This window comes from Bacillus sp. 0102A (genome assembly GCF_036765155.1).
GTDB classification, from domain to species: domain Bacteria; phylum Bacillota; class Bacilli; order Bacillales; family Bacillaceae; genus Bacillus; species Bacillus subtilis_G.
Genome location: NZ_JBAIZW010000004.1, coordinates 1 through 115343, shown reverse-complemented (window position 1 = coordinate 115343; position 115343 = coordinate 1). Strand labels below are relative to the sequence as shown.

The following is a 115343-nucleotide window of genomic DNA, read 5'->3' as shown; positions in this document are numbered from 1 at the left end:
GCGCAATTGCCATCCGTTATATGGCAAGGCATGACGGAGCCGATATTGATAAGCTGATTTTATTGTCGGCAGCGGCCCCCGCATTTACAAAACGCCCGGGTTATCCGTACGGAATGAGGAAGCAGGATATTGACGATATGATCGAACAATTCAAAATGGATCGGCCCAAAACACTTGCTGATTTAGGGACACAGTTTTTTGAGAAAAAAGTGTCTCCAGAGCTCAGGCAGTGGTTTCTCCATTTGATGCTGGAGGCTTCCTCCTATGGGACGATCCACTCAGGCATTGCATTAAGAGACGAGGATCTCAGAAAGGATCTTGCGTCAATCAAGGTGCCTGCGCTGATCCTGCACGGGAGAAAGGATCAAATTGCGCCGTTTGATTTTGCGAAAGAATTGAAGCGCGGCATCAAGCAGTCTGAATGGGTTCCATTTGCAAAAAGCGGGCACGGAGCTTTTTATGAGGAAAAAGAGAAGATCAACAGTTTGATTGCGCAGTTTGCCAAATCATGAGAAAAAACCCGATATTGATCGGGTTTTTCATATGATGCCTTTATTTTGCAGTTCTGTAATGATCAGATCAGCTCCATCGGAAATAGATGTCTGGTCTGACTCAATGATGAAATCCGGTGAAAGCGGCTCTTCATACGGAGAATCGATTCCGGTAAAATGTTTGATCTCTCCGTTTCGCGCTTTTTGATAAAGTCCCTTCGGATCGCGCTGTTCACATACATGCAGCGGGCACTTCACATAAATTTCGAAGAACTCTCCTTCAGGGAATAGCGCTCTGACCATGTCCCGGTCCTCTCTGAATGGAGAAATAAAAGCCGTTAAAATCATTTGCCCGCTGTCGACAAACAGCTTCGCCACTTCTCCGATCCGGCGGATGTTTTCAATCCTGTCCTCAGGCTGAAAACCAAGATCTTTGTTTAAGCCGTGGCGGATATTATCGCCGTCAAGCACATAGCTCTGAATGCCCATGCGGTACAGTTTTTCATCAACGGCATTGGCCAGCACTGATTTTCCTGAGCCGGACAGCCCGGTAAACCAGAGGGCGCAGCTTTTGTGTCCGTTTAAGGACTGTCTGTCAAACTTTGAGATTGCAGCGGGGTGCCAAATGATGTTCGGATTATGCGTCATTGCAATCCCCCGCTGTTTTGCTGGATGGCAACGGGCTGTTGATGTAGACCCTTGATCAGCACGTTTGCGACCTCAGGCCGGCTGAATTCTTTAGGCGGTTTTTTCCCTTGGCGGAGAAGCTCTCTTACTTTTGTGCCTGATAAGTGGATGTGGTCTCTTTGGCTATGCGGACATGTTTTCGAGGTGGCCATGTTTCCGCATTTCCGGCAGTAAAAACTGTGCTCGAAAAACAGCGGCTTGATGCCCAGTTCCTCCTCTGTGAATGATTGAAAAATAGTTTGTGCGTCGTACGTTCCATAATAGCTGCCGACACCCGCGTGATCACGGCCTACAATAAAATGGGTGCAGCCGTAATTTTTGCGGACGAGCGCGTGGAAAATCGCTTCCCGCGGACCTGCATACCGCATGGCGGCAGGGAAGACCGATAACATGACGCGATCCTTTGGATAATAGTGATCAAGCAAAACCTGATAACTTTCCATTCTGATATCGCTTGGGATATCGTCTGACTTCGTTTCTCCGACGAGCGGATGAAGCAGCAGACCGTCGACCGTTTCTAACGCTGTTTTTTGAATGTATTCATGCGCTCTGTGAACAGGATTTCTGGTTTGAAAACCGACTATTGTGTGCCAGCCGAGTTTTTTAAAGGCCGCTCTTGTTTCTGCAGGCGCTGCGTAAAACTGTTCGAAGGTTTTGTCGGGTAGGCGGCTCACCGTGATAGGCCCTCCGATATAGTAATCCGGACGCTCCAGCAGTTTTTTTACGCCTGGGTGGGCAGGATCGTTTGTTTTAAAAACAGACAGTGCTTCTTGTGTTTTATCAGGCTGGTATATATCAATGACTGTGATCATGCCGTAGGCAACGCCGTCTTTCACAAGCTTGACGCGATCTCCGGCAGACAACTGTTTTGCTGTTTCTTCTCCGACAGGCAGCGTAATCGGCAGGCTCCACGGTAAGCCGTTTGCCAGCCTCATCTCTTTCACAACAGAATGATAATCTTTTTCTCCCAAAAAACCAGTTAACGGGCTGTAGCCGCCGATCGCGATAAGCTCCAGGTCGCTCAGTGCAAGCTGATCCAGCTCCGCTTCGCACGTGCACCCTTCAAAATGGCATGCGGGATCGCAGCGGTTGATTAACACCCCTCCATGGGGCTCGTTTCCATTCAACGTGTTCAACCTCCATTTTTACGTTTCCTTTGTTTTCTTTTCTGCGCTTGCTGAAAGCTTTAAAGCAGCGCTTAATATCTTTTCAAACCATAACAAGGGCATGCCGGCCATTATTCTTGATGCAGGCCGCATTCTGTTTTCTCCCGTCCGGCCCATCTTCCGGCCCTCTCATCGTTCGGGTCCGAGGAAGGCAATGTACACATTTCACAGCCTATGCTCGGGTAATGTTGATCGTGCAGTTTGTTATAAGGCAAATTGTGCAGGCGGATGTACGTCCAAACGTCATCCCATGTCCAGTGGATGAGCGGGCAAATTTTAATGAGCTCAAACTTCTGATCCAGATTCACGTATTGAATATGCTTTCTCGAAGGCGACTGCTCCCGGCGCAGCCCTGAAATCCAAGCTGTCATGCCGGACAGGTGCTTTTTCAGCGGCTCGATTTTTCTCAATTGGCAGCATAGGTTAGGGTTATGCTTCCACAGTTCTTCGCCGTATTGGGTCTCCTGTTCTTTTAAGCTCAGCTCGGGTTGGAGTAGTTGGATTCTCAAGCTTGGATATTGCTCTTTGACGGTCTCGATCAGCTCATATGTTTCCTGAAAATGCAGCCCTGTATCCAAAAAGATGATGTGCGCGTTTTTGTTGATTTTTGATAATAAATCGAGAAGCACCATCCCTTCTGCGCCAAAGCTGCACGCGTACACAATCTTATCCCCGTATGTTCGGTAAGCCCATTTCAGCACATCGAGCTCATCGATCAATTGACCCGTTATCTGTTTGGCCTGCGTGTCGTTCCATGTATCATATGTGATGATTTGTTCGTTCAACGTTTTCCCCCCGTTTGCATCTGTCTGTTTTTAATCTATTGATCGAGTTATAGGCAGACTATTCATTTTTTGCATAAAGGTTCAGGTTTTTAGGTGCGGCGCCCGCCTAAAATGAGGGGCGGAACCATTAAGAGACCGGCTGAATATGCTTTTAAGCAAAATGGTTTTATGCCCAAGGAGAGGTGTTATGCCGATTACCATTTATCAGGGGCATCATCATTCGCTTGCCCCGGCGGATATTAATATCGTCATTGATGTCATCAGAGCCTTTACAGTCGCCCATTATGCGTTTATCGGCGGGGCGAAAGAAATTTTATTGGTCCGGACAGCTGACGAAGCCTTTGCGCTGAAAGACACCTATCCGGATTACGTATTGACGGGAGAAGAAAAGGGGGTCGGTATCAGCGGGTTTGATTTGGATAATTCACCAAAACGCATGGCGGAGCAGGATATGGCGGATAAGCGCCTGATCCAGAAAACAACAAACGGCGTCACAGCGGCGTTAGGGGCGCTGAACGCCAAGCATCTGTTCGTGACCGGATTTTCCAACGCCAGAACAACAGCAGAGCATGTGAAAACGCTCGCCGCAAAGGATTGTGTCATGAACATTGTCGCTTCCCATCCGTCAGGTGATGACGACATGGCGTGTGCGCAGTATATAAAGGGCATCATTGAAGAGACAAATGAGGCAACGGCTGCGGAGGCGATTGAAAGAATAAAACGCTCATCTGTTGCGGAGAAATTTTTTGACTGCCGCCAGCCATTGTTTGATTCGGAAGACATCGCATACTGTACAAAAGAATTGACAGGCGATTTCGTCATGAAAGTGAAACAAGAAAGCGAAGTTCCAACGATAGAGAGGGTCATAATATGAATGATTTTTCACTAGAATTGCCAGTGAGAACAAGCAAACCGAGAGAAACCGGGCAGACCATTTTAATCGATAACGGCTATCCTTTGCATTTTTTCAAAGATGTAATAGCCGCGGCGTCCGACTATATTGATTTTGTGAAATTCGGCTGGGGCACATCATTACTTACGAAAGATCTTGAAGGAAAAATCAGCACGCTGAAAGAGCATGACATTAAATTTTTCTTTGGCGGCACACTGTTTGAGAAGTATGTAAGCCAGAAAAAAGTGAATGAATTTCATCGGTACTGTACCTATTTCGGCTGTGAATACATTGAGATTTCAAACGGTACGCTCCCCATGACAAATAAAGAGAAAGCGGCTTACATTGCCGATTTTTCCGATGAATTTCATGTGTTCAGCGAAGTGGGCAGTAAGGATGCGGAATTATCAAGCCGGCAAAGTTCTGAGGAATGGCTTGAGTATATCGTTGAGGATATGGAAGCGGGCGCGGAAAAAGTGATGACGGAGGCCAGGGAAAGCGGGACAGGAGGAATCTGTTCGAGCAGCGGCGATGTTAGGTTTCAAATTGTCGATGACATCATTTCCTCGGATATTGATATGAACCGGCTGATTTTTGAAGCGCCGAACAAAACGCTCCAGCATGGGTTTATCCATAGGATCGGGTCGAATGTGAATCTGGCCAATATCCCATTTCAAGATGCAATCGCGTTGGAGACGCTGCGTTTAGGGTTAAGATCCGATACTTTTTATTTGTAAAACGGCGGCTGCGGGGCTCTCGTCGTGAGAGAGCCTCTGCCTATTATTTTTTATGGCGGTACATAGGCGTGAGATAGGGGAGTGAAGTCAGACGGATGTTATAGATGAAGTCGATGACTCTTGTCGATATGACTTGGCATATCAAAGCTTGAACGACGATGCCCCAGTCAATAATAGACGCAGTAACCATAAAAATGATGCAATTCATGAAGAGCAGGATCGTTCCGGGATTCCCGCCGCGGTAGATGGAAATCATCAGGGCAAGGGCTCCGAATCCTCCGTTTGAAATTTTATATTTGTATAAAAGTCCGATGCCGAGTCCCAATAACACAGCGCCGCTTGCCAGATCAAGCCACAGGTTTGATGTGATATCCGGAACAATCGCATCAAAGATCAATACTGAGACAGAGGTGACGGTAATTGAGGCAAGGGTGCCGGTGAATGTTCTCATCTCCAGCCATTTTAAAGCGGTAAAAAGCATCGACACATTCACGGCCCATACTGAAAAGCCATGCGGAATTTGAAACAGATAATGCAATAGCACCGCGATACCTGCTGCCCCGCCTGTCGGAATATCATGCGGAAATAAAAACAAGGACATGCCGAGTCCCTGTAGTACGCCGCCTACGACAATCATAAACGTGAGTTTTGCTTTCATCAGCAGTTCAGCCATTAAGTCATTTGCTCCTTTATGAAAAGACTTGTCCGCTGTTTAAATTTTATGAGGCTGTCCATGATTTATGTCTGCAAATAAAGAAATGGCCCAGCTTAATAGACTGAGCCATCCCACTTGTAGCGATTGACGATGTCCATATTGATTTCTGAGCCAATGCCTTTGCCTTTCGGGATGTGGACCAGTCCTTTTGAAGGCTGGAGGCCGATGAGATCTGTAAAAGGATTCTCCATGACGTCCCACTCAATCGGTTCAATTTGATCGTTTTCCATTTTAGACCATGGAGCCAGACAGGCTTGTGCAAATAAAGCGTATAGGCGTGAGAGCGAACCGTCATATGCATGTGCGGACGCTCTGACGCCGAAATAACGCGCGAGCTGGAGGCAGTCCCGGAATTCATCGATTCCGTTAACATGCATGACATCGGGCTGAATGATATCCAAGCACCGCTGGGAAAGAAGGGGCGCAAATTGGGCCGCGCCTTTCATATTTTCTCCTCCGGCAACAGGAACAGATAAACGGCTGCGCAGCAACGCGTAATCCTGCGGGTGATCAAAGGGCAAAGGCTCCTCGAACCAGCCGATGTTCATCCACTCATAAAAATAGCGTTCCCATTTGAAAGCGGTCGCGGCGTCGTAGCTTTGGTTTGCGTCCAGAATCATCGTAATGGAGCTGCCGACCGTATGCTGCAGTGCGTTAATGTGCCGTACATCTTCCTCGAACGCAGTCCCGCCGATTTTGACTTTGATTTGCTTAAAGCCTTTTTTTAACTGGGATTCAACGCTGGAAACCGACCGGCTGATCCATTGCGGGTGCTCTGAATACGATTGAAAAGAGGCATATACAGGGATCTCTTCTCTGTACCGCCCGCCCCATAGTTCGCAAACCGAACAATCCGCAGCTTTGGCCGCAATTTCTGTCAGCGCCATGCTTACAGCGGAGGCCGCCCGCTGATGCCATTTTTGAATCGTGCGCACTAATGGCAGACGGCTGCCGGCCTGTTTTCCTAAAAGATAGGGAATGATCCGTTTGGTAAAACCGATATGGAGAGCCGGGAGCCAATCAACGCATTCTCCCCAGCCGTCAATCCCGCTTTCGGTGATAATTCTGATGAGATAGCAAGTTCGATATTGTTTGAATCCGTTTGCGTCTCCGTACGGCTCTTCTAATCGATGCAAAAGCGGAAAGGTCTCAACCCGTTCGATTTTCAAACTGATACTACCTTTCCTCAGCTGGCTGAAGCCGATTGCCAGCCATTTTAGAGTCTTCTTTTTCTTTTGTGTCTTCTTGGTCTTCTTGGTCTTCTTTGTTTTGGTTCACATGGATGAGCAACATCACGAGAATGCCGACAACAAGCGTCAATCCCGCAATGCTTAAAAACATGCCGGGTCTGGACCATTGCATGAGGCGGCCGAAAATCGGAGGCCCGATGGCAACCCCTAAGAAACGAACCGATCCGTACAGCGAGGTCACAAATCCCCGTCTTTCTTTACCGACAGCCCCGGTAATAAAGCTGTTCACACAAGGAAGAACAAGGCCGGAGCCTATACTGCTCAATACGAGAACGCTGATAAAGAACACGAGATTTTCAATGAAAGACAATGCCGCATAAGAAACAGTCATAAAGGCCAATCCGAGAACGATCAGCTTTTTCATTAACGATTGCTTTTTCCCGATCTTGCTTCCGGTTGTATAGGACGTCACACACATGACCAAAAGCGGAATCGCCAAAATCAAGCCTTTTTTGACGCCATCGGTATCGTATGTTTTTTCGAGGACATCAGATAGGTAAAAGAGAATCCCGAATAAGGTAAACAAACAAGTCGCACCCGCTAAATAAGCGGTAAACAGCCATCTGCCTTCATGTTTAAAAACACTTAACAGGCCTTTCGCATATTTTCCGATCGGGGGCGGTTCTTTTTCCTTTTTCTTTTCTTTAATAAAAATCCAAGTCAGCACGATCGAAATGATACAAAACACCGGGAAGGCAAAAAACGCGCCATACCAAACAAGCAAAGCGATAAGCGATCCGATGATTGGCGAAAGCACTTTCCCCATGCCGTTTGAGGCTTCAACGAGGCCGAGCACCTTGCTTTCTTGGGCGCCTTTAAACAGATCACCCGTCAGCGCCATGGCAATCGGGCCGGTTCCGGCTGCTCCGATTCCCTGTAGCGCCCGTCCTGCCATGACCCAAGGGTATGCATTGTCAAAAAAACCTGCGGCAAAACCGGCTAACAGGCCGCCGGCACCATACAGAAATAAGCAGGGGATAATAATGATTTTCCTTGAGAATCGGTCGGCGAGATAACCGACAATCGGAATGGCAAACGCCGCAATCAAGGAAAATACTGTGATGACGAGACTGACCTGAAATTGAGATAAATGAAGTTCAGATTGCATTTTTGGCAAAATCGGAATAAGCATTGAGTTTCCAAGTGTTAAAATTAAAGGGATTGAACCGATTGCAACAATCGTCATTCCGTTATTTTGTTTTGATGATTCCATCTCAGAGCACACTCCTTTTCTTCTGCTTAGAATGTCCCTGATAGCTTCATTTATTCAACGTTCAGACAGCAAAAAACCGAACAGAAAATACCTGTTCGGGAAAAAGAGGGTTAGCCGAGCGCCTGCGAAATCAATACATATAAGTGTCCATTTTGGTCAGGCAGCATCTTTTTCTGGTAAAGCATAAGGGGTGGCTCTGCGTCTGCTTGAAATCCCATTTCTATCAGCCTGTCATGCAGAGTCGTGTGTTCAGCCGGTATATCGATGCGCATCGGGCCTTGTTTGCCGACGGCCAGCCTGTTGATTAATCTTGCAGCAACGTCTGATGATGGGGCGATGAGGGGGCCGAATTTCAGATTGGCAGGTGTCTGTACAGAAAGGCCGTAGCCAATCAGCTGACCCTTGTTGTTTCTGGCGATAATACATTCCTTTGAAGTGGAAATAAGCTGCTGCATAAGGTTTGATCGATCTCCGCCAAAGGCTGCCAGGTCGGCAGCGGCTAATTCTTGAAAATCTTGTTCTCTAAAGGGTGCCAGTTCAGCATCAAGGTGATCTTGCTTTTCAATCGGTTGAAAACTGTGACAGCTGTACTTTCGGACTGAACCCGCCGTATGAAAACCTGTCTTTTCATAAAGCGGCAAACCTTCTTTTGTGGCGCAAAGCCTGATGGTGGTGCTTTCATCCGTTTGGCTGATACACGCGTTTACCATCCGGCGCCCGAGACCGAGCCGTTTGTATTCCTTATCCACGATGACGAGTCCGATAGAAGCAAGACGGCCAAACAAAAACAAGCCGATACAGGAGATGATGTCTCCGCGGACATTTTGATAACCGAAAAAGCGTCCTTGTTGGACAAGCATTTTCAGCTCTTGTTCGCCATAATCCGGCCACCCGGCTTGCCTGCAAAGCCGCAATAGGCCGGGAATATGTTCTTCATGAAGCTCAATCAGCTCATCCATTACCTTCACACAGTTCACCTGCTTGTTCCGAGTTTTTTGTACATGACGATATGTGTGCCAATGCCGGGAACTTCAAATGGTTCGCCAAGTTCCTTCCATTCAAGCTTTGCGTAGTAGCCTTTGACATGGTATCTTGCATTGCACCAGACCGCCTGCACGCCTCTCTCGGCCAGTTTCTCCTCCGCGTGTTTGATCAGCGCGCTGCCGGCTTTTTGTTCGCGATATCCTTCAAGCGTCGCCATGCCTCTCAGCTGATATGCGGCTGAGGCTGTTAATAATGGCTGATGTTGAGGGGAAAAAGAAGCGATGCTGATGAGCGTTCCTTCAAAAAATACACCGAGATGAAAAGCGCCTTCCGCATGGTCCTGTTCATATTTGCATTGTTCGATGGATTGATGGGGACGCAGGATGCGCTGCCGGATGTCGTATGTATCTTCTGCGGAAATGGTTTTAACTTCAAGCATGATGTTCCTCCTCTTAAAAAGTTTTCTATATCGTAACATGAATCCGATTAGAAAAGACTGCCTGATTGACTCAGGCAGCCATATTTAACGCAAATAAATATTTTGGCGTTGTTCGTCTTTTTGCTGAATATACGAGGTGAGCTCAGCGGTTAAGTCAGATCTGAGAAAAGGCGTAATCAAGTAGATGCCATTAAACAGCTCGCATGCCGCATCCAGCAGGGAATGTGCAATTGCAAGGCTTTCCGCTTTTTGCTTCTCTTTATCCTCACCTGCAAGAGCCATTTTTTCGCGAATAGAGTCTGACAGCTTAATCCCGGGAATTTCATTGTGGATGAATTCAGCATTCCGGCTGCTTGTGAGCGGCATAATGCCGATATAGATCGGCGTCTTCAGATGCTTTGTTTCGTTATGGATATCGACAAGCTTCTGCTCGGAATAGACAGGCTGTGAAACAAAATAATCGGCGCCGCAATCTATTTTTTTCTCCAGCCGTTTTACCGCTTTATCCAGATGGCGGACGTTAGGATTAAATGCGGCGGCGACTGAGAAATTCGTTTTCTTGCCCAGGGGTTTTCCGGACAGGGACAGCCCTTCATTGAACTGTTTGATCAGCCTGATTAAATCAAAGGATGTTAAATCATAAACAGACGTCGCCCCCGGGAAGTCCCCGATTTTAGAAGGGTCGCCTGTGATAGCCAGCACGTCATTCAGCCCTAATGTATCAAGGCCCATTAAATGTGACTGCAAGCCAATAATGTTTCGGTCACGGCACGTAATGTGGACAAGGGAGCGCATATCGAGCTGCTGCTTCACAAGGGCGCCGCAGGCAACATTGCTGATCCGCGGGGTCGCCAAGGAATTATCAGCGAGCGTCAGGGCGTCGATTCCCGCTTCTTTTAATTCAGCAGCGGCGGACAAAAACTTGTCAAAACTCAATTTTTTCGGCGGATCCAGCTCTACGATGATGGAGCGTTTTTCCGCCGCGATCTCATTCAGGCCGGGCTCTGTCCGCTCATGATGAACAGAGATAAATTCTTTCGCCCGGGTTTTGACTTCTTTTTCCGTAATCGGAGCAAGCCCGCCAACCGCTTCCGCCATCGCGCGGATATGATTCGGCGTGGTGCCGCAGCAGCCGCCGATAATCCGCGCGCCTTGCTTGCGGAATTCTGCCGCGCTGTTTTGAAAATACGTGTCGTCAGTTTCATAGACGAGCCGTCCCTCTTCAAGCGAAGGAAGACTGCTGTTCGGATAAACTGATAAGAACACGTCTTCAAAAATCGGCACTTCGCTGAGCGCTTCAATCATATGATAAGGGCCGAGCCGGCAGTTAATGCCGACGATATCAGCCCCGAGATCCGCAATCGATCGCAATGCTTCAGAAAGAGATGTTCCGTCCTGCAGTACGCCTTGCTCATGCATAGAGACATTGAGCATAATTGGAAGTCCAGTCTCTTTGCGCGCGATTTTCAGCACTTCACGGGCTTCTTCCAAATCATAATATGTTTCTAACAGCAAGCCATCCGGCTCTTCATGCAGCAGCAGGTACAGCTGCTCGCGAAAACTGCGTTTGATTTCGTCAAGGCTGTACGCGTTTTTATTAAATGTGCGGATGCCGCCCATCGTCCCAAGGACGTACGCATCGCCTGCTGAAGCCCGCGCGATTCTTACTGCCTCTTGATTCATTTTTTTAATGTCATCCTCAAGCCCGTGTCTCGATAATTTAATATAATTGGCCCCGTACGTATTCGTTTGAATGATGTCGGCTCCCGCCTCAACGTACGCTTTATGTATGCGCTGAATTTCCTCCGGCTTCGAAATGTTGAGCTCCTCGAAACATCTGTCAATGCCATAGGAGTAGAGGAGCGTCCCCATGGCGCCGTCACCGATTAACACCTGTTTTTGCAAATCTTCTAAAAGTCCCATTGTCTGCCTCCTTTATTCACATTCAGCAAGGAAAAAAGAGAAATAAAAAAAGTCCTCTTAAGAAGAAGACTTTGTCAGTGATTTTGTCTCTTCTTATCTTCCAAGCTGTTCGAGCTTGCTGGATTTAGCACCTTGGTCATGGCTGATCGCCATTACACCGGTTGCTGAAGCTTCGTCGGGCCAGTCCCTCTGCTTCTCTTGATAAGAACGGATATGAAGTTTTCGTGTTCAGGAAATGCCAAAAGATTCCGGGTTTTTTCCCTTTCTCCAAATTTACCGAAAATAAAGACAATAATCAATAGGATTCAGAAAATTTATCTGAAATTTATAAATTGAACGTCAATCGGCAGATCTGCATCCCGCACAGCTGAGATAATCTGCTGCAGGTCATCCTTGTTTTTTCCGGTGACGCGCACTTGATCATCCTGCACTTGAGACTTTACTTTCAGTCCGGAGTTTTTGATGATCATATTGACTTTTTTGGCATTATCTTTGTCAATGCCTTGAACAAGCTTTGCGCGCTGGCGCACCGTTCCGCCGGACGCGTTTTCAACCTTGCCGTAATCAATGTTTTTTGTCGGCACGTTTCGTTTAATCAATTTACTGACCAGCACATCTTTCAGCTGGCTTAATTTGAATTCATCATCGGAAACGAGGACAAGCTCCTCTTTATCTAAAGAAATGTCGCTTTTGCTTCCTTTAAAGTCATAGCGTGTGCTGATTTCCTTTAATGCGATTTGGATCGCGTTTTGCACCTCAGGCAATTCCACCTTGGATACTATATCAAATGAACTTTCTTTTGCCATATGAAAACCTCCATAACATTTAACTTATGTGTTGATTATAGTAGAATAAAGAGAAACTTCCAACAGAACAAAGAATCAATTTGTGATGATTGGAAAAAATGTTAACAGCATCCGCAGAAAAATAAGCGGAACAGGAAGGACGATAGCATGAGACCAGGGCAGCAATTAACCTTGAGTATAGATCACCAAACGGACTTCGGTTACTTTTTAACCGACGGAGAAGACACGATTCTCTTACATAACAGTGAAATAACTGAGGATATCGAGGACAGAGACGAAGTAGAGGTTTTTATATACGTCGATCAGCAGGAAAGGCTTGCGGCCACGATGAGAATTCCTGTCATCAGCGCGGATGAGTACGGCTGGGTCGAAGTGGTGGATAAAGTGGAAGATATGGGAGTATTCGTTGATGTCGGTTTATCTAAGGACGCGCTTGTTGCAACTGAGCATTTGCCGCCATACGAAGATGTCTGGCCGCAAAAAGGCGACAAGCTCTACTGTATGCTGAAAGTGACGAACCGGGGGCGCATGTTTGCCAAACCAGCGCCGGAAGACATCATCAGCGAACTGTTTACCGATGCCTCAGAGGATCTGATGAATAAAGAGCTGACAGGTACGGTGTATAGACTGATCGCAACAGGTTCATTCATTATCACGGACGACGGTATCCGCGGTTTTATCCATCCGTCAGAAAGAAAAGAGGAGCCAAGACTCGGTTCAAGAATCACGGGACGGGTGATTCAAGTAAAAGAAGACGGTTCAGTCAATATGTCGCTGCTTCCGAGAAAACAGGATGCATTGTCTGTAGATGCCGAGTACATTCTGACGTATATAAGAACAAGAAACGGCGCTATGCCTTACGGCGACAAAAGCCAGCCTGACGATATCAGAGAACGTTTTAACATGAGCAAGGCCGCCTTTAAACGCGCGCTCGGCCATTTAATGAAAAGTGGAAAAGTGTATCAGGAAGACGGATGGACATACGAGAAAAAATAGCATGAAAAAGGCTCGCCTGCAGCAGGAGTGCAGAGCGAGCCTTTGTTTATTTCTAGTTTAATTCATCAACCAGCGTTCTGATTGCCATTTCGCGATCGACATTGTCTGAAATCGCAATCGGCGTAATATCAATGGCAAGAATGATCAGGATCAGGGCACCGGCTGCAGCAACATAAGAAACATAATAGAAATAGTTAGCGGTATCGACCGTGTTGACGAGCTCGGCCTGAACTCTGGACGTATCATCCTTGGAAGCGGCGATTTCCTTTGCGGCTTCCACTTTTTCTTCAACGATTTGACCCGCTTTTTTCAGCAGTTCATCCACTTTCAATGCATCTTTGCTGTAAACAGCTTTCTTCAGGTTATCAAAGAAGTCAGCATCCTCTTTTTTAATATCAGCAACAACCTGATTGGCAAATGCCTTTGCCTCTTTTGTGTTGAGTTTGTCAGTCATGGCTTTATTGAAGACCTCTGGAAGCTGTTTGCCTACTTCCCCCTGAGCAAATACAAAGCCTTTAAAAATTTCCTCACCTGAATACTCGAGCTGCTTTGCCTGTGCCACACTTTCTTGCTGCTTCACCAAAAACACAGTCGTCACCAATACAACCGACAAAAGCACTAGAAACGCCTTCTTCAAACTGAAACCTCTCCCTTCTTTTGTTTTTTATTCCACAACAGTCTGCGAATATATGTAAATTGAATCGTGGAATCGATAGGAGTGAGATACAATATCAAAATGCCGGCCATGATAAGCGAGAAACTGATGAGGCCCAGCATGACTGCAAAAATCTCATGCATAAAAACAGCGATGATCAAAATCAATCTCCAATGCTTCTTCGGCGCGAACAGCGCCGCAAAGATGACAATCTGAACCAACAGCGTCCCCCATGTCGGAATCACCACGAATGGACTTGTCACAAACGGCTTTGTTAACGCCTGAAAAAAGCCGTTAAAGCCGATGGTTTTTTCCTGGGCGAAATAATAGACGGCTGTTCCGTCCACCCATTCCTGCTGAGACAGCTTAGCGACGGTAGAGTGAAAATAAAGCACCGCCACTTGGATTCTGATCACAAAATAAGAAATAAAAGCTGTAATTTTTCCAAGTGTTCTTTTGCCCTCTAGAGGACTCGTGCTCCAATGCCATTTTCTCGGATCGGTCAGCGTGATGGGGAGCAATAAAAAGGTCATGACAGCTGCTGCCTGCTCGCCTCCGTCGATGACGATTAACGATGACTGCAAGCTGTAACTCACATACCAATGGAGAACCCCGGTGACTCTAGGGCGCCAGCCAATCACGACAAGCACCAGAATGACAATGCAGACCCATCTGAGAAGATTTAACATTATATAGTTATTTTCGCCGAGGCAAAAGAGACTGAGATTCATTTTACAGGCAGGATAACTGCTGATTCCGCTCGCTGGCTTCATGATGAGACTCGGATGATTGACGAGCAGCGTCAGCAGGCTGGATAGCGCAATGATGCTTCGCGCGAGGCCGTATACATTTGTCCACGGGTTTCTTTCGTCCCATCCGGTGATGGTCTGTTTTATGTTTTCGAGCATGAGATCACAACCTTGACTATGCTTTTTACCTGATAAGACGAAGGGGTGTATTTAGAATAGCTCCAAGGAACAATATCCTCTTTCGTCAAAAAGTAGCTGCCGCAAAGCAGCGGGCGGGGAGCGGGTGTTTTTAATTGCACGGTTTTGGCTTTGCTTTTGCAGGCGCCGAGGTCCTTTTCTTTACATGCTGTCCACTGTTCCTTGCCGACTTGGCTGTAGATGACGCCCATTTCAACGCCTTGAGATCTCCCATACCGATACAGGCCGAATAGATTATCAGCCCTCATATTGGGCCAGCTGACCTTGGCACTTTCTTCGCCATCCTCATATAATCCGATCGCAGTATCACGGGGATTTTTGCTGAAAAAGCCCCAGCCCTGAGGAATGACGCTGGACAAGAGAAATTTGACGTCCTTTGTCAGCGGAATCGGGGTTGTCCCTAAGCTGCCAATAATAGAAAACAGAAATAACGAACCCCAAAGGACTGAAAAAATGACAAAAAATGATATCGATTTCTGCATTCGACTGCTCCTTTTAACCTCAAGAATCGTTTTTTTACTTTTCATAATATAAAAACATTTATGTAATAAAAAGGTTAAAAAGTATGAGAAATTCCATTTTTGTTAAAAGAAAAAACAGGACCTTTTTCACTGCTATATGTGATTGATATATAGTGGTTTTTTCGATATATTTAAACCATGAAAACGAATCAAGTTAATGACCGCTGGATTGTTCAATTTCGAAAAGGGATTTTCGAGCTGGCCATCCTTTCCCTGCTGCGCTCTAAACCGATGTACGGTTATGAGCTGACGTCATTCTTAAAAACAACCTCGGCACTGGCTATTTCAGAGGGAGCGATTTATCCGATTCTTAAACGAATGACCGAGAAGGGATGGATCGAATTTTTTTGGGAGGATTCACTGGACGGCCCGAAAAGAAAGTATTATAAAATGACGCAAAAAGGAGAAGAAATGTTAAAAGAACGGCTGGAGAAATACCTGGAAACCCATCAAGCCTTACTGTCTTTATCGGAGGATTTGCTATGAATGCACAGCACATCATTGACAGGTACATGGAGGAACTAAATGCAGAGCTGGCGAATATGCCTGATGTAGAGAGAGAAAACGCCATCTGCGAATTAAAGGGGCATATAACCGCTTTCGTACAAGACAGAATCAAAGCCGGCCTTAGTGAAGAGGAACTGCTGGAAGCTGTTGAAACCGAATTTTCTCATCCGAAGGAGCTTGCCGAAGCGATGAGGGGTGATGGGGGAGAGACGAAACGGAGGGGGTCTTTATTGGGCAAAAGCTGGCTTTCGGTTCTTCTCATTGCCGTGATTATCGCCTTGCCGCTGCTGCCGCCCGATTACAGATATCTGCCGCTGGTTGTTTATTTAACGGTGCTCGCCGGATATGTGTGGAAGCGGAAAAAACTGATGATGTTTGCTGGCGTCAGAAAAAACAAATTACGCTCTCAAAAGGAGATTGTCACGATTTCGCGAGTCGGTGCGGCTTATTTGCTGTTTTTGGCTGTGCTGCTTCTTTTGCAGCCGTTCCTCAATGCATCCGTCGTCCTGCTGCTGATTGTTGTAAGCTGCGCCGCTTTTTTTCTTTTTCTAAACGTCAAGTAATGTTGTAGGAGGCTCAAATATGGAAATCGGCATCAATTATCTGTTAATTGTCATCGCGCTTTTATTCTTTGTAGTTGCCTATTTTGTCGGGATCAAAAAACAAACGTGGATGCTGGCCGGATTTAATGAGGCCCGTATCCGGGATAAAGATCGGCTGGCCAGAATAGCAGGCTACTTTTTCTTGAATTCCGGTTTGTTCATTTTGCTGAATAGCTTTATCTCGTTTCAAGGCCAAGAGCAGCTCATTCCGCCGCTTATTTTGGCATATGGAGCAGGGGTCATTATTTATGTCAATAAAAAATTAGTAGAGTAGAAAAAGAAGGGCAGAGCGAAATATCTCTGCCCTTCTTTTTTTGGAAAATAAGAACGATGCACCACATACAAGTTTTTGTTTTTTTGATAGGATGAAGAAAAATGATAGATTCCAAAACAGGAAGGATGTGGTGTTTTGCGCAACCTAGCCAAGACGTCTCTATTGCTGGCCGGCTTATGCACGGCGGCCCAAATGGTTTTTGTAACACAGGCCTCAGCTGATCAAAGCATCAAATATGACAATACGTATCAAACCCCTTCATACATCATCGAAAAATCATCACCGAAGCAAGCACAAAACACAACCCAAAAACAATCACTATTTTCCTATCTTAACAAGCATCAAACGCATTTTAAGCTCAAAGGGGATGCGAACAGCCATTTTCGCATTTCGAAAACAATAAAGGATCCAAAGACAAAACAAACGTTTTTTAAATTAACGGAAGTTTACAAAGGAATTCCGATTTACGGCTTTGAACAAGCGGTCGCAATGAAGGAAAACAAACAGGTGAAAAGTTTCTTTGGAAAGGTGCATCCGCAAATAAAAGACGTATCCGTCACACCGTCTATTTCTGAAGAAAAAGCAATACGTACAGCGCGGCGTGAGCTCGAGGCTTCCATAGGGAAAATCGAATATATTGATGGGGAACCGAAAGGAGAATTATATATCTATCCGCACGACGGGGCATATGATCTTGCCTACCTTGTGAGAATCTCGACATCTGAACCTGAGCCTGGCTATTGGCATTATTTCATCGATGCCAAAAGCGGAAAGGTCATTGAGTCTTTTAACGCCATTCATGAAGCGGCAGGTACAGGAATCGGCGTCTCAGGTGATGAAAAAAGCTTTGAAGTCACAGAACAGAATGGGCGCTATTATTTGGCGGACGAAACAAGGGGAAAAGGGATCAATACGTTTGATGCGGAGAACCTGAATGAAACCTTGTTTACGTTTTTGTCTCAATTGATAGGGTATACGGGCAAAGAAATAGTCAGCAGCACGTCGGTATTTAAAGAACCGGCGGCTGTGGACGCGCATGCAAATGCGCAAGCCGTTTACGACTATTACAGCCAGACATTTGGCCGAGATTCTTTTGATCAAAACGGAGCAAGGATTACGTCTACCGTGCATGTCGGCAAACAGTGGAACAATGCGGCGTGGAACGGTGTGCAGATGGTATACGGTGATGGAGACGGCTCAACATTTAAGCCGCTGTCCGGAGCACTCGACATTGTCGCACATGAAATTACACACGCAGTCACGCAGTATTCCGCCGGTCTTTTATATCAAGGAGAACCCGGTGCATTAAACGAGTCAATTTCCGACATTATGGGGGCGATGGCAGACCGTGATGATTGGGAAATCGGCGAGGATGTTTATACCCCGGATATGGCGGGAGATTCATTACGATCACTAGAGGACCCATCCAAGCAGGGAAATCCCGATCATTACTCGAACCGTTACACAGGAACAGAGGATTATGGCGGAGTCCATATCAATTCGTCCATCCACAATAAAGCAGCTTACCTTCTGGCAGAAGGAGGCGTGCACCACGATGTACAGGTTGAAGGGATTGGGCGTGAAGCATGTGAACAAATTTACTATCGGGCTTTAACATATTATGTAACGGCGTCTACAGATTTCAGCATGATGAAGCAAGCGGCAATCGAAGCGGCCAATGATTTATATGGTGAAGGCTCGAAGCAATCAGCTTCAGTCGAAAAAGCGTATAAAGCTGTCGGAATTCAATAAGCAAACAAAAACAGTCAGGACATTTGAGTCTGACTGTTTTTGTTTGCTTATTTTCTTAAAAAGAATATCGCCAATGTGCCGGGGCCGGCGTGTGAGCCGACCACAGAACCGATCGAATGCATGATGATCTCTTTCGGCTTGAACTCATCCTCTATCAAGTGTTTCATGCCAATGGCTTTTTCTTCATCCGCGGCATAGCTGATCCCGACGGTTTGATTGCTCCAATCATCACCGCGCTCCTTCATGAGTTCGATGATCCGTTTAAAAAGTTTCTTCTGTCCGCGGATTTTTTCCAGAGGCACCAGCTTGCCGTCCTCCATTTGAAGCAGCGGTTTAATATTCAGCAGACCTCCGACAAAAGCGGATGTTTTGGAGATGCGGCCGCCTCGTGCAAGATAGGTGAGATCATCCACGGTAAATATGTGATCAATCTGTTCACAAAAGTTCTTTACAGACGTTTCAATTTCTTGTATTGTATTCCCGTTGATACAGAGATCGGCGGCATGCCGGACGGCCAGACCGTATCCTAATGAAGCGCATTTAGAATCAATGACCCGCAAATCGAAATCGGGAAATTCCTCTTTCACTTCATTGGCCATCATCACAGCTGTCTGATACGTGCCGGAAAGGCCTGAGGAAAAGGCGATGTAAAGAGCGGGATCACCTGTTTTAGCATATTGCAAAAATACATTTTTAATCGTTTGCGGTGAGGCTTGGGACGTCTTAGGCGTTTCTCCTTTTTGCATCGCTTCAAATATTTGATCCGCATCAATCGTGACTGCATCTTCGAATTCTTTATCGCCGAGAGAAACCCTTAGCGGAATAAAGCCAATGCCGTTTTCTTCAAAGTAAGAACGGGGCAGATCGGCGGCGCTGTCAGCGATGAGATGAACTGTCATATTGCTTCCCTTCTTTCTGTTATCGCTCGTTATCATAAGAGTTAAGCCAACTATATCATATTAATTTGCCAAAATCGTGTTCAAATATTTGTTTTAAGGGAAAACATAATAAAGAAGAAAGAGCGGAGGAACAACCCATGGTACTAGATCAAACAAAAAAATTACTCGTCGTCATCATAGGCGCTTTACTCAATGCGGCCGGGCTGAACTTATTTTTGATCCCGGCAGACGTATATGCCAGCGGATTTACGGGTGTCGCCCAGCTTTTATCTAGCGTCATTGTTGAATATGCCCCCTTTTATATATCGACGGGAACGCTCTTGTTCCTCTTAAACATTCCGGTCGGTATTTTAGGATGGATGAAGGTCGGCAAATCGTTTACGGTGTACAGTATTTTAAGTGTCGGGCTGACTACATTGTTTATGGGAATCCTGCCGGAAACAAGCCTGTCACATGACATTTTGTTGAACGCGGTGTTCGGCGGCGTCATTTCCGCGGTCGGCATAGGCTTAACGTTAAAATACGGTGCTTCCACAGGCGGGCTCGATATCGTCGCCATGGTGCTTGCAAAGTGGAAGGATAAACCCATCGGCACGTATTTCTTCATTCTGAACGGGATTATCATCTTGACGGCAGGATTATTGCAAGGTTGGGAGAAAGCATTATATACCCTGGTTACACTGTATGTGACTACGAGGGTGATCGACGCCATTCACACCCGCCACATGAAGCTCACGGCGATGATCGTGACGAAAAAAGCGGACGAAATCAAAGAAGCCATTTACGGAAAAATGGTCCGCGGCATCACCACTGTTCCGGCCAAAGGAGCCTTTACGAATGAACAGAAAGAGATGATGATTATCGTCATCACAAGGTATGAACTGTACGATTTAGAGAAGATCGTCAAAGAAGTCGATCCGAAAGCATTTACAAACATTGTGCAAACGACTGGGATTTTTGGTTTCTTTAGAAAAGACTGACGAAAGCAGGTGGAAGTCGTGAAACGGCTGCTTGTGATGCTCTTGCCCGTACTGCTTTTGATAGGCTGCGGGAAAGATGAGCAGACAGAACCCGATAAGGAGGTATCAGGCGGAATGGAGAATCAAGAGGTTGTTTTATCTGTTGACGCAATTCAGGAGCCTGAACAAATCAAGTTTAACATGTCGCTGAAGAACCAAAGCGAACGTGCTATCGAGTTTCAATTCAGCACAGGACAAAAATTTGAACTTGTCGTGTATGATTCTGAGCACAAAGAAAGATACCGTTATTCGAAAGACAAAATGTTTACGCAAGCTTTTCAAAATCTGACACTTGAACCTGGAGAAACTTATGATTTTTCTGATGTGTGGAAGGAAGTCCCTGAGCCGGGAACCTACGAGGTGAAGGTGACATTTAAAGGAAGAGCGGAAAATCTCAAACAGGTTCAGGCTGTTCAGCAGTTTGAAGTGAAATAAGAGGCTATGGCAAATCGCCATAGCCTTTTTTTACTGAAGTCTCTCCAGCTGATCCTGAAATTGATGGAGCTGGCGACGTTCTGCATCTGTCGAGTTGGCGTACGCAGAAGACACAGCATTTTTGGCTCTCAGAATCGCTTGATCCTGATCGCCTTCCTCAAAGCCGTTTGTCACCATGACAGCCTGTTGAACGAATGATTTTGCCTGCTGAAACAGTTCATTTCTCATTTAATATTCATACTGCCTTTCCGCCGAGTCTCGTGCCGCGGCATGCTGGTGAGCTTCTTCTAAAGTAGACCGATATGGAAATTTTGCGGCGTGTAGCCCGACGGAGTCTTTACCCTGGTGAATAAACCTTCTGGATTTGCTTCGTTTACCCATTTTAAGACTGCCCCCTTCCATACTTTGACGAGATGAGTCGTCTTCAATAGTATGGTGGGGCGAAGTCATGTTTATGAATGGGAAAATATTAATACGGGCCGGCCTTTAAAGTGAAAAATATTCTTTCAAAAATCTTGCCACGCCGTCTTCTTCATTTGTAACGGTTGTTCGGTTGGCAACCTGCTTGACCGCGTCAATGCCATTTCCCATCGCAACGCCGCAACCGGCGAATTCAAGCATTTCCAAATCGTTATCCTCATCCCCGAAAGCAATGATCCGCTCCTGCGGCACGCCGTAATAATCGCTGATTTTCTTCAGGCCGACCGCTTTATTCATGCCGCTTTTAATAATTTCTATGACATGCCACGGCGCGGCCCATCTTCTATGGTCGATCACCTCGGCGTGCACATTCGATAAATAGGAGCGTATGGCCGGCACATCTTCTTCTTTTGCGTGAATGAGCACGGATGTGACATCTTCTCCGAGATTTTCCCGCAAGTCTCCGACCGTCACGTTTGTTGTATTCATGTTAAAAGCATCAATCAAGTGCTCATCATGGTAATGAAAGTACACGTCGTCAATGACTTCAGCGAGCACATTATGTACGTTGTAGCTCTCGCTGATATCCACCAGCTGTTTCACAACATCAAGCGGCAGCGAGGTATGGTACCGTCCCCAGCTGTCGTCCTGTGGATGATGGACAAACGCTCCGTTAAAATTGACAATCGGCGTTGTCAGCTCCATCTGCTGGTAGTACATGGAACTTGAACGGTACGGACGTCCTGTTGAGATGCAGACATAATGCCCGTCATCTTTTAGGTGCTGTATCGTCCGAAGGGTGTTTTCTGATATGGTTTTATCATCCTTTAATAACGTTCCATCTAAATCTAATGCGATTAAATAGGGTTTTGTCTCCATGAAAAGCTCCTTTAACCTTAGAGTTTGCTTGTTTTGCCTTAATTACAGTGTAGCTTTTTACCATCTTTATTGTCTACATGTTACACTTATGATTATGGTTATCCTAAGGAGGGGCACACTGTGATTCAAATTGAAAATCAAACCGTTTCCGGTATTCCGTTTTTACATATTGTAAAGGAAGAGAACAGGCACCGCGCGGTTCCTCTCGTGATCTTTATACATGGTTTTACGAGCGCGAAGGAACATAACCTTCATATTGCTTATCTGCTTGCGGAGAAGGGCTTCAGAGCCGTTCTGCCGGAGGCTCTGCACCATGGCCAACGGGGAGAGCAAATGGCTGTTGAAGAACTGGCCGGCCATTTTTGGGACATCGTCCTCAACGAGATTGAAGAGATCGGCGCACTCAAAACCCATTTTGAAAAAGAGGGCCTGATAGACGGCGGCCGCATCGGCCTCGCAGGCACGTCAATGGGCGGCATCACAACGCTTGGCGCACTGACTGCTTATGATTGGATAAAAGCCGGCGTCAGCCTGATGGGAAGCCCGAATTACGTGGAGTTGTTTCAGCAGCAGATTGACCATATTCAATCTCAGGGCATCGATATCGACGTGCCGGAAGAAAAGGTAGAGGAGCTGATGAAGCGTCTCGAGTTGCGGGATCTCAGCCTTCAGCCGGAGAAACTGCGCCAGCGCCCGCTATTATTTTGGCACGGCGCAAAAGATAAAGTCGTGCCTTACGCGCCGACCCGGAAATTTTATGACACGATCAAGTCCGATTACAGCGAGAAGCCGGAACGCCTCCAATTTATAGGAGATGAACACGCCGACCATAAAGTCCCGCGAACAGCTGTGTTAAAAACGATTGAATGGTTTGAGACGCACTTATAAAGCACAAAGGTGTTAACAAGGGCAGGATTTACGTTATACTGTAGAAAAAAAGGAGTGAGGGAACGTGGAAGAAGCATTAAAAGAAAACATCATGGGCGCCCTGGAGCAGGTTGTCGATCCTGAGCTTGGCGTTGATATCGTGAACCTTGGTTTGGTATATGATGTTGATATGGATGACGACGGTTTAACGCACGTTACGATGACATTGACATCAATGGGGTGCCCTTTAGCGCCGGTTATCGTGGATGAAGTGAAAAAAGCGTTAGCGGACATTCCCGAAGTGAAAGAGACGGAGGTTCACATTGTGTGGAATCCGCCTTGGACAAGAGATAAAATGTCCAGATACGCGAAAATCGCGCTTGGCATTCAATAAAACAAAAGAGGACAGCCTGACATATGAGGCTGTCTTTTTTTACAGCTGAAAGGAGTGAAGGAAATGATGTATCTGCTGGCTGTCCTATTCCCGCCGCTCGCAGTTTTGTTTTCGGGAAAACCGGTTCAGGCATTGCTGAATCTCATATTGACCTGTATCTTTTGGCTGCCGGGCGCGATTCACGCCTGCTTTGTCGTGGCCGACCGCCGCGCCGAAAAACGGGCAAGGAGATAGTCTGGAAAAATGAGGGCGCAGACATGGTATAATGGTCATAAAAAAACAGCAGGGAGAGCGCCATGAAAAAGAAATTGCTTGCATTCGCGCTTTGTACAGGCGCGTATGCGGCCCTGTTTGCGTACTCTGTGCACTCAGATCAAAAAACAGACACAAGCGAGATGACGGATGTCAGCCGACTGATGCCGGTGAAAATTAAGCAGACAGTAAAAGGGCAGGAAGAGGAAACGCTCATTGACACGATCAAAGAAGCAAATCGAAAAAACATAAAGATCTCAATCGCCGGAGCCCAGCACTCCATGGGCGGCCATACATATTATGAGGACGGCATCGTTCTCGACATGACAGGCTACAATAAAATCTTGTCGTTCGATCAAGAGAAGAAAACCATCAGAGTCCAAAGCGGCGCGACGTGGAATGACATCCAGAAATACGTGAATCCATACGGACTCGCAGTAAAAGTCATGCAGTCACAAAATATTTTCACCATTGGAGGATCTCTCAGCGCCAATGCCCACGGACGTGATATCCGCTACGGCTCGCTGATTGATTCTGTAAAATCATTTCGGCTTTTAAAAGCGGACGGAACGATCGTCACCGTTACTCCAAAAGATGATTTGTTTACAGCAGTCATTGGAGGGTACGGTCTTTTTGGCGTGATTCTTGATGTAACGCTTGAGCTGACGGATGATGAGCAGTCATGAAGACTGAAAAAATGAATTACAGCGGATACGCAGACTATTTTACAAAGCACGTAAAAGGAAATCCGGATGTCCGAATGCATCTGGCGCGAATTTCAACAGCGAAAAAAGGATTTCTGGAAGACATGTATGTCACGAATTATGAATTGGCTGATCATCAGGATCAGCTGTCATCATACAGCGATCTTAAAGAAGACGAGTATACCGGGGTCACAAAGTTTGCACTCGGCTTGTCGAGACGGTATGAATGGGGCAGAAATTGGCTGTGGAATACGCAGAAATCCTATTTCCTGAGCCAAAACGAGACAAAGATCTCACGCAATAACGTCATGCGGTCCGAATCAACATTTCTCGAATATGAAAACAATGACAACACAGATGTTCTGCAGGAATACTTTGTGCCGGTGAAGGAGTATACGTCCTATATTGACGACCTGAGACAAACGCTGTCGGACGAAGATTTGAACCTTGTGAACATTACCATCCGCTACGTGCAGAAAAATGAAAAAGCCGATCTTTCCTATGCGAAGGATGATATGTTTTCGCTCGTGCTTTTAATAAACGAGGGATTTTCAAAAGAAGCCCAGGCAGACACTGCCCGGATCATCAGGCGCATGACAGACGTTGCCATCAAGCACGGCGGCAGCTATTATTTGCCGTATATGACGTACCAGACAAAAGCGCAAATGAGGCAGGCGTATCCGAAATGCGAAGCTTTTTTTCAGAAAAAACGAACGTATGACCCGGATGAGCGCTTTATGAATTATTTTTATCAGAGGTATAAATAATGGGGAAAAACAAATTAAAATGGCTGACATTATCACAAAGCAGCGTGTTTTTCGCAAGCAGCTTAATCTTTCCGTTTTATATTTTGTTTGTGAAAAATATCGGCTCAAGCTACACGCAGTTCGGCTTTTCCTACGGATTATTCGGGCTGAGCGGAGCGCTCATTTATCCGCTCCTCGGACGGCTGTCTGAGAGGCTCGACAACCGTTATTTTCTGCTTGCAAACTCTTGGGGTATGGCCGTGCTGCTTTTGTATGTCCCGCATATCGGAAGCATCGTTCAAATGTATATCGTCCAAGTGCTGTTAGGGCTCTTTGGTGCGATGCAAAAGCACGGAGAAAAAGTGCTGATCGCCGATTTTACAGACAGCGGAGAGCGGGGAAAAAAGATTGGTAATTACCATTTTTGGACAGCTGTGTTTTCAGCAGCAGCCATTATGCTCGGCGGCTTTCTCGCCGATTTTTTCACGGTGCAAATGATTTTTTATGCAAGCTCTATTCTATATTTTTTAAGCGGATTGATGATGATGAAAACAGGCTGACCGCGTCAGCCTGTTTTTTTATTCAGTTAAAAAAGCGGCAGATCAACGTTTTCTGGTGCAGCAACGTTACTTTTTTTGAGCGGATTTTTCATTGAACAGAAAATTTACAAATGAATAAAAATATTAAATATACGATTGAATTAATTTTTATTCATGTTATAATGTTAAATAATTTCACAAAGACCAAGAAGGTGAACTTGTTTTGAAAATAGGAATTGTAGGCGCTACAGGCTATGGAGGCACCGAACTTGTCGGGATTCTCTCGCATCATCCTCATGCAGAGGAATGTATACTTTATTCATCCAGCGGTGAAGGGAATGTCTATAGCGAGGTTTATCCTCATCTTACCGGCTTAGCCGATCAGAAGCTGAAGCCGATTGAAATGAATACGATCAAACACGAAATAGATATCATGTTTCTTGCTGCACCGCCCGGGGTATCTAGTGAATTGACTCCGCAGCTGGCAGATGCGGGAATTCCGGTGATTGATCTGTCAGGTGATCTGAGGATACAAGAGCCCGCTGAATATGAAAGATGGTATAAACGGAAATCGGCACCGATGGAAGTGATTCATGAGGCGGTTTACGGCCTGGCAGAACTGAATCAAAAGAAAATTCAACAGGCGAAGCTCATCGCCAATCCGGGCTGTTTTCCAACTGCTGTTTTGCTTGGCCTCGCGCCATTGGCTCAACAGAAACTGCTCAATGAATCTTTCGTTATCGTTGACGCGAAGACCGGTGTTTCCGGAGCGGGAAGAAAAGCATCCATGGGAACTCATTTTTCTGAGCTGAACGACAATTTTAAAATTTATAAAGTCAATGAACATCAGCACACGCCGGAAATTGAACAGGCGCTGCAAGAATGGCAGCCAGGGCTGGGGCCTATTACATTTTCGTCTCACTTGGTTCCGATGACAAGGGGCATCATGGCGACAATGTATACACAATTAACCTCTGATCTATCGGCAGATGACCTGCATCATTTATATTCGGAATTTTACCAAGATTCATATTTTGTGAGAGTAAGGCCAAAAGGGCAGTATCCGCAAACGAAGGAAGTGTGCGGCAGTAATTTCTGTGATATCGCCGTTACCCTGGACGAGAGAACGAACAGAGTCACGATCGTCTCGGTAATCGATAATTTAATGAAGGGTGCCGCCGGTCAGGCTGTGCAAAACTTTAATTTGATGAATGGCTGGAATGAAGAAACCGGGCTCACCATGACGCCAATTTATCCATAGAACGGGAGAGAATCGAACCATGATTCAGTTAAGTGAAGAGCAAATTATAAAAGTAACAGGTGATGTATCCTCGCCAAAAGGGTTTCAGGCAAAGGGCGTGCATTGCGGGCTGCGCTACTCAAAAAAAGACCTTGGTGCCATTATCAGCGAGACACCGGCCGTAAGTGCGGCGGTTTATACCCAAAGCCACTTTCAGGCCGCTCCGATCAAAGTCACACAAGACAGCTTAAAGCATGGGTCAGCATTGAAAGCCGTCATCGTTAACAGCGCCATTGCCAATGCCTGCACGGGAGAACAGGGCATAAAGGACGCATACACAATGCGGGAGAGTCTTGCTGCACAGCTGGGTATGGAGCCGGAGTTTGTCGCCGTTTCATCAACGGGCGTCATCGGCGAGTATTTAGACATGGAAAAAATTCAGGCAGGCATCAAACTGCTGACACAAACACCCGCGGGATCGGGAGATTTTGAGGAAGCGATATTAACAACCGATACGGTGATCAAGCAGACGTGCTATGAGCTGACAATCGGCGGCAAAACAGTCACGATCGGCGGAGCGGCTAAAGGCTCGGGAATGATTCATCCGAACATGGCCACGATGCTGGGATTTGTGACGACAGACGCGGCAATTGAAGAAAAAGCGCTGCAAAAGGCGCTTCGCGATATCACTGATGTTTCATTTAACCAAATCACAGTTGATGGTGAAACATCCACGAACGACATGGTATTGGTCATGGCAAACGGCTGCGCCGAAAATGAGTGCCTGACGGAAGATCACCCAGACTGGCCGGTCTTTAAAAAAGCGCTCTTGCTAACTTGCGAGGATTTGGCTAAAGAGATTGCGAGAGACGGAGAAGGCGCGACAAAACTAATCGAAGCCCAAGTGCAGGGAGCGAAAAATAATCTTGACGCGAACGTGATTGCGAAAAAAATAGTCGGTTCAAATCTAGTGAAAACGGCAGTATACGGAACAGATGCCAACTGGGGGCGCATCATCGGTGCCATCGGGCACAGCACAGCTCAGGTGACGGCGGAAGAAGTAGAGGTTTATCTCGGGGGCCAATGCCTGTTTAAGCATAATGAACCTCAGGCATTCTCTGAATCTCTCGCCAAGGAATATCTTGAAGGAGATGAAATCACCATTATCATCAAGATGGATGAAGGTGACGGGAACGGAAGAGCGTGGGGCTGTGACCTGACCTATGACTATATCAAAATTAACGCGAGCTATCGCACATAATAAAGGGGAGCATGATGAAGAAAACAATCGTTTTTAAATGCGGGGGAAGTGTCATCCGTGAGCTGTCGGAGGAATTTTTTCATAACCTGAAAGAACTGATGGCGTCAGGATGGAAACCGGCGATCGTTCACGGCGGCGGCCCGGAAATCACAAATATGCTGAAACGGTTAAATATCAAAACAGAGTTTTCAGGAGGACAGCGCAAAACCACGAAGCCGGTGCTGGAAGTGGCTGAGATGGTTTTATCCGGCTCGGTGAATAAATTTTTCGTTGCCGAGCTTGCCAAACACGGACTGCGTGCCGCGGGCATCTCCGGTAAGGACGGCGGTCTTCTAGAGGCGGATTATCTCGATCCGGAAACATACGGGGAAGTCGGAGAAATCAAAAAGGTCGATACATCCATGGTGAACGCGCTGATGGAAAAGGGCATCATTCCTGTTATCGCGCCGCTGTCTATGACGAGTGACTGCAAGACGCTGAATGTGAATGCCGATCTGGCTGCTTCAGCAGTCGCCGGAGCGCTGGAAGCCGATAAGCTGATGTTCGTCACAGATGTCGATGGAATCTTGAAAGAAAAGCAGCGTCTCGACGTCCTGACCCCTGAGGAGATTCAAATGCTGATCAAACAGGAAGTGATCACAGGGGGGATGATTCCGAAGGTCAATTCAGCCTTGTCGGCTTTATCAGATCAGGTGTCTGAAGTCATGATCGTAAACGGAAAAGGATCATTCTTCACAGAACAAACCTTTCAAGGAACAAAAATCGTCAAAGCAAAGGAGGCTGTTTCATGAGCAGCTTGTTTCAAACCTACGGACGCTGGGATATTGACATCAAAAAAGCAAAGGGAACGTACGTTGAGGATCAAAACGGCAAAACATATCTCGATTTCATTCAGGGGATTGCGGTGTCTAATCTAGGCCACTGCCATGAAGCGGTCACGGGAGCAGTCAAAAAACAGCTCGACAGCGTATGGCACGTATCCAACCTGTTTCAAAACAGTCTCCAGGAGCAAGCGGCACAAAAGTTGGCGGCGCACAGTGCGGGAGACCTCGTTTTTTTCTGCAACAGCGGCGCGGAAGCGAATGAAGGCGCGATAAAGCTCGCCCGAAAAGCAACTGGAAAAACAAAAATCATCACTTTTCTTCAGTCGTTCCATGGCCGCACGTACGCAGGGATGGCCGCGACCGGACAGGATAAAATCAAAACAGGCTTCGGCCCGATGCTGGAAGGCTTTTACTACCTTCCGTACAACGATCCGTCCGCTTTTGAGGCTCTTGGCGAGGAAGACGGCATTGCCGCTGTGATGCTTGAGACAGTGCAGGGAGAAGGCGGAGTCAATCCGGCAAGCGCTGAATTTTTAACAGCCGTACAGTCGTTTTGCAAGGAAAAGGAAGCACTTTTAATCGTTGATGAAATCCAGACCGGCATCGGACGGACAGGAAAGGGCTTCGCCTACGAGCACTTTGGACTCTCACCTGATATCATCACAGTCGCAAAAGGATTGGGAAACGGCTTTCCAGTCGGCGCTGTCATCGGCGAAAAACAGCTGGGAGAAGCGTTTACCCCAGGTTCTCACGGAACGACTTTCGGAGGAAATATGCTGGCGATGGCTGCTGTGAATGCCACACTGCAAACTGTATTCCAGCCTGACTTTCTGCAGGAGGCTGCTGACAAAGGGGCATTTTTAAAAGAACAGCTCGAGGCTGAGCTAAAGAATCCTTTTGTCAAACAAATCCGCGGTAAAGGATTAATGCTTGGAATTGAATGTGATGGACCGGTTGCTGACATCATTACTGAACTGCAGACATTAGGCTTGCTTGTATTGCCGGCCGGCCCGAACGTCATTCGGCTGCTGCCGCCGCTCACCGTGACAAAGGATGAAATAGCAGAAGCCGTCAGCAAGCTGAAACAGGCAATCGTTCAGCATTCCGCTGTAAACCAGTAATTTTTTTTCGGCATCAAGGTATAAAAATTCATTTTTATAATTAATTATTCATCAAGAGGTGGGCTGTTAGATGGAAGGTTATTTAGTGTTAGAAGATGGAACAGCGTTCAGCGGCGAGCTGGACGGTCATGAATGCTGCACGGGAGAAGCTGTTTTTTTTACAGGAATGACAGGCTACCAGGAAGTGCTTACAGATCCATCATATAAAGGACAGATTATCGTATTTACCTACCCGCTGATTGGCAACTACGGCATTAATGAAAAGGATTTTGAAAGCAAGAAACCGCAAGTGAAAGCCGCGGTTGTCTACGAGGCGTGTGATCATTTTTCTCATCATGAAGCCGTATACAGCCTCAAGGAGTATTTACAAAAATGGAACATTCCGCTGTTGACCCATGTTGATACAAGGGCTGTCGTGAAAAAAATCCGCGCAAACGGAACGATGGGTGCGACTGTTACAGGCTCTATAGAAGCCGCTGAGATCGCCCTTCAGCCAGAAAACGTGGCAGAGCAGGCATCCGCGCAGGAAATCAGCACATTCGGCGACGGACATAAACATATCGCCCTCATTGATTTCGGCTATAAAAAGTCCATCGCGTCATCACTCGTGAAACGGGGCTGCAAGGTCACCGTTGTGCCATATCAGCAAATGGAAGCTGTATACGATATAAAGCCGGACGGCATTGTGTTATCGAACGGACCCGGAGACCCGAAAGCCATTCAGCCTTATTTAGGAAAAATCAAAAGCATCGTCAGCCGTTATCCGACGCTCGGCATCTGTCTCGGACATCAGCTGATCGCGCTCGCGTTCGGAGGGAATACATTTAAGCTACCGTTCGGACACAGGGGCGCAAACCACCCGGTCATCGACCGTGAAACGAAACGTGTCTTCATGACTAGCCAAAACCACAGCTATGTGGTTGATGAACAGTCCATTAATGAAGCAGAGCTCACGATCAGGTTTCATCACGTTAATGATACGTCAGTTGAAGGGCTCTCCCATAAAAAATGGCCTGTCATGAGTGTGCAATTCCACCCGGAAGCGCATCCCGGACCGGCGGAAAGCGAATGGATTTTTGATGATTATCTAAAGAATGTGATACCAGCAAGGAGAGAAATCGCGCATGCCTAAAGACACCAGTATTTCAAGCATATTAGTAATCGGCTCTGGCCCGATCATCATCGGGCAGGCAGCGGAATTTGATTATTCAGGCACTCAAGGGTGCATCGCGCTGAAGGAGGAAGGCTATCGGGTGATCCTCGTCAACAATAATCCGGCGACCATTATGACCGATGAAGCCTTCGCTGATGACATTTATTTTGAGCCGCTGACAGCAGAAAGCCTGACAAATATCATTAAGAAAGAACAGCCTGATGGGCTTCTTGCCAATTTAGGCGGGCAGACCGCGTTGAATTTAGCGGTGGAGCTTGAAGAAACGGGTGTTTTAAAAGAGCACGGCGTCAAACTGCTCGGCACATCCGTTGAAACCATACAAAAAGGTGAAGACCGGGAAAAATTCCGTTCGTTAATGAATGAATTGAACCAGCCCGTGCCGGATAGTGAAATTGTAGATAACGAGGCGGACGCCCTCCGTTTTGCGGAATCCATCGGTTTTCCTGTCATTATCAGACCTGCTTACACATTAGGCGGAAAGGGCGGAGGCATCGCCCCTAATAAAGAAGCCTTTACAGCCATGATTAAACAGGCGCTGTTAGCAAGCCCGATCAATCAATGCCTTGTGGAAAAAAGCATAGCCGGCTTTAAAGAAATCGAATATGAAGTCATGCGTGACAGCAATAACACATGCATTACCGTGTGCAATATGGAAAACATCGATCCGGTCGGTGTGCATACAGGTGACTCCATCGTTGTGGCGCCGTCACAAACATTGACGGATGAAGACTATCAAATGCTGCGGACGGCTAGTCTGACGATCATCTCAGCACTTGATGTCGTAGGCGGCTGCAACATTCAATTCGCGCTTGATCCATTCAGCAAGCAATATTACGTCATTGAAGTCAATCCGCGTGTAAGCCGGTCATCGGCTCTCGCGTCTAAAGCAACCGGTTATCCGATTGCCAAGATGGCTGCGAAACTGGCGGTCGGATATACCCTTGATGAGCTGAAAAATCCGCTCACAGGTTCGACTTACGCAAGCTTTGAACCGGCGCTGGACTATGTGATCGTCAAATTTCCGCGCTGGCCGTTTGATAAATTCAAAAACGCAGACCGCAAGCTTGGCACAAAAATGAAAGCCACCGGTGAAGTGATGGCGATTGAACGGAATTTAGAAGCGGCGATACAAAAGGCAGCAGCGTCCCTTGAACTGAAAAATATCGGTACGCATCTTCCAGAGCTCAGTGGCTTGTCGATTGAAGCGCTATGGGATTTGGCAGTCACTCCGGACGATCGTAGATTTTTCGTTGTCATGGAGCTGTTGAGCCGCAGCGTGACGATTGAAGACATTCATGCGAAAACAAAAATTGATCCGTTTTTCCTGCATACCTTTGACAACATCATCAAACTGGAAAACCGCTTGATGGAGGCGGGAAGTGATCTCTCTTTTGACTTATTGAAAAAAGCAAAGGAAAAGGGATTTTCAGACGCAACAATTGCCTCGCTGATCAGCAAAACAGAAGAAGAGGTGCGCGCGCTTCGCAAGGAGATGGGCATTACACCTTCCTTCAAAATTGTAGATACATGCGCGGCTGAATTTGATGCGAAAACAAACTACTTTTACTCGACATATTTCGGAGAGACCGATGGTGACATCAGCCGAAAAGAGAAAAAACGCGCGCTGATTATCGGATCGGGACCGATTCGCATCGGCCAAGGAGTTGAATTCGATTACAGTGCCGTTCATGGAGTGTTAACGCTGCAAAAGCTTGGGTTCGAAACGATTATGATGAACAACAACCCGGAAACGGTCAGCACAGATTATGAAATTGCGGACCGCCTGTATTTTGAACCGATGACAACGGAGCACATTTTAAACGTGGCAGAGCAGGAAAACATCGATTTTGCAATCGTGCAATTCGGCGGCCAAACCGCGATCAATGCTGCTGAAGCGCTCGAAAAAGCCGGCATTACCCTTCTCGGAACCTCGTTTGAAACGCTCGACGTGTTAGAGGATCGGGATCAATTCTATCAGCTTCTTGATGAGCTTGGCTTGAACCACGCAAAGGGAGAAATCGCTTATACAAAAGAAGAGGCCGCTGAAAAAGCTGATGAAATCGGCTATCCGGTGTTAATCCGTCCGTCTTATGTCATCGGCGGAATGGGCATGATCATTGTTGACTCGCAAGCTCAGCTTTCTCAGCTGCTGAATGGAGAGGAAAGCATGCCGTACCCGATTTTAATTGATCAGTACGTGTCAGGTAAGGAAGTAGAAATTGATTTGATTTCCGACGGTGAAGATGTCTTTATCCCGACATATACCGAGCATATTGAACGGGCAGGGGTCCATTCGGGAGACAGCTTTGCCATCCTTCCCGGACCGTCCATCACAAGCAGGCTGCAGCAAGACATAAAAGATGCCGCGCAAAAAATTGCCCGAAAGCTTTCATTTAAAGGCATCATGAACATTCAATTTGTGATCGACAGTGGAAACATTCTCGTCCTTGAAGTGAATCCGAGAGCGAGCCGCACGGTTCCTGTCGTCAGCAAAGTAATGGGCGTTCCGATGATTCCGCTCGCCACACGACTGCTGGCGGGGGCGTCTTTAAAAGATATAAACCCTTCTGTTCAAAATCATCATGGGGTTGCCGTGAAATTCCCTGTTTTTTCTTCTCATGCGATCCAAGATGTGGACGTTAAGCTCGGGCCGGAAATGAAATCAACGGGAGAAGGCATGTGTGTTGCATACGATGCCGACAGCGCCTTGAAAAAAATCTATACACGTGTCTGGAATCAAAAAGGAAGCATTTATTTCCAAAACGGGCCGGAGGATATCAAGGAATTAGCGGAAAACGCCGGTTTTACGGTACATGAAGGGACATTTTCCTCGTGGATGGAGCAGAAAGGAAAAGCGATCCACATCAATCTGAGCGGCTCTGAAGAAGCGCGCAAAGAACGTTTAGAAGCCATGACGCACGACATCACCGTCTTTACAGAAGAAGAAACCGTGCGGGCGTTTTTACAAAGCGGTTCAGGCCATCCGCAGCCTGTATCTCTCAAAGATCTCTATAAAAAGGAAGTGGCATCATGCACACAGTGACGGAAACCAGTTTATACGGAAAAGATTTATTAACGTTACAGGATCTTAGTGAACAGAATATAAACGCCTTGCTCGCAGAAGCCGGTGAACTGAAACAAAACAAAATTCAGCCTATTTTCCAAGGCAAAACCTTGGCAATGATTTTTGAAAAATCATCAACGCGGACCCGTGTTTCATTTGAAGCAGGCATGGCGCAGCTGGGCGGGAGCGCTCTCTTCTTAAGCCAGAAAGATCTGCAGCTGGGGCGCGGTGAAACCGTCGCTGATACGGCAAAAGTGCTGTCAGGCTATGTCGATGCCATTATGATCCGTACCTTTGAACATGAGAAAGTGGAGGAGCTTGCCAAAGAAGCTGACATTCCGGTCATCAACGGACTTACTGATAAATACCATCCATGCCAGGCGCTGGCGGATCTCTTGACGATTAAGGAAATGAAAGGGAAGCTTAAAGGCGTGAAAGTCGCGTACATCGGTGACGGAAATAACGTGGCGCACTCATTAATGATCGGCTGCGCGAAAATGGGCTGTGATGTCTCGATCGCTTCGCCAAAGGGATACGAAGTGATAGATGAAGCAGTTGAAGCGGCAAAAACATCTGCACTTCAATCGGGCGCTTCTATCATGCTTACAGCTGATCCGGTTGAAGCTGTAAAAGATGCGGATGTCATTTATTCTGATGTGTTTACAAGCATGGGGCAGGAAGCGGAAGAACAAGAGCGTCTCGCTGTATTTGCGCCTTATCAGGTGAATGCGGCGCTGGTCAGCCATGCCAAGCCTGATTATACTTTTTTACATTGCCTCCCTGCGCACCGTGAGGAAGAAGTGACAGCGGAGATTATTGACGGGCCGAATTCGGCGGTATTTCAGCAGGCGGAAAACCGTCTCCACGTGCAAAAAGCACTGCTGAAGGCCGTTTTATACAGAGGGGAATCATCGAAAAACTGCTGAGCTCAGCAGTTTTTTTGATGGAAACATATTGACAGGCGAATAGGCGCATACTACAGCAAAAAGGAAAAGGAGGAAAAACAGTGGGTCAGCAGCATCAATTCCGTCCGGGACAGAAAGCGCCCAACAATGGCATCTACGTTGAAATCGGCGAGACAGGTAGTATGGTTAAAAACCCGCAAAAGATCCATTTGTCAGCAGGGGATATGTTTCCTGAGACATCAAATCACAACCGGCTGTGGACATATAAAAGAAAGCCGTGATCAAGAAAAAACCCAAAACAATGAAATGTTTTGGGTTTTTGGCATTTTTAATGCTGGCTTGCATTTTTGTTCATAGGCATGATTTCTGCTAAAACCATGATCAAGACATACAGTACAACAGCAATGACAGATGATGTTTTGAATTGATACGCAACGCTGTTCATGCTGGCAACCAAGTAGCATGCCATATGTGATAAAAGGAACGTCCAAATAAAGGCAATAATATATCGCACGTTTCCACCTCGTCCTTCTCATTCTATTCTAAAAGCTATCATACCATACAAAAAGCGAAGGGGGAATCCAATTTTAGAAGAAAAATGAGGTGACAAAAGAGTCTGATTCGATACACTTTAAATAAAACAAAAAACATCGAATGGTATAATAGCCAAAACTCATAAAGGCTAGGACTTTACCTTATTCGTTTCTTTTCTTTTTACATAAGATAGCGTGAGATGAAGTGTGAAAGGAGGCGGGCAAGCGATGGGAATAACGGAAAGGTACTTTCAATTAGGAACGGAGCAGAATGTGATTCATCTGCCCTATCGCCCAAACGGCTTTGGCATCTTTATCTTGGGGGACAGAACCCACTTTGTCGGGAATGATTCAAGCTTTTGGCTGCAGCATTACGGCAGAAATCAGCTTCTGAACATGCTGAGGAATGAAGGATACACTCTTTTTAACAGCAATCTCTACGGAAGGCATTGGGGCGCGAAAAAAGCGGTCGCCTATGCCAAACAGCTGATACATTCCGTTCTGAAGCAGGAAATACTCAATCCGAAGATTCATATTTTAGCAGAAGGAATGGGTGCTCTCGTGGCCGATGAATTGCTTCGTTTTTCCCCGGATCATATCCGCTCAGCCGCAATGTTGAATCCTTGTCTCGATCTTCAGGCACATTATGAATCGGAGAAAGAAAATAAATTTTTCTATAAGCAATTTTTAAAAGAAGTATCGGAAAGCTACGGAGTTTCTGAAAAAGAAGCGGAAGTGCTCCGTTACAAAACAATTGAAAGCTATCCGAGCGGCGTGCCGGTTCATATATGGCAGCGTATGACCGGAGCTCCATATCCGTATAGCGTACATGCCGAAGTATTCAAGGGAAAACAGCAAAAGCGAGGTTCACCGGTCGATATGACATTTCACTTATTTGAGCATCCAAGCAGAATTTATGCATCAATCTGCAAATTCTTTCACAGTCATGAAAAAGAGTTATAGAGAATACAATAACAACAGCCTTCTCTTTTGCGGAGGCTGTTTTGCTTTGGAAATGAAAAACCGGAAAGGCGGCAGATGCAATGGAATCAACGCTGATTGTAGGTGCGGACGAATTTTTCGGCCTTTCATTATGCGAGCGAATGATGGATGAAGGCATACATGTTGACGTTATTCTGGCGGAAACAGAAGATGAAATGAGACAAATGTACTTAGAAGAAAGACTCTTGTGGCTTGGGAGAAATGGACTCTTTCGCCAGCTTGAACGCATTGGAGATCAAAAGTATGATACAATTTGTATCCAGTTCAGCGGCTTTTTGCCTTTAGACCAATTTGATTCCCCTTATATATTAGTATATGAACAAGACCGAAAAGAATGGGAAAAACGTGAAAAGGCAGGCTCAGAAAAAGCAGTGATCCTGCCGAAAATGTATGGGCCGTGGAAAGAAGAAACCGAAGAAGACGGCTGTTACACAGACGATGTGGCTGAGGAGCTGCTGAGGTTCCTGCTTGAACCAAGCCGCAATAAAAGCAAAGATCAGATTTTCGATTTACAAGTCACAGAAAAAACCTCAAAAGAAGAAGCAAAAACAAAAATAATCGAGTGGAAAAGACAATTTTCATCAATTTTCGACAAATATTAAGAAAAACCTTCCATGTTTCGAGTTTTCTAGATACAATAAACGTATAAAAATGATACATGTTATAGCTTGTCAAAAGGAGTTGAACATGACTTGATCACAAGGCTTGTCATGATCTTTTCTGTCCTCCTTTTATTAAGCGGATGTGGACAAACTCCGTTTAAAGGAAAAATTGAGAAGGTCGGCATGCTCTTTCCTGATACGATTAACGATCTCGTATGGGGCACAAAAGGGTATAAAGGATTACTGAATATACAATCAAAATACAATGTGGACGTCTACTATAAAGAAGGCGTAAAAACAGATGAAGATATCATAAATGCGATTGAGGATTTTCATAAGCGGGGCGTCAATCTTCTCTATGGCCACGGGAGTGAATATGCAGAAGTGTTTAACTTGGTCAGCGAAGATTATCCGGATATGGAATTCGTCATTTCTAATGCGAAAGCGAAAGGCGATAATGTGACGAGTGTCCATTTCAGCGGCGAAGCAATGGGCTTTTTTGGAGGAATGACAGCTGCCCATATGTCGAAAACAAATCAGGTCGGCGTCATTGCTTCCTTTACGTGGCAGCCAGAGGTTGACGGTTTTATCAAAGGGGCCAAATATGAAAATCCGGATATAGAAGTAAACACGAAATATACGGCTCATTGGGATGATGATACGACGGCAGTAAAGCTTTATCAAAAAATGAAGAACGAAGGCGCGGATGTTGTGTATCCCGCTGGAGACGGGTATAATGTTCCTGTCATTCAGCAAATCAAAAAAGACGGCCTCTATGCCATCGGCTACGTCACAGATCAATCAGAACTGGGTGAGAATACCGTATTAACCAGCACGGTGCAAAATGTGGACAAGGCCTATGAAATCATCGCTGAGCAATTCAACAAAGGCTCCCTTGAAGGCGGCGATCATTACTACGACCTGAAAACCGGAGTTGTTGAAATGGGAACATTCAGCCCGCTTGTCGATAAAGACTTTCAGCATAGAATCGCCAAGCTGATCAAAACGTACAACAAAACAGGTGAACTGCCAAAAAACGAGTAATGGAGTGACGTCATATGCAGCATGAAAAATCACTGGAGTTCTTGCAAATTGCCATGAAATATCTTCCTGAAGCGAAAGAACAGCTTGAAAAATCAGGCATTGAGCTGTCAATGGAGGCCATACAGCCGTTTATGAATCTTTTTACCACGGTAATGGCTGAAGCTTATGAGCTTGGCAAGTCCGACGCAAAATCTGAAACCGAATAAGAAGAAGCCACTTTTTTGAAAGTGGCTTTTCACATGATTTTCTTTTTAATAGCGGAAATCATAGGCGCAAGCTCCTTTAAAGCGGGCTTGATTTGATCAACAGAGTTCATAATTGAACCGATTTGGTCCATAATATGCATGTAATGAATCGTCTCTTCTTCGTTTGTCTGGGAAACCTCCTCTTGCTGTTCTTCCTTCTCTGCTGTTTGTTTTGCGGAATCGCCGAACATCATCTTTGAAAACACATCCAACTGCATACGCCTCCTTTCTATATACAATACTCTATGAATAAGATGAACTGATAGTTTAGACGAATATATTGCCATGTGAAAAAAAATAGGATAGAATTAGTACCTGATACTAATAATTGATCACAACTGATTGATCTTCTAAATTTACAATATAAAGGAGTCTTCCCTTATGAAAGCTGGAATACTTGGTGTTGGTCGTTACATTCCTGAGAAGGTTTTAACAAATCATGATCTTGAAAAAATGGTTGAAACTTCTGATGAGTGGATTCGTACCAGAACAGGAATAGAAGAAAGAAGAATTGCCGCAGATGATGTGTATTCATCACATATGGCTGTTGCAGCAGCGAAAAAGGCGCTGGAACAAGCTGAAGTTGCGGCAGAGGATCTGGATATGATCCTGGTGGCAACTGTTACACCTGATCAGTCATTCCCTACTGTCTCTTGTATGATTCAAGAAGAGCTAGGCGCGAAGAAAGCGTGTGCTATGGATATCAGCGCTGCTTGTGCGGGCTTCATGTACGGGGTTATAACCGGTAAACAATTTATTGAATCCGGAACCTATAAGCATGTTCTTGTTGTCGGTGTAGAAAAGCTCTCAAGCATTACAGATTGGGAAGACCGAAATACAGCAGTTCTGTTTGGAGACGGAGCAGGCGCTGCGGTAGTCGGACCAGTCAGTGATGACAGAGGAATTCTTTCATTTGAACTAGGAGCAGACGGCACAGGCGGTCAGCACTTGTATCTGAATGAAAAAGGACATACAATCATGCATGGACGAGAAGTTTTCAAATTTGCAGTCCGCCAAATGGGAGAATCATGCGTAAATGTCATTGAAAAAGCCGGACTCTCAAAAGAGGACGTCGACTTTTTGATTCCGCATCAGGCGAATATCCGCATTATGGAAGCCGCTCGCGAGCGTTTAGAGCTTCCTGTCGAAAAGATGTCTAAAACCGTTCATAAATATGGAAATACTTCTGCCGCATCCATTCCGATCTCTCTTGTAGAAGAATTGGAAGCCGGTAAAATCAGAGACGGCGATGTGGTCGTCATGGTAGGGTTCGGCGGAGGATTAACATGGGGCGCCATTGCAATCCGCTGGGGCCGATAAAAAAAGGTGAGGTGCACACTAGATGAGTAAAAAAAGAGTAGTTGTTACAGGACTTGGAGCATTATCTCCGCTTGGCAACGACGTTGATACAAGTTGGAATAACGCAATCAACGGTGTGTCCGGAATCGGTCCGATCACTCGTGTTGATGCTGAAGAATATCCAGCAAAAGTAGCTGCTGAATTAAAAGACTTCAATGTTGAAGATTATATGGATAAAAAAGAAGCCAGAAAAATGGACCGCTTCACACAATATGCGGTCGTAGCTGCGAAAATGGCGGTTGAAGACGCGGATCTTAACATTACCGATGAGATCGCGCCGAGAGTCGGTGTTTGGGTAGGCTCCGGTATTGGAGGACTTGAAACACTAGAGTCTCAATTTGAAATCTTCTTAACGAAAGGCCCGAGACGAGTAAGCCCGTTTTTCGTGCCAATGATGATTCCGGATATGGCGACAGGGCAGATTTCGATTGCATTAGGAGCAAAAGGGGTTAACTCTTGTACGGTTACAGCATGCGCTACAGGAACGAACTCCATCGGTGACGCGTTTAAAGTCATTCAGCGCGGTGATGCAGATGTTATGGTCACAGGCGGAACAGAAGCGCCGCTGACAAGAATGTCATTCGCGGGCTTCAGCGCCAACAAAGCGCTGTCTACTAATCCAGATCCGAAAACAGCAAGCCGCCCGTTCGATAAAAACCGAGATGGCTTTGTCATGGGTGAAGGTGCAGGGATTGTTGTTCTTGAAGAACTTGAGCATGCTCTGGCCCGCGGCGCTAAGATTTACGGAGAAATTGTAGGCTACGGCTCAACGGGAGACGCTTATCATATCACAGCGCCGGCCCAAGACGGTGAAGGCGGAGCGAGAGCAATGCAAGAAGCCATTAGAGATGCGGCCGTTTCTCCTGAAGACATTGATTATATCAATGCTCACGGGACAAGCACGTATTACAATGACAAATACGAAACAATGGCGATTAAAACCGTTTTCGGCGAGCATGCGCATAAACTTGCGGTAAGCTCTACAAAATCGATGACAGGCCACCTCTTAGGAGCAGCTGGCGGTATTGAAGCGATTTTCTCTGTGCTTGCCATTAAAGAAGGTGTGATCCCGCCTACAATCAATATTCAAACACCAGACGAAGAATGCGATTTAGATTATGTGCCTGATGAAGCCCGTAGACAGGATCTCAATTATGTTCTCAGCAACTCATTGGGATTCGGCGGACACAATGCAACATTAATCTTTAAGAAATACCAATCATGATCACGCCACACCGGCTGCCCTAAAGGGTAGCCGGTTTTTTTGTGTGCGCATAGGATAAGAAGAGGAGGCGATCACATATGAGTGTGGAACAAACATATAGCTGGCTCGGGAAGGCTGCGTCAATAGATGATTTGGCGCATTACATTGTCCCGCTTTTTTCAGGTGTGGAGAAAAAGAACTGGAAAGGCATTCTGGGGCACCTTCAGCATCATGGAATGTTTAAAAACATAAAAGAGGGCATCCATACTGCTTCCGAGCTGAAAGAAAAAGGTTTTTTTGAGCATATTCAAAAAGAAGAACTGTACCTTAAAAACAAATGGCAAGGTCCCGATGTGCCGATTGTCACACTGCCGGTTGACGAACGAAACAGGAGAATCCGTTTAGAATTCGGATCAAAATCAGGACTCGCTTTTCAAGACAAAATGTTCCTCTTTCTTTCGTCAGAGTTGGATTTTGCGTCAGTATCTGCCCTGATGACACATGAATATCATCACGTTTGCAGGTTAGATCATCTGACAAAAGATGAAAAGGATGTCACATTACTTGATACAATCATCATGGAAGGGCTTGCAGAATATGCTGTTTATGAGAGGTTCGGCCGAAGCCAAACGGCTGAATGGGCATCTTGGTATACCCCGGAGCAGCTGCAGGCTTTATACGAGAAAAAAATTGCACCCAACCAGGATATCAAACGGGACAATCGATTATTCTCACAGCTGTTATTCGGCAAAGGATATCAGCCAAAAATGCTTGGATACGCAGTCGGATTCAATATAGTGAAAAAATATTTAACAGCCAACAAAGCAAACACGGCAGACGGACTGTCCATTCCTGCTGAAACCTTTTTGAATGCAACGCTTTAAAAGAATAAAATAATGGAATTTCGTTAATAATATTACATTTATCCTAAAAAATTCTTGATTTTGCAAAATGATTGTAATAATATACAACTATAAAATTTTTCGATAATTCAATATTATTTATTATTTCTGAATAAAGGGATTGCTTTCTCTTGAAAATGTTTGACAACAAGAGGGGGAAAGGGGAGCTAGCATGAGCACACTTTTAGAAGTGAATAATTTAAAGACTTATTTTTTTAGGAAAAAGGAGCCGATCCCTGCGGTTGACGGAGTCGATTTTCACATCAGCAAAGGCGAAACCGTAGCGCTTGTAGGTGAATCGGGCTCCGGAAAAAGCATTACTTCTTTATCCATTATGGGCCTCGTCCAAAGCTCAGGCGGAAAAATCATGGACGGCTCTATTAAACTCGAAGACAGAGACCTCACCTCATTCACTGAAAATGACTATTGCAAAATCCGCGGAAACGAAGTATCTATGATCTTTCAGGAACCAATGACCTCCCTTAATCCGGTGTTAACAATCGGAGACCAAATTACCGAAGTGCTGATTTACCATAAAAACATGAAGAAAAAAGAAGCCCGCCAAAAAGCTGTTGAACTTTTGCAGATGGTCGGTTTCTCCCGGGCAGAGCAAATGATGAAGGAGTATCCGCACCGGCTGTCCGGCGGAATGAGGCAGAGGGTAATGATTGCCATCGCACTCAGCTGCAATCCTAAACTGCTCATTGCCGATGAACCGACGACAGCGCTGGATGTGACAATACAATCCCAAGTTTTGGAACTCATGAAAGATCTTTGTCAGAAGTTCAACACGTCAATTCTTCTCATCACACACGACTTAGGTGTCGTGTCGGAAGCAGCTGACAGAGTAATTGTCATGTACTGCGGACAAGTCGTGGAAAACGCCACCGTCGACGATTTATTTTTAGAGCCGCTTCATCCTTACACAGAAGGCCTGCTGACGTCGATTCCGGTCATAGATGGAGAGATTGATAAATTAAATGCGATTAAAGGCAGCGTGCCGACACCGGATAACCTGCCGCCGGGGTGCCGTTTTGCCCCAAGGTGCCCGAAAGCCATGGATAGATGCTGGACAAATCAGCCTTCGCTTTTGACGCACAAAAGCGGAAGAACGGTGAGATGCTTTTTATATGAGGAAGAGGGTGCCGAACAATCATGACTGCAGCTAATCAAGAAACAATCTTAGAGCTACGTGACGTAAAAAAATACTTCCCAATCCGCTCAGGCTTTTTTCAAAGAAAAGTCGGCGATGTAAAAGCGGTGGACGGTGTTTCATTTTCGTTAAAAAAAGGAGAAACACTCGGGATCGTTGGAGAGTCGGGCTGCGGAAAATCGACTGCCGGCAGGACGATGATCAGGCTTTATAAACCGACAGAAGGCCAAATCCTTTTTAAAGGGCAGGATATCTCCAATTTGTCAGAGGAGAAGCTGCGGAAAAGTGTCCGCAAAAATATTCAAATGGTTTTCCAAGATCCGTTTGCTTCTTTGAATCCAAGAAAAACGCTGCGTTCTATCATTAAGGAGCCGTTACATACGCACCACATGTATACGATGCGTGAACGAAACGAAAAAGTCGAAGAACTGCTTGCGAGAGTAGGTCTCCACCCGTCGTTTGCCAGCCGTTATCCCCATGAATTTTCCGGCGGCCAGCGTCAGCGGATCGGCATCGCCAGAGCGCTCACTTTGAATCCGGAATTGATCATCGCAGATGAGCCGGTTTCCGCACTTGATGTATCCATTCAGGCTCAAGTGATTAACTTAATGGAAGAATTACAGGAAGAATTTAATCTGACGTATCTATTTATCTCTCATGATCTAAGTGTCGTCCGCCATATCAGCGACAGAGTCGGAGTGATGTATCTAGGCAAAATGATGGAACTGACCGGCAAGCATGAGCTTTACGACCATCCGCTACACCCTTACACCCAAGCTCTTCTATCATCCGTTCCGGTTACAAGAAAAAAAGGATCTGTCAAACGTGAACGCATCGTTCTGAAGGGAGAACTGCCAAGTCCGGCTAATCCGCCAAAAGGCTGCGTTTTCCACACAAGATGTCCTGTTGCAAAGCCGATTTGCAAGGAACAAATACCAGAATTCAAAGAAGCTGCTCCCAGCCATTTTGTGGCTTGTCACCTTTATAGCTAATGTTGCCCGCACAGCTTTGAGAGGGGGTATGCACACTACATAAACAACAGCTGAGAAGAACGAACATTTCAAGAGGGGGAATATTGAATGAAAAGACGGAAAACCGCACTGATGATGCTAAGTGTATTGATGGTTCTGGCCATCTTTTTATCGGCCTGCTCGGGATCAAAATCGAGCAGCAGCAGTGAGAAAAAATCAAACGGAAAACCGCAGCAAGGCGGGGATTTGGTTGTGGGTTCAATCGGAGCGCCAACACTTTTCAACTCACTATATTCAACTGATGAATCGAGTACAGATATTGAACAAATGATTTACAGCTTTTTAACAAAAACAGATGAAAACTTAAATGTCAAAATGTCACTGGCGGAAAGTGTGAAAGAGCTGGATGGCGGTTTGAAATATGACGTGAAAATCAAAAAAGGCGTTAAGTTCCACGACGGAGAAGAGCTTACTGCCGATGATGTGGTCTTTACGTACAACATTCCATTGAACAAGGATTACAAAGGAGAGCGCGGCTCGAACTTTGAAATGCTGAAATCGGTAGAGAAAAAGGGAGATTACGAGGTTTTATTTACATTGAAGTACAAAGACCCTAACTTCTATAACAACACGTTAGACAGCTACGGAATTCTGCCGGAGCACATTTTAAAAGATGTACCGGTTGCAGAGCTTGAGGATCATGATTTTAATAGAAAAAATCCAATCGGCTCGGGTCCTTTCAAATTTAAAGAATGGAAAGACGGGCAATACGTCAAGCTCGTTGCCAATGATGACTACTATGACGGCCGTCCGTACTTAGACAGCGTCACGTATAAAATCATTCCTGACGCCAATGCAGCGGTTGCCCAGCTTCAAGCGGGAGATATCGATTTCTTTAACGTGCCGTCAACGGATTATAAGACAGCGGAATCGTTTAATAATGTCAAAGTCGTTACAGATTTGGCGCTGAGCTACGCGTATATCGGCTGGAATGAGAAAAACGAGCTGTTTAAAGACAAAAAAGTGCGTCAGGCGCTCACCACCGCATTAGACCGTAAAACGATGGTGCAAACCGTATTGGATGGGGACGGTGAGGTCGCTTACATCCCGGAAAGCCCTGCTTCATGGAATTACCCGAAAGATGTAGAGGTTCCTAAATTTGAATACAATGTGAAAAAAGCGAAGAAGATGCTGAAAGAAGCCGGCTGGGAAGATACTGATGGTGACGGTTTCTTAGATAAAGACGGCAAAAAATTCGAGTTTACACTGAAAACGAACCAAGGAAACAAAGTTCGTGAAGACATTGCAGTTGTTGTCCAAGAACAGCTGAAGAAAGTCGGTATTAAAGTAACGCCGCAAATCGTGGAATGGAGCGCGTTAGTCGAACAGACAAGTGCCCCTAACTGGGACTATGACGCAATGGTTTTAGGGTGGAGTTTGTCCACGTTCCCGGATCATTACGATATCTTCCATTCAAGCCAGTCTAAAAACGGCTTGAATAATATGTGGTACAAAAACCCTGAAGTTGATAAGCTTCTCAAAGATGCAAAATCAATCAGTGACCGTAAGGAATATTCTAAAGCCTATGAAAAAATTTATCAAAAGCTTGCTGAAGACCAGCCGTACACCTTCCTTTATTATCCGAACAACCATATGGCGATGCCGGCTAATTTAGAGGGTTATGTGTATCATCCGAAACGCAAGCTGTACCAAATTGAAAAATGGTGGCTTGCCCAATAAATTTCCCTTGCAGGGGAGGGAGCGCGTTTCCTTCCCCTTTAATTTTGAAAAAGAACAACGAAGGGGACAAGAATATGGTTACATATATCATTCGAAGAACGCTATCTTCGATTCCTATTTTATTGGGAATTACAATTTTGTCTTTCGTTATTATGAAAGCCGCTCCGGGAGATCCGATGACGCTTATGATGGACCCGACGATCAGCCAGGCAGACAGGGCGCAGTTTATTGAAAAATACGGCCTCAACGATCCTGAGTACGTTCAATATTTAAAATGGCTCGGCAATATGGTTCAAGGGGACTTCGGCACGTCCATCATCAGAAAAGGGACGCCTGTTTCAGAACTGATTTTAGCACGGCTGCCCAACACACTCCTCTTGATGCTGGTGTCAACGATATTGGCGCTGATCATTTCCATCCCATTCGGGGTCATTTCTGCGAAAAAACCTTATTCGAAGTTGGACTACGGCATTACATTTACTTCATTTATCGGTTTGGCGATTCCGAATTTTTGGTTCGGACTGATTTTAATTATGGTGTTTGCTGTGAATCTCGGCTGGTTCCCGACCGGGGGAGTCGCAACGCTTAACGCGGATTTTAGTTATGTAGACCGAATTCATCATTTGCTTTTACCCGCTTTTGTGCTGGCGACAGCTGATATGGCAGGCTTAACGAGATATACAAGATCCAATATGATCGATGTGTTAAACCAAGACTATATTCGGACTGCCAGATCAAAAGGTTTCAAAGAGAATCGAGTATTGTTTAAGCATGGCTTGCGGAATGCGCTATTGCCTGTTATTACGATCTTCGGTTTAATGATTCCCTCCTTTATCGGCGGAGCGGTTGTCGTAGAGCAGATTTTCACTTGGCCGGGGTTAGGAAAGCTGTTTGTCGATTCGGCATTCCAACGCGATTATCCGGTTATCATGGCAATGACTGTGATCTCGGCGGTTCTTGTCGTTGTCGGAAACCTCATTGCAGACATCCTTTACGCGATTGTTGATCCGCGGATCGAATATTAAAAGGAGGGAAACAGAGATGTCAGAGCTGCAAACAACTCCCTCGCCGGAGATCAGGCTGAAAGAAAATATTTCGAAAAAACCAGAGACGATGACCAAGATCTTCTGGGACAAATTCTCGAAAAACAAACTGGCTATTCTAGGTGCCGTCATTCTGTTTATCATTATTATGTCGGCTGTTTTCGCTCCTTTAATTGCGCCTTATCCCCAAGAGCAGCAAAGCCTGCTTGATAAATATAAGGCGCCGGGCCTTGAACATCTGATGGGAACAGATAAATTCGGCCGAGATATTTTCAGCCGAATCTTGTATGGGGCGCGTGTCTCTTTATTGGTTGGTTTTGCGTCAGTAGTCGGTTCGATTTTGATCGGAACGGTTTTAGGGGCGTTAGCGGGATATTTCAGAGGAATAGTCGATGCTGTCATTATGCGTTTGGTCGACATTGTATTATCCATTCCTGATATCTTCTTGTTGATCACGCTTGTTACCATCTTTAAGCCTGGTGTGGACAAACTGATTTTAATTTTCTGTCTCACCGGCTGGACAACAACGGCACGATTGGTAAGAGGAGAGTTTCTATCGCTTCGTTCAAGGGAATACGTTCTGGCTGCTAAAACAATCGGAACGAAGACTCACAAAATTATCTTTTCACATATTCTCCCCAATGCGTTAGGACCGATTATTGTGTCAGCAACATTAAAGGTAGGTTCAGTTATTCTCGCTGAGTCAGCGCTGAGCTACTTAGGCTTCGGGATTCAGCCGCCAATCGCAAGCTGGGGAAATATGCTTCAAGATGCACAAAATTTCACAGTGATGATTCAGGCATGGTGGTATCCATTATTTCCCGGGCTATTTATTTTAATGACCGTTTTATGCTTCAACTTTGTCGGTGATGGCCTGCGAGATGCACTGGATCCGAAAAATATTAAATAAAAATGAAAACAATATTTGTTATAAAATATAACGAAAACAGAAGAAAAGCAGATCTCTTTTTGTCAGAAAATCTACAAAGAGATCTGCTTTTTGTGATTCTTATATTAACCCAACGATTCCAGATTTCCTCAATTTCTTTGGAATAATTTCTCTATCCCTTGCCTATACTGTGGACAACAGTTTTTATAAAAGTGAGGGGTTAGAGATGTTATTTCTTCATGATGTGTGGGTCAATTGGTTTGAAGGGGAAGAAAATGGCTACAATGTTTGCCACTTTCACGAATGGCGCAAGGAAGATACGGTTGAGCTTTTGGATCAGGTGCCGCTGTTAAGGGTGCCGTCGGTACTGTTTCATTACATAGAAAACGATTTATCTGAGCTTCCTAAAGATTTGCTTGAAGATATACATCAGAAATCGTACATTCGGAAAAATCATGAGCGGACAAAGCTTGAGTATTGTTTTGTCGTAACAGACGGAATCGGCATTTTGGCTGTTGACACAATCGGCTACACGATCCCTGTCAGAAAAAGTCGTCTGATCCCAAGACAGGAGCAGCTCGTTTATGAAATGGTAAAAGATGTAGAGCCTGAAACATATGAATTTGAGCCAAAGAAGCTCGAATCCTCCAAAGAATATCATATTTTATCATTAGCACCAGAGCACGTCAGAGGGCTGACAAGAAAAGAACGGCAAATCAAGCAGTTGATGTTTATGGCGCTGGACCAATTAAAAGGGCTGGAAAACCGCGCTGAAATCGGCTACTGGTACACAGAATGGAACCCGCATATGTATGAACAAATCAAACGGATGAGCTTTGAAGAGATTTGGGACATGCTGTATAACGAAACAATTGAAGGCTGGTCGGACAAGCATTTGGCTTTTTGCGAAAACCTGATAAAAGGACAGCCTTTTTTCGAAAAGCTATGGGAAATGGAAAACGAATCAAAGGTAAACTGAAAAAAACCGCTCTTTGCAAAGAGCGGTTTTTTGATCAGCGTCTTTTTCGGCCAAGACCCATGGCGTTCTCCATTTTTTTCAGCATTTTGTTCGCTGTCCGGTTCGCACGTTCCGCGCCTTCATCAAGAATACGGTCTAATTCATCAGATTCAATCAGTTCATGATAGCGATCCTGGATCGGTTTTAATGCGTTAACCACGACTTCTGCCAAATCCCCTTTAAACTCGCCGTAGCCTTTCCCTTCGTACTTAGCTTCAAGCTCTTGAATCGTCGTATTGCCAAGGATTGAATAAATTGTAAGAAGGTTGGAAACGCCCGGTTTGTTTTCCTTATCAAATTTCACAATGCCCTCAGAATCTGTCACAGCGCTTTTGATTTTCTTTTCAAGAAGCTTTGGTTCATCCAGCAAGGTAATATAAGATTTTTGGTTCGAATCGGATTTGCTCATTTTCTTCAGCGGATCATTAAGAGACATGATGCGTGCGCCGACTTTAGGAATTTTCACTTCCGGAACCGTAAAGATGTCGTTATATTTTTTGTTGAAGCGTTCTGCGAGATTCCGCGTCAGCTCAAGGTGCTGCTTTTGATCCTCGCCGACAGGCACAAGATCCGTTCCATACAGCAGAATATCAGCGGCCATCAGCGGCGGGTACGTTAGCAGTCCGGAGACGACAGCTTCATTGCCTTTGGACTTGTCTTTAAATTGAGTCATCCTTTCGAGCTCGCCGATATACGCGACACACTGCATCATCCATCCGGCCTGCGCATGCGCGGGAACCTCTGATTGAATAAACAATGTTGCTTTTTCTGGATCAAGCCCGACAGCTAAGTATAGCGCCGCCAGACTGCGGATATTCTTTCTGAGCTGAATCCGGTCTTGAGGCACAGTGATCGCATGCTGATCCACGATGCAAAAATAGCTGTTATAATCATTTTGCAGTTCGACAAATTGCTTCATTGCACCGATATAGTTGCCGAGCGTAACAGATCCGCTTGGCTGAATACCTGAAAAAATCGTTTGTTTCATGAAAACATCAACCTCATTTCTTAAAACATAATAAAAAGGCTCATTCTTCCCCTGTAAAAAAGGGACGAATGAACCGTGGTGCCACCCTGATTATTCCATTAAAATGGAATCACTCTGACGTTTTTAACGGAGACTGCTCCGGCTGAGCCTACTTTTTCGGATTCGGTCAGCTGCTCCAAAGTCCATTCCACATTGCCCGTTATCTGCTCCCAGCACCGCAGACTCTCTTCAAACAGGTGAAATGTGTACTACTCTTTTTCATAGCACGCTTTTCTTTTGATTGCTTCATTATAAATCAATTATAACCAATTGTCATCATGAAAAAACATTCTTTTCCCAGTAACATGGTAATGATATAAAAATCACGAACACGCCGCCAAATCCCTAAATGATAACTGCTATCAGCGTGAAAACAGCTAGATATTATATGTAAAAAGCAATATGGGAAGAAAACTGATTAAATAGTTTTTAATCAATTTATGCTTTAAATGGTAGAAGGATATTATGTTCGTGGAAGAAAAACTAACGAAGTTCAAATATTTTAAATTGATAAAATAATATTGCAATAAATTATTTGTTTCATTATAATGAACTTGTTCACTCTATTGTTACAGCTTTTTTACAAAAATAATCAGAAAAGACGGAACAGAATAAAAGTTATGGAAACACAGGTTCATTTGTCTGATATTTCTGAGGATTTAGCCGTAATGAGCTGAAAAAATTATATTAGGGGGTTTGCGAATATGAAAAAACGTTGGTCGATTGTCACGTTGATGCTCATTTTCACTCTCGTGCTGAGCGCTTGCGGCTTTGGCGGCAGCGGATCAAACGGTGAAGGAAAAAAGGACAGTAAAGGAAAGACGACACTTAACATTAATATTAAAACTGAGCCGTTCTCCTTACATCCGGGATTGGCAAATGATTCAGTATCAGGCGGTGTCATCCGTCAGACTTTTGAAGGATTGACACGCATCAATGCAGATGGAGAGCCTGAAGAAGGCATGGCTTCTAAAATTGAAACGAGCAAAGATGGAAAGACATATACGTTCACTATTCGTGATGGCGTGAAATGGTCTAATGGTGACCCTGTAACAGCACAAGATTTTGAATATGCTTGGAAATGGGCGCTTGATCCTAATAACGAATCACAATATGCTTACCAGCTTTACTACATAAAAGGTGCTGAAGCGGCGAATACCGGCAAAGGCAGTCTTGATGATGTGGCAGTAAAAGCTGTAAACGACAAAACGCTAAAGGTTGAATTAAATAACCCGACTCCATATTTCACTGAATTAACGGCGTTCTATACGTATATGCCGATCAACAAAAAAATTGCAGAGAAAAATAAAAAGTGGAACACAAATGCCGGAGATAATTATGTATCGAACGGGCCATTCAAAATGACGGCATGGAAACACAGCGGATCTATTACTCTTGAGAAAAATGACCAGTATTGGGAGCAAGACAAAGTCAAACTGAAGAAAATTAAAATGGTTATGATCAACAATACCAATACTGAACTGAAAAAATTCCAAGCTGGTGAACTTGATTGGGCCGGTTTGCCGCTCGGACAGCTTCCGACTGAATCGCTCCCTACTTTGAAAAAAGACGGTTCTTTACATGTTGAGCCGATGGCAGGTGTGTATTGGTACAAATTCAATACTGAAGCGAAACCGTTAGACAACGTCAATATCCGTAAAGCATTATCTTATGCGATTAACCGCCAATCAATTGTTGAAAACATTACACAAGGTGAACAAATCCCGGCAATGGCTGCGGTGCCACCGACAATGAAGGGGTTTGAAGATAACAAAGAAGGCTACTTCAAAGACAACGATGTCAAAACGGCAAAAGAATACCTTGAGAAAGGCCTGAAAGAAATGGGCTTAAGCAAGGCATCTGACCTGCCGAAAATCAAATTGTCTTATAACACTGATGACGCGCATGCGAAAATCGCTCAAGCTGTACAAGAAATGTGGAAGAAAGATTTAGGCGTGAATGTTGAGCTTGATAACTCAGAATGGAATGTATATATTGATAAGCTTCACAGCCAAGATTATCAAATCGGCCGTATGGGCTGGCTCGGCGACTTCAATGATCCTATTAACTTCCTTGAATTGTTCCGTGACAAAGACGGAGGCAATAACGATACTGGCTGGGAAAATCCAGAATTCAAAAAGCTCCTGAATCAGTCACAAACTGAAACAGATCCAACAAAACGTGCAGAGCTGCTGAAAAAAGCAGAAGGTATTTTCATTGATGAAATGCCGGTTGCTCCAGTTTATTTTTATACGATTCCTTGGGTGCAAGACGAAAATCTGAAAGGAACCATCCTTACTGGAACCGGAGAAATTTATTTCAGAAACGCGTACTTTCAATAAGTCTTATTTGTAAAAACAATAACCTCAAGGTATATGGGGACCTATTTCCCATATACCTTTCTTACTGAAAGAGTATAAAAATGTAAAAACCATGGAGGTGTTCCCCCTTGCTAAAATATATCGGAAGACGCTTAGTCTATATGATTATCACATTATTTGTGATTGTAACTGTGACATTCTTCTTAATGCAGGCAGCACCGGGCGGGCCATTTTCAGGTGAGAAAAAGCTTCCGCCTGAAATTGAAGCAAACTTAAATGCGCATTACGGCTTGGACAAGCCGCTGTTTGTACAATACGCCAGTTATTTGAAATCAGTTGCAATGTGGGATTTCGGACCGTCATTTAAATATAAAGGTCAGAGTGTTAACGACCTGATCAGTTCAGGTTTCCCCGTTTCATTCACTCTCGGAGCAGAAGCTATTCTCCTCGCTTTAGCGTTTGGTGTATTGTTTGGGGTCATAGCAGCTCTTTACCATAATAAGTGGCAGGATTATACCGTCGCGATTTTAACGATATTCGGTATCTCAGTTCCGAGCTTTATCATGGCGGCTGTTTTGCAATATGTGTTCTCCATGAAGCTTGATCTGTTTCCCGTCGCGGGGTGGGAGTCCTGGGCATACACCTTTTTGCCTTCAGTGGCACTTGCTTCCATGCCGATGGCGTTTATTGCCAGACTTTCCCGTTCAAGCATGATCGAAGTGTTAAACAGTGATTATATTCGCACAGCGAAAGCAAAAGGGCTGTCCCGTCCAGCAGTTACAGTGCGGCACGCCATCCGAAACGCGCTTTTGCCAGTCGTTACATACATGGGCCCGATGGCCGCGCAGGTCTTAACGGGAAGCTTTATTATTGAAACGATTTTTGGGATCCCGGGGCTGGGGTCACACTTCGTAAACAGTATTACAAACCGCGATTATACAGTCATTATGGGTGTAACGGTATTCTTCAGTGTTATCTTGCTATTGTGTGTATTAATTGTAGATGTGCTATACGGCATTATTGATCCAAGAATCAAGCTTTCCAAAGCAAAGAAAGGAGCCTAGGCCATGCAAAACATTCCGAAAAACCTGTTTGAACCAGCCGCAGCGAATGCCGGCGATGCAGAAAAAATAAGTAAAAAGAGCCTTTCCCTCTGGAAAGATGCGATGCTTCGCTTCCGCAGCAATAAGCTTGCAATGGTCGGGCTTATCATTATTGTTCTCATTATCCTTATGGCGATTTTTGCGCCGCTGTTCTCAAAGTATGATTATTCAACTACTAATCTCTTAAATGCGGATAAGCCGCCTTCAAAAGACCATTGGTTCGGAACAGATGACCTTGGACGGGACATTTTCGTCCGTACATGGGTAGGTGCGCGAATCTCGATCTTTATCGGTGTAGCGGCCGCTGTTCTTGATTTGCTGATCGGCGTGATTTGGGGAAGCATTTCAGGCTTCCGCGGAGGCAGAACGGATGAAATTATGATGCGTATCGCCGATATCCTTTGGGCAGTTCCTTCATTATTAATGGTCATCTTACTGATGGTTGTTCTGCCGAAAGGGCTGTTAACCATTATTATTGCCATGACCATTACGGGCTGGATTAATATGGCCAGAATCGTACGCGGTCAAGTGCTGCAGCTGAAAAATCAGGAGTATGTGCTTGCTTCACAGACACTCGGCGCAAAAACATCCCGTCTGCTGTTTAAACATATCGTGCCAAACGCGATGGGTTCCATTTTGGTTACGATGACATTGACAGTTCCGACTGCGATTTTTACAGAAGCCTTTTTAAGCTATTTGGGACTTGGTGTTCCGGCTCCGCTGGCAAGCTGGGGAACGATGGCTTCTGACGGATTGCCTGCATTGACCTATTATCCGTGGCGTTTATTCTTCCCTGCCGGTTTCATCTGCATTACGATGTTTGGCTTTAACGTGGTCGGCGACGGATTAAGAGACGCATTGGATCCTAAGTTACGTAAATAAGGGAGTGATACGGGTGACACGCCTATTAGAAGTAAAAGATTTAGCGATTTCATTTAAAACATATGGCGGAGAGGTTCAGGCGATCCGCGGGGTGAATTTCCATCTGAATAAGGGAGAGACGCTGGCCATCGTCGGAGAATCAGGTTCCGGAAAAAGTGTGACCTCTCAAGCGATCATGAAGCTGATTCCAATGCCTCCGGGTTATTTTAAGCGCGGTGAGATCTTGTTTGACGGAAAGGATCTGGTGCCGCTGTCCGAAAAAGAGATGCAAAATGTCCGTGGAAAAGATATCGGGATGATATTCCAGGATCCAATGACCTCTTTAAATCCGACGATGAAGGTCGGCAAACAAATTACGGAAGTTCTTTTTAAACACGATAAGATTTCAAAGGAAGCGGCGAAAAAACGCGCAATTGAACTGTTGGATTTAGTCGGTATTCCGATGCCGGAAAAACGGGTCAATCAATTTCCGCACGAATTTTCAGGCGGAATGAGACAGCGGGTTGTCATTGCCATGGCCCTTGCGGCGAATCCAAAGCTTCTGATCGCCGATGAGCCGACAACCGCTCTTGATGTAACGATACAAGCGCAAATTCTCGAATTGATGAAGGATTTGCAAAAGAAAATTGACACATCCATCATCTTTATTACACACGATCTTGGTGTCGTGGCCAACGTTGCAGACCGGGTCGCTGTCATGTACGCGGGGCAGATTGTAGAAACCGGCACAGTCGACGAGATTTTCTACGATCCGAGACATCCGTATACGTGGGGTCTGCTTGCATCCATGCCGACACTGGAAAGTTCAGGAGAGGAACAGCTGACTGCAATTCCGGGCACGCCGCCTGATTTGACAAACCCGCCAAAAGGAGATGCTTTTGCTTTGCGGAGTTCTTACGCGATGAAAATCGATTTTGAACAGGAGCCGCCAATGTTTAAGGTATCTGATACTCATTATGTCAAATCGTGGCTGCTTCATCCTGACGCGCCGAAGGCAGAGCCGCCTGAAGCGGTAAAAGCGAAAATGCGTAAACTGGCAAATACGTATGAAAAACCTGTCTTAGTGAGAGAAGGTGAATGAATTGACTGAGAAACTATTAGAAATCAAGCATTTAAAACAGCACTTTGTCACGCCGAAAGGAACGGTAAAGGCTGTAGACGATTTGTCATTTGATATCTATAAAGGTGAAACATTAGGGCTGGTTGGTGAATCTGGCTGCGGTAAATCGACAACAGGCCGAAGTATTATCCGGCTGTACGAGGCAACCGATGGCGAGGTGCTGTTTAATGGCGAAAATGTGCACGGGAAAAAATCACGGAAAAAGCTGCTGGAATTCAACCGCAAAATGCAGATGATTTTCCAAGACCCATATGCATCCCTGAATCCGAGAATGACAGTTGCTGATATTATTGCTGAAGGCCTCGATATTCATAAGCTGGCGAAAACGAAAAAAGAGCGGATGGAGCGGGTTCACGAGCTCTTGGAAACAGTCGGATTAAACAAGGAGCACGCAAACCGCTACCCGCATGAATTTTCCGGCGGCCAGCGCCAAAGAATCGGGATTGCCAGAGCTCTTGCCGTTGATCCGGAATTTATTATCGCGGATGAGCCGATTTCTGCTTTGGATGTATCCATTCAGGCGCAGGTCGTGAATTTAATGAAAGAACTGCAAAAAGAAAAAGGGCTCACATATCTGTTTATCGCCCACGATTTATCGATGGTCAAATACATCAGCGACCGCATCGGAGTGATGTATTTCGGCAAACTTGTTGAGCTTGCGCCGGCAGATGAGCTTTATGAAAATCCGCTTCATCCATATACAAAGTCATTGCTTTCGGCGATTCCGCTTCCCGATCCGGATTACGAGAGAAATCGCGCCCGCCAGAAATACGATCCGTCTGTCCATCAATTAAAAGATGGGGAAACGATGGAATTCCGTGAAGTTAAACCGGGACATTTTGTGATGTGCACGGAAGCGGAATTTAAAGCTTACTCATGATTCTTCAATCCTTCAAGAGAAACGTCTTGAAGGATTTTTTTGCGCAATCATAGAAAGTGAGAATTATAACATTTACAATTAGAGGAAAAAGCGGAGGCGAAATACGATTCAATTTCTGCATAACAAAAATGTTTTTGCGCTGCTGCTGTCTCAATCTCTTCAATCTTTAGCAGGAGTCCTTGTCACAATCGTTTTAATGGTCCGGGTCTATCAAATGACCGATTCCGTCTTTTTGGCGGGCCTTGTTTTATCGTTCATGTCGTTTGCGAGTATAGCAGCAAGCTTTTGCATCTCTGCGGTGCTTCGCAATCTCGGTTTTAAAAAGGTGCTTGCGGGCGCAAATCTGCTGAGAGCGGTCTTTGCGATACTGATGGCTTTTAGCGTCAGTCATCACGGACAGGTTTTCTTTTGGATAACGCTGCTGTTTGTGTTCTTTTTTTCTTTCGCGGGCGCCTTTTTTCAGCCAGCAAGATTTGCGCTGCTGCCGATGATCGTGCCAAAAGAGCAATATGTGAAAGCGAATGGCGTGATCTCCCTCTCAAACCAATTGTTTCTAACAGCAGGCTGGGGGCTGGGAGGCCTTCTTACGTATGCCGTACCTTTTGAACTCGTTGTCGGTGCAGCCATTTGCCTGTTTGTTCTTTCGGGGGCTTCGATTTGTTTGCTACAAGTAAATGAAGAAGCGGCTGATGGCACAGCTGAATCAGCATCTGCCAGAAGTATATGGAAGGATGTAATGATCATCCCTATTGTAAGAGACATTACTCTAATGGACATGATAGAAGCTTTGGCTGGTTCTGTTTGGTCATCTGCTATTCTCCTCGCATTTACTGCGGCTGTTTTGCATGAAACAGAGGTGTGGTGGGGGATGTTTAACGCTTCTTATTTTATAGGTGCCATTGTCGGCAGCGTGATTGCCATTCGCTTTTCTGCTTTTTTTGAGCGGAAAATGGGGTTTGCCATTATGTTCAGCTCGCTAGTCATGTCGGTGCTGACCCTTTTGTTCTCATTTTCTCCCATCCCGTTTTTATGCGCTCTCGCTTGTGCTGCAATGGGGCCTTTTTATCAGGTGCGTGATATTTGCCAGGAAACCGTGCTACAGGAGGTCATCCCGGAACAGAAGCGTATCGGGATCATGGCTGCCAAAAATGCGATTTTGACTCCTTGGTCAGGCGTCACCTACTCCATTATGGGGCTCGTGGCTGATGCGGCTGGTGCGAAAACGGTTTTTATCACAGCTGCCGCACTATATGGCATGACCTTTTTTATCGCATTGGCGCAGCCCCGTCTGCTTCATTATAAGAGAGAAACCCGCACTCCATGAGACCTTTTTGCATACACTTCACAATGAACCGAGCACCTGGCTGAAAAAAAATGAAACCAAGGCGGAAGTTCATACGTCTTTATAGATGTAAAGCTGTTTAAACAAGAAGAAATGGGGTATATCTAAAAGTATGAAGACAATGAACTCATAAGGAGCAAATCAATGAACTGGTATGAAAAGCTTAGCGAGTACTTTCCAATTGAAGAAATGAAATCAAAAGCGCATATGGAAGCTCTTTTGAAAGAGCGGAGCGATGTTTATCATAAAGATGAAGGCAGACATCATATCTTAATGTTTGCGGAATTCGACTCTTTTATCTTCGTTGATTATCTGTATGTGTCTAAGGATGCAAGAGGGCAGGGACTTGGCGGCAAATTGATCGCGAAGCTGAAAAAGAAAAATAAGCCGATATTGCTCGAGGTGGAGCCTGTGGATGAAGATGATGCTGATACAGAAAAACGCCTGAGATTTTATCAAAGAGAGCATTTCAACCATGCTCAGTCAATTGGGTACCGGCGCCGGTCATTGGCTACGAATGAAGTAAACAAGATGGAGATTCTGTACTGGTCACCGAAAACAGAATCAGAAGAAGAAATTCTTGAAGCCATGAAACAGACATATGAAAACATTCATACTTATAAAGATGAGAAATGGTACGGGGAATCATACGAAAAGACGGATGAGGTCCTGAAACTCATTGATGAAGAAAAACAAAAAAATATTTTCGATCAGTTAGACTAATTGAGAATCAGAACATATCATTGAAATTAAAAATTTGCTGGATTGACACATTTTTTTCTTAGGATACTGTTCACACTTACTTTTTTATAGTATAATACCTATAAAGATTCCTTTTTTAGAGTAATTTCAATTTAAGAATAAAATAGATGTTCATCCTACTAATTAGAGGAGTGAAGATGAATGGTTACACTATACACATCACCAAGCTGTACTTCATGCAGAAAGGCGAGAGCGTGGCTGGAGGAGCACGATATTCCATTTGAAGAAAGAAACATTTTCTCTGAACCTTTATCAATTGATGAAATAAAACAAATTCTGCGAATGACTGAGGACGGAACAGATGAAATCATCTCCACCCGTTCAAAAGTATTCCAAAAACTGAATGTGAACGTTGAATCTATGCCGCTGCAAGATTTGTACAGCTTGATCAACGAGCACCCAGGTTTGCTTCGCCGTCCGATCATCATTGACGAAAAACGTTTGCAGGTCGGATACAACGAAGACGAAATCAGACGTTTTCTGCCAAGAAAAGTCCGCTCTTTCCAATTAAGAGAAGCGCAGCGTTTGGCAAACTAATAGATCATATCATCAAAAGAAGGCTGAGTCATCAGCCTTCTTTTATTTTTCAACCTGCTGATAATAAATACTCGCAAGAATGACAAACGCGACCGTTAAAATGGGGAGGAGCGTTTCGATTGCCCCGTGCTGCGCCATAAAAAAGGACAGCTTTTTGTCACTGACAATCATTTCTCCGCCTGTATAAGCAAGCAGCCCGCTTCCCGCGTAAATCAGGAGCGGTATTTTCTCAAGTGCAATGTGGATGAGTTTGCTGCCCCAAATAATAACCGGCACCGATACACACAAACCTATGATAACGAGAGAAAATTCACCGTGTGACGCTCCCGCAACTGCTATGACGTTGTCCAGCGACATAAAGAGATCTGCAAGCACAATGGTTCGTATCGCTCTCCACAGGGAGGTGCTGCTTTTGATGTGCTGCGTGTCTTTTTTTTCAATCAGCAGCTGATATCCTAAATACAGCAGGAAAATGCCGCCGGCGCACTGCAAGAAAGGAATGTTCAAAAGATATACCGCTGCGCTTGTTAATCCGATTCTCATGGCAACGGCGATAAATGTTCCGAGAAGAATGGCTTGCTGCCTTTGCTTGTCCGGCAAATTTCTGCTGGCCATAGCAATGACGACCGCATTATCTCCGCCCAGGATCAGGTCGATCCCCACAATGACAAGCAGAGAAATCAGATAGTCATGCTCCATGAATCGGCACCTCGCTTTCGTTCCATCGCTTGTACTACTACTATATGAGACGGGTTGTATTTTATGATATCAGCCGCAGATATGCCGTTTTTTTGGGCAAAGGTGCATTTTTATTTCTTTTGCGGCGGTTTTATCATAAAATAGAAAGACAAAGGAATTCACACTGGCCTTGCTTCAAGGTTAAGATGTGGACGGAATGGGTAAAGTGTAGTAAAGTACTATTAATCGGGAGCTTAGATGTCCCTTCAACATCTTATATAGAAGGGAAGGTTGGCAAATGGAAATTGAAAGAATTAACGAGCATACAGTAAAATTTTATATGTCTTACGGAGATATTGAAGATCGCGGTTTTGACAGAGAAGAAATTTGGTATAACCGTGAGCGCAGTGAAGAACTTTTCTGGGAAGTCATGGATGAAGTTCATGAGGAAGAGGAATTCGCTGTGGAAGGCCCTCTTTGGATTCAAGTGCAGGCACTGGACAAAGGATTGGAAATTATCGTCACAAAAGCCCAGCTTTCCAAAGACGGACAAAAGCTCGAACTGCCGATTCCTGAGGATAAAAAGCAAGAACCAGCATCTGAAGATCTGGACGCCTTGCTGGATGATTTCCAGAAAGAAGAGCAAGACGTCAATCAGGAAGAGAAGGAGCAAAAGCTTCAATTTGTCTTGCGGTTTGGCGATTTTGAGGATGTTATTTCTCTATCTAAATTAAACGTTAACGGAAGCAAAACGACTTTATATTCGTTTGAGAACCGATATTATTTATATGTGGATTTTGGCAATATGACTGATGAAGAGGTTGAAAATCAGCTAAGCATCCTGTTGGAGTACGCAACTGAATCCTCAATCAGCATACACCGTCTTGAAGAATACGGCAAGCTGATTATTTCAGAGCATGCTCTAGAAACGATAAAAAAACACTTTGCATCATAAAAAACCGATTTCTTTTCAGAAATCGGTTTTTTTTATGCGCTGATATGCCATTTTTGAGGTGTGAAATCAAAAAACTGACATACGTGTGAAACAGACAGCGAGCAGGAGTCGGTCAATCTTTCCAGAAAGTATACCTCATCTGGAAAGGAGAGATGACAATTGTTTAGTGCTGTGACTGAAGATGGCCAAATGTTTCACCTTCTAGGCGCTCAGCGAAGCCAGAAATTAAAGCGGGGACGATTCTTCTGCCCGGTATGCGGGGGAGAGCTTGATGTAAAGCTTGGACTTCAAAAAGCGCCGCATTTCGCTCATAAACAGAACAAGTCCTGTTCGATAGACGCAGAACCGGAAAGCGCCTACCACTTAGAAGGAAAAAGACAGCTGTATGTATGGCTGAAAACGCAACTGGCATCTCCAGTATTAGAACCGTATATTAAGAACATCAATCAACGACCCGACATCATGGCAAAGATCAAGAGGCGCATGCATGCTGTTGAGTATCAATGTGCCACTCTTGCTCCAGATGTCTTTCAAAAGCGGACAGAGGGCTTCAAACAAGCAGGAATCATTCCGCAGTGGATTGTTGGAGGCAGCCGCTTAAAAAGAACATCGCCATCCTTTTATCAGCTAACCGCTTTCCATTGGCAGTTTATTCATGACCATCCTCACCGCGAGCTTTTATTTTATTGCCCCGAAACACGCTTTTTTCACCGGCTCAGCTCTAGTATACCGTTTTACACCAACCATTCTTTTTGCTCCGTACAAACGATTCCTATCCACCAAGCATCTGCAGGAGATCTCTTTTTTGCTGAATCTAAATCCTCATTGCGTTATGACAACTGGATGAAGGCCATTCATCGTTTTCGCCATAAACCCCATCGGTTCATCTCAAAAGAAACAAATCGCCTCAGGCTGCTGTTTTATGAGAAACGGCAGACGCCCCTTTCTTTTCTTCCGACTGAAGTGTTTGTCCCTGTTACAAAAGGGGCCGTTTTTAGAAGTCCTGTTTTTGTGTGGCAGGGGTTTCTTTATCTGTTTATAACAGATCTAGGGCATAAACGCGCGCCAATTCGCTTTTCAGCCGTTTTACAGCAGTGCAAACTGCACATTCATAAACAGAACATTGCGCTCAGATACGAATGCAGCGAAGATTGTCTTTCTGAAGCCGTTAAACAGTACATTGATTTTTTGTGCAAGAAGGGATTTTTAAGGGAGACTCAGAAAGAAGTATATATGCTGAATCAGCCTGCAGAGGGCGGACGCTCATTACAGGAACTCTTAGAAAGAGACCGCAGCTGTTTTATAGAATGAGTTTGTCTCATTTGGCTCACCCTAAGACAAAAGGTGGTGGGCTGGCTTTGAGAGGCACAAAAGGAAAGGTTTTTCGAGTTTTTACTGCTTTTTTGGCATTCGTTCTCTTCATTACTGCATATGATTTGACAAAAGGCAGTGAAAAACCGGAAGATATTCACAACGCAAGTTTATTGAGAAACAGCGGTTTTTTCAATTGGCTTGAATCAAAGAAAACAAGGGGGATCACCATGGCTGAGGAAAAAAAAGCAAACCAACTGCCTGACAGAAGTGAGGTAAAGGCAGAAGACACATGGAGACTAGAGGATATTTTTCCTAATGATGAGGCCTGGAATAAAGAATTTCAAGCTGTAAAAGAATTAATTCCGAATTTATCTAAGTATAAAGGAAAGCTGGCAGATTCAGCCGATCATTTATACGAGGCTCTTACGTTTCAAGATAAAGTGATGGAGCGGCTGGGCAGGCTGTACACATATGCGCATATGCGCTCTGACCAAGATACCGGGAATTCCTTTTATCAGGGGCTGAATGACAAGGCGGGAAACCTGTATACACAGGCCGCAAGCGCAACAGCTTATTTGGTTCCGGAAATTTTATCCATAGAAGAAGACAAACTGCAGCAGTTTATTCTTGAAAAAGAAGAACTGAAATTGTACTCCCATGCGATTGAGGAGATTACAAAGGAACGCCCGCACGTGCTGAGCGAGAAGGAAGAAGCGCTGCTTGCTGAAGCTTCTGATGTACTAGGTTCATCTTCCAATACGTTCAGCGTGTTAAATAATGCTGAGATTACATTCCCGTCCATTAAAGATGAAGAGGGAAATGAAAAGCAGATTACTCACGGCAATTTTATTAATTTCTTAGAAAGTGAGAACCGTGAAGTCCGCAAAAATGCATTTGACGCAGTATATAAAACATACGGACAATATAAAAACACAATGGCCACCACGCTAAGCGGCACTGTGAAAAAGGACAACTTCTACGCGAGAGTGAAGAAGTACAAGTCAGCGCGTGAAGCTGCGCTTTCTAACAACAGTATTCCTGAGGAAGTATACGACAACCTCGTCAAAACGATTGATAAGCATTTGCCGCTCCTGCACCGCTATATCGCGCTGAGAAAGAAAGTACTTGAGCTTGATGAAGTGCATATCTATGATCTGTATACACCGCTTGTGAAGGATGCGGGGATGAAGGTCACGTACGAGGAAGCAAAAGATTACATGCTGAAAGGTCTGGCGCCTTTAGGAGAAGAATACGCCTCCATTTTAAAAGAAGGGCTGGAAAACCGCTGGGTCGACATTTATGAAAATAAAGGCAAACGCAATGGCGCTTATTCATCTGGATCTTACGGCACGAATCCGTATATTTTGATGAACTGGCATGATAACGTCAATAATCTCTTTACGCTCGTGCACGAGTTCGGCCATTCCGTACACAGCTACTATACGAGAAAGCATCAGCCATATCCATACGGCAATTACAGCATCTTTGTCGCGGAAGTTGCATCTACGACAAACGAAGCGCTTCTTGGCGAATATCTGCTGAACAATTTAGACGATGAAAAACAGCGCTTATATATTCTCAACCATATGCTTGAAGGCTTCAGAGGAACGGTCTTCAGACAAACGATGTTTGCTGAATTTGAACATCTGATCCATACAAAGGCGCAAGAAGGGGAGCCGCTTACCCCTGAGCTTCTGACGAATGTTTATTACGACCTGAATAAAAAGTATTTCGGAGACGGCATGGTGATTGATAAGGAAATCGGCCTTGAATGGTCGCGGATTCCGCACTTCTATTACAATTACTATGTGTATCAGTACGCGACGGGATACAGCGCTGCCCAAGCGTTAAGCAGCCAGATTTTGAAGGAAGGAAAGCCGGCGGTTGACCGTTATATTGACTTCCTGAAAGCGGGAAGCTCACAATACCCGATTGATGTTCTGAAAAAAGCGGGCGTTGATATGACATCTCCAGAGCCAATCGAAGCTGCGTGCAAAATGTTTGAAGAAAAACTTGATGAAATGGAAGAGCTGCTGATGAAAGTCAAGCAGTCTTAAAAAAGAAGCCTGTGCAGAAATATGCACAGGCTTTTTTAAAACCCTTTAAAGGTTTTACGGTGGTTCAGGCGGTAGAGGGTAAACAAAATAGACAGAAACAGCAGAGGAGAGGTAATATAAAGCGGCAGCATCTGCATCATACCTAGTATATTCAAACAGAAAAAAACGGCTATGCACACAATTGAGATAACAGTATACATGATAGCGTTCCTCCTCGTCCTTTTTCCTTATTAGGATATGAGTGAATGTACTCCGTTATGTTTTGTGACAAAAATATGAACATTAAGCATAGAGGTTGCCAAAGTTCGACATCTTTTGTTATCATAAGGATGTGAAATTGATCACAAACAAACATTACCCCTTTGTTTGACCGTGAAAAATTTCTCCCATCCCCTTTGTTGTCGTTAAGACATATGAAACCGCGCTTATCCCGGCGCGGTTTCTTTAGTGTTATGAATAGAACGTATGTTTGGTTAGGGCCGCAAAAAACAGCCTCAAGCATATATACGCCTGCGGCTATTTTTCACATGATTGATATTCATCAGAATAAGTGCTGAGAGATTTCCAAAACATTCCGTGTTTGGCTTCCACTTTGGCAACCTTTTTAGCAAACGCCAATTTTTTCATTTCTTTTTCTACCTCTTCAAGGCTCAGGTCATATACCAGAGCAATTTCCTTCGAGGCAACGAAGCGGAAATATTCAATAAAACATTCCAGAGGCGGTGTTTCCGACGGCTTCGGCTCGTCGCCAAGCATCTCAAATAAGATTTCTTCATATACATCATATGAATAGCTGCCGGGTACTTTAAGTCCTTCGTCCTCATGCTGCGTATTGAAAAACGTCAGTGTCGGATTAACGGAAACATCCATCTCAGCGGCAATTTTCATGTCGCATTGAAGCGCCTTGACCGCGCTTTGAGAATGCAGTTCGTTTTTGAATTCTTCAAGGTCGAGACTCGTTTTTTCCGCAATTTCCAAAAGCACGTTTTCATTCGTAATATTTTTCTTTGAAACAAACAGACTCTCCTGCATATTTCTCAGAAATTGCATGCCGGCTTTTCTTCCTTGCAGTTCGGCTGCTTTAAAAGCGAGAGCAGCCATATAAGGCGATGAAAGAGGGTGGTCTTGCTCGAGCCAGACATTGCCGTCACACGACATGCCGGAGCGGCTCGCGATCTTTTCCCATGCCTCTGCAAGAAGATGCTTTTTCCGTTTCTTATTTAACGCGGTAAGGCTTGCTGAAGCGATAATGCGTAAGGTAAAAAAGCGTCCGTATCTGATTTTCAGCTTTTTCATGACGGGCTCTAAGGACCAGCATTCTGGACATAAAGGGTCTACAAACATATAAATTTCAAGCGGTTTTTTTGGATGGCCATGACAATGGGCGAAGTATTGCTCATGCTGAAAGTTTGTCAAGATGATCGATCCTCCGCTTCCGTTTGATTCACCATATGCCTTGCGGTCAATTCCAGCCGGCCAAACAAAAACTCACGAATCTCGCCCTCGAGCCCTACATGGTCCATTGCGTCGTTCATACAGCTGAGCCACGCATCAGCTCTCTCGTTTGTAATTGGAAAGGGAAGATGCCTTGCTCTGAGCATGGGGTGGCCGTGTTCCTCAGTATAAAGCGGAGGACCGCCTAGATACTGAGTCAAAAATTGCTTCTGTTTCCTGGCGGTTTCTGTTAAATCGCTCGGAAAAATCGGCTTCAGCAAAGGATGAGACGCGACACGCTCATAAAAAGTATCAACAAGTTGCGATAGAAGTTCCTCTCCAATCGCTTCATAAGGTGCGTTAAACGATTGTCCCATGTTGACTACTCCTTTAAATATGGCTAATAGGAATCATAAATCCTATTGCAAAAAGTAATTTTATATAGTACATCATTTCATCTATGATTTATTTTAGCAACAAGGCATCATTTCTACAAACAAACTGCCTTTTAAGCGTTTGTTAACAAGTTTCGGTTTACAGCCGAGGTTTGTATTTCATATCATATCACATAAAAATCAGGAATGCGTAGGATTTCACTTCGCAAAAAAACCAGAGGGCAAGAGCCGCTCTGGTTATGCGTAATAAGCTGAAGTTATTTTTTTTACATAGTTTTGCGTTTCTTTGAAGGGAGGAATGCCTCCGTATCGGTCAACATTTCCCGGTCCGGCGTTGTAAGCCGCTAATGCCATAGACACATTGCCGCCGTATTTATTCAGCATTTGTTTTAAATATTTCGTTCCGCCCTCCACATTTTGCTGCGGATCCAGTGGATTGGAAACGCCAAGTGAGCTTGCCGTTGACGGCATCAGCTGCATTAAGCCAAGCGCCCCTGCTCCGCTGACAGCTTTTGTATTAAAGCCTGATTCCTGCTTGATGACGGCACGGATTAGTTTTTCATCGACACCATATTTATCAGCGGCTTTTTTAATCGCGCTGTCAATGGAGAAGTCTCCCGAACTGATCTGTTTTGTTTCTTGTTTGTTTGAAGATAATTCTGGAGCAACTGTTTCTGTGCTCTCTGCCGCTTTTGTGATATAACCCGAATGGCTGTTTGTATATGAGTGAAGCCCATAAGCTGAAAGCAGTGACGGCGCTGTTGAAGATGCGCTGTTCAGCAGGCTGAGCGGGTTTGACGATGCAGAAGATGCTGGTGATTGCTGATTCGTTAGTCCGTTTGTATATTGGCTGAGCAAAGAGCTGAAGTTTGAGAGCGGGCTTTCCGCATCATTTTGAGTGCCTGTGCTCCGCGCATTAGATATGGACTGTAATGCCTGAAGCTGAAGTAAAGATGCCCAATTCGTTACGTTCACGATGTCATTCCACCTTATATAGACTTTCGTTTTTCTTCATAAAAACGCAAAATTTTATTTTTGGTTTCGCGCTGAGGAATGCTGTATTGCTGAAGCAGCTTCTCAAAGGCTTGTTGGCCCTCATGCCAGTCTGCCGCCTCAAATTCGATTTCAAAGTCCTCTTTATTTAAATATCGGCTGTGGTCTAAAACTATTAAGCCTTTTTCTGTTTCTTTTTCAGCACGGTTTGTTGCTAAAGATCCAAAGTATTGAATGGCGTCTGTGTTAATCTCAAGCTTGTGCAGCTGGTCCTTCACAGGGCCTTCGGGAACTGAAAAGCCAGCAAGATCCGATATCTCTGAAAGCCGCTGGTGCGTTTCCAGAAGCCCCACATCTGCAGGTTCTTTTAATGTCAGGACATATTCACCGTTTTTTCTGCGGATTCGAAGCGCAGCATGTTTTTGTTTCAGCGAAAAGCTGTCTGTGTCAAAATAGTGATTGTTTTGGTCTGTAAAATCTTTTTCTGTCAGCTTGAGTGCTAATGTTATTTTCTCAAATTCATGTTTGGTCAGCATGTTTTTAAATTCTATTTCAATTTCTTGGCTCATATTGTTCTTCCTTTCCGCCCTGTAAATCTTATTTTTACTATTATCTCTTTAGATGTTACGTTTATCAATATTGAGCTTGATATGATAAAATGAATCTGTACTTTTTTGAAAAAGGAGAGCATTATGCAAAACAGAATCGAAATCTTAAACGCAATATTATCGGATGATCAGCTTCGCCTTGCCTGTGAGGCAGAAGGAAATGAAGCGGAACGCAAGCCGTCAGGTCAAATGCTTGTTGATTCTGACCACTTTGCTTTTGTATACATACTTGAATTAGCAGATTCTTTTGAATATGTCATTATAAAGGAACATGTATGGCCGGAACTGAAGCAGGCCTATGCACAAAGAATTCCAGTTGTTTTAGAGGCGGGAGACGAATCAATAGAACTGGCTGGCCTGCATGAGGAACTGGAATATCTTTTAGAAAATATTAAAGATAATGTGAACTACGGAGAAGAAATGGAAGATAAAGTGAAACGCGTATTTTTATAGAAACTGGTTCGAATTGGGGGATGTATGATGGATGACAAACAATGGGAGCGTTTTTTAGTGCCGTACCGCCAGGCTGTCGAAGAGTTGAAAGTGAAGCTCAAGGGGGTACGCACACTATATGAATACGAGGATGTCCATTCGCCGATCGAATTTGTGACTGGACGCGTCAAGCCTGTGGCAAGCATACTTGAAAAAGCGAGAAAGAAAAGCATACCGCTGCATGAAATTGAAACCATGCAGGATATCGCAGGCCTTAGAATCATGTGCCAATTTGTCGATGACATCCAAATCGTAAAAGAGATGCTTTTCGCCAGAAAAGATTTCACCGTTGTGGATCAGAGGGATTATATTGCGGAACATAAAGAGAGCGGATACCGGTCATATCATCTTGTCGTGCTTTATCCCTTACAGACGGTATCCGGAGAAAAGCATGTTCTCGTGGAAATACAGATCCGTACGCTGGCGATGAATTTTTGGGCCACCATTGAGCATTCATTGAACTATAAATACAGCGGAAACATTCCTGAAAAAGTAAAACTAAGGCTTCAGCGTGCTTCTGAAGCAGCTTCCCGGCTTGATGAAGAGATGTCGGAGATCAGGGGTGAAATACAGGAAGCTCAAGCTGCCTTTTCAAGAAAGAAAAAAGGAAGCGAGCAACAATAGTAAAGGGGAAGAAAAGCATGAAATTTGCCGTATCATCAAAAGGAGATCAAGTTTCTGATACGCTGAAAAGCAAAATACAGGCGTATTTATTGGATTTTGATATGGAACTGGATGAAAATGAACCGGAAATCGTCATTTCAGTCGGAGGCGACGGAACGCTTTTGTATGCTTTTCACAGATACAGCGACCGCTTGGACAAAACAGCATTCGTAGGCGTTCACACGGGTCATCTGGGGTTTTACGCCGACTGGGTTCCTCATGAAATTGAAAAGCTTGTTCTTGCGATTGCGAAAACGCCGTATCATACAGTCGAATATCCGCTTCTCGAAGTGATTGTGACCTATCACGAAAACGAGCGGGAAGAAAGATATTTAGCATTGAATGAATGTACAATTAAAAGCATAGAAGGAAGCCTTGTGGCTGATGTGGAAATCAAGGGGCAGCTCTTTGAAACCTTCCGGGGAGACGGCCTTTGCCTGTCAACGCCATCCGGCAGCACAGCCTACAATAAGGCGCTGGGCGGAGCGATTATCCATCCGTCTATCAGAGCGATCCAGCTCGCGGAAATGGCTTCTATTAATAACCGTGTATTCCGGACGGTCGGATCGCCGCTGCTTCTCCCTTCCCATCATGATTGCATGATTAAGCCGAGAAACGAAGTTGACTTTCAAGTGACAATTGACCATTTAACCCTTCTTCATAAAGACGTGAAGTCGATTCGCTGCCAAGTTGCATCCGAAAATGTAAGGTTTGCGAGATTCCGTCCGTTTCCATTTTGGAAAAGAGTTCAGGATTCGTTTATCGGAAAAGGTGAATAGAAAGAGGACGTATCGTGGAGCATTTTTTTATCAGAAAGAACATCACTTCCGCTGAAAACGGAATGACTGTAAAGGAATATGCAGGTGAACTGGGAATTTCGAAACGTCTGTTAACCGATATCAAGTTTGGCGGGGGAGACCTGCTGATCAACGGTGAGCATGTAACGGTCAAATACGTTTTGAGAGAGGGAGATTTTCTTGTCGTGAAGTTTCCTGAGGAACAGGTGAGTGAGACGTTATTGCCAGAGCCTGTTCCGCTTGATATCTTGTATGAGGATGAGCATGTGCTTGTGATCAACAAGCAGCCTTATGTATCATCAATCCCCTCGAGAGAGCACCCATCCGGCAGCATTGCGAATGGAATGATCCATCATTATCAAAAAAACGGAGTGCGGGCGACAGTTCATCTTGTCACCCGGCTGGACCGGGATACATCAGGTCTCATGCTTGTTGCCAAGCACCGCTTTGCCCACTCGATTTTATCGTCAGCGCAAAAAAGCGGGCTTGTGAAACGCCGGTATGCGGCAGTGGTCCACGGGCGGATGACACAGATGGAAGGAACAGTCGATGCTCCGATTGGCAGACATCCTGACAGTATTATTGAACGGATCGTGACACCGGACGGCCAGAAGGCTGTTACCCATTTTCATGTCACACACGCAACTGACGAGATCACATCGGTGACATTGCAGCTTGAGACAGGCCGGACCCATCAAATTCGTGTACATATGAGCTACCTCGGGCACCCGCTGTGCGGTGATACACTGTATGGCGGAACGAGACGGGAAATTGGCCGGCAGGCTCTGCACAGCGAGCAGCTTTCGTTTATCCATCCGCTGACGCAGGAGAACATGGTGTTTCATGCTGCACTGCCTCAAGATATGAAAGAACTGATAAAAGGAGAGAATCCGTAATTCTCTCCTTTTATATTGGGCGAAATCTTGATTCGTCATAAGGCAGGGAGCTTGGAACAGAGACGGTCTCTAGTTCTGGAAAGCGAAAGCCTGTCAGTTTATTTCCGAATACGCAGCCTGTATCAATGTTGATGGTGCGATTGACTTTCCGGGGCTCTTTCACAGGTGTATGGCCGTATACCACCCAAGTTTTACCGCTATAGGATGCAGCCCAGTCACGTCTGACAGGTCTGCCGTCCGGATACGTTTCACCCGTCACATCGCCGTAAAGCACAAAGTCTTTCACTCTGCGGGTAAATTTTCCGATATCGTCAGCCTTTATGCCAGCATGGGCGACAACTAATTCTCCGTTATGTAAGATGTCGTAAAGCGGCGCCGTTTCGTACAGCTTCATAAACTGTTCGCTGACTGTTTTTCTTTCTTCTGTAGAAAGTTCTTCAAGCTCTGCCGCTGTTGTTTCGAGGCCATGCATCACTTTCACGGGGTTTCCTTTTAAGTAGCGGTACAGCTTATTGCAATGATTTCCCGGAACATAACGTACAGCGCCTTTTTCGTAAGCGCCGGCTACAAAGCGGATGACCTCAATCGATTTCGGTCCTCTATCAGTTAAATCTCCGGCAAAAACAAGCACCCTGCCTTCTTCGTGGACAGGCACTCCATTTTTCATTGTATAGCCAAGCTTTTGGATTAATGCCATCATTTCATCATAGCAGCCATGAATATCGCTGATTATATCGTAAGCCATGCGTGATCCTCCTTGCCGATTGTTTTATTTATTATGGAGCAAAGTGCTGCGAGTCATCACAGGCTTTTATGTGCAAATTATAGAAGAATTATTTTCTAAACAGGAATAAGACCTTTTTACTTTATTTTTTATCATCATCCTTGTTAAAATCGCGTTATGTTTTTTAAAAAATGAGGTTTTGTTCTTTGATTGAGAACTGAAATAACCCTGACCTAAAAAGGAGGTTCTGATTATGGCGCATTCATCTGTCGCATCTTTAGTTGTTGTACTTATCGTTGCATTTTTAACACCCATCCTTTTGCACCGCTTTAAACTGACGATCCCGGTTGTTGTTGCAGAAATCATTATGGGGCTGATTATCGGAAAAAGCGGTCTTAATTTAGTTGTCGAGGGTGATACATGGCTTGAGACGCTTTCTTTGCTCGGATTTATCTTTTTAATGTTTTTAAGCGGGCTTGAAATTGATTTTTCATCGTTTGAGAAAGGAAAGAAAAAGCAGCTCCTGCCGAACGGCAAAGCGGCGCCTAATACGTTTGCTACGGCGTCCATTATTTTTGCCGGTATATTTATTTTATCATTGCTGCTGTCCTATGGGTTCGTCTTGGCAGGATTTATCGAAAATGCGTTTTTAATGACGCTAATTATTTCAACGATTTCGTTAGGTGTTGTCGTTCCAACGTTAAAAGAAGAACGGATTATGAATTCAAATATCGGGCAGATTATTTTGCTTGTTGCCGTGATTGCTGATTTGGTCACGATGATTCTTCTTGCTGTGTTTTCTTCTCTATACGGAGAAGACAGCGGGAACATGTGGCTCTTGATGATCCTGTTTGCAGCCGGAGTGGTGCTTTACTTTTTCGGCCGGGTCTTTAAACATCGCTCATTTGTTGAGTCGATGTCAAAAGGGACGATTCAGATCGGGACGCGTGCCATTTTTACGTTAATTATCGTACTGGTTGCCCTGTCTGAATCACTTGGGGCGGAAAATATTCTCGGCGCTTTCTTAGCGGGGGTTCTCGTTTCCCTTCTTTCGCCAAACAAAGAACTTGTTCAGCAGCTGGATTCATTCGGCTACGGGTTCTTAATTCCGATTTTCTTTGTAATGGTCGGTGTGAAGCTCGATATTTGGACCCTTTTCCAAGATCCGAAAATTTTAATCATGATCCCGCTTCTGCTTTTGGCGCTGTTAGTCAGCAAAATCATTCCTGTCCTGTACTTGAAGAAGTGGTATGATAAACGAACCACTTTGGCGTCTGGTTTCCTGCTGACATCAACGCTCTCGCTCGTGATTGCCGCTGCGACAATCGGACAGCAGCTTCACGTGATCAGCGCAAATATGTCAGGAGCGCTGACGTTAGTAGCCGTCATTGCCAGTATTTTTTCGCCGGTCTTATTTAAAAAATTATACACACGGGAAGAGCACCCGGAGGAGAAAAAGACAATTACGTTTATCGGCGCAAACCAAATGACATTGCCTGTTACTCTTGAACTGCCGGAAGAGGAGTATGACGTGCGTGTTGTGCATGTCTATCAAGAGAATGCGGAGGAAAAGCTGTCAGAATCAGTATTTACCGTTGAAGCCATCTCTGACTATGAACACCAGACGCTTGAATCACTGGGCATTTTTGATGCAGATATCCTGGTTGTCGCAACTGGGAATGAAGACATGAATGCGGACATTGCGTTACTTGCAAAAGAAAAAGGAACAGGAAGAGTCATTGCCAGCGTTGGATCACCCGAGAATGAAGCAACTTTGAAGGCGCAGGGAATCAACATCTTTTCTATTCTGCTGTCGACAAAAACACTGCTTCGCGCGCTAATAGAAGCGCCTGGTGTCATGAAGCTGCTCACGAACCAAGAGTCTTCTCTGTATCAAATTAATATGGAAAACAGCACGTACGACGGTGTGATTTTACGGGAATTCCCTTTTACAGGAGACGTCATCTTTGTCAGGATTTTTAGAGGTGTGGACAGCATCGTTCCTCATGGGGATACAAGGCTGAAACTGGGAGACCGCTTAATTGTCACCGGGTCTAGGGTGTATGTAATGGAACTTAAGAAAACATTAGAAGGATAAACCTTGACCAAATAGGGATTCGTGTTAATATAGAGGTGCAACAACAATTCAATATGTATTCGTATAACCACTAGGGGTGTCCTTCATAAGGGCTGAGATAAAAGTGTGACTTTTAGACCCTCATAACTTGAACAGGTTCAGACCTGCGTAGGGAAGTGGAGCGGTATTTGTGTTAGTTTACTACGCCAATTCCAAACCACTTTTCCTTGCGGGAAAGTGGTTTTTTTATTTATCAGACAGGGGGAATGACGTGTGAAATTTTCAGAAGAATGCCGCAGTGCAGCCGCAGAATGGTGGGAAGGGAGCTTTGTCCATCCGTTCGTTCAGGGAATCGGTGATGGAACGCTTCCGATTGACCGTTTTAAATACTACGTGCTTCAGGATTCTTATTATTTAACGCATTTTGCCAAGGTGCAATCGTTCGGCGCCGCTTATGCGAAGGACCTTTATACAACGGGCCGGATGGCAAGCCACGCCCAAGGTACATATGAGGCGGAAATGGCGCTTCACCGCGAGTTTGCGGAGCTGCTGGACATCAGTGATGAAGAGCGTAAGGCCTTTAAGCCGTCTCCTACAGCGTACTCTTATACATCCCATATGTACCGTTCGGTTTTGAGCGGAAATTTTGCTGAGATCTTAGCGGCCCTGCTACCGTGCTACTGGCTGTATTACGAGGTTGGCGAGAAATTGCTGATATGTGATCCGGGGCATCCGATTTATCAGAAGTGGATCAGCACATACGGCGGTGACTGGTTCAGACAGCAGGTCGAAGAGCAAATCAACCGCTTTGATGAGCTGGCGGAAAACAGCACGGAGGAAGTGCGTGCCAAGATGAAAGAGAATTTTGTTATTTCAAGCTTTTATGAGTATCAATTTTGGGGAATGGCCTATCAAAAAGAAGGCTGGTCTGACCGCGGCATAAAAGAGGTGGAGGAATTTGGAGCTTCACGCCATAACTGATGACTGCAAGCCGGTTGAAACGTTAGCGAGAGTCATCATAGAGATTCAGAATGAAGTTGATTACATTCACATTCGAGAACGGTCTAAATCGGCGGCTGACATTTTGAAACTGCTTGAGCTTGTTTCTGAAGGCGGGGTAGATAAACGAAAATTGGTCATGAATGGGCGAGTGGATATTGCACTTTTTTCATCTATTCATCGCGTGCAGCTGCCGAGCAACAGCTTTTCACCGAAGCAGGTCAGAGCCAGATTTCCCCACCTTCATATCGGGCGGTCAGTGCATTCACTGGAGGAAGCCGTTCAAGCAGAAAAGGAAGATGCGGACTACGTATTGTTCGGCCATGTGTTTGAAACGGATTGCAAAAAGGGTCTTGAAGGCAGAGGCATGTCCTTGCTGTCAGAAATCAAACAGCGGATGTCCATCCCGATTATGGCCATCGGCGGCATGACACCGGACAGATTAAGAGACGTAAAACAAGCGGGTGCAGACGGCATCGCTGTCATGTCAGGAATTTTCTCTTCCGCTGACCCTTTGGAAGCTGCCAGACGATATTCCCTTAAGCTAAAGGAGATGCGCTATGAAAAGGCATTATGATGCAGTAGTCATTGGAGGCGGGATTATTGGTGCCGCGATTGCTTATCATTTAGCAAAGGAAAACAAAACAATCGCATTGTTTGAAAGCGGGACAATGGGCGGCAGAACAACAAGTGCCGCTGCCGGAATGCTTGGCGCCCATGCCGAGTGCGAGGAACGTGACGCGTTTTTTGACTTCGCCATGCACAGCCAGCGTCTGTACAAAGGTCTTGGAGAAGAGCTTTACCCATTATCTGGTATTGATATCAGTCGACATAACGGCGGTATGTTTAAGCTGGCGTTTTCTGAAGAAGACGTGCTGCGGCTGAGGAAGATGGATGATTTGGAATCAGTCAGCTGGCATACAAAAGAAGAAGTTTTAGAAAAAGAGCCGTATACGTCCGGTGACATTTTCGGGGCATCCTTTATTCAGGATGATGTGCATGTTGAGCCTTATTTCGTTTGTAAGGCATATGCGAAAGCAGCGAAAGCGCTTGGCGCGGAGATTTTTGAGCATACTCCCGTCATGCATGTCGAACGTGACGGTGAAGCGCTGTCCATCGAGACACCGAATGGTAACGTATGGGCGGATTATGTCGCGGTTGCCAGCGGGGTGTGGAGCGGAATGTTTTTTAAACAGCTCGGGCTGAACAACTCATTTTTCCCTGTAAAAGGGGAATGCCTGTCTGTTTGGAATGATGATATCTCGCTGACAAAAACACTTTACCATGACCATTGCTATATCGTGCCGAGAAAAAGCGGCAGACTGGTTGTCGGCGCCACAATGAAGCCGGGTGACTGGAGTGAAATACCGGATCTTGGCGGACTGGAATCTGTTATGAAAAAAGCAAAAACGATGCTGCCGGCCATTCAGAATATGAAGGTGGATCGTTTTTGGGCAGGACTGCGGCCGGGAACAAAGGATGGGAAACCGTACATCGGCAGACACCCTGAGGACAGCCGTATTTTATTTGCGGCGGGCCATTTTAGAAATGGGATTCTGCTTGCTCCGGCAACGGGGGCTTTGATCAGTGATCTCATCATGAATAAAGAGGTCAATCAAGACTGGCTGCACGCATTCCGAATTGATCGCAAGGAGGCGGTTCAGATATGATGCTACAGCTGAACGGTAAAGACGTGAAATGGGAAAAAGACACATGTACAATTCAAGATCTGCTGGCGTCCTATCAGCTTGAAAATAAAATCGTTATCGTTGAAAGAAATAAAGAAATTATCGGCAAAGAACACTATCACGAGGTTGAGCTTTGTGATCGCGATGTCATTGAAATTGTCCATTTTGTAGGAGGCGGATGAGCATGTTAACTATTGGCGGGAAATCATTTCAATCAAGATTGCTGCTGGGTACGGGGAAATACCCATCGTTTGATATCCAAAAGGAAGCGGTGGCTGTTTCCGAGTCTGATATTTTAACATTTGCTGTGCGGAGAATGAACATTTTTGAAGCGTCTCAGCCTAATTTTCTGGAACAGCTTGATTTATCTAAATACACGCTTCTGCCGAATACAGCGGGCGCCGGGACCGCTGAAGAAGCGGTTCGGATTGCAAGGCTGGCGAAAGCGTCAGGGCTTTGTGACATGATTAAAGTCGAAGTCATCGGATGCAGCCGTTCCTTGCTGCCTGATCCTGTTGAAACATTAAAGGCGTCCGAACAGCTTCTTGAAGAAGGATTTATCGTGCTCCCGTACACGTCGGATGATGTTGTGCTGGCAAGAAAACTGGAGGAACTTGGCGTTCACGCCATCATGCCGGGGGCATCTCCGATCGGATCTGGGCAAGGAATCTTAAATCCTTTGAATCTGTCATTTATTATTGAACAAGCGAAAGTGCCGGTTATCGTGGACGCCGGAATCGGATCGCCTAAAGACGCGGCATACGCAATGGAGCTTGGAGCTGACGGCGTACTTCTCAATACGGCTGTATCAGGCGCGAATGATCCTGTGAAAATGGCTCATGCCATGAAGCTTGCGGTGGAAGCAGGACGCCTTTCTTATGAGGCAGGACGTATTCCGCGGAAGCAGTACGGAACGGCAAGCAGTCCGGGAGAAGGTCTTCCTGTATGACGGACAGGTACTCCAGACAGGAGCTGTTTGCTCCGATCGGCCCAGCCGGCCAGAAGAAACTGAAAGAAGCGCGCGCCGTGATTATCGGCGCCGGCGCGCTTGGAACAGCCAGTGCAGAAATGCTGGTCAGAGCGGGTGTCGGCTCTGTGAAGATTGCCGACAGAGATTACGTTGAATGGAGCAACCTGCAGCGCCAGCAGCTGTATACAGAAGATGATGTCAAAAAAGAAATGCCAAAAGCGGCCGTTGCTGAGCATCGTCTCCGTTCAATTAACAGCGATGTTGATGTCACTGGCCTTGTGTTGGATGTGACAGCGGAAAATATCTTTGAGCTGATTAAGGGCGCTTCGATCATTGTGGATGCGGCTGATAATTTTGAAACCCGCCTGATCGTAAATGATGCTGCGGTCAAAGAAGGGATCCCTTTTCTTTACGGTGCCTGTGTAGGGAGCTACGGCCTCACCTTTACTGTAGTGCCGGGATCGACCCCCTGCCTGCATTGCTTGCTCGACACACTTCCGATTGGCGGAGCGACATGTGACACAGCCGGCATCATCAGTCCGGCTGTATTGCAGGTAGCGGTCTTTCAGGTGACAGACGCGCTGAAGCTGCTGACGGGAGAGAATTGCGAGCCAGTGCTGCGCTCCTTTGACCTATGGAAAAATGAGCGGTCAGAGGTGAAAGCGGCGGGTCTCAAACAGAACTCATGCCCAAGCTGCGGCACAAAGGATTTTCCGTTTTTGTCATATGAAAATCAAACAAAAGCGGCTGTATTGTGCGGCAGGAACACGGTGCAAATCAGATCATCCTTTACAAAAGAAACGGATCTTGAAGTGCTGGCGGGTCAACTGAAGCAAGCCGGGCTTGATGTAGCCGCAAACCCGTATTTAATTTCCTGCCGTTCGGCTGATATGAAAATGGTGCTGTTCCGGGACGGCAGAGCATTGATCCATGGAACGAATGATATTGCCCGGGCAAAATCCATTTATCATAAATGGATCGGGTAATCAAAGGAGTGTAGTGTAATGGGTATATATAAAGCATTGACAATCGCCGGCTCTGATTCAGGCGGCGGCGCAGGGATACAGGCAGATATTAAAACCTTTCAAGAGCTCGATGTGTTCGGAATGTCTGCACTTACGGCGGTAACCGCTCAAAATACGCTGGGCGTCCATGGAGTGTATCCGCTGACTGTAGAGGCGCTTAGACAGCAAATTGACGCTGTTGCCGAGGATTTGAGACCGGACGCCATAAAAACGGGAATGCTCTGGAATTCTGAAATGATTGAAGAAGTGGCGAGAAAAATTGACGAGTACGGGTTTAACCGTGTGATTGTTGATCCGGTTATGATCGCAAAGGGCGGTGCATCCTTGCTGCGTGATGAATCAGTTGCCGCCTTAAAAGAGCTGCTCATTCCGAGAAGTTACGTGATTACGCCGAATGTTCCGGAAGCAGAAACGCTGACCGGAATGACAATCCGCTCGCTGGATGACCGGAAAAAAGCAGCGGAGCAGCTTGTAAAGATGGGTGCGCAGAACGTGATTATCAAAGGCGGGCACCAGCCTGAAGACAATGAAATTACTGACCTCCTTTTTGATGGGAGCATGTTTATGCAAATCAGCCATCCCTATATCGATACGAAACATACGCATGGCACAGGATGCACCTTTGCAGCGGCATTAACAGCTCAAACCGCTAAAGGTGACAGTATCCATCAGGCATTCGAGATAGCAGCCAACTTTGTCCGCGAAGCGGTGGAAAATACGCTTGGCATCGGATCGGGCCACGGGCCGACAAACCATTTCGCTTTTAAACGAAACAGCTTAAAAACAAGCTGATGAGATCACCAGCTGATGGTGGTCTCTTTCACGTTTGTCGGTGTCTGCGCTTTTCATCTGGACATGGGTATGATATGATATCAATTAAGATCAGGTACTAATACTATGTCTTTATTAAATATAGGAGGCTTTATACATATGAATTTTTCACTTGAAGGCCGCAACATTGTCGTGATGGGGGTTGCCAACAAACGCAGTATCGCATGGGGAATTGCGCGCTCCTTACATGAAGCGGGGGCACGTTTGATTTTCACATACGCAGGAGAACGTCTGGAGAAATCGGTTCAAGAGCTTGCCGGAACGTTAGAACGCAATGATTCCATTATTCTTCCGTGCGACGTCACCAACGACGCGGAGATCGAAACTTGCTTCGCAAGCATCAAGGAGCAGGTCGGTGTGATCCACGGTATCGCGCATTGTATCGCGTTTGCTAACAAAGAAGAGCTTGTCGGCGAATACTTAAACACAAATCGTGACGGTTTCCTTTTGGCTCATAACATCAGCTCATACTCTCTGACAGCTGTTGTCAAAGCGGCACGTCCGATCATGACTGAAGGCGGAAGCATTGTCACTTTGACTTACCTTGGCGGAGAGCTTGTGATGCCAAACTACAATGTCATGGGTGTAGCGAAAGCTTCTCTTGATGCAAGTGTGAAATACTTGGCTTCCGACTTAGGAAAAGAAAATATCCGCGTTAACAGCATTTCTGCAGGCCCGATCAGAACATTATCTGCTAAAGGCATCAGCGATTTCAATTCTATCTTAAAAGACATCGAAGAGCGTGCGCCGCTTCGCCGCACGACAACACCTGAAGAAGTGGGCGATACAGCTGCGTTCTTATTCAGCGATATGTCCCGGGGCATTACAGGTGAAAATCTTCACGTTGATTCAGGTTTCCATATCACTGCCCGCTAAGCAGGACCTATGTAAAGCAATCCCGAACAGGGATTGCTTTTTTATTTCTTCTGATTTTCAGCTTTCTGTCATATAGATAGAACATGACACAATCGGAGGGATGAAGATGTCTAATAAGAAAAGAAACGCGGATAAAAAACCGCTCATGTATATTGTTCAGCCGGATTATGCAGAAACAACAAGGTCATCCATGCAGGAGATTGTTATTAAAAAAAAGACCAACAAACCCGCTCCGCCCAAAGCAGAGGAAAAGCCTGCCTACCATGAGAAACAGCAGGAGGAAGCCGTGGCAATAGATGTCCAGCAAGCAGACGATAAGCCTGCCGCTGAGCCAGTGAGCCAGCAAATAGAAGAGGTGAGAGAGCCAGAGAACGCAAAGAAGCAGCAGGAACAGGAAGCAGAGCTGCAAGCCGTTGAAGAAACCGTCGAAGAAACCATCGAACACGAGCCTCCGAAAGCGGAAAAAAAGGAAGAGCCTGCACTTGAGGCGCATAAACCTGAAAAAGAACCGGAAGCTGTCCATAATGCCGCTAAAGGGGAGGAAAAAGCACCGCCGGCAAGAAAAGTGAAAAAACCGATGAGCAAGATGACGATCCACGAAAAAATTGATTTTTTAACAAAGCTGCCTCATAACATGCCGAGAGCACTTTGTTTGATTGAAGCCAATGGAAGAACGTACAGAGGCGTGATTGTCGGCAGAAGAAACGATTCCGTCCTGCTCCGCACGACCGGAAACGGCGCGCCGACTGAACTGGCAATTGATGAAATCACCTCCTTGCACCCGCTCGGTTTTTAATGGAAATGAAAAAAGCTGCCCGGCAGATGTTCCCGGCAGCTTATTTTCATAGAGAAAAGCCTGCAGGCCTGCAAGCTTTTCCGCCTTATCATTAATGATGATGATGCGTGCGATTGATTAATCGAGGATTTAAGCAGTTGATTGCGCAGAAGCAGTCTAAGTCCACTTCAATGCAGTAGTTCGTTTTTTCCAGTCGAAACGCTTCACAAACCGTATCTTTATCGGTGAAGTCCAAAATGTGCTTGTGTTCGTCAAATGCGATTAATAATGACAGTGTCGCACAGCTGCCATGAACTTTTTCCACTCTGAAAAATACAGTATTAAAGCAAGGTCCGTTTTCCAGTTCGCCAACATTGCCGAAAGCGACCAGAGGATTTGATTTTGATGTAAACAGCACGAAAGGCACTGTATCGCCTAGCGAATGAGTTGGTGACAAAAGCTTTGAATGGCAGCTAGTCGGGCAGTCCTCTTCAACAGCGTTTTGCAGATCTTCAATATTCTCTACAGCTTCACGCACACAGCTTGATGTTTTCTGGCTCATATTATTATCCCTCCTGCCTTATAAATTTCTTGAGACTGGCGAAATGATGGAGAGTCAGCTGCCTCACGCCGGAAGCAGCTGAATAATTTGCACCTGTAATAGAGTTTGGAAGGGGATTCCTCTTTACAAGTGTTTATCCATTATGATGATGCTTTTTATCTCTGTTAGGAGATGTTCTGTCAACTAGTTCTGGAGACAGGCACTGAATGGCACAGAAGCATCCGAGATCCACTTCGATGCAAAAATCTGTTTTTTCAAGCCCGAAGAAATCCGGGTCGCAAGGGTGGCAAACACTTAAGGTATCGCATTTGACATCGACCGGGCGTAAAATAGACAGTGTTGCGCAGCAATCGCATAATTTTTCAACGCGGAAGAAAATGGACTCAAAGCATTGCATATCATCCACAAATCCCCCCACGTTTCCGAATGTGGAGAACAATCCGCCTTTTTTATCAAACAAGAGAAACGGAATTGTGTCTTTACCTGCAATTGTCGGATTCAAAAGGTTTGTATAGCAGCCAGTAGGACACTGTTCCTCAACTGCCTCCTGCTCTGCTAAAATCTTTTCCACTGCATCGCATACACAGTTCTCATGCCGGCCATGGGTTTTTCCGCAGCTCATTGATTTCAGCTCCTTCTTTATAGGGTATTTGACTTTAGTCCTTAACAACATATGTACTGGTGCCCCACTTGGTGTGGGTGAACGTCTATATATTCATCATATGCTTGGAAAATAAGAAAAAGCAGAGCGTTTTTTAGCTCTGCTTTTAGGTCCTAGAGGACAAGAGTAATAACAAGGATAGCTACGAGAGTGTTTGTTGCTGTAGAGATAAGTGTTGCGATATCGGCATCTACTGTTGAGACATTTACGCCGCGGGAGCATTCGATAAGAAGTTTTTGGCGGTTTACTTGTTTATTAGCTGTAAGCTGTAATAAATCTTGTGCGACTAATTCGGCAATTACTCCATCTGCAATGGATGTGAGAGTAGCTGTAACAACAGCAGCATTAAGCGCTGTGACAACTGATGTTACCGCTTGAACGTCTGTAGATGTTACGTTGATGTCACAAGAATCTCTAATAATAATTGTTTCATCGGAGACTTGTTTGTTGAGATTTGCCTGAGCTAGATCTTGGTCAATGAAGGCGTTGTCTCCGCCAAACCCATTGCCGTTGCAGCAAATATCGCAATTGCATTTTCTTTCGTCTTTTTCTTTTTCTTTATCGTCTAACGGATGGTCACAGTCAGGATCGAGTGCAACCCAAGAATATGGTCTGCTTTCCATATCTATTCCTCCTTTTCTTTTACTGTTATTAGATGAGCGAGCCTCTTACTTTGACTGAGGCATATATCCTGATGAAGAACCCTATTTTTTATGATTGGCTTGAATTGTTATTGTTTTTCCGTCTTTGTCTGAGCTGTTCAATAAGCTGCTCTCTGCGGCTTAGCGGCTTTTCGTTCTTTTGTTCTTGCACGGCTGATTCTTCTTTTTTCTTCTTTTGGTTTTCAATTAATGCTTCTGATTTAGCTTGCAAGTCCTTTACCAGATTTAAGAGCATTTCTTTTTCTTCATCTGATACTTTTTTCATTTTATCTTTCGTGACACCATGTTTCAGAAAGATATTGTGGACCAGCATTTTCGTCATTGGATCAACTTCCGGAAGCTTCGCAAGCTCTTCTTTGATTTTATCGTTATCTGACATTTGTTCTCACCTCGACTTATAAATTTGTGACAAGAAAGGGTTAAAGGACGTCAAGTTCATTGAGAATGCTGTTTAACACCTGAAGCAAGATTTGTACAAAGGTTATTATTTCGTCGGCAGACAAAGTAATTTTGATGTTTCGGCTATTGATAATTTTAATGATTGTTCTTTTTTTGATTTGGGAGCTATCGAGAATGAGAATTTCGCTTGCCACTGCGTCAGCCAAATCCTCATCGGCGATGACGAGCTGAGTAGCCAGGATAATCATGGTTGTCACAAAGGCTTGTATAGAAAGGGCAGATGTTATATGTGATGTATCTATTGTGATATTTTCGCAATCAATCACTTCGATCTGCTGTTCGAATTCGCTTGATAATTGCTCAAATATTTCAGGATGCAGGGATTCAACTTTTTCTTCAATCGACATAACCTTCACTCCTTTCTTATCCATACTGTATATAATGCAGAACAAGTGCAGAGCGGAATAAGAAAAATAACCAATTTTCAACAGGACAAGATACAAATTCATGAAGGCTAGGGTTTTTGCATATATGTGAAGGGGATGATGAAAGGAGTGAACAAGTGGTTATCAATGGGCTGACAATTGTTCTTCTTTCGCTTGCGGTTTTCCGGCTCGCTCGGCTGCTGGTGTTTGATACGATTATGGCGCCGCTTCGCAGTCTGTTTCATGAAGAGAAGGAAGAAAAGGATGCGGACGGGAACGTGGAAACGTATATTGTGGTTAAAGGAACAGGTGTCAGGGCGTTTATTGGTGAATTGCTGAGCTGCTATTGGTGTACAGGCGTGTGGTGCGCCGGCTTTTTGATTTTATGCCAGGCCTTGATCCCTCAAGCGGCGCAGTGGCTGATTTTACTATTGGCGATCGCCGGTCTTGCCGGCATTATAGAAACACTCGTATCAAAATGGCTGCAAGAATGAGGCGCTATCACCAGCAACTTTCTGCCAGAATACGCATAAAGTAGCATATATGACATAAGGAAAGGAAGGGAACTAAATGAATCAATTCAATAAACCTTCCCAAAAAACTCCATATACAGATTCATCATATCAATCAAAAAAGATCAAAAAGAAAGGCTGCGGGTGCGGAAAGAAAAAGAAAAAGCCTCAATAGCCTGACAACGAAACCGGAGATCTCCGGTTTTTGTTTTTTTAACGGAGCGGTCTCGCTCAGCATATATCATGAGTGGGGGGATACCAGTGAATGAGTTCGAAAAATGGATAGACAGAAGATATGAACCTCACGAACAAAAGAAAAAAGAGCATGAAGATATCATGAGCAGCATCGGAAAAGACTTGGAAGCATTTGATGAAGCAGGTGTGGCGTTTGAAGAGGAGATTGAAGAGCTTGCTGAAAAAACGGAAGCGTTACTTCAAAAAAATCAGGCTCAGTATGACCCCTCGTAAATCCGCAAACGCCCTATGCGAATATCCAAGCCGAATCAAATGGCTCACATAGTGTATAGAGAGTAAAGGAGGTGCTTATCTATGGGCTTTGGATACGGATTCGGAGGCGGCTACGGCGGCTACGGCGGTTGTGGCGGCTATAGCGGCGGTTATGCCGGTGGTTACGGCGGCGGCTATGGTTCAACATTTGTTCTTTTAGTCGTATTGTTCATTCTCCTAATCATTGTAGGTGCATCTTATTTCTGCTAAAACGTTAGAGGAAGTGCGGGAAATCCGCGCTTCCTTGCAGTCTGTAAACTGCTTCAAGGAAACAAATATAATGAGATAGGCACATCACTCATTGGTGTTCATATAATACCGTATCACTCCGCCAAAAGGAGGCGCATTATGGATAATCAATTTTTTAAGAACATTGAAAAGAAAACAGGCGTCAATATGCAGGATGTTATGAATCTTGCCGGCTCCCTTCAAAACGCCAATTTTAAAGACGAAAACACAGTACGCAGTGTTATTAGCCGCGTAGCACAGCTGGCAAACAGACGCGTGCCGAAAGAATTAGAAGATAAAATTGTGCAATCCATTACAAGCGGTAAAGAAAAGCTTGATTTTGGGACGATTTCTAAAATGCTGGATAATAAATAATCGGATGGCCTGGCTGACTTTTGACAGCGGGCCTTTTTTACAGAAAAGACCCGGCAGTGATCTGCCGGGCTGTTAGCTATGCAAGGGCTGTCTTACTTGCTGTAATAAGGGATACAAAAATCTTGAACGGTGGGTCGTTTTGCCGCGTCTGTTGGCGGGACAAGACAAATATAAGTGCTGTTTGGCCCGGGTCATGGCTACATATAAAAGGCGTCTTTCTTCCTCGAGGGGAGCTTCATCGCCTTTCCTCGCTGTTTCTAATGAGAAATCGTGCGGAATCGAACCGTCTACCGTGCCTAACACGTAAACGGTTTTGAATTCAAGGCCTTTTGACCGGTGAATAGTCATCAATTGAACGCCGTTTTCATCCGTTTTGTTTTTCTCAGCGGCCCTCATATGGTCTACGTGGGCGAGAAAGTCAGGAATTGTTTTGAATTTTTTGGCGACGACCTTGATGTCACGCAGGTCATCGGAGCCTTTTTCCAGCTTGTTGCCTTCATTCCCCCGTTTTTTTAAATACTCGGAGAAGCCCATTTTTCCTTCGGCGAAGGTGATCGCTTCCGCCGGCTTCATCGTGCGGAGGCTTGCAAAAAATGGCACGATCTTCTTGATTTTATTGAGCTGGAACGGCTTCAGATCAGGCAGTTTGGCCAGCGCTTTAATCATGGAACAGTCCTCGGTAATCGAGAGCGCCTTCAGCGTGTTCAAAGCAGACTGCTTTAAGAACAAAGCGGGCAGCAAGTGCTTAATCGCCTCAGTATCATCCTCATTTTGGCTGGCGTACAAGTATGCGAGAATCTGGCGGACAATCCGTCTGCTGTAAAACGATTGGACGCCGCGGTCAGCTGTATACGGAATTGACGAATGATGAAGCCTTTCGTATATGGCGCGGCCTCCGCTATTTGTGCGGTAGAGAACCGCAAAGTCTTCAGGATTTGCCCCGTTTTGAATTTTTTCTTTGATATCGGAAACGACCATTGTGGCCTCTTCCTCTTCGTCATAAGGATAAAACAGCATAGGGGCCTGGACGTCATCACGCGCCGCTTCAAGCATTTTAGCATACCTGTTTTTGTTCTTTTTCACCACGATATCAGCGCTGGAGACGATCGGGTGCGTGGACCTGTAGTTCGCGGTTAAATAAATCGTCTTCGCTCCGGGATAATCCTTTTGAAAGTCAAGAATAAAAGATGGATTGCTTCCGCGAAACGCGTAGATGGACTGATCGTCGTCCCCGACACAGCACAGGTTTTGTTCCGGGCTTGCCAGCATTTGCATGATTTTATATTGAACGGGGTTAATGTCCTGAAACTCATCAATCAATATATAAGTAAACCGAGATTGATACTGTTCCAGAAGGCCCGGCCGATCGATAAACAATTCGTAGCAGGCAGAAGTCATGTCATCAAAATCAAATTGGTTGTGTTCTTTTTTCTGGCGTTCATAATGTTCATATAATCGATAGACTTGTTTTTCCCACTCATCTTGCAAAGGAATGCGTTCGTTCGGCACATATGTGTTTTTCCAAAAACCGATCTGCTGCAAGGCCTGATCAACGGGGAACTCTTTCTCGTCTATCCCTTCTTCATAGAGTGCTTTTTTGATATATTGTTCCCGCTGCCACTCCATTTTCAGCAAATGCTCGCCGTTCCATTTAGCAGGATCATCGTGATACAAGATTTTATAAAATAAGCTGTGGAATGTTCCGGTGACAAGTCTTCTGACTTTTGCCGGCTGTAATCCGTACTGCTTTGCCATCCGCTCTTTCATTTCGGCGACAGCTTTTGTCGTAAAGGTGACAAGCAGCATGTTTTCCGGCGGTATGCCTAAGTGTTCGATCATGTGGGCGGCACGAGCCGTCAGCACGCGTGTTTTTCCGCTTCCCGCACCTGCAAGCACAAGCAGCGGGCCTTCCGTTTCCGTGACAGCTTTCAGCTGATCCGTGTTCAAGCCGACAGACGGGAAAAGGCTCGTATCAGGTTCTATTGTTTTTTGGACAAATGGTGTTTTGGGTTTAATGCTTCTCGGCCGCTTCCATTCCGTGACAGCTGGAGACGATTCAGCAGCAATTGCTTTTCCCTTGGGCAAGCGAAAGACACCGGATTCCTGATACTCTTCTTTTTTCTCCTCTTTAGCGGGCTTCGTTTCGCAGGCCTCCTCACATGCTGGAAAGTGGCCTGGCTGGCGGTGGATAAACTCCGGCGGATCAGCGATGTTGAGCCTTAACAAAACGGGTTTTCCGCAATGAGAACAAAATAAATGTCCTTTTATTCCTTCTTCAAAGAGGAATTGATAATGTTCTCTCGAATATGTATGTAAATGTATCGTTCGATCATTCAGTCGGGCGCATTTCAAAAAGGGGTCCTCCCAATCAAAAAAAGGTGTTCATTACAGACAAAGACTATCATATCAAAAGAAACGTGTTTCAAAAAGTAAGTTTAAGGGAAAAGAGATAGCAGAAGGGTGGGTATCGTATGATATATGCAGGTCAAATTCAAAACCAGCAATACGCTCAATATGCAAATAGAACGATTGGATATAAGCAGGATTACGCCGGAACCGAAAAAATCAGCTATGTCCCGTTTCAACGGGTATACAAGGAACTAGAAAAGCAACAGGAGAATCAAACGGCCGCTGAAAGAAAAGTAAACGAGGTGAAACGTAAGCGCTCTCTTTATAAGAGGTTGCGAGAAAAAGGGATGGGCACATATATTAATCGATATGTATAAAAAACCGTTCATATCCAGAGAACGGTTTTTTTAAATGCAAAAAAAGATCCGGATCTAAATAGACCCGGATGCTGTTTAGTCTTTCATCATTTGTAAGTGCGGAATGCCTGCATCGAGAAATTCTTTTTCAGAAAGCACGCGATACCCGTGTTTCTTGTAAAATGGCACAGCCTGTGTTTGCGCGTTTAAAATGAAGCCTGAAGCGCCGCCGTCTGCCGCCGCTTTTTCGAGCGCTTTCATAATGATGCCGCCGACACCGGAAGAACGGTGGCTTTTTAATACGCAAATTCGCTCTAACTTGCCGTAGCCGTCCTTCATACGCCATCTTCCGGCGCCGACAGGCTTTTCGCCGTCATACACGACGATATGCTCCGACTCATTTTCAAGTTCATCAATTTCTTCTTCAGCAGGTACGTTTTGTTCTTTGATAAAAACTTCTTCTCTTACATAAAATGCGTCTTTCATTTGTTCTTCGTTTTTTGCGATAACTGCTTCCAAACACTATTCTCCTTTGCCTAGCAAAAAGGTTTCATATACTGTCCATGATCCGTTTTCAAGCTGATAAAGCAAATGGAAACGATCAATGATTTCTTCATGCGACACTTCCTGCATTTTTAATTGTCCCAGCACATCCGAATGCTCATCGTCGGAAAGATTTTGGCCGACCGTCACATGCGGGACAAAAGCGTATTCCTGTTCACCGGCCAGCACACCGGTGTATAGCTTTTCATTGAGTGTTTTTAATTCTTCCGTCGGCTCTGCTTTGATGTAAATGACATTATTGACAGGCGCAAATGAGCTGTATTTTGTCAATTTGAGAACGACCGGATGGGACTCCTTTGCGATGTTTCTCAGATGTGATACAAGCTGATCCGCTTTCTCCTCCGTCAATTCAAGCGATGATCTCAGCGTCAAATGGGGCGGGATCAGGGAATAGCTTGGATCATAGCGCTTTCTGTAAGAGTTCGCAAGGTCTTGAAGTTTTTTTGATGGAAATAAAACGATTCCGTATTTCATATTATGTCCCTCCTGGAAATAAAGTATTAAAGCATTTTTTTCAGCGCCGGCGTGATAAGCGGCTGCCAGTATGTCCATTTGTGGTCTCCGTCAAATGGCTCATAATCATAATCGGAAAGCTTCTTCTCCAACAGCTGTTTCAGCGCCCGGTTCGGTTCTGTAAAGTCCAGAATGTTCCCGTCTGTCGTGTGGACGTCAGTTTCTTTTGTGCCGATTTGGTGATAAATAGAGAGGTGTTCGATATTGTCCGATTGTTTCACGGCTTCCAATACATGTTTGTCAACATAGGGAGACTGCATGATGATGTTTCCGAACATATTCGGATAATCAAGCGCCGTCATAAGCGATATGGTCGCACCGAGTGAATCGCCGATCAGCGTTCGTCCGTAGCCGACCTGATAGGTAGGATACTCGTCATCCGCAAATGGTACGAGCTCATGGGCGATGAACCGTTTATACGCCGAAAATTTAGAGCCTTCCGGATGGTAGGTTTTTCTGCGCTCATGAACATCCTTATAAGGAACACCGATAATAATGCTCCGGTCAATTTCCCGTTTGGACAGCAATTCCTCGACCTGTCTGCCAATTCTCCCCAGCCTGAAATAATCGTGGCCGTCCTGCGCGATAATGACATGGTATTTATAAAGAGGGGAGTAGTTGGACGGCAGATAAACGAGCAAGGTCATTTCCTCGTTAAGCTCTTTCGAAAAGAATTTCTTTTCTTGCACTGTGCCGTTTTTCGGTGCCATAATGCATTCCTCCAGGACATCACTAGACTTTCTTGCGTTTTCCATTATTGTACCATGAATTATTAGAAATTTCTCTCTTTAAACCGTTCGAAACCCGAAGAAAAAAGTGTTGAAATTAACTGCGAATTGCGTTAATATAAAACAATCAGAAAATTGAAATCGATATTTCTTATCGTGAGAGGTGGAGGGACTGGCCCTTAGAAACCTCAGCAACCGGCTTGTTTTGCGTATGTGCAAAGCGCCAAGGTGCTAAATCCAGCAAGCGTTTTATGCTTGGAAGATAAGAAGAAGCGTTAAACCCCTTCTTCTTATGAAGAAGGGGTTTTTTATTTTGAAAAGGGAAGGTGTCTGCTATATGTCACAGCATGTTGAAACGAAATTAGCCCAAATCGGGAACCGAAGCGACGAAGCAACGGGAACGGTGAGTCCTCCTATTTATTTATCAACAGCATACCGCCACAGGGGGATCGGAGAATCAACCGGATTTGATTATGTCCGCACAAAAAACCCGACACGCCAGCTTGTGGAGGACGCGATCGCCAGCTTAGAAAACGGAGCGAGAGGGCTTGCCTTCAGTTCGGGAATGGCAGCCATCCAAACGATTATGGCGCTGTTTAAAAGCGGAGATGAACTGATCGTTTCATCGGACCTATATGGCGGCACGTACCGATTGTTTGAAAATGAATGGAAAAAATACGGCTTGACCTTTCATTATGATGATTTCAGCGACGAAGACTGTTTACGCTCTAAGATTACGCCGAATACAAAAGCGGTGTTTGTGGAAACACCGACAAATCCGCTCATGCAGGAGGCGGACATTGAAAAAATCGCCCGGATGACAAAAGAGCACGGTCTTCTGATGATCGTAGATAATACATTTTATACACCGGTCTTGCAGCGACCGCTTGAACTGGGGGCTGACATTGTGATTCACAGCGCAACCAAGTATTTAGGCGGGCATAACGACCTGCTTGCGGGGCTTGTCGTTGTGAAAGATGAAAAGCTTGGAGAGGAAATGTTTCAACACCAAAATGCCATTGGCGCGGTCCTGCCTCCGTTTGATTCATGGCTTCTGATGAGAGGAATGAAGACGCTCAGCCTCAGAATGCGCCAGCACCAGACAAACGCGCAGGAGTTAGCGCTGTTTTTAGAAAAGCAGGAAGAAATTGCGGATGTGCTGTATCCGGGAAAAGGCGGCATGCTGTCCTTCCGTCTTCAAAAAGAAGAGTGGGTGAACCCGTTTTTAAAAGCGCTGAAGACCATTTGTTTTGCGGAAAGCCTCGGCGGGGTGGAGAGTTTTATTACATACCCTGCCACACAGACGCACATGGATATTCCTGAAGAGATCCGCATCGCAAACGGGGTTTGCAATCGTCTGCTGCGCTTTTCGGTCGGAATTGAACATGCGGAAGATTTAAAAGAAGACGTAAAACAAGCGTTATGTCTCGTTAAAGAGGGAGCTGTTTCATTTGAGTAATCACAATTGGACGCTGGAAACCCAGCTCGTGCACAATCCATTTAAAACAGACGGCGCAACCGGAGCGGTCAGTGTGCCGATCCAGCACGCATCAACCTTTCACCAATCTTCATTTGAAGAGTTTGGCGCATACGATTACAGCCGCTCAGGAACGCCGACAAGAACAGCTCTCGAAGAAACCATTGCCGCACTTGAAGGCGGAACGAGAGGATTTGCTTTCAGTTCAGGCATGGCTGCGATCTCAACAGCATTTTTACTTTTGTCACAGGGCGATCACGTTCTTGTGACAGAAGATGTATACGGCGGAACCTTCCGCATGGTGACAGAGGTGCTGACCCGGTTTGGCATTGAGCATACGTTTGTCGACATGACGGACATTAATGAAGTGGCGCGGAATATAAAGCCAAATACAAAGGTCATTTATATGGAGACACCGTCAAATCCGACACTTGGGATTACTGATATTAAAGCGGTTGTTCAGCTGGCAAAAGAAAACGGCTGTTTGACCTTTCTGGACAATACATTCATGACTCCTGCTCTGCAGCGTCCGCTTGATCTCGGCGTGGATATTGTGCTTCACAGCGCAACAAAATTCCTGAGCGGACACAGCGATGTGCTGTCAGGCCTAGCTGCTGTCAAGGATGAAGAGCTTGGGAAACAGCTGTATAAGCTGCAAAACGCGTTCGGTGCCGTCCTTGGCGTGCAAGATTGCTGGCTTGTGCTGCGCGGATTAAAAACATTGCAGGTCCGTTTAGAGAAAGCAAGCGAAACAGCGCAGCGGCTTGCGGAGTTTTTCCAGAAGCATCCGGCGGTGAAACGCGTCTATTATCCGGGGCTGGCTGATCACCCGGGCGCCGAAACCCATAAAAGCCAGTCAACGGGAGCGGGGGCTGTGCTATCTTTTGAGCTTGAAAGCAAAGAGGCTGTTAAGAAATTAGTAAAGAATGTATCACTTCCGGTCTTTGCTGTGAGCCTTGGCGCTGTGGAATCGATTTTGTCCTATCCGGCAACGATGTCTCACGCGGCAATGCCTAAGGAAGAGCGGGAAAAACGCGGCATCACAGACGGCCTGCTCCGTCTTAGTGTCGGTGTTGAAAACGCAGACGATTTAGAACGTGATTTCGAACAAGCGCTGAAAGAAATCGCGGCAGTGGCGGTTCGTTAAAAAAGAAGCCGGGGATGGCTTCTCAGATTGTAGACAAAGTCCTAAAACGGTTTCTGTTTTAGGACTTTGTCATCTTTTCAGCGTGATTGAAAACCCTTGAAGTCTAGGAAGGACGAGCATTGGAGCGGACTTTCACAGGATGTGATGACGGCGGTGTTTAGACAGGACGTCTGGAATTTAGCCGCCGCTCCACTCTTTATTGAGCACGAATGCGAGGGTTTGTCGACACGCTGAGAAGCCGGGGATGGCCCGGCTTCTTTTATTGTTCATCATCAGGATTCAGAATCGCGAGGACTTGATGATCCTCCCAAACGCCGTTGATTTTTACATTTTTTGGGCGATACCCTCTTTATGAAACCCCGCTTTTTCCAATACACGCATCGATCCGAGATTACGGGGCATCACACCGGCTTCAATACGGTGCAGTTTCAATTCGTGAAACGCAAAATCAACAATCAATCTGATCGCCTCTGTCATAAGGCCCTTTCCATTATGGGCTTTGTCTAAAAAATACCCGATGAACGCCGTTTGCAGCGCTCCGCGAATGATTTGAAATAGAGAAACCGTCCCAATTAATGTATCGTCTGACGCAGTAAAAATGCCAAAATGATACTCTTCATCTTTCTCCAGTCTTTGCTGATACTCGCTTATTCGTTGTCTTTGCCCCTCAACCGTATAGTAATCGTCCGCACGAATCATGGAGAACTGTTCAAAAAAGTCCCGATTTTCGCTTTGCAGCCGTAGATTTTCTTCCGCATCCTTTAATTCTAAAGGTCTTACATAGATGTTTTTTCCTTTTAACATACAGTGATCTCTCCGTTCTCATGTCAGCATACCTCTTACATTATTCTGAAGAAACTGCAAATATCCTTTTTATAAAAAGGAAGAAAACCAATTTCCCATAAAGGTGCCGACATAGTTCCCAATTAAGTAGCCGAGTGTACCGACAAGTATGATCGGGGCGACAAGCTCCCGCCACCCCTTGGCAATTGCCATCGCAGCCGCTGTCGTCGGCCCTCCGACAGCAGCGTTGACAGCGAGCAGAATTTCTTCAAGCCGCACGCGGAACAATTTTCCGACGGCTAAGGAAACCGCTACATTGCTGATCGCAATAATAAAGACAAATAAGAGAATAAAAGGCGCATTGGTAACGATTAAGCGCAGATCTGCAGGAATGCCAATCACCACAAAGAACAAATAAATCAAATAGGTTCCAAGCTCCTGAGATCCATTGAGCCGTTCAAAAAAACGCGGGAAAAGAAAAATGATAAGAACCGTTAAAGACGTAAGCATCAAATACTGATCGCCAAGCGTTCCGGTCAAAAGGGGATGAGAAAACATGCTTTTAAAATAGCCGGAAATCTTCACACTAACCGCAACAAGCGCAAAAGCAGCACCGGCATTAAAAGCGACATCCTTTAAGGAAATGTCCTTCCTTTTCCAATAGCTTTCTGCACTGTTTCCGCTCTTTCCATTGGCTTTTACTTTTTCTTCAAACGGCATAGCATAATGCCGCTGAAACCATTTAACCGCAGGAATGCTGATTAAGATAAAAAACAAAAGCGCCATCATAATATTATCAGCCACAACGGCAGCCGACACATATTCCCCAGGTGTCTCAAATTTCGCCGCCATCGCCGCAAAGTTGACCCCGCCGCCGACATAAGAAGCGCTGATCATCCCGCCGATTTTATCGAGATAAGGAATATGCTGTTTGAAAAGAAAAAAAGCGAGGACGCTCCCAAGCACAGTTCCGACGGAGCTAATCAGAAAAATAAACAGCAAACGCCTGCTTTCCTTAAAAATCTGCCGCACATTGATCTGAAACAGCAAAAGGGGGATCGCCAGCGGCACCACATAATCCCAAACGATATCGTATACAGGCGATTCAACAGGAAGCACCCCGATATTTGTAAACACCATAGCCCCTACAAGCGCAATGATAGCACCCGACACAGCGGACGCCCACTTAAACCGCTGCTCCAGCCCGATACTCACTGCCGCCCACACTGCAATAAACCCCCATAATACCCAAACATCATCAGAAGAAATCAAAGAATGCAAAATCTCATCACCTCTATTGTTAGAAAATTAAAACATATTATAATAGCCGAAGAACAGAACAGCAAGTCCGAAAAAAAGTTTTTCTGAAAAAGCAGTTGACGAATAGAGGAGAAGGTTATATAATAAAACATGTCAGAAAGACAACAACATACCCAGTAACACATACATATCATGATTCCGTAGCTCAGCTGGGAGAGCGCTACCTTGACAGGGTAGAGGTCGCTGGTTCGAGCCCAGTCGGAATCATTGCTTAAACCCTTGCGTAGCAAGGGTTTTTTACTTTTTATAGAGGTTGTCGGTTTTATTAATGCAGTACATGAGTTGAGAAGATAAAATAAAAACCCCATTTGGAAAGGCCAAAATGGGGTATTTTCTAAATATCATATTAAGTTGCTGCTCTATCTGCGACCTTATAAGTGGACTGCTCAGAAAGAGTGTATGAAGCGCTAGATACTCCAACAATGCCAAGCAAGAGCGCTAAACAAATTGCAATTTTACATTTTTTCATTTAAATGTTTCCCCCTTTGAATTTGTTTGCGTGCTTCAATTGCCATTTGATAAAAATCGACCGCATCATGTCTATCTTCTTTGTTGGTCAAAAAATCAGCAACAGCAACAGCGTATTCTTCCATATCACCATAAAGGTTTTTATCTTTGAAGAACTTGAACACTTCTCTAAGTGTTTGTAAGTCGAATGATAAATAAAGACCTTTAACCAGTTTTAATTTCTCCGTTACTTCCTGATTGTTGTGTCTGGCAGCAACCTTCTGACCTTCCTGGTATAATTCTAAAGCAGCCTTTAAATCATTCTTCTTTGCTTTGACATATGCTAGATTAAAAATCGCTTTAGACTCATAAATGTGTTTGCGATCCCTATGGATTTCATAGGCGATTTGAAAATGTTTCTCAGAATTGTCAAGTTCTTCAAGGTTATTATAACATAAACCCACATTAAAATGAGCTGAACCAATTAAATGTTGCTCCCCTATTTTTAAAGCATCATTTAAAGCCTTTTTAGCTGTTTTTAAAGCATCCTCATAACACATTTTATCTAGCCAGTTTCCAAAAATAACAAACTGACATTGGACCATTTCGCCATATGTAAGATGACCCTGAGCGTCTTTTTTGCTCTTTAAATATAGAGTATGCACGCTGAGCATAATTCATGGAGAAATGAGTCTCTTTCATATAGTAATAGACCTCTGACACTTTGAAATAGAACTCTGCTTTATCTGTATTTGCGTTTTCGTCTAATAAATCAAGATATTTTTCAGCTTCTCGATAATATGTTAAAGCAATAACTAAATCTCTGGTTCTGAAATGATACATACCGGTGAAAAAGTGATAATAGAACTCAATTGTATTCGTAAGAGATTCAGGAGCCATACTTTCCCGTGTCTTTTTGAGATCAGAATAAAGGACCATCTATATTTTTAACAGAGTCAGGCTGGAGATACGACAGCATTATTTCGTGCCGTAGCTTTAATAACTGAAGATAGACTGCTACCTTTTCATTTTTCTCCATCATATCAAATTTTTTTCAACTTTTTGTTTCATTTCTTTTGCTTTCTCAACTCGACCCTGCTTTATTACAACATACCAATGATTAATGTCTGTAGTTACGTAATGATATGGGATTAAATCCGAAACAGACAATCGAATACCTCCTTTTCTTTACATATATTTAATATTATCTCGCCAAGGACACCCTCTAATAGAATCATTTTTTTGAAAAATCTTTCTATTTGGGCTAAAACAAAGGTCAGAATAAGCATAAATAAGGACCAAATCGTCTGATACGGACCCTTTAGCTGCTTTAGAATTTATAGAAAGTTGGTCTAAAAGGCTCCCAATGTCGTTTAATGATTTATAGATTATAATTTTCAAGAAAATGTTATATTGAAAAGCCATAAAATAATGTGAAGAGGGGGAATTTCGATGCATTACATAACGGCATGCTTAAAAATTATCAGTGATAAAGACCTTAGTGAGATAATGAAGGAATTCAAAAAACTTGAGGAAGAAACGAACAAAGAAGAAGGGTGTATCACATTCCATGCTTATCCGCTTGAACCATCGGAACGCAAAATAATGCTTTGGGAGATTTGGGAAAACGAAGAAGCTGTTAAAGCCCATTTCACGAAAAAACACACAAAAGATGTTCAAAAACAGGAATTAACGGAAGTTGAATGGTTAATGAAAAGCAATGTGAATGATTAAAAGGCTTCTTAAAAAGAGAGATATAAAGTTGGCAGTTGTTGCCTAAAGCTATCAACTTTCATCATTTTCATTCAGAAGTCATCAGATGTACAATTCAATAGGCTTTGAAGTTAATAGGGCTGGTCAGAATCGAATATACTTGTTCAAAAGGCAGACAGGGTTGAAGTCGCTGGTTCGAGCCCAGTCGGAATCATACACGGCGGTTAGAGACGTTATATCAACGTTTCTAGCCGTTTTTTATTGCGTTGACTTAGTCGATGATTAGATTTTTAAGGCGCAGGATAGAGGTGGACCATTACCGTGTCTCGTTTCTTGTTCTATTAAATTGGAATGGGGAGTGGGTAACGTACTGGATCATAGAACCTCTAACAACATAAAAAAACCTTTTTTCCGGAACCTTCGGTAAAAAGCGAAACTTTTGACTCTATCATTTTACGTTATGATGTAAACGGTTTCATTTATAGTATACTTATACTATTAATTTGTTCAAGTGGATACTGACAGGAAGGATAGAAAAACAGATGAAATACATGAATACAAGACAAAAAGAGATTTTGTATCTGTTGTTATCTGAACCTGATGACTATTTAGTTGTGCAAGATTTCGCAGACAGGGTACAGTGTTCTGAAAAAACGATCAGGAATGATTTGAAAGCGATCGAGGATTATCTCAATGAACATTCTCATGCGCAGCTCATTCGGAAGCCAGGGTTTGGTGTCTATCTAAATATAGAAGAACAGGAAAGGACCTGGTTAAGCCAACAATTATATACTGAACATTTTCATTCTAGGCAGCGGACCGATGAAGAGAGAATGCTGCATATTGCTTATGACTTATTAATGAATGCAAAGCCTGTTTCCGCAAAAGAAATAGCCGCTCAGCATTTTGTGAATCGCTCTTCCATTAAAAAGGAATTATGTGCGCTAGAAGAGTGGCTGAAGCGGTATGAGATCACGTTGGTTTCGAAGCAGCGGATTGGTTTGAAGGTTGAAGGGAACGAAAAAAATAAAAGAAAAGCATTGGCAAGAATATCTGATTTGATTGATAACACGGAGTTTACTAGCCAATTTATTAAAAGTAAGTTTTTACGTCATGAAGTCGATTTTGTGACGAAAGAAATCAAATCATTACAAAAAAAGCATTCTCTCTATTTCACAGATGAGACGGTTGAGAGTTTGCTGCTGCATACATTGTTAATGGTCCGACGAATCAAAATGAAACAGCCGATCTCGATATCTCCAAGAGAACTGGCGGCCGTAAAAAAGAAGAAAGAATATCAATGGACTTTTGCTTGTTTACAACGGCTTGAGCCGGTTTTTGCCATCCGCTTTCCTGAAGAAGAAGCTGTGTATTTAACATTACATATATTGGGCGGGAAAGTTCGTTATCCATTACAGAAAGAAGAGACAAATAACCTTGAAAATGCAGTGCTTCCAAAGGTTGTAGGGCATTTAATCAATCGTGTTTCAGAGCTGAAAATGCTGGATTTTCATAAAGATCAGGATTTGGTCAACGGATTGAACATTCATCTCAATACAGTGCTACAACGGCTGAGCTACGATCTTTCTGTATCAAATCCTATGCTCAATGACATCAAAAAGATGTACCCTTATTTGTTTCATCTGATCATTGACGTTCTCGAAGACATCAATCAATCGTTTGATCTTTATATCCCTGAGGAAGAGGCAGCATATTTGACGCTGCATTTTCAGGCAGCGATCGAACGGCTGCACCACAGCAGCGAGACACATAAAAAGGCGATCATCATCTGCCACATGGGCATTGGAATGTCTCAATTGCTGCGGACAAAAATTGAACGGAAATATCATCAAATCGCTGTAATGGCCTGTATTGCAAAGGCCGATTTAAAGGACTATATAAAAAAGCATGAGGATATCGATCTTGTCATTTCTACCATTGCGCTGGAACATGTAACGATCCCTCATGTTGTTGTATCTCCGCTTTTAGAGCCTGGTGAAGAGAAGAAATTAAGTGCATTTATACGTCAGCTGGGGGAATCGCACCGCCAAAAACGAAAAACCTTTCAGATGCTGAACAATACGACTCCTTTTTTGGTTTTTTTGCAGCAAGAGGCAGAGCACCGCTACAAGTTGATTGAACAGCTGGCGACAGCTTTGTTTGAAAAAGGCTATGTTGAAAAGGAATATGCGGTTCATGCGGTAATGAGGGAAAAAATGGCGGCGACAAACATTGGAGCGGGCATAGCCATTCCTCATGCGAACGCTAAATATATCAAACAATCAGCAATCGCAATTGCTACATTAAAAGAGCCGCTTGATTGGGGAAATGAAAAAGTATCGCTCGTTTTTATGCTGGTTGTCAAACACGAGGACCAAACCATGACAAAGCAGCTGTTTAGCGAGCTTTCTTATCTTAGCGAGCAGCCGGCCTTCGTCCAGAAGCTGACGAAAGAAACAGACGTCATGACATTTTTATCTCATTTGGATTATTAAAAGCAGGGTTGAAACCTTGCTTTTTTTGTTTATAGGGAAAAATGCCTTTATTTCCGGAATTAACGGTAAAATAAAACGATTTTTACGGCCTGATTTCAGTATACAGTTGAGTCAAGATCTTACGATTCATAGTTTAAAGGAGGATTTATATGAAACTGTTAGCGATAACCTCTTGTCCGAATGGAATTGCCCATACGTATATGGCAGCGGAAAACCTGCAAAAGGCTGCTGATAGATTAGACGTTCGCATTAAAGTTGAGACCCAGGGCGGAATCGGGGTAGAAAATGAGCTAACCGCTGAGGAAATTCAGGAGGCAGACGCGATCATTATTGCGGCAGACCGCTCCGTAAACAAAGATCGGTTTATAGGGAAAAAACTGCTGTCTGTCGGGGTTCAGGACGGCATCCGCAAACCGGAAGAATTGATTAAAAAAGCACTTAGCGGGGATATACCGGTCTATCATTCCGCTTCAAAATCGGAATCCGGTAATCTTCGGGAGAAGAAGCAAAATCCGATTTACCGTCATTTAATGAACGGCGTTTCTTTTATGGTTCCTTTCATTGTCGTCGGCGGATTATTGATAGCGGTTGCATTAACGCTTGGGGGCGAAAAAACACCTAAAGGATTAGTTATTCCGGATGATTCCTTCTGGAAAACGATTGAACAGATCGGCAGTGCTTCATTTTCATTCATGATCCCGATATTAGCCGGATATATCGCATATAGCATCGCTGATAAGCCGGGACTTGTGCCAGGAATGATTGGCGGATATATTGCAGCTGCTGGAAGTTTTTATGACAGCGCAAGCGGCGCCGGTTTCCTCGGCGGAATCATTGCCGGATTTTTGGCTGGATACGCGGCACTTGGGATCAAAAAATTAAAAGTTCCAAAAGCAATCCAACCGATCATGCCGATTATTATTATTCCGGTGTTTGCATCACTGATTGTAGGGTTAGCGTTTGTGTTTTTGATCGGCGCACCTGTAGCTCAAATTTTCACAACTTTAACGGTTTGGCTGGCGGGGATGCAAGGTTCGAGCTCGATCCTTCTGGCATTGATTTTAGGCGCGATGATCTCATTTGATATGGGTGGCCCCGTAAACAAAGTGGCATTTCTGTTCGGGTCGGCCATGATTGGTGAGGGAAACTACGAAATCATGGGCCCAATTGCAGTTGCCATTTGTATACCGCCGATTGGCCTCGGCATTGCGACGTTTTTTGGAAAAAGAAAATTCGAGGTGCCGCAAAGAGAAATGGGGAAAGCGGCATTTACGATGGGACTCTTCGGCATCACTGAAGGAGCTATTCCATTCGCGGCGCAGGATCCTCTTCGAGTCATTCCCAGTATTATGGCAGGTTCTATGACTGGTTCTGTCATAGCGATGATTGGCAATGTGGGAGACAGAGTGGCGCACGGCGGACCTATCGTTGCAGTGCTTGGTGCAGTTGATCATGTCTTGATGTTTTTTATTGCTGTGATTGCAGGATCTCTTGTCACTGCTCTGTTCGTCAATGTACTAAAAAAGGATATTACGGCGGCGTCTCCTGTGCTCAGCGAAACTGCACCGTCTGCCGCGCCAAGTGAAGCTGCTTCAGTAAAAGACATACAGAAGCCAATTCAAGCTGAAAGCCAAAAAGCTCAAATGAAGGACATCAAAAAACTGACAGACATCATCAGCCCAGAGTTGATTGAACCACATTTATCCGGAGAAACCAGAGACGACATTATTGATGAAATGATTCAGAAATTGTCCCGCAGAGGTATGCTGCTGTCCGAGAGCGGGTTTAAACAAGCTATTTTGGATCGTGAACAACAGGGTACAACGGCAATTGGCATGAATATCGCGATTCCGCACGGAAAGTCTGAGGCGGTCAGGAAGCCGAGTGTTGCCTTTGGGATCAAACGATCAGGTGTTGGCTGGAACAGCCTGGATGGATCAGATGCTAAATTAATCTTTATGATTGCTGTACCGAAAGAGAGCGGAGGGAACCAGCATTTGAAAATATTGCAGATGTTATCCCGAAAACTAATGGATGACAGTTATAGAAAGCGGCTGCTCTCCGTGCAAACCAAAGAAGAAGCATACAAGCTGCTGGATGAAATCATTTAATGCGGGGGGATTTACATGACGACTGAACCGTTATTTTTCAAGCCTGTTTTCAAAGAGAGGATTTGGGGCGGCACCGCTTTAGCTGATTTCGGCTATCACATTCCGTCAGAACGAACAGGGGAGTGCTGGGCTTTTGCCGCTCATAAAAATGGACAAAGCATTGTTCGAAGCGGAATGTATAAAGGGTTCACGCTCTGCGAATTATGGGATCATCACAGACATTTATTCGGACATCTGGAAGGGGATCGTTTCCCACTTCTTACAAAAATCTTAGATGCAGATCAAGATTTATCCGTTCAGGTGCATCCGAATGATGAGTTCGCCAAAATACATGAAAACGGGGAACTTGGAAAAACCGAATGCTGGTACATCATTGATTGTGAAAAAGATGCGGAGATCATTTACGGCCACAACGCAAAAACAAAAGAAGAACTGAGCTCGATGATAGAGCTTGGAGAATGGGACAAACTCTTGCGCCGCGTAAAGGTAAAGCCGGGGGATTTCTTCTATGTGCCAAGCGGTACCATTCATGCGATTGGAAAAGGCATTCTCGTTTTGGAAACGCAGCAGAATTCAGATACAACCTACAGATTATATGATTATGAACGAAAAGATGCACAAGGCAAGCTGCGAGAGCTGCATCTGGAAAAAAGCATAGAAGTGATAGAGGCCCCATCCATACCGGATCGGCAACCTGTTCGATATGAACAAAGAGATCATTTGCTTACAGCCACATTGATTGAATGCGCTTACTTTTCAGTGGAAAAGTGGAGTTTATCAGGATCAGCAAGCTTAAAGCAGCAAAAACCATTCCTTCTTGTCAGTGTTATTGCAGGAGAAGGTCGTATGATCTCCGGTGAGAATGTCAATACCTTCAAAAAAGGAGATCATATGCTGCTGCCTTCCGGTTTTGGAGAATTTAAACTGGAGGGGCAGGCAGAGTGTATCGTCTCTCATCTATGACACGATCAAGATAACAAGTGCGCCAATTCATGCTAGGCTTGCGGTCGCAGACTTGAGTATTGCAGAATGGAAAACCCTTCTTAAATGGAAGGGTTTCTTTGATGGAATGAAAGGATGTGATCAGCTTCTTTCATTTTAATCCACGCTCATGCGGTTAGCTACGATGCGAACTCCTCATCGCTAAATAAAAGAGCCGTTATCTTTATCGGTATTGCTTCATCTTCGAGCCACTTCCTTTCAGTTTTAAAAAAAGAACATATAAGAATGCAAACGAATGAAAGTAAACATGCTGGACAAACTGATAGGGATCAAAAAGAAGAAAGGAGGGTGGATATGAAAAAATGGCTGCAAATCATAAGTGCGTTGTTCCTATCCAGTTTTGTATTAATGGGCTGTAATACTGGTCAAGATAATAATGATAATGATAACAATGCTCCAGACGTCGAGGAGAACGATCAAGATCAAAACGGCAACAACCAAGATACTGACAATAACAACGTCCCAGGTGTCGACGAGGATGATACCATCAATAAAGATGATGAAAACGATAATGATCCTGATCCAGAAGATCCAGTTGAGGATCCTGAAGATACCGACAAAGATAAAAAAGATGAGTAAGGAAACTTCATAAATCATTGTTTAAACCCGCTCTCAGTTTAGAGGAAGGGTTTAAACTATTTACACGCCCTTCAAAAAAGCAGACGAAATGCCTGCTTTTTTTATTGTTTTAAATGGTCACCTAAAAATGGTTCCTCTTACAATTTCCTGATTGTCCTTCTTTAAAATAATCCATGAGTCAAATTCTTTTGTCCATTCTTACGGAAATAAGGTGTTGATTCATAAAAAGTTATTCACCGATCTCGTTTAGATGCGGTATCAAGAAGGTTCATCCTTCTCGTAACTGTTCGTTTCAAGAAGGACCATTAAGCCACCTGAATGCTTTCTGAGGACATTTCGTATCACATTTTCGCAATCAGATAAAGCGATATGGCTCTTTGGGTTTGAACAGGATTATGAAGCGTAATAACCCATTGGTTTCTTCTCCTTGGAAAGCTTGCGATCGCATACAATGGAGCAGTATCGCGTGATGCAAACCCGCCATTCATCACTTTTATATCCCTTCCTTCAAGGTGGCAAACAAGGTATTCACCCGGATTTATGACCTGTTGGTTCGTCCATGCGTAAGAATAAAACCCGTCTCCGAGATCCTCATAGGAAGATGGCGGTACAACGCCATCTACATTCAATGTGATTTGTCTTCTTCGCTGTCTTTCTGTAAAGTCTGGATTTCTCTGAGAGTTATGGGTAGGTGTAAAGTAAGGAATTGACGGAGGACTATGAAAGTAAGGATACAAAGCAACCACTCCTTCATTTTACATTCATACAAATTGTATGTGGGTGTATTTCGTTCATTCCTGATTTATTTCATGTTAACTCAGAATAGAACGAAAGGTGTGAGGACAATGACTGTGTTTTGGGAGTTGGACATGCAACTTGGTGGAATATGGATATCTCTAGTGATAGTATTTATATTGACTGTAATAAAGTAGACATACAGGACTTCAGGAATTTTTTTGATAGTGGGGGAAAAGGATGGCGAAAAAAATGGCAAAAACGAATGCGGTTCGTCTGATCGAACAGCAGAACATCTCCTATGAGTTATTAGGCTACAAAACAGGAGGGGGCCAGCCGGTAGATGGCGTCTCTGTTTCGGAAAAAATCGGATATCCTTTGGAGTATGTATATAAAACATTGGTGGCAACAGCAGGAGCCCATCATTACTACGTCTTTGTTGTACCTGTTGCAAAGGAATTAGATGTAAAAAAGGCGGCAAAGGTAATAGGTGAAAAGAAAGTAGATATGATTGCAATGAAGGAGCTATTAAGGGTAACTGGCTATCTTCGCGGCGGCTGCTCACCAATTGGCATGAAAAAATGGTTCCCGACATATATTGATGCGGCCGCTGAAACACTTGATTTTATCATTGTCAGTGCAGGGAAAATCGGTATGCAGCTAAAGGTAGCGCCGCGAGATTTAGCAAAAGCATGTGATGCTGCATTTGCAGAAATTGTATAGATGGCCCGCAACGAGATTGGGATACAAAGGGTAAATAAAAAAGCTTAGACACATAGACTAAGCTTTTTCCGCATCTCTTTCAAATATGATTTCAAAATAAGCAGCCGCTCCATACCCATCGATACTGGGAGCGAAAATCTGAATGAATGTCCAGCCTCTTTTCGCATAGTTATGGATGATTTGCTGGTAGTCTTCTTTAGGCCTTCTTCTCATCGTACTCAGTTCAACTCTTACGAATTCATACTCTTTCATCGTTTGATCCCTCCTGATAAGGTATACGGTAGTTCGAGCAAGAAGTTTCGTAAACCTTGGATAAGGCCTGAAATTAAAATTTGTTATCTAAACTGAAATAAAGCTTTAAGCAAAGGGAGAGGACTTACAAGTGTCTATTGTTTTTTATCTGTTTGCCTGAACTTTGCAAATGGCTGGCTGAAACAACAAGGATTTCATACAATCAAAACATGCAGTGATGCGGACATGTTTTTAAGCGGATGGATTTTGCCTCATCTTTTATTTTTGCATTACAGTAATCATTTCAAGAAAGCGATGGAATTACATGAACAAAGAAACCCTAAAAAACATACTCATGATTTTTTCGATATATGCAAGCCTACGAGAAACCGATGGTATGCGTATTGCTGATAGCTGGATTTTGAGTGAGATCGTACGATTTTTGATTTGCATGGCTGTGTTTTTGATCATGACATTTCTATTAGATGCTGTGTTTCCAAACAAAAAAGAGTCGCATTAATGTGTGACTCTTTTTGCATAACTATTATCTGATCAAAAACATCACAAATGAATCAACCATCATAATCAAAAACAGCAAGCAAAAATAAATGAGCGAGTAGACAAACATATCCTTTGCCCACTTCACGTCATCATCTGTTTTGAATCCCTGGATGCTTTTTTTGATCCATATGCCTCCGAGAACCAGGGCAGCTAAGAAATAAAATGGACTGATATGGCCGCTGGCGAGAGTAAAAGGAAATAATAACGTGACCGGCACCAAAACTGCAAGATATTGAATCATTTTTATTTTTGTTACATGATTTCCTCTTACAACAGGCAAGAGCGGAACGCCCGCTGCCCGATACTCCTCTTTGCGTCTGATCCCAATCGCCCAAAAATGCGGGGGCTGCCACAGAAACATGATCGCGTACAACAGCACTGCAGTCATACTGATGTCTCCGGTTACCGCGCAATACCCCATCAATGGCGGCGCAGCTCCGGGGAAACTCCCGACAAATGTACTCCACACAGAAGTTCGTTTCACCCATATCGTATAGATAATCGCATAAAAAATAAAAGCGGCCAGTCCGAGAAGGGCAGTTAATGGATTGAGGGAATAGAGCATCGCAAGACCGGTGATTCCTAAAACAGAGCCATACGTTAAGAGCATAGCTGGCGGCATTTTCCCTGTGACCGAGGCTCTGCTGCGGGTGCGTGCCATTTTTGCGTCCATATGCCGATCAAAATAGTTGTTATAAACAGTTCCGGAAGCCATAACAAACGCGGTTCCAAACATTGCTGTCACCATTGTCATCAAAAAAGCCATTCCGGTTAATGGTTTTTCTGCGCTTGCAAATGCGATCCAAAATCCGCCGAAGGCTGCTATCGAGTTTGATATGATAATGCCGGGTTTTGCAAGTTTGATAAAATCGTAAATTGTTACCCGATTTGAAGGTTTTATGTATTTCGTTTCAGATATAGCTGCAGAATCACTTGTATTCTCCAAAAATAGACGCCTCCCCCAAAACTGCATGCTATTGTTATCGTAACAAGACGGCTATGAGAATCACAATCATTTCCTATATTTGTCATGATATTGTCGTTTTTAAAACAAAAAAAATAGGGAGCTGGACTGCCCCCATTTGGTAAACGACGCCTAGTATCCGTAACCTCCGCCGTAACCTCCACCGTATCCGCCGCCGAAACCGCCGCCATAACCGGACCAAGGGTAGTAAGGAGGTCGTGGGCGCGGTCTCGGGCGCGGGTAATAGTAAGGCGGACGCGGATAAAACGGATAGAACGGTCTAGGGTAATAATAAGGCGGGTAAAATGGCGGTCTCGGGCGCGGATAATAATAAGGCTGTCTTTCATCATAAGGTGTCATTTGTTCAAATGTCTGTTCATTCAAAGGATAATCCAAGAGGAAAACCTCCCATGTTTTTTTTATTCCTTTTACCATATTCTTGATGTGTGAGTTGGGTGTATGTACATTCGTGAAATCGATTTTTTTATGATGAAATCCCTGAAAAAGGATTGACAAGAACTACTAAATCTCATATTATTACAAATGTGAAATAAATGTTACTATAATGTTACAAAAATATTTCTAAATAGATACATTTCTAACTGATAAAGGATAAGTCGAAATGGTTATGAAAGAAGGAATTTGGGTTGTTGGCAAAAAGAATCAAATGGTTTCATATCTTATTAGCAGTTGTATGTGTGGCGGGCCTTATTGGCTTTTTCCATAATTCATTACAAAAAGAAACGGTTATGACTAAAGTGAAAACTGATTCTCAGTATGGGAACGTGGAGATCGCAACGCTTGTGAACGACGGGAAAACGTTCAATTACGCAGTCAATTATCCAGTTTTTAAAAATAAAAAAATGGATGCCGCATTAAAGAGTTTCGCAGAGAAAGAGGTTCGCCAATTTCAAAAGGAAACAAAAGACATTGATCAGGAGCATACGACAAAACGCAACGAATTAAATGTTGATTATAAAATTGTCCATTACGCCACACAGACAGTAGCGATTGTATTTAATGAATATAAATATATCGGCGGTGCACACGGGCAAACCGTAAAAAAAACGTTTAACTATGATTTTAGTAAACAAGCTTTTCTTTCGATTGATGATGTTTTCAAAGAGGACGCTGACTATTTACATAAGCTTTCGTTAATCGCTTATCATGAACTGAAAAAAGATAAGGACATTGCTGCTGACGAAGCGCTGTTAAAGGAAGGGACGGCACCGAAAAAAGAAAATTTCAGCCGCTTTGCCATCAAGCAAGATTATATCGAATTTTATTTCGATACATATCAGGTCGCAGCAGGCTATCTTGGGGAGCAATCAATTGCGATCAAGAAAACCCTCTTGGAAGACATCGTGAAAGAACAGTATATTGATAAAGCAAAAAACAAAAATAAAATCAAAGAACAAAAACCGAAGAATGAAGTGATTTCGTTACCCAAAGAGGAAACAGTTGATCCAAATCAAAAAGTCATTGCGCTTACTTTCGATGACGGCCCGAATCCTGCGACAACAAATCAAATTTTGGACTCCTTGAAGAAACATAAGGGGCATGCCACGTTTTTTGTTCTCGGGAGCAGGGTGCAATATTATCCGGAAACGCTTAAAAGGATGCTGAAAGAAGGACATGAGGTGGGGAACCATTCATGGAGCCACCCGCTTCTCACAAGGCTTTCAGTAAAAGAAGCGTTAAAGCAGATCAACGACACGCAGGATATTATTGAAAAAATAAGCGGATACCGCCCGACGCTTGTAAGACCTCCATACGGCGGCATTAATGATGAGCTGCGGAGTCAATTGAAAATGGATGTCGCATTATGGGATATTGACCCGGAAGATTGGAAAGAACGCAACAAAAAAACAATCGTTGACCGGGTCATGAGTCAGGCGGGAGATGGAAGAACGATCTTGATTCACGACATTTACCGCACCTCTGCTGACGCGGCCGATGAAATTATCAAAAAGCTCACCGATCAAGGCTATCAATTGGTGACGGTCTCTCAGCTTGAAGAGGTTAAAAAACAAAGAGAAGCGAATTAATACGAAAAGGCTGCCGCGGATATTGCCCGTTTGGACAGCCTTTTTTCTTTTTAGTAAGAGCCTGTAGTGGCCCAAACATTCAGATTCGGTCCTGAATACTTGCCGAAAGCGTAAGAAGTCCGTGGATCCAAATCATATACCATCGGTGTATAACAAGATTTTTGGCCGGCCACAGCTTTTCCATTGCCACCTGCAGAATCACAGTTATATCTCTTTCCGTCCGTGTTCCGGGTAATCTCCGCATTTGCTTCATAGCCTGACGTCAATGTATGATTCATCGTGATTTTTGCCCAAGCCGTTTTACATGTACTGCTGAATTTGAGCTCGATCACCCCGATGACTTGATTGTTGGCATTCACTAAGTTTGAGGATTTTTTTGTAGAGCCGCTGGATGCACAATCATTGTAATAAGGGCTTTTTCCATCGTAGGCATGGGTTTCGGCGTTGGCGGGCGTTCCTTTGACGGCAAAAATAAATACAACTGCGAATAATATCAATGAAGCTTTCGTAAACAGTCTTTTCATGTCTTTTAATGACCTCCTTCATATGGCAAACAATAAATCATACGGAGGAACAGCCAAAACATGCATGCTTTTTTGTGAACAATAAAGGCGGCCGGGAGGATGGAGTTCTTGGCCGCCTTTGGTGTGTGATTAAGCTTTTATATCAATGGTTTGTCCGAGTGTCGGATGCTGAATCATCTTTAAGGTTTGATCGGCATTTTGCTGGGCCGTGTCCAACACTTTTTTCGTTAAAGCGATATCAACATTTTGGGCAAGTGATGCTTGATGCATCGCAACTGATAAAGCAGGAATATCCATCGTTCCACCTCCTATGCCTTACCTATCGGCGGCTTTGGATGATTTTACAGTGCAAAAGGGCTTAATTTTCCATGTTGACCCTTACGCTGCGGCATACCGTATGTTTTTAACAAGGGGGAAATCAGGATGAATCTTGTAATGGAAAAAACCTTTGAACAATATGAAAAGTTTTTTTCAATGGAAGAACAGAAAAGAGATGATGAGTTTCGATTTTCAATGATGAGGCCGTTTGAGAAGATGTGGAGCACCATCCAAGTTCCGCTGAAAGCAAAGGAGCCAAACGGCTATGATGTGTTGATGGCTGTGAAAATGCTTGGTTATTTGGATGTCCGTGACGCTGAAGCCGGACAGAAAGCACTGCAAATACTGAAAGAATCATGTGCTGAAGAGACAGCTGAATCTGCGCTGCGACAATGTATCCATTTTGCTGAGCGCGAACAGCTGCGGGTGAATGCAGACGAGGTCAAATTCGGCCTTTATATCGCTGAGCCCAATAAACTTCAGCTGCAAAAAGGCTATTGCGGATTTGGCGGGATACCGGGCTTTATTCATGTATGGATCCGGACAGCTATAACCTGCCGAGAATTCCTTCAATTATTGCTCATGAGTTTCATCATAATCTGCGGTTTTCGTATGTTGATTTTCATCATGGCTCTGTGAGTGTCGGGGATTATCTTGTGATTGAAGGGTTGGCTGAGTCATTTGCCAGAGAACTGTTTGGCGAAGAGCAGTTGGGTCCTTGGGTAACACGTTTTGATCAAGAAGATTTGCAGTATTCCATTGAAGTCATCAATGAGGTGCTGGATGTGAAAGGTTTTTCGGAAGTGAGCCGTTATATGTTTGGTGATCCAATTGCTAAAGAACAAGGCTTTGAGCCTGCGGGATTATCGGCTTTTGCGGGTTATGCGGTTGGATATCATGCCGTTCAGTCATTTATGGATAAACATCAAGCCACGATAAGCAAGGCCACGCTCTTGGATGCCGAGACGATTCTTTCTCAGTGCGGGCTGTTTTCTAAATGAAAAAGCGTCACATTTTGCGGCGCTCTTTGATTCCCAGGACGAGCAGTTCTATGGCTGCACAGAGTGCAATTCCGATCGTATACGCTTCGATATCGCTCCATAAAAAACCGTACCCCAGTACAAGGCCGCCAAGAGAAGTGTCTCTGATCCGGTCGATCCAATCTGAGTGATACAGCTGGCTGATTTCAATGAAAAAACAGAAAAAAAGACTGATCATGCCCGTCATCATTGTCTTCATTTTCCGAAATAGAAACCCGCATCCCATATAAATCATGGCCGCCCACAGCGAGTCCCCCAGATAAGGATTGACGGCATCCGGCAGAACACTTGAGTATGTTCTGGATCCCAGCCCCATCGCTATGATCATCATGGTGAAAGCTGCATATATCCATCGATTTCGCTTCATTGAGAATTGATACCCCGTCTCTGCTTCAACTCTCATGTATTGTAAGGAATATACCCTCTATTTGTCCAATAAAAAAGCGGCTGAACAGCCGCATGATGTGATTATTTCGCTTTAAGGTTTACATGGTCGGCGGTCTGGTCCTTGCCAATTACAAAATGGAGTTCATATCGGCCTGTATCATATACATAATCTATTTCATCGGTAAACGGGACGGTTAACACTCGATTAGCGGCGCCTAATTCATTTCGCAGCACTTCCGGGGTAACCCCTCCTAAATTTAGCTGCCGTTCCACGCCGGTTCCAAAGTAGCGGATTTCTGAAATGGTCATGTCTTGATGATAGGAAAATCCGTAGCCCGGGTTCCCCATATTCCAGTGATATAAATCAAACCGATTGTCTCCTCCGGACGGCCGTTCCGGTTCCCCTAATTTAGCATGGACATCGCCTTTCGTGCTTTTGTTAATGGTAAGGCCTTGCGCCTGCTGAGGCATTTCCCCTGTGTAAGCGGTATTGTAGAGGTTTTTGACAAGCTCGGCGGCGGATTGATTCGTATCTTCGGAGAGCGTTGTTGCTTGAGTTTCGGCCTTTACAGGGGTTGGAAAAGGTGCTGCGCCAAAGCTGGAAAGAGAGCCTGTCAGTGCGGCTGTCGCGGTTAGAACAGACATTGTTTTGTTCATGTTATCCCTCCTTTTTCATCTACCACCTCGTTTCCCGGTGTGAATGTGCTAAAACATTTGAGTGCGTTTTGTATGTTTTATTGATCACTTGTAAGGGAACAGAAATGGGTAATTCGGTATATACACTGGCAAGAAAGGGGAATGGAGATGGCTCAACAGAAAAAAATCACAATAAACGGCGTTGAAATGGAAGCCTCCGAAGATCAAACGCTGCTGCAGCTTTTGAACAACAGTTCGATTGAAGTGCCGCAAGTTTGCTATCATCCCAGCTTAGGGCCGATTGAAACATGTGATACGTGCATCGTCAGCATCAATGGTGAGCTAAAGAGATCGTGCTCCGCTGAAGTAAAGGATGGGGACGTCATTGATACGCTTTCGCCTGATGTCAAAAAAGCGCAGGTCATCGGGATGGACAAGATTTTATATAATCATGAGCTTTATTGTACAGTTTGCGATTACAACAACGGGGGGTGTGAAATACATAATACGGTGAAAGAAATGAAAGTCAATCACCAAAGCATCCCGTTTGACCATAAGCCTTATCATAAGGATGAGTCTCATCCGTTTTACCGGTACGATCCAGACCAATGTATTTTGTGCGGCCGTTGTGTTGAAGCTTGCCAAGACGTTCAGGTGACTGAAACACTGACCATTGACTGGGAGCGGAAACGCCCGCGCGTCATTTGGGATAATGATGTGCCGATCAATGAGTCGTCTTGTGTGTCATGCGGCCACTGTTCAACGGTCTGTCCGTGTAACGCGATGATGGAAAAAGGAATGGAAGGGGAAGCCGGATATTTAACAGGCATTGATCACGAAACGCTCCGTCCGATGATCGAGATTACGAAAGGCGTAGAGACAGGGTACGGCTCGATTCTCGCCATTTCTGATATGGAATCCGCCATGCGTGATGAACGAATCAAGAAAACGAAAACCGTCTGCACATACTGCGGGGTCGGCTGCAGCTTTGATGTTTGGACAAAGGGCAGAGACATTCTAAAAGTCGAGCCGCAGGAGGAAGCACCGGCGAACGGCATTTCTACCTGTGTGAAAGGAAAGTTTGGCTGGGATTTCGTAAACAGCGAGGAGCGTCTGACAAAACCGCTGATCCGCGAAGGCGACCATTTCCGTGAAGCGGAATGGGAGGAAGCGTTAACGTTGATCGCCAGCAAGTTCACCGATTTGAAAGACGAGTTTGGCTCTGATTCACTGGCCTTTATTACATCTTCTAAATGCACAAACGAGGAATCCTACCTCATGCAAAAACTGGCAAGAGGGATCATCGGCACAAATAACGTGGACAACTGCTCGCGCTATTGTCAATCACCTGCGACTGCCGGCCTGTTCCGAACAGTCGGCTATGGCGGTGATTCAGGGTCAATTACAGATATCGCGCAAGCGGACCTTGTGTTGATTATCGGTTCGAATACGTCTGAGTCCCATCCAGTCTTGTCCACTCGCATTAAACGGGCTCATAAGCTGAGAGGACAGAAAGTGATCGTAGCGGATATCAGAAAACACGAAATGGCAGAGCGCTCTGATTTATTTGTTCAGCCGCGTGCGGGTTCAGATATCGTCTGGCTGAATGCCATCGCCAAATATTTGATTGAAAACGGCAAGGCTGATGAACGCTTTTTACAAGAAAAAGTGAACGGACGGGATGAATACGTAAAAAGCCTGGCGCCATACACACTCGAATATGCCGAGGAGAAAACCGGAATAGATCGAGAAACTCTCATCGAAATGGCCGAGATGATCGGTCAGGCTGACAGTGTGTGCGCATTATGGGCGATGGGTGTGACACAGCATATTGGCGGAAGCGACACGAGCACGGCGATCTCGAATCTGCTGCTTGTGACAGGAAACTACGGAAAACCGGGAACAGGCTCTTATCCGTTGCGCGGTCATAACAACGTGCAGGGGGCAAGTGACTTCGGAAGCATGCCTAACAAACTGCCTGGCTATGAAAATGTAACGGATGAACAAGTCCGCCAAAAATACGAGCGGGCGTGGGGGGGGCCGATGCCGAAGGAGCCGGGCATGACCAATCACGAAATGATTGAAAAAATCCATTCCGGCCAGCTGAAAGCGATGTATGTAAAAGGGGAAGAAATGGGGCTGGTTGATTCCAACATCAATCATGTGCACGCCGCATATGAAAAGCTTGATTTCTTTGTGGTGCAGGACATTTTCTTTTCACGAACAGCAGAGTATGCCGATGTTGTTCTTCCTGCGAGCCCAAGCCTTGAAAAAGAGGGTACTTTCACAAACACAGAACGTCGTATTCAGCGATTGTATCAGGTGTTTGAACCGTTGGGCGAATCAAAGCCTGATTGGCAAATTATTATGGAAGTAGCCAATAAGCTTGGCGCTGGCTGGAGCTATGAACACCCTAGTGACATTATGGAAGAAGCAGCCATGCTGTCACCGATTTATGCCGGCGTCACCTATGAACGTCTTGAAGGCTACAATTCTCTTCAATGGCCTGTAAGCGCTGATGGCAAGGATTCGCCTTTACTCTTTACAGAGCGCTTTCCTTTTCCGGACGGCAAAGCCATTCTTTATTCTGTTCAGTGGACAGAGCCTGATGAGTTCGGTGAGGAATATGATATCCACGTCAACAATGGACGGCTCTTAGAACATTTCCATGAAGGAAACTTAACCTACAAATCAAAAGGGATTTCGGAGAAGACACCGGAAGTATTCTTAGAAATTTCTCCTGAGCTAGCGGCAGAACGGGGAATTCAGGACGGAACACTTGTCAGACTCACCTCGCCTTTCGGAAATGTCAAAGTGAAATGCCTGATCACTGATCGTGTCAAAGGGAAGGAAGTATATTTGCCAATGAACGATTCAGGGGAAGCAGCGATCAACCTGTTAACAGGCAGCCATGCCGATAAGGATACCGATACGCCGGCATACAAAGAAACATCAGCCAAAATGGAAATTTTGAAGCGCGACGGAACCACTCCGCTCCCTAAAATCAATCACCGCAACGGCAACCCGCAGCCGCAAATCGGTGTGCAAGTGCAAAAGAAATGGGCGCGGAAGGATTATATTTTCCCTGGTGACGCAGTGAAAAGGGGGATTGGGCGTAATGGCTAAAGCGATTAAACAAATCCAGAAAATCCAAGTAACCGAAGAGGACCAGCGAAAGCAGGATATGAAAGAAATTGAAGATGCATTGGTTGAACATAAGGAAGCCATTCTAGAAACGCTGCATATGCTCGGCCACATGAATGAGCGCGGTGTCCTGCCGTTGCTCCGCGGCCTTTTTGGCCAAGGGGATAAAGTTCTTGATATCCTAGTCAAAAAAGCAGATACAGAGGAAACAGCCAATACGCTGAAAAATCTGCTTCTTCTGTTTGGAACGCTCGGCATGCTGGATGTGAAACAGCTGGAGCCCCTCATTTTGAAAGTGAATGCGGGGGTGGCAAACGCGGTGGAACAGAAGGACAGCGAAGAGAAAACAGGTTATTTCGATATCATTCGTTCGCTCAAAGACCCGGAAATCAACAAATCAATTACACTGCTTTTCTCGTTTTTAAAGGGAATGGGACAAGATACAAAGGAGATGGAACGCACGACGCAGCCTCCGGAGCACCAAAAACAACAACAGGAACCGAGAGAGAAAAGGGATATGAATAAGCGAGATTGACCACCTGCCCGAGCCGGCTGCTGCCAGCTCGGGTTTTTTTGATGAAAAGGACTAATGAACTAGTGAAAAATGTTCAAACACTAGAAAAGAGTCAGTTGGTAATAGATAAAATAAATAAAATTGTTACTTTATTACCTGTCAGGAAAAGGTAAAATCTGATTATAATAGAAATCGATTACTTTAGATGGGGGAACAGTCGTGAAAAAAGTCTTAATACTATTATTTGCCCTGACGATCGGGCTTGCGCTTTCCGCGTGCAGCCAATCGAGCGATGCGTCAGTAAAAGAAAAACCGAAAGAGAAAAAATCTGAAGAAGAGCTTAAAAAGGAAATTGATAAGGAATTGAAAAAACACGGTGAGCCGAAGATTAAACAAGATGATCAAATACATAAAATAGGAGAAACGTTTAAAGCAGGACATACGAATTTTACAGTGAATAAAGTTGATAGAGTGCAAAAAGGTGAATATACGGAATTTGGAGGAGCTGTAGACTCTAAGTCAAAAACATTAAAAGAAGATGAGGAACGGCTCATTATAGAAGTTACGATAGAAAACATAGGGAAAGACTCAATAAGCTACAATTTTATCGGGATAGACTTAAAAGACAAGAATGATCAATCAGTCCGGCCAGTTTTTTCTATAGAAGAGCAGGGCAGAATGCTTATGGGAGGAACATTAGTATCAGGGAAAAAGGTTACAGGTGTACTCAGTTATGTCATCCCTAAAGGGGAACAAAAACATTGCACACTGGTATATAATCCGTTTTTAGCTAATAATTCAACAACCACTAAAATTGAAGAAAGAGTGAAGGACAATATTGATTATTTGGTGGAGTTAGATTAGAAATAGATTTACAGTTGCACGTTTTCATCAGTGGGAAACGTGCTTTTTTTATAGCGGAAAATAATGTGAAAGGATGAGTGATAAAAGTGCAAACCAAATGGATGGAACGGGCGATGCGGATTCGGGCGATCGCGCAGGCGGGACTCACTTTTTCAAAGGATGTGTATGACAGGGAAAGGTACGAAGAGCTGATGAAGCTAAGCGCAGAGATGATGGCGGATTACACGCAAACGGAAATTGAGGTGATCACTGATTTATGGAAGGGCGAGAAAGGCTATCCGACACCGAAAGCGGATGTTCGCGGCGCAGTATTCCGAGATCATCAGATTTTGCTTGTTCGGGAGAAGCATGATGAGCTGTGGTCACTGCCGGGCGGGTTTTGCGAGATTGGCTTATCACCGGCTGAAAACGTGGTCAAGGAAATCAAAGAAGAGTCGGGGTACGATACAGAACCGTCCCGATTGCTGGCCGTGTTGGACAGCCAAAAGCATCCCCATCCGCCTCAGCCGTATCATTACTATAAAATTTTCATTGCATGCAGCATAACGGGCGGGCAGGGGGAAACGGGAATTGAGACGAACCATGCCGCTTTTTTTCCGGAGGACAGGCTCCCGCCGCTTTCTCCAAAACGAAACACACCCTCACAGCTTTGCATGCTGTTTGACTTTATGCGCCATCCAGAAAAAAACACGCTATTTGACTAGAAAAGAAAGAGCCCGGAAGGCCCT

At 44.7% G+C, this 115343-nt stretch carries 124 protein-coding genes, 1 tRNA gene, 5 pseudogenes, 3 riboswitches and 1 other annotated feature (1 of these 134 running past the window's edge); of the genes and pseudogenes, 82 read left to right on the top strand and 48 right to left on the bottom strand.

What is annotated here, in order from left to right; translation table 11 throughout:
* Positions 1 to 512: the 3' portion of an alpha/beta fold hydrolase gene (locus tag V6D41_RS11170; protein ID WP_333518243.1), read on the top strand. Its footprint begins 295 nt before the window's first position; only the last 512 of its 807 coding nucleotides appear in the window; the start codon falls outside the window, past its left edge; it ends in the stop codon at positions 510 to 512.
* A 27-nt stretch (positions 513 to 539) separates the two neighbouring features.
* On the opposite strand, the gene cysC is transcribed toward V6D41_RS11170, so the two are convergent.
* The 3 genes from cysC to V6D41_RS11155 form a co-directional block, all read right to left on the bottom strand.
* Positions 540 to 1139 (bottom strand): adenylyl-sulfate kinase, encoded by a 600-nt coding sequence (gene cysC, locus V6D41_RS11165; protein WP_333518242.1) that lies wholly within the window; start codon positions 1137 to 1139, stop codon positions 540 to 542.
* A complete protein-coding gene (gene sat, locus V6D41_RS11160) occupies positions 1136 to 2305 on the bottom strand; it encodes a sulfate adenylyltransferase (RefSeq protein WP_148964249.1) in 1170 nt (389 codons plus the stop codon). The genes cysC and sat overlap by 4 nt, the downstream gene beginning before the upstream one ends.
* A gap of 110 nt (positions 2306 to 2415) precedes the next feature.
* On the bottom strand, positions 2416 to 3129 hold the full coding sequence (locus V6D41_RS11155; protein WP_333518241.1) for a phosphoadenylyl-sulfate reductase: 714 nt from the start codon (positions 3127 to 3129) through the stop codon (positions 2416 to 2418).
* Positions 3130 to 3316: 187 nt separating this feature from the next.
* On the opposite strand from V6D41_RS11155, the gene V6D41_RS11150 reads away from it, so the two are divergent.
* On the top strand, positions 3317 to 4003 hold the full coding sequence (locus V6D41_RS11150) for a 2-phosphosulfolactate phosphatase (protein ID WP_289346878.1): 687 nt from the start codon (positions 3317 to 3319) through the stop codon (positions 4001 to 4003).
* On the top strand, positions 4000 to 4758 hold the full coding sequence (locus V6D41_RS11145) for a phosphosulfolactate synthase (RefSeq protein ID WP_148964252.1): 759 nt from the start codon (positions 4000 to 4002) through the stop codon (positions 4756 to 4758). Before V6D41_RS11150 ends, V6D41_RS11145 begins: the two co-directional genes overlap by 4 nt.
* Before the next feature lie 43 nt (positions 4759 to 4801).
* On the opposite strand, the gene V6D41_RS11140 is transcribed toward V6D41_RS11145, so the two are convergent.
* The 7 genes from V6D41_RS11140 to V6D41_RS11110 form a co-directional block, all read right to left on the bottom strand.
* A complete protein-coding gene (locus tag V6D41_RS11140; protein ID WP_333518240.1) occupies positions 4802 to 5431 on the bottom strand; it encodes a YitT family protein in 630 nt (209 codons plus the stop codon).
* A gap of 95 nt (positions 5432 to 5526) precedes the next feature.
* Positions 5527 to 6642, bottom strand: a complete 1116-nt coding sequence (locus V6D41_RS11135; RefSeq protein ID WP_333518239.1) for a mandelate racemase/muconate lactonizing enzyme family protein — start codon at positions 6640 to 6642, stop codon at positions 5527 to 5529.
* Between the two features lie 7 nt (positions 6643 to 6649).
* A complete protein-coding gene (locus V6D41_RS11130; protein ID WP_333518238.1) occupies positions 6650 to 7936 on the bottom strand; it encodes an MFS transporter in 1287 nt (428 codons plus the stop codon).
* 110 nt (positions 7937 to 8046) lie between these two features.
* Positions 8047 to 8904, bottom strand: coding sequence for a GNAT family N-acetyltransferase (locus V6D41_RS11125; RefSeq protein WP_333518237.1), 858 nt, complete (start codon positions 8902 to 8904; stop codon positions 8047 to 8049).
* A gap of 5 nt (positions 8905 to 8909) precedes the next feature.
* Complete coding sequence (locus tag V6D41_RS11120; protein WP_333518236.1) at positions 8910 to 9359, bottom strand: GNAT family N-acetyltransferase; 450 nt, start codon at positions 9357 to 9359, stop codon at positions 8910 to 8912.
* An 84-nt stretch (positions 9360 to 9443) separates the two neighbouring features.
* Positions 9444 to 11282, bottom strand: coding sequence for a bifunctional homocysteine S-methyltransferase/methylenetetrahydrofolate reductase (locus tag V6D41_RS11115; RefSeq protein ID WP_333518235.1), 1839 nt, complete (start codon positions 11280 to 11282; stop codon positions 9444 to 9446).
* Positions 11283 to 11372: 90 nt separating this feature from the next.
* Positions 11373 to 11490, bottom strand: a riboswitch (SAM riboswitch).
* 106 nt (positions 11491 to 11596) lie between these two features.
* A complete protein-coding gene (locus V6D41_RS11110; RefSeq protein WP_148964259.1) occupies positions 11597 to 12088 on the bottom strand; it encodes a YajQ family cyclic di-GMP-binding protein in 492 nt (163 codons plus the stop codon).
* 98 nt (positions 12089 to 12186) lie between these two features.
* On the opposite strand from V6D41_RS11110, the pseudogene V6D41_RS11105 reads away from it, so the two are divergent.
* Positions 12187 to 13084: pseudogene (locus V6D41_RS11105) on the top strand (CvfB family protein).
* A 52-nt stretch (positions 13085 to 13136) separates the two neighbouring features.
* On the opposite strand, the gene V6D41_RS11100 reads toward V6D41_RS11105, so the two are convergent.
* From V6D41_RS11100 to V6D41_RS11090, 3 genes are read right to left on the bottom strand one after another with little or no spacing between them, the layout of a single operon-like run.
* Positions 13137 to 13721: a sporulation delaying protein family toxin gene (locus V6D41_RS11100; protein WP_333518234.1), complete on the bottom strand. Its 585-nt coding sequence runs from the start codon at positions 13719 to 13721 to the stop codon at positions 13137 to 13139.
* A complete protein-coding gene (locus V6D41_RS11095; protein ID WP_333518233.1) occupies positions 13718 to 14647 on the bottom strand; it encodes a sporulation-delaying protein SdpB family protein in 930 nt (309 codons plus the stop codon). The genes V6D41_RS11100 and V6D41_RS11095 overlap by 4 nt, the downstream gene beginning before the upstream one ends.
* Positions 14632 to 15168, bottom strand: a complete 537-nt coding sequence (locus V6D41_RS11090) for an SdpA family antimicrobial peptide system protein (RefSeq protein ID WP_333518232.1) — start codon at positions 15166 to 15168, stop codon at positions 14632 to 14634. The genes V6D41_RS11095 and V6D41_RS11090 overlap by 16 nt, the downstream gene beginning before the upstream one ends.
* 177 nt (positions 15169 to 15345) lie before the next feature.
* Between V6D41_RS11090 and V6D41_RS11085 the strand changes: the two genes are divergently transcribed.
* From V6D41_RS11085 to V6D41_RS11070, 4 genes are all read left to right on the top strand, one after another.
* A complete protein-coding gene (locus tag V6D41_RS11085) occupies positions 15346 to 15693 on the top strand; it encodes a PadR family transcriptional regulator (RefSeq protein ID WP_333518231.1) in 348 nt (115 codons plus the stop codon).
* Positions 15690 to 16277: an HAAS signaling domain-containing protein gene (locus V6D41_RS11080; RefSeq protein WP_333518230.1), complete on the top strand. Its 588-nt coding sequence runs from the start codon at positions 15690 to 15692 to the stop codon at positions 16275 to 16277. Before V6D41_RS11085 ends, V6D41_RS11080 begins: the two co-directional genes overlap by 4 nt.
* 19 nt (positions 16278 to 16296) lie before the next feature.
* Entirely contained in the window at positions 16297 to 16590 is a 294-nt protein-coding gene (locus tag V6D41_RS11075; protein WP_003239356.1) for a DUF3784 domain-containing protein, read from the top strand.
* A 135-nt stretch (positions 16591 to 16725) separates the two neighbouring features.
* Positions 16726 to 18342: a M4 family metallopeptidase gene (locus V6D41_RS11070; protein ID WP_333518229.1), complete on the top strand. Its 1617-nt coding sequence runs from the start codon at positions 16726 to 16728 to the stop codon at positions 18340 to 18342.
* Between the two features lie 47 nt (positions 18343 to 18389).
* Here V6D41_RS11070 and V6D41_RS11065 read toward each other — a convergent pair whose 3' ends face one another.
* The gene (locus tag V6D41_RS11065) at positions 18390 to 19241 is read right to left on the bottom strand and encodes a DegV family protein (RefSeq protein WP_333518228.1); all 852 of its coding nucleotides are present in this window, start codon (positions 19239 to 19241) and stop codon (positions 18390 to 18392) included.
* A gap of 137 nt (positions 19242 to 19378) precedes the next feature.
* Here V6D41_RS11065 and V6D41_RS11060 point away from each other — a divergent pair, with 137 nt between their 5' ends.
* Positions 19379 to 20221 carry a YitT family protein gene (locus V6D41_RS11060; RefSeq protein WP_087993468.1) on the top strand — a complete coding sequence of 281 codons (843 nt, stop codon included), beginning with the start codon at positions 19379 to 19381 and terminating at the stop codon, positions 20219 to 20221.
* 18 nt (positions 20222 to 20239) lie between these two features.
* Positions 20240 to 20695, top strand: a complete 456-nt coding sequence (locus V6D41_RS11055; RefSeq protein ID WP_333518227.1) for a BsuPI-related putative proteinase inhibitor — start codon at positions 20240 to 20242, stop codon at positions 20693 to 20695.
* Positions 20696 to 20725: 30 nt separating this feature from the next.
* Here V6D41_RS11055 and V6D41_RS11050 read toward each other — a convergent pair whose 3' ends face one another.
* The 3 genes from V6D41_RS11050 to yitU form a co-directional block, all read right to left on the bottom strand.
* On the bottom strand, positions 20726 to 20923 hold the full coding sequence (locus tag V6D41_RS11050; RefSeq protein WP_333518226.1) for a DUF3813 domain-containing protein: 198 nt from the start codon (positions 20921 to 20923) through the stop codon (positions 20726 to 20728).
* Positions 20924 to 21076 carry a hypothetical protein gene (locus V6D41_RS11045; protein WP_176365310.1) on the bottom strand — a complete coding sequence of 51 codons (153 nt, stop codon included), beginning with the start codon at positions 21074 to 21076 and terminating at the stop codon, positions 20924 to 20926.
* A gap of 105 nt (positions 21077 to 21181) precedes the next feature.
* Entirely contained in the window at positions 21182 to 21994 is an 813-nt protein-coding gene (gene yitU, locus V6D41_RS11040) for a 5-amino-6-(5-phospho-D-ribitylamino)uracil phosphatase YitU (protein WP_148964264.1), read from the bottom strand.
* A gap of 120 nt (positions 21995 to 22114) precedes the next feature.
* Here yitU and V6D41_RS11035 point away from each other — a divergent pair, with 120 nt between their 5' ends.
* The 13 genes and pseudogenes from V6D41_RS11035 (at position 22115) to V6D41_RS10975 (ending at position 35366) form a co-directional block, all read left to right on the top strand.
* A complete protein-coding gene (locus V6D41_RS11035) occupies positions 22115 to 22882 on the top strand; it encodes a prolyl oligopeptidase family serine peptidase (protein ID WP_333518225.1) in 768 nt (255 codons plus the stop codon).
* A 64-nt stretch (positions 22883 to 22946) separates the two neighbouring features.
* A complete protein-coding gene (locus V6D41_RS11030) occupies positions 22947 to 23255 on the top strand; it encodes a metal-sulfur cluster assembly factor (protein ID WP_148964266.1) in 309 nt (102 codons plus the stop codon).
* Between the two features lie 63 nt (positions 23256 to 23318).
* On the top strand, positions 23319 to 23489 hold the full coding sequence (locus V6D41_RS11025; RefSeq protein WP_333518224.1) for a YqaE/Pmp3 family membrane protein: 171 nt from the start codon (positions 23319 to 23321) through the stop codon (positions 23487 to 23489).
* A 62-nt stretch (positions 23490 to 23551) separates the two neighbouring features.
* Positions 23552 to 24978: pseudogene (locus V6D41_RS11020) on the top strand (FAD-binding oxidoreductase).
* Positions 24978 to 25517 (top strand): MFS transporter, encoded by a 540-nt coding sequence (locus tag V6D41_RS11015; RefSeq protein ID WP_333518223.1) that lies wholly within the window; start codon positions 24978 to 24980, stop codon positions 25515 to 25517. The pseudogene V6D41_RS11020 and the gene V6D41_RS11015 overlap by 1 nt, the downstream one beginning before the upstream one ends.
* A gap of 202 nt (positions 25518 to 25719) precedes the next feature.
* Positions 25720 to 26757: an N-acetyl-gamma-glutamyl-phosphate reductase gene (gene argC / locus V6D41_RS11010; protein ID WP_333518221.1), complete on the top strand. Its 1038-nt coding sequence runs from the start codon at positions 25720 to 25722 to the stop codon at positions 26755 to 26757.
* A gap of 19 nt (positions 26758 to 26776) precedes the next feature.
* The gene (gene argJ, locus V6D41_RS11005; RefSeq protein WP_333518220.1) at positions 26777 to 27997 is read left to right on the top strand and encodes a bifunctional ornithine acetyltransferase/N-acetylglutamate synthase; all 1221 of its coding nucleotides are present in this window, start codon (positions 26777 to 26779) and stop codon (positions 27995 to 27997) included.
* A 14-nt stretch (positions 27998 to 28011) separates the two neighbouring features.
* Positions 28012 to 28788, top strand: a complete 777-nt coding sequence (argB, locus tag V6D41_RS11000) for an acetylglutamate kinase (protein ID WP_289349063.1) — start codon at positions 28012 to 28014, stop codon at positions 28786 to 28788.
* Positions 28785 to 29942, top strand: coding sequence for an acetylornithine transaminase (locus tag V6D41_RS10995; RefSeq protein ID WP_333518219.1), 1158 nt, complete (start codon positions 28785 to 28787; stop codon positions 29940 to 29942). The genes argB and V6D41_RS10995 overlap by 4 nt, the downstream gene beginning before the upstream one ends.
* 70 nt (positions 29943 to 30012) lie before the next feature.
* A complete protein-coding gene (locus V6D41_RS10990; protein ID WP_333518218.1) occupies positions 30013 to 31074 on the top strand; it encodes a carbamoyl phosphate synthase small subunit in 1062 nt (353 codons plus the stop codon).
* Complete coding sequence (locus tag V6D41_RS10985) at positions 31067 to 34159, top strand: carbamoyl phosphate synthase large subunit (RefSeq protein WP_333518217.1); 3093 nt, start codon at positions 31067 to 31069, stop codon at positions 34157 to 34159. The genes V6D41_RS10990 and V6D41_RS10985 overlap by 8 nt, the downstream gene beginning before the upstream one ends.
* Positions 34147 to 35106 (top strand): ornithine carbamoyltransferase, encoded by a 960-nt coding sequence (gene argF, locus V6D41_RS10980; protein WP_333518216.1) that lies wholly within the window; start codon positions 34147 to 34149, stop codon positions 35104 to 35106. Before V6D41_RS10985 ends, argF begins: the two co-directional genes overlap by 13 nt.
* Positions 35107 to 35186: 80 nt before the next feature.
* Entirely contained in the window at positions 35187 to 35366 is a 180-nt protein-coding gene (locus tag V6D41_RS10975) for a YjzC family protein (RefSeq protein WP_148964275.1), read from the top strand.
* 47 nt (positions 35367 to 35413) lie between these two features.
* Here V6D41_RS10975 and V6D41_RS10970 read toward each other — a convergent pair whose 3' ends face one another.
* Positions 35414 to 35599, bottom strand: a complete 186-nt coding sequence (locus V6D41_RS10970) for a YjzD family protein (protein ID WP_087993454.1) — start codon at positions 35597 to 35599, stop codon at positions 35414 to 35416.
* A gap of 247 nt (positions 35600 to 35846) precedes the next feature.
* Here V6D41_RS10970 and V6D41_RS10965 point away from each other — a divergent pair, with 247 nt between their 5' ends.
* The 4 genes from V6D41_RS10965 (at position 35847) to comZ (ending at position 38472) form a co-directional block, all read left to right on the top strand.
* Positions 35847 to 36581, top strand: a complete 735-nt coding sequence (locus tag V6D41_RS10965; protein WP_333518215.1) for a hypothetical protein — start codon at positions 35847 to 35849, stop codon at positions 36579 to 36581.
* Positions 36582 to 36661: 80 nt separating this feature from the next.
* Entirely contained in the window at positions 36662 to 37222 is a 561-nt protein-coding gene (locus tag V6D41_RS10960) for a hypothetical protein (RefSeq protein ID WP_333518214.1), read from the top strand.
* Positions 37223 to 37312: 90 nt separating this feature from the next.
* Positions 37313 to 38266, top strand: a complete 954-nt coding sequence (gene med / locus V6D41_RS10955; RefSeq protein WP_087993451.1) for a transcriptional regulator Med — start codon at positions 37313 to 37315, stop codon at positions 38264 to 38266.
* 14 nt (positions 38267 to 38280) lie between these two features.
* Positions 38281 to 38472 (top strand): ComG operon transcriptional repressor ComZ, encoded by a 192-nt coding sequence (comZ, locus tag V6D41_RS10950; protein WP_003224559.1) that lies wholly within the window; start codon positions 38281 to 38283, stop codon positions 38470 to 38472.
* Positions 38473 to 38501: 29 nt separating this feature from the next.
* Here comZ and V6D41_RS10945 read toward each other — a convergent pair whose 3' ends face one another.
* Positions 38502 to 38729 carry a hypothetical protein gene (locus tag V6D41_RS10945; protein WP_333518213.1) on the bottom strand — a complete coding sequence of 76 codons (228 nt, stop codon included), beginning with the start codon at positions 38727 to 38729 and terminating at the stop codon, positions 38502 to 38504.
* Between the two features lie 163 nt (positions 38730 to 38892).
* On the opposite strand from V6D41_RS10945, the gene fabH reads away from it, so the two are divergent.
* The 9 genes from fabH (at position 38893) to V6D41_RS10900 (ending at position 48751) form a co-directional block, all read left to right on the top strand.
* Positions 38893 to 39831, top strand: coding sequence for a beta-ketoacyl-ACP synthase III (gene fabH / locus V6D41_RS10940; protein ID WP_333518212.1), 939 nt, complete (start codon positions 38893 to 38895; stop codon positions 39829 to 39831).
* A 22-nt stretch (positions 39832 to 39853) separates the two neighbouring features.
* Positions 39854 to 41095 carry a beta-ketoacyl-ACP synthase II gene (gene fabF, locus V6D41_RS10935; RefSeq protein ID WP_087993447.1) on the top strand — a complete coding sequence of 414 codons (1242 nt, stop codon included), beginning with the start codon at positions 39854 to 39856 and terminating at the stop codon, positions 41093 to 41095.
* Between the two features lie 77 nt (positions 41096 to 41172).
* Positions 41173 to 41958 (top strand): DUF2268 domain-containing protein, encoded by a 786-nt coding sequence (locus V6D41_RS10930; protein WP_333518211.1) that lies wholly within the window; start codon positions 41173 to 41175, stop codon positions 41956 to 41958.
* Positions 41959 to 42148: 190 nt separating this feature from the next.
* Entirely contained in the window at positions 42149 to 43135 is a 987-nt protein-coding gene (gene appD, locus V6D41_RS10925; RefSeq protein WP_148964281.1) for an oligopeptide ABC transporter ATP-binding protein AppD, read from the top strand.
* Entirely contained in the window at positions 43132 to 44121 is a 990-nt protein-coding gene (gene appF / locus V6D41_RS10920) for an oligopeptide ABC transporter ATP-binding protein AppF (protein WP_333518210.1), read from the top strand. The genes appD and appF overlap by 4 nt, the downstream gene beginning before the upstream one ends.
* 87 nt (positions 44122 to 44208) lie before the next feature.
* Entirely contained in the window at positions 44209 to 45840 is a 1632-nt protein-coding gene (locus V6D41_RS10915; RefSeq protein ID WP_333518209.1) for a peptide-binding protein, read from the top strand.
* A gap of 74 nt (positions 45841 to 45914) precedes the next feature.
* Entirely contained in the window at positions 45915 to 46865 is a 951-nt protein-coding gene (locus tag V6D41_RS10910) for an ABC transporter permease (RefSeq protein ID WP_087993443.1), read from the top strand.
* A 16-nt stretch (positions 46866 to 46881) separates the two neighbouring features.
* Complete coding sequence (gene appC / locus V6D41_RS10905; RefSeq protein ID WP_148964284.1) at positions 46882 to 47793, top strand: oligopeptide ABC transporter permease AppC; 912 nt, start codon at positions 46882 to 46884, stop codon at positions 47791 to 47793.
* Positions 47794 to 47998: 205 nt separating this feature from the next.
* The gene (locus tag V6D41_RS10900) at positions 47999 to 48751 is read left to right on the top strand and encodes a YjbA family protein (RefSeq protein ID WP_087993441.1); all 753 of its coding nucleotides are present in this window, start codon (positions 47999 to 48001) and stop codon (positions 48749 to 48751) included.
* Positions 48752 to 48785: 34 nt separating this feature from the next.
* Here the strand turns inward: V6D41_RS10900 and trpS are convergent, their stop codons facing one another.
* The gene (gene trpS, locus V6D41_RS10895) at positions 48786 to 49778 is read right to left on the bottom strand and encodes a tryptophan--tRNA ligase (RefSeq protein WP_333518208.1); all 993 of its coding nucleotides are present in this window, start codon (positions 49776 to 49778) and stop codon (positions 48786 to 48788) included.
* A gap of 57 nt (positions 49779 to 49835) precedes the next feature.
* Positions 49836 to 50049, bottom strand: a binding site (T-box leader).
* Positions 50050 to 50521: 472 nt separating this feature from the next.
* Between trpS and oppA the strand changes: the two genes are divergently transcribed.
* From oppA to spx, 8 genes are all read left to right on the top strand, one after another.
* On the top strand, positions 50522 to 52159 hold the full coding sequence (gene oppA / locus V6D41_RS10890) for an oligopeptide ABC transporter substrate-binding protein OppA (protein WP_333518207.1): 1638 nt from the start codon (positions 50522 to 50524) through the stop codon (positions 52157 to 52159).
* A gap of 107 nt (positions 52160 to 52266) precedes the next feature.
* On the top strand, positions 52267 to 53202 hold the full coding sequence (gene oppB / locus V6D41_RS10885; RefSeq protein WP_148964287.1) for an oligopeptide ABC transporter permease OppB: 936 nt from the start codon (positions 52267 to 52269) through the stop codon (positions 53200 to 53202).
* A gap of 3 nt (positions 53203 to 53205) precedes the next feature.
* On the top strand, positions 53206 to 54123 hold the full coding sequence (gene oppC, locus V6D41_RS10880; protein ID WP_087993437.1) for an oligopeptide ABC transporter permease OppC: 918 nt from the start codon (positions 53206 to 53208) through the stop codon (positions 54121 to 54123).
* Positions 54124 to 54127: 4 nt separating this feature from the next.
* Positions 54128 to 55204: an oligopeptide ABC transporter ATP-binding protein OppD gene (gene oppD, locus V6D41_RS10875; RefSeq protein ID WP_148964288.1), complete on the top strand. Its 1077-nt coding sequence runs from the start codon at positions 54128 to 54130 to the stop codon at positions 55202 to 55204.
* A gap of 1 nt (position 55205) precedes the next feature.
* Complete coding sequence (gene oppF, locus V6D41_RS10870; RefSeq protein WP_333518206.1) at positions 55206 to 56123, top strand: oligopeptide ABC transporter ATP-binding protein OppF; 918 nt, start codon at positions 55206 to 55208, stop codon at positions 56121 to 56123.
* A gap of 106 nt (positions 56124 to 56229) precedes the next feature.
* Positions 56230 to 57447 carry an MFS transporter gene (locus tag V6D41_RS10865; protein WP_333518385.1) on the top strand — a complete coding sequence of 406 codons (1218 nt, stop codon included), beginning with the start codon at positions 56230 to 56232 and terminating at the stop codon, positions 57445 to 57447.
* Between the two features lie 162 nt (positions 57448 to 57609).
* Positions 57610 to 58188 carry a GNAT family N-acetyltransferase gene (locus V6D41_RS10860; protein ID WP_333518205.1) on the top strand — a complete coding sequence of 193 codons (579 nt, stop codon included), beginning with the start codon at positions 57610 to 57612 and terminating at the stop codon, positions 58186 to 58188.
* A 180-nt stretch (positions 58189 to 58368) separates the two neighbouring features.
* Positions 58369 to 58764, top strand: coding sequence for a transcriptional regulator Spx (spx, locus tag V6D41_RS10855; RefSeq protein WP_087993432.1), 396 nt, complete (start codon positions 58369 to 58371; stop codon positions 58762 to 58764).
* 42 nt (positions 58765 to 58806) lie between these two features.
* On the opposite strand, the gene V6D41_RS10850 is transcribed toward spx, so the two are convergent.
* Positions 58807 to 59463: a TerC family protein gene (locus V6D41_RS10850; RefSeq protein WP_333518204.1), complete on the bottom strand. Its 657-nt coding sequence runs from the start codon at positions 59461 to 59463 to the stop codon at positions 58807 to 58809.
* 185 nt (positions 59464 to 59648) lie between these two features.
* Here V6D41_RS10850 and V6D41_RS10845 point away from each other — a divergent pair, with 185 nt between their 5' ends.
* The 4 genes from V6D41_RS10845 to pepF all read left to right on the top strand — a co-directional run bounded on the left by V6D41_RS10845 (position 59649) and on the right by pepF (position 63768).
* Positions 59649 to 59774, top strand: coding sequence for a hypothetical protein (locus V6D41_RS10845; RefSeq protein ID WP_120698858.1), 126 nt, complete (start codon positions 59649 to 59651; stop codon positions 59772 to 59774).
* The gene (gene mecA, locus V6D41_RS10840) at positions 59741 to 60397 is read left to right on the top strand and encodes an adaptor protein MecA (protein WP_087993430.1); all 657 of its coding nucleotides are present in this window, start codon (positions 59741 to 59743) and stop codon (positions 60395 to 60397) included. Before V6D41_RS10845 ends, mecA begins: the two co-directional genes overlap by 34 nt.
* A gap of 159 nt (positions 60398 to 60556) precedes the next feature.
* Entirely contained in the window at positions 60557 to 61708 is a 1152-nt protein-coding gene (locus V6D41_RS10835) for a competence protein CoiA family protein (RefSeq protein ID WP_333518203.1), read from the top strand.
* Positions 61709 to 61938: 230 nt separating this feature from the next.
* The gene (pepF, locus tag V6D41_RS10830) at positions 61939 to 63768 is read left to right on the top strand and encodes an oligoendopeptidase F (RefSeq protein ID WP_176365309.1); all 1830 of its coding nucleotides are present in this window, start codon (positions 61939 to 61941) and stop codon (positions 63766 to 63768) included.
* 35 nt (positions 63769 to 63803) lie between these two features.
* On the opposite strand, the gene V6D41_RS10825 is transcribed toward pepF, so the two are convergent.
* The 5 genes from V6D41_RS10825 to V6D41_RS10805 all read right to left on the bottom strand — a co-directional run bounded on the left by V6D41_RS10825 (position 63804) and on the right by V6D41_RS10805 (position 67159).
* Positions 63804 to 63971 (bottom strand): hypothetical protein, encoded by a 168-nt coding sequence (locus V6D41_RS10825; RefSeq protein ID WP_148964295.1) that lies wholly within the window; start codon positions 63969 to 63971, stop codon positions 63804 to 63806.
* Positions 63972 to 64284: 313 nt separating this feature from the next.
* Positions 64285 to 65184 (bottom strand): protease adaptor protein SpxH, encoded by a 900-nt coding sequence (gene spxH / locus V6D41_RS10820; protein WP_333518202.1) that lies wholly within the window; start codon positions 65182 to 65184, stop codon positions 64285 to 64287.
* Positions 65181 to 65579 (bottom strand): globin domain-containing protein, encoded by a 399-nt coding sequence (locus V6D41_RS10815; RefSeq protein ID WP_015383357.1) that lies wholly within the window; start codon positions 65577 to 65579, stop codon positions 65181 to 65183. The genes spxH and V6D41_RS10815 overlap by 4 nt, the downstream gene beginning before the upstream one ends.
* 255 nt (positions 65580 to 65834) lie before the next feature.
* Positions 65835 to 66572 (bottom strand): lytic transglycosylase domain-containing protein, encoded by a 738-nt coding sequence (locus V6D41_RS10810; RefSeq protein ID WP_333518201.1) that lies wholly within the window; start codon positions 66570 to 66572, stop codon positions 65835 to 65837.
* Between the two features lie 14 nt (positions 66573 to 66586).
* Complete coding sequence (locus V6D41_RS10805; RefSeq protein WP_148964296.1) at positions 66587 to 67159, bottom strand: CYTH domain-containing protein; 573 nt, start codon at positions 67157 to 67159, stop codon at positions 66587 to 66589.
* Between the two features lie 123 nt (positions 67160 to 67282).
* On the opposite strand from V6D41_RS10805, the gene V6D41_RS10800 reads away from it, so the two are divergent.
* The 4 genes from V6D41_RS10800 to V6D41_RS10785 are packed head-to-tail and all read left to right on the top strand — an operon-like array spanning position 67283 to position 70046.
* A complete protein-coding gene (locus V6D41_RS10800) occupies positions 67283 to 67651 on the top strand; it encodes a hypothetical protein (protein ID WP_333518200.1) in 369 nt (122 codons plus the stop codon).
* A gap of 27 nt (positions 67652 to 67678) precedes the next feature.
* A complete protein-coding gene (yjbM, locus tag V6D41_RS10795) occupies positions 67679 to 68314 on the top strand; it encodes a GTP diphosphokinase (protein ID WP_087993424.1) in 636 nt (211 codons plus the stop codon).
* A 17-nt stretch (positions 68315 to 68331) separates the two neighbouring features.
* Positions 68332 to 69132: an NAD kinase gene (locus tag V6D41_RS10790; RefSeq protein ID WP_003224622.1), complete on the top strand. Its 801-nt coding sequence runs from the start codon at positions 68332 to 68334 to the stop codon at positions 69130 to 69132.
* A gap of 14 nt (positions 69133 to 69146) precedes the next feature.
* Positions 69147 to 70046 carry an RluA family pseudouridine synthase gene (locus V6D41_RS10785; protein ID WP_333518199.1) on the top strand — a complete coding sequence of 300 codons (900 nt, stop codon included), beginning with the start codon at positions 69147 to 69149 and terminating at the stop codon, positions 70044 to 70046.
* A gap of 10 nt (positions 70047 to 70056) precedes the next feature.
* Here the strand turns inward: V6D41_RS10785 and prpE are convergent, their stop codons facing one another.
* A complete protein-coding gene (gene prpE / locus V6D41_RS10780; protein WP_333518198.1) occupies positions 70057 to 70791 on the bottom strand; it encodes a bis(5'-nucleosyl)-tetraphosphatase PrpE in 735 nt (244 codons plus the stop codon).
* Positions 70792 to 71023: 232 nt separating this feature from the next.
* Between prpE and V6D41_RS10775 the strand changes: the two genes are divergently transcribed.
* From V6D41_RS10775 to cotO, 10 genes are all read left to right on the top strand, one after another.
* On the top strand, positions 71024 to 72868 hold the full coding sequence (locus V6D41_RS10775; protein WP_333518197.1) for a monovalent cation:proton antiporter family protein: 1845 nt from the start codon (positions 71024 to 71026) through the stop codon (positions 72866 to 72868).
* Positions 72869 to 72930: 62 nt separating this feature from the next.
* Positions 72931 to 73039: riboswitch (TPP riboswitch) on the top strand.
* 81 nt (positions 73040 to 73120) lie between these two features.
* On the top strand, positions 73121 to 73828 hold the full coding sequence (gene tenA, locus V6D41_RS10770; protein ID WP_333518196.1) for a thiaminase II: 708 nt from the start codon (positions 73121 to 73123) through the stop codon (positions 73826 to 73828).
* Positions 73806 to 74423 (top strand): thiazole tautomerase TenI, encoded by a 618-nt coding sequence (gene tenI / locus V6D41_RS10765; protein WP_148964302.1) that lies wholly within the window; start codon positions 73806 to 73808, stop codon positions 74421 to 74423. The genes tenA and tenI overlap by 23 nt, the downstream gene beginning before the upstream one ends.
* Complete coding sequence (gene thiO, locus V6D41_RS10760) at positions 74407 to 75516, top strand: glycine oxidase ThiO (RefSeq protein ID WP_333518195.1); 1110 nt, start codon at positions 74407 to 74409, stop codon at positions 75514 to 75516. Before tenI ends, thiO begins: the two co-directional genes overlap by 17 nt.
* Positions 75516 to 75716 carry a sulfur carrier protein ThiS gene (thiS, locus tag V6D41_RS10755; protein WP_333518384.1) on the top strand — a complete coding sequence of 67 codons (201 nt, stop codon included), beginning with the start codon at positions 75516 to 75518 and terminating at the stop codon, positions 75714 to 75716. The genes thiO and thiS overlap by 1 nt, the downstream gene beginning before the upstream one ends.
* Entirely contained in the window at positions 75713 to 76483 is a 771-nt protein-coding gene (thiG, locus tag V6D41_RS10750; protein ID WP_087993418.1) for a thiazole synthase, read from the top strand. The genes thiS and thiG overlap by 4 nt, the downstream gene beginning before the upstream one ends.
* Entirely contained in the window at positions 76480 to 77490 is a 1011-nt protein-coding gene (gene thiF, locus V6D41_RS10745; protein WP_333518194.1) for a thiazole biosynthesis adenylyltransferase ThiF, read from the top strand. Before thiG ends, thiF begins: the two co-directional genes overlap by 4 nt.
* 18 nt (positions 77491 to 77508) lie before the next feature.
* The gene (thiD, locus tag V6D41_RS10740) at positions 77509 to 78321 is read left to right on the top strand and encodes a bifunctional hydroxymethylpyrimidine kinase/phosphomethylpyrimidine kinase (protein WP_333518193.1); all 813 of its coding nucleotides are present in this window, start codon (positions 77509 to 77511) and stop codon (positions 78319 to 78321) included.
* 138 nt (positions 78322 to 78459) lie between these two features.
* Positions 78460 to 79236, top strand: coding sequence for an enoyl-ACP reductase FabI (gene fabI, locus V6D41_RS10735; RefSeq protein ID WP_289346907.1), 777 nt, complete (start codon positions 78460 to 78462; stop codon positions 79234 to 79236).
* Positions 79237 to 79336: 100 nt separating this feature from the next.
* The gene (gene cotO, locus V6D41_RS10730) at positions 79337 to 80032 is read left to right on the top strand and encodes a spore coat protein CotO (RefSeq protein WP_333518192.1); all 696 of its coding nucleotides are present in this window, start codon (positions 79337 to 79339) and stop codon (positions 80030 to 80032) included.
* Between the two features lie 91 nt (positions 80033 to 80123).
* On the opposite strand, the gene cotZ is transcribed toward cotO, so the two are convergent.
* The 5 genes from cotZ to cotV form a co-directional block, all read right to left on the bottom strand.
* On the bottom strand, positions 80124 to 80573 hold the full coding sequence (gene cotZ, locus V6D41_RS10725; RefSeq protein ID WP_087993413.1) for a spore coat protein CotZ: 450 nt from the start codon (positions 80571 to 80573) through the stop codon (positions 80124 to 80126).
* Positions 80574 to 80706: 133 nt separating this feature from the next.
* On the bottom strand, positions 80707 to 81195 hold the full coding sequence (gene cotY, locus V6D41_RS10720) for a spore coat protein CotY (protein WP_148964308.1): 489 nt from the start codon (positions 81193 to 81195) through the stop codon (positions 80707 to 80709).
* A 152-nt stretch (positions 81196 to 81347) separates the two neighbouring features.
* Entirely contained in the window at positions 81348 to 81857 is a 510-nt protein-coding gene (cotX, locus tag V6D41_RS10715) for a spore coat protein CotX (protein ID WP_148964309.1), read from the bottom strand.
* 88 nt (positions 81858 to 81945) lie between these two features.
* Positions 81946 to 82275: a spore coat protein CotW gene (gene cotW, locus V6D41_RS10710; protein WP_333518191.1), complete on the bottom strand. Its 330-nt coding sequence runs from the start codon at positions 82273 to 82275 to the stop codon at positions 81946 to 81948.
* Between the two features lie 40 nt (positions 82276 to 82315).
* Positions 82316 to 82702 carry a spore coat protein CotV gene (gene cotV, locus V6D41_RS10705; protein WP_148964311.1) on the bottom strand — a complete coding sequence of 129 codons (387 nt, stop codon included), beginning with the start codon at positions 82700 to 82702 and terminating at the stop codon, positions 82316 to 82318.
* 155 nt (positions 82703 to 82857) lie between these two features.
* Between cotV and yjcA the strand changes: the two genes are divergently transcribed.
* From yjcA to spoVIF, 4 genes are all read left to right on the top strand, one after another.
* Complete coding sequence (gene yjcA / locus V6D41_RS10700) at positions 82858 to 83214, top strand: sporulation protein YjcA (RefSeq protein WP_148964312.1); 357 nt, start codon at positions 82858 to 82860, stop codon at positions 83212 to 83214.
* A 279-nt stretch (positions 83215 to 83493) separates the two neighbouring features.
* Complete coding sequence (locus V6D41_RS10695) at positions 83494 to 83700, top strand: hypothetical protein (RefSeq protein WP_148964313.1); 207 nt, start codon at positions 83494 to 83496, stop codon at positions 83698 to 83700.
* An 81-nt stretch (positions 83701 to 83781) separates the two neighbouring features.
* Positions 83782 to 83949 carry a YjcZ family sporulation protein gene (locus V6D41_RS10690; protein WP_148964314.1) on the top strand — a complete coding sequence of 56 codons (168 nt, stop codon included), beginning with the start codon at positions 83782 to 83784 and terminating at the stop codon, positions 83947 to 83949.
* Between the two features lie 138 nt (positions 83950 to 84087).
* A complete protein-coding gene (gene spoVIF / locus V6D41_RS10685; protein ID WP_019714009.1) occupies positions 84088 to 84342 on the top strand; it encodes a sporulation-specific transcription regulator SopVIF in 255 nt (84 codons plus the stop codon).
* Between the two features lie 72 nt (positions 84343 to 84414).
* On the opposite strand, the gene V6D41_RS10680 is transcribed toward spoVIF, so the two are convergent.
* Positions 84415 to 86694: an ATP-dependent helicase gene (locus V6D41_RS10680; protein WP_333518190.1), complete on the bottom strand. Its 2280-nt coding sequence runs from the start codon at positions 86692 to 86694 to the stop codon at positions 84415 to 84417.
* Positions 86695 to 86813: 119 nt separating this feature from the next.
* Here V6D41_RS10680 and V6D41_RS10675 point away from each other — a divergent pair, with 119 nt between their 5' ends.
* Entirely contained in the window at positions 86814 to 87068 is a 255-nt protein-coding gene (locus V6D41_RS10675; protein WP_148964316.1) for a hypothetical protein, read from the top strand.
* A gap of 75 nt (positions 87069 to 87143) precedes the next feature.
* Here the strand turns inward: V6D41_RS10675 and V6D41_RS10670 are convergent, their stop codons facing one another.
* The 3 genes from V6D41_RS10670 to V6D41_RS10660 are packed head-to-tail and all read right to left on the bottom strand — an operon-like array spanning position 87144 to position 88834.
* The gene (locus V6D41_RS10670) at positions 87144 to 87566 is read right to left on the bottom strand and encodes a GNAT family N-acetyltransferase (protein ID WP_148964317.1); all 423 of its coding nucleotides are present in this window, start codon (positions 87564 to 87566) and stop codon (positions 87144 to 87146) included.
* A 3-nt stretch (positions 87567 to 87569) separates the two neighbouring features.
* Positions 87570 to 88085 (bottom strand): YjcG family protein, encoded by a 516-nt coding sequence (locus tag V6D41_RS10665; RefSeq protein WP_087993925.1) that lies wholly within the window; start codon positions 88083 to 88085, stop codon positions 87570 to 87572.
* A 26-nt stretch (positions 88086 to 88111) separates the two neighbouring features.
* Positions 88112 to 88834, bottom strand: coding sequence for an esterase family protein (locus tag V6D41_RS10660; protein ID WP_148964318.1), 723 nt, complete (start codon positions 88832 to 88834; stop codon positions 88112 to 88114).
* A gap of 166 nt (positions 88835 to 89000) precedes the next feature.
* Positions 89001 to 89121: riboswitch (SAM riboswitch) on the top strand.
* Positions 89122 to 89189: 68 nt separating this feature from the next.
* Between V6D41_RS10660 and metI the strand changes: the two genes are divergently transcribed.
* Complete coding sequence (gene metI / locus V6D41_RS10655; RefSeq protein ID WP_333518189.1) at positions 89190 to 90311, top strand: cystathionine gamma-synthase/O-acetylhomoserine thiolyase; 1122 nt, start codon at positions 89190 to 89192, stop codon at positions 90309 to 90311.
* Positions 90304 to 91476, top strand: coding sequence for a cystathionine beta-lyase (gene metC / locus V6D41_RS10650; RefSeq protein ID WP_333518188.1), 1173 nt, complete (start codon positions 90304 to 90306; stop codon positions 91474 to 91476). The genes metI and metC overlap by 8 nt, the downstream gene beginning before the upstream one ends.
* 259 nt (positions 91477 to 91735) lie before the next feature.
* Here the strand turns inward: metC and V6D41_RS10645 are convergent.
* Both V6D41_RS10645 and V6D41_RS10640 read right to left on the bottom strand, forming a co-directional pair.
* Positions 91736 to 92280, bottom strand: a pseudogene (locus tag V6D41_RS10645) (GNAT family N-acetyltransferase).
* A 69-nt stretch (positions 92281 to 92349) separates the two neighbouring features.
* A complete protein-coding gene (locus tag V6D41_RS10640; protein WP_333518187.1) occupies positions 92350 to 93540 on the bottom strand; it encodes a DUF819 family protein in 1191 nt (396 codons plus the stop codon).
* Between the two features lie 173 nt (positions 93541 to 93713).
* On the opposite strand from V6D41_RS10640, the gene V6D41_RS10635 reads away from it, so the two are divergent.
* A tRNA-Val gene (locus tag V6D41_RS10635) sits at positions 93714 to 93786 on the top strand.
* Between the two features lie 248 nt (positions 93787 to 94034).
* Here V6D41_RS10635 and V6D41_RS10630 read toward each other — a convergent pair.
* Positions 94035 to 94691, bottom strand: coding sequence for a tetratricopeptide repeat protein (locus tag V6D41_RS10630; RefSeq protein ID WP_333518186.1), 657 nt, complete (start codon positions 94689 to 94691; stop codon positions 94035 to 94037).
* Between the two features lie 257 nt (positions 94692 to 94948).
* Positions 94949 to 95196, bottom strand: a pseudogene (locus tag V6D41_RS10625) (response regulator aspartate phosphatase).
* 282 nt (positions 95197 to 95478) lie between these two features.
* On the opposite strand from V6D41_RS10625, the gene V6D41_RS10620 reads away from it, so the two are divergent.
* From V6D41_RS10620 to V6D41_RS10600, 5 genes are all read left to right on the top strand, one after another.
* Positions 95479 to 95760 carry a putative quinol monooxygenase gene (locus V6D41_RS10620; RefSeq protein WP_087990829.1) on the top strand — a complete coding sequence of 94 codons (282 nt, stop codon included), beginning with the start codon at positions 95479 to 95481 and terminating at the stop codon, positions 95758 to 95760.
* A 521-nt stretch (positions 95761 to 96281) separates the two neighbouring features.
* Entirely contained in the window at positions 96282 to 98234 is a 1953-nt protein-coding gene (locus V6D41_RS10615) for a BglG family transcription antiterminator (protein WP_333518185.1), read from the top strand.
* Between the two features lie 149 nt (positions 98235 to 98383).
* A complete protein-coding gene (locus V6D41_RS10610) occupies positions 98384 to 100345 on the top strand; it encodes a fructose-specific PTS transporter subunit EIIC (RefSeq protein WP_333518184.1) in 1962 nt (653 codons plus the stop codon).
* A 15-nt stretch (positions 100346 to 100360) separates the two neighbouring features.
* Positions 100361 to 101308, top strand: coding sequence for a mannose-6-phosphate isomerase, class I (manA, locus tag V6D41_RS10605; protein ID WP_333518183.1), 948 nt, complete (start codon positions 100361 to 100363; stop codon positions 101306 to 101308).
* 333 nt (positions 101309 to 101641) lie between these two features.
* Positions 101642 to 101926: a hypothetical protein gene (locus V6D41_RS10600; RefSeq protein ID WP_202328421.1), complete on the top strand. Its 285-nt coding sequence runs from the start codon at positions 101642 to 101644 to the stop codon at positions 101924 to 101926.
* Positions 101927 to 102267: 341 nt separating this feature from the next.
* On the opposite strand, the gene V6D41_RS10595 is transcribed toward V6D41_RS10600, so the two are convergent.
* A complete protein-coding gene (locus tag V6D41_RS10595; RefSeq protein ID WP_333518182.1) occupies positions 102268 to 102663 on the bottom strand; it encodes a hypothetical protein in 396 nt (131 codons plus the stop codon).
* A 238-nt stretch (positions 102664 to 102901) separates the two neighbouring features.
* On the opposite strand from V6D41_RS10595, the gene ybaK reads away from it, so the two are divergent.
* Positions 102902 to 103384: a Cys-tRNA(Pro) deacylase gene (gene ybaK / locus V6D41_RS10590; RefSeq protein ID WP_333518181.1), complete on the top strand. Its 483-nt coding sequence runs from the start codon at positions 102902 to 102904 to the stop codon at positions 103382 to 103384.
* A gap of 57 nt (positions 103385 to 103441) precedes the next feature.
* Here ybaK and V6D41_RS10585 read toward each other — a convergent pair whose 3' ends face one another.
* The 3 genes from V6D41_RS10585 to V6D41_RS10575 all read right to left on the bottom strand — a co-directional run bounded on the left by V6D41_RS10585 (position 103442) and on the right by V6D41_RS10575 (position 105536).
* Entirely contained in the window at positions 103442 to 103636 is a 195-nt protein-coding gene (locus tag V6D41_RS10585; protein ID WP_333518180.1) for a DUF4177 domain-containing protein, read from the bottom strand.
* Between the two features lie 523 nt (positions 103637 to 104159).
* On the bottom strand, positions 104160 to 105149 hold the full coding sequence (cyoE, locus tag V6D41_RS10580) for a heme o synthase (protein WP_087990838.1): 990 nt from the start codon (positions 105147 to 105149) through the stop codon (positions 104160 to 104162).
* Positions 105150 to 105272: 123 nt separating this feature from the next.
* Positions 105273 to 105536, bottom strand: a complete 264-nt coding sequence (locus V6D41_RS10575) for a spore coat protein (protein ID WP_148964337.1) — start codon at positions 105534 to 105536, stop codon at positions 105273 to 105275.
* 251 nt (positions 105537 to 105787) lie between these two features.
* Between V6D41_RS10575 and V6D41_RS10570 the strand changes: the two genes are divergently transcribed.
* Complete coding sequence (locus tag V6D41_RS10570; protein ID WP_333518179.1) at positions 105788 to 107188, top strand: polysaccharide deacetylase family protein; 1401 nt, start codon at positions 105788 to 105790, stop codon at positions 107186 to 107188.
* Positions 107189 to 107238: 50 nt separating this feature from the next.
* On the opposite strand, the gene V6D41_RS10565 is transcribed toward V6D41_RS10570, so the two are convergent.
* Both V6D41_RS10565 and V6D41_RS10560 read right to left on the bottom strand, forming a co-directional pair.
* Entirely contained in the window at positions 107239 to 107712 is a 474-nt protein-coding gene (locus V6D41_RS10565) for a YjfA family protein (protein WP_333518178.1), read from the bottom strand.
* A gap of 129 nt (positions 107713 to 107841) precedes the next feature.
* Positions 107842 to 108009: a YjfB family protein gene (locus V6D41_RS10560; protein ID WP_087990841.1), complete on the bottom strand. Its 168-nt coding sequence runs from the start codon at positions 108007 to 108009 to the stop codon at positions 107842 to 107844.
* Between the two features lie 126 nt (positions 108010 to 108135).
* Between V6D41_RS10560 and V6D41_RS10555 the strand changes: the two are divergent.
* Positions 108136 to 109031, top strand: a pseudogene (locus V6D41_RS10555) (DUF2268 domain-containing protein).
* A 7-nt stretch (positions 109032 to 109038) separates the two neighbouring features.
* Here the strand turns inward: V6D41_RS10555 and V6D41_RS10550 are convergent.
* Positions 109039 to 109437, bottom strand: coding sequence for a ribosomal maturation YjgA family protein (locus tag V6D41_RS10550; protein WP_333518177.1), 399 nt, complete (start codon positions 109435 to 109437; stop codon positions 109039 to 109041).
* Between the two features lie 101 nt (positions 109438 to 109538).
* Entirely contained in the window at positions 109539 to 110114 is a 576-nt protein-coding gene (locus tag V6D41_RS10545; protein ID WP_333518176.1) for a YjgB family protein, read from the bottom strand.
* 147 nt (positions 110115 to 110261) lie between these two features.
* On the opposite strand from V6D41_RS10545, the gene fdhF reads away from it, so the two are divergent.
* The 4 genes from fdhF (at position 110262) to V6D41_RS10525 (ending at position 115319) form a co-directional block, all read left to right on the top strand.
* A complete protein-coding gene (gene fdhF / locus V6D41_RS10540) occupies positions 110262 to 113219 on the top strand; it encodes a formate dehydrogenase subunit alpha (RefSeq protein WP_333518175.1) in 2958 nt (985 codons plus the stop codon).
* Positions 113212 to 113772 carry a DUF1641 domain-containing protein gene (locus V6D41_RS10535; protein WP_148963897.1) on the top strand — a complete coding sequence of 187 codons (561 nt, stop codon included), beginning with the start codon at positions 113212 to 113214 and terminating at the stop codon, positions 113770 to 113772. The genes fdhF and V6D41_RS10535 overlap by 8 nt, the downstream gene beginning before the upstream one ends.
* Positions 113773 to 113970: 198 nt before the next feature.
* Complete coding sequence (locus V6D41_RS10530) at positions 113971 to 114615, top strand: DUF4352 domain-containing protein (protein ID WP_148963896.1); 645 nt, start codon at positions 113971 to 113973, stop codon at positions 114613 to 114615.
* A 77-nt stretch (positions 114616 to 114692) separates the two neighbouring features.
* Positions 114693 to 115319 (top strand): NUDIX hydrolase, encoded by a 627-nt coding sequence (locus V6D41_RS10525; protein ID WP_333518174.1) that lies wholly within the window; start codon positions 114693 to 114695, stop codon positions 115317 to 115319.
* Positions 115320 to 115343 lie beyond the last annotated feature (24 nt).

Bases quoted from the DNA above. Each gene is read 5' to 3' on its own strand.
- cysC (WP_333518242.1), bottom strand. From the start codon at position 1,139: ATGACGCATAATCCGAACATCATTTGGCACCCCGCTGCAATCTCAAAG.
- V6D41_RS11150 (WP_289346878.1), top strand. From the start codon at position 3,317: ATGCCGATTACCATTTATCAGGGGCATCATCATTCGCTTGCCCCGGCG.
- V6D41_RS11145 (WP_148964252.1), top strand. From the start codon at position 4,000: ATGAATGATTTTTCACTAGAATTGCCAGTGAGAACAAGCAAACCGAGA.
- V6D41_RS11140 (WP_333518240.1), bottom strand. From the start codon at position 5,431: ATGGCTGAACTGCTGATGAAAGCAAAACTCACGTTTATGATTGTCGTA.
- V6D41_RS11130 (WP_333518238.1), bottom strand. From the start codon at position 7,936: ATGGAATCATCAAAACAAAATAACGGAATGACGATTGTTGCAATCGGT.
- V6D41_RS11120 (WP_333518236.1), bottom strand. From the start codon at position 9,359: ATGCTTGAAGTTAAAACCATTTCCGCAGAAGATACATACGACATCCGG.
- V6D41_RS11115 (WP_333518235.1), bottom strand. From the start codon at position 11,282: ATGGGACTTTTAGAAGATTTGCAAAAACAGGTGTTAATCGGTGACGGC.
- V6D41_RS11110 (WP_148964259.1), bottom strand. From the start codon at position 12,088: ATGGCAAAAGAAAGTTCATTTGATATAGTATCCAAGGTGGAATTGCCT.
- V6D41_RS11095 (WP_333518233.1), bottom strand. From the start codon at position 14,647: ATGCTCGAAAACATAAAACAGACCATCACCGGATGGGACGAAAGAAAC.
- V6D41_RS11090 (WP_333518232.1), bottom strand. From the start codon at position 15,168: ATGCAGAAATCGATATCATTTTTTGTCATTTTTTCAGTCCTTTGGGGT.
- V6D41_RS11085 (WP_333518231.1), top strand. From the start codon at position 15,346: ATGAAAACGAATCAAGTTAATGACCGCTGGATTGTTCAATTTCGAAAA.
- V6D41_RS11080 (WP_333518230.1), top strand. From the start codon at position 15,690: ATGAATGCACAGCACATCATTGACAGGTACATGGAGGAACTAAATGCA.
- V6D41_RS11075 (WP_003239356.1), top strand. From the start codon at position 16,297: ATGGAAATCGGCATCAATTATCTGTTAATTGTCATCGCGCTTTTATTC.
- V6D41_RS11065 (WP_333518228.1), bottom strand. From the start codon at position 19,241: ATGACAGTTCATCTCATCGCTGACAGCGCCGCCGATCTGCCCCGTTCT.
- V6D41_RS11060 (WP_087993468.1), top strand. From the start codon at position 19,379: ATGGTACTAGATCAAACAAAAAAATTACTCGTCGTCATCATAGGCGCT.
- V6D41_RS11050 (WP_333518226.1), bottom strand. From the start codon at position 20,923: ATGAGAAATGAACTGTTTCAGCAGGCAAAATCATTCGTTCAACAGGCT.
- V6D41_RS11045 (WP_176365310.1), bottom strand. From the start codon at position 21,076: ATGGGTAAACGAAGCAAATCCAGAAGGTTTATTCACCAGGGTAAAGAC.
- yitU (WP_148964264.1), bottom strand. From the start codon at position 21,994: ATGGAGACAAAACCCTATTTAATCGCATTAGATTTAGATGGAACGTTA.
- V6D41_RS11025 (WP_333518224.1), top strand. From the start codon at position 23,319: ATGATGTATCTGCTGGCTGTCCTATTCCCGCCGCTCGCAGTTTTGTTT.
- V6D41_RS11015 (WP_333518223.1), top strand. From the start codon at position 24,978: ATGGGGAAAAACAAATTAAAATGGCTGACATTATCACAAAGCAGCGTG.
- argJ (WP_333518220.1), top strand. From the start codon at position 26,777: ATGATTCAGTTAAGTGAAGAGCAAATTATAAAAGTAACAGGTGATGTA.
- argB (WP_289349063.1), top strand. From the start codon at position 28,012: ATGAAGAAAACAATCGTTTTTAAATGCGGGGGAAGTGTCATCCGTGAG.
- V6D41_RS10995 (WP_333518219.1), top strand. From the start codon at position 28,785: ATGAGCAGCTTGTTTCAAACCTACGGACGCTGGGATATTGACATCAAA.
- V6D41_RS10990 (WP_333518218.1), top strand. From the start codon at position 30,013: ATGGAAGGTTATTTAGTGTTAGAAGATGGAACAGCGTTCAGCGGCGAG.
- V6D41_RS10985 (WP_333518217.1), top strand. From the start codon at position 31,067: ATGCCTAAAGACACCAGTATTTCAAGCATATTAGTAATCGGCTCTGGC.
- argF (WP_333518216.1), top strand. From the start codon at position 34,147: ATGCACACAGTGACGGAAACCAGTTTATACGGAAAAGATTTATTAACG.
- V6D41_RS10965 (WP_333518215.1), top strand. From the start codon at position 35,847: ATGGGAATAACGGAAAGGTACTTTCAATTAGGAACGGAGCAGAATGTG.
- V6D41_RS10960 (WP_333518214.1), top strand. From the start codon at position 36,662: ATGGAATCAACGCTGATTGTAGGTGCGGACGAATTTTTCGGCCTTTCA.
- comZ (WP_003224559.1), top strand. From the start codon at position 38,281: ATGCAGCATGAAAAATCACTGGAGTTCTTGCAAATTGCCATGAAATAT.
- V6D41_RS10945 (WP_333518213.1), bottom strand. From the start codon at position 38,729: ATGCAGTTGGATGTGTTTTCAAAGATGATGTTCGGCGATTCCGCAAAA.
- fabH (WP_333518212.1), top strand. From the start codon at position 38,893: ATGAAAGCTGGAATACTTGGTGTTGGTCGTTACATTCCTGAGAAGGTT.
- fabF (WP_087993447.1), top strand. From the start codon at position 39,854: ATGAGTAAAAAAAGAGTAGTTGTTACAGGACTTGGAGCATTATCTCCG.
- V6D41_RS10930 (WP_333518211.1), top strand. From the start codon at position 41,173: ATGAGTGTGGAACAAACATATAGCTGGCTCGGGAAGGCTGCGTCAATA.
- appD (WP_148964281.1), top strand. From the start codon at position 42,149: ATGAGCACACTTTTAGAAGTGAATAATTTAAAGACTTATTTTTTTAGG.
- appF (WP_333518210.1), top strand. From the start codon at position 43,132: ATGACTGCAGCTAATCAAGAAACAATCTTAGAGCTACGTGACGTAAAA.
- V6D41_RS10915 (WP_333518209.1), top strand. From the start codon at position 44,209: ATGAAAAGACGGAAAACCGCACTGATGATGCTAAGTGTATTGATGGTT.
- V6D41_RS10910 (WP_087993443.1), top strand. From the start codon at position 45,915: ATGGTTACATATATCATTCGAAGAACGCTATCTTCGATTCCTATTTTA.
- appC (WP_148964284.1), top strand. From the start codon at position 46,882: ATGTCAGAGCTGCAAACAACTCCCTCGCCGGAGATCAGGCTGAAAGAA.
- V6D41_RS10900 (WP_087993441.1), top strand. From the start codon at position 47,999: ATGTTATTTCTTCATGATGTGTGGGTCAATTGGTTTGAAGGGGAAGAA.
- trpS (WP_333518208.1), bottom strand. From the start codon at position 49,778: ATGAAACAAACGATTTTTTCAGGTATTCAGCCAAGCGGATCTGTTACG.
- oppA (WP_333518207.1), top strand. From the start codon at position 50,522: ATGAAAAAACGTTGGTCGATTGTCACGTTGATGCTCATTTTCACTCTC.
- oppC (WP_087993437.1), top strand. From the start codon at position 53,206: ATGCAAAACATTCCGAAAAACCTGTTTGAACCAGCCGCAGCGAATGCC.
- V6D41_RS10860 (WP_333518205.1), top strand. From the start codon at position 57,610: ATGAACTGGTATGAAAAGCTTAGCGAGTACTTTCCAATTGAAGAAATG.
- spx (WP_087993432.1), top strand. From the start codon at position 58,369: ATGGTTACACTATACACATCACCAAGCTGTACTTCATGCAGAAAGGCG.
- V6D41_RS10850 (WP_333518204.1), bottom strand. From the start codon at position 59,463: ATGGAGCATGACTATCTGATTTCTCTGCTTGTCATTGTGGGGATCGAC.
- V6D41_RS10845 (WP_120698858.1), top strand. From the start codon at position 59,649: ATGTGGACGGAATGGGTAAAGTGTAGTAAAGTACTATTAATCGGGAGC.
- mecA (WP_087993430.1), top strand. From the start codon at position 59,741: ATGGAAATTGAAAGAATTAACGAGCATACAGTAAAATTTTATATGTCT.
- pepF (WP_176365309.1), top strand. From the start codon at position 61,939: ATGGCTGAGGAAAAAAAAGCAAACCAACTGCCTGACAGAAGTGAGGTA.
- V6D41_RS10815 (WP_015383357.1), bottom strand. From the start codon at position 65,579: ATGGGACAATCGTTTAACGCACCTTATGAAGCGATTGGAGAGGAACTT.
- V6D41_RS10805 (WP_148964296.1), bottom strand. From the start codon at position 67,159: ATGAGCCAAGAAATTGAAATAGAATTTAAAAACATGCTGACCAAACAT.
- V6D41_RS10800 (WP_333518200.1), top strand. From the start codon at position 67,283: ATGCAAAACAGAATCGAAATCTTAAACGCAATATTATCGGATGATCAG.
- yjbM (WP_087993424.1), top strand. From the start codon at position 67,679: ATGGATGACAAACAATGGGAGCGTTTTTTAGTGCCGTACCGCCAGGCT.
- V6D41_RS10790 (WP_003224622.1), top strand. From the start codon at position 68,332: ATGAAATTTGCCGTATCATCAAAAGGAGATCAAGTTTCTGATACGCTG.
- prpE (WP_333518198.1), bottom strand. From the start codon at position 70,791: ATGGCTTACGATATAATCAGCGATATTCATGGCTGCTATGATGAAATG.
- V6D41_RS10775 (WP_333518197.1), top strand. From the start codon at position 71,024: ATGGCGCATTCATCTGTCGCATCTTTAGTTGTTGTACTTATCGTTGCA.
- thiO (WP_333518195.1), top strand. From the start codon at position 74,407: ATGAAAAGGCATTATGATGCAGTAGTCATTGGAGGCGGGATTATTGGT.
- thiS (WP_333518384.1), top strand. From the start codon at position 75,516: ATGCTACAGCTGAACGGTAAAGACGTGAAATGGGAAAAAGACACATGT.
- thiG (WP_087993418.1), top strand. From the start codon at position 75,713: ATGAGCATGTTAACTATTGGCGGGAAATCATTTCAATCAAGATTGCTG.
- thiF (WP_333518194.1), top strand. From the start codon at position 76,480: ATGACGGACAGGTACTCCAGACAGGAGCTGTTTGCTCCGATCGGCCCA.
- thiD (WP_333518193.1), top strand. From the start codon at position 77,509: ATGGGTATATATAAAGCATTGACAATCGCCGGCTCTGATTCAGGCGGC.
- fabI (WP_289346907.1), top strand. From the start codon at position 78,460: ATGAATTTTTCACTTGAAGGCCGCAACATTGTCGTGATGGGGGTTGCC.
- cotO (WP_333518192.1), top strand. From the start codon at position 79,337: ATGAAGATGTCTAATAAGAAAAGAAACGCGGATAAAAAACCGCTCATG.
- cotZ (WP_087993413.1), bottom strand. From the start codon at position 80,573: ATGAGCCAGAAAACATCAAGCTGTGTGCGTGAAGCTGTAGAGAATATT.
- cotY (WP_148964308.1), bottom strand. From the start codon at position 81,195: ATGAGCTGCGGAAAAACCCATGGCCGGCATGAGAACTGTGTATGCGAT.
- cotX (WP_148964309.1), bottom strand. From the start codon at position 81,857: ATGGAAAGCAGACCATATTCTTGGGTTGCACTCGATCCTGACTGTGAC.
- cotW (WP_333518191.1), bottom strand. From the start codon at position 82,275: ATGTCAGATAACGATAAAATCAAAGAAGAGCTTGCGAAGCTTCCGGAA.
- cotV (WP_148964311.1), bottom strand. From the start codon at position 82,702: ATGTCGATTGAAGAAAAAGTTGAATCCCTGCATCCTGAAATATTTGAG.
- V6D41_RS10690 (WP_148964314.1), top strand. From the start codon at position 83,782: ATGGGCTTTGGATACGGATTCGGAGGCGGCTACGGCGGCTACGGCGGT.
- spoVIF (WP_019714009.1), top strand. From the start codon at position 84,088: ATGGATAATCAATTTTTTAAGAACATTGAAAAGAAAACAGGCGTCAAT.
- V6D41_RS10675 (WP_148964316.1), top strand. From the start codon at position 86,814: ATGATATATGCAGGTCAAATTCAAAACCAGCAATACGCTCAATATGCA.
- V6D41_RS10665 (WP_087993925.1), bottom strand. From the start codon at position 88,085: ATGAAATACGGAATCGTTTTATTTCCATCAAAAAAACTTCAAGACCTT.
- V6D41_RS10660 (WP_148964318.1), bottom strand. From the start codon at position 88,834: ATGGCACCGAAAAACGGCACAGTGCAAGAAAAGAAATTCTTTTCGAAA.
- metI (WP_333518189.1), top strand. From the start codon at position 89,190: ATGTCACAGCATGTTGAAACGAAATTAGCCCAAATCGGGAACCGAAGC.
- V6D41_RS10620 (WP_087990829.1), top strand. From the start codon at position 95,479: ATGCATTACATAACGGCATGCTTAAAAATTATCAGTGATAAAGACCTT.
- V6D41_RS10615 (WP_333518185.1), top strand. From the start codon at position 96,282: ATGAAATACATGAATACAAGACAAAAAGAGATTTTGTATCTGTTGTTA.
- V6D41_RS10610 (WP_333518184.1), top strand. From the start codon at position 98,384: ATGAAACTGTTAGCGATAACCTCTTGTCCGAATGGAATTGCCCATACG.
- manA (WP_333518183.1), top strand. From the start codon at position 100,361: ATGACGACTGAACCGTTATTTTTCAAGCCTGTTTTCAAAGAGAGGATT.
- V6D41_RS10600 (WP_202328421.1), top strand. From the start codon at position 101,642: ATGAAAAAATGGCTGCAAATCATAAGTGCGTTGTTCCTATCCAGTTTT.
- ybaK (WP_333518181.1), top strand. From the start codon at position 102,902: ATGGCGAAAAAAATGGCAAAAACGAATGCGGTTCGTCTGATCGAACAG.
- V6D41_RS10585 (WP_333518180.1), bottom strand. From the start codon at position 103,636: ATGAAAGAGTATGAATTCGTAAGAGTTGAACTGAGTACGATGAGAAGA.
- cyoE (WP_087990838.1), bottom strand. From the start codon at position 105,149: ATGCAGTTTTGGGGGAGGCGTCTATTTTTGGAGAATACAAGTGATTCT.
- V6D41_RS10565 (WP_333518178.1), bottom strand. From the start codon at position 107,712: ATGAAAAGACTGTTTACGAAAGCTTCATTGATATTATTCGCAGTTGTA.
- V6D41_RS10560 (WP_087990841.1), bottom strand. From the start codon at position 108,009: ATGGATATTCCTGCTTTATCAGTTGCGATGCATCAAGCATCACTTGCC.
- V6D41_RS10550 (WP_333518177.1), bottom strand. From the start codon at position 109,437: ATGAAGCGAAATCGATGGATATATGCAGCTTTCACCATGATGATCATA.
- V6D41_RS10545 (WP_333518176.1), bottom strand. From the start codon at position 110,114: ATGAACAAAACAATGTCTGTTCTAACCGCGACAGCCGCACTGACAGGC.
- fdhF (WP_333518175.1), top strand. From the start codon at position 110,262: ATGGCTCAACAGAAAAAAATCACAATAAACGGCGTTGAAATGGAAGCC.
- V6D41_RS10535 (WP_148963897.1), top strand. From the start codon at position 113,212: ATGGCTAAAGCGATTAAACAAATCCAGAAAATCCAAGTAACCGAAGAG.